We start from the raw sequence: 115,343 nt of genomic DNA on the forward strand, positions 1-115,343 counted from the left end.
ATAATGTTGATAGGTTTTCCACAATAGGTGTTTTCATAATGCCAAAAAATAGGGATAATTGGGAGAATTGAAACAATTTCAAAGTAAAGAAAAGAAAAAAGAGGTCGTAACCTCAATAGACAGATTCGTTTAATTAAAATCTTCTATTTCGTTACAGCCTCTTTTAATTTAACCCATGATATTCTTTATAAATCTCATTTTTGGATAGCCCGCGCTCTCTTGCTACGCGTTTGATGGCCTCATTCGTTGTCATTCCTTCCTGGATGTAATTTTGGATATGTTCCTTTAATAGCGGCATTGCCTGCGTAACATCCTTTTCTTTCTCTTCTTGTTCACCAGCAATGACAACGACCATTTCTCCTTTACGTGAAGGAGCTTCCTTTAAAATTTCCTGAATCGTTCCTCTTAAAAACTCTTCATGTTTTTTCGTCAATTCTCTGGCCAGGCACATAGGACGATCACCCAAAACTTCCAAACAATCTTTCAGCATCTTTTCAATTCGATGCGGCGCTTCATAGAAAACAAGTGTCATTGGATAATGCTTCAATGCATGTAATTCTTTGATGCGCTGGCGTTCATTGCTGGGTAAAAAACCATAAAAGAGAAACGGCTGCGGGGCAATACCGCTGGCTACCAATGCATTTAACATGGCATTACTGCCTGAAATTGGAACTACATGATATCCTGCATCGATCACTTCTTTGACCAGTTCACTGCCTGGATCACTGATCAACGGATAACCGGCATCACTTACAACAGCAACATTTTTCCCTTCATCCAACAGTTGAACGATTCCTTTGCTGCTTGCAGTTTCATTAAATTTATGATGTGCGATCAAATGCGTACTGATTTGAAAATGAGCTAACAGCTTCATTGTATTTCTTGTATCCTCGGCAGCAATGACATCTACCGTTTCCAATATTTCTTTTGCTCTTGGGGTCAACTCATTTAAATTGCCGATCGGGGTTGCAACAATATATAAGGTAGGATGATTTCCTTCAAAACTTTTTTGCTGATTCATATTTAACGATCAGAAAAATCAAGGTCTGGCCACAATTCTTTGAAATCCAAGAACTGTACATCCTCTTTATTTTCAATCTTTGCCTGCTGCAACAGCACATTCATGCTAGTGACCCGATATTTTTTCCCTTTATATTCGATTTGTGCATTTAACTTTGGAAGTCCTTGACGCATTTCCTTGTATTGTGCATCCTCAAATTTCAAACAACACATCAGTTTTCCACATTGTCCGCTTAACTTTTGGATATTTAATGCCAAAAGCTGATTCTTTGCCATATTGATTGATACGACATCAAAATCATTCATAAATCTGGAACAGCATGTTTCCATACCGCACATGCCTAATCCACCGATGATCTTTGACTTATTTCTCGGTCCAACCTGCCTTAATTCAATACGGCAGTGAAAGCGGCTTGCGAGTTCTTTTAACAATTCACGGAAATCCACACGTTCTTCTGCTACATATACAAATATGATCTTACTGCAGTCTAAAGTATATTCTGCCTCAATCAAATGCATGTCTAAATGCAGCATCTTGATACATTCATCACAAATGACCAATGCCCGTTTTGCTTTTTCGATATTTTCTTGTTCACGTTCCAAATCCTTTTGTGTTGCCTTTCGCAATACCGGTTTGATCTCCATTCCTGTGTTTTGCACAAAAAATGGTTCACAATCTCTTACGATCGTACCTAGCTCCTGACCGCGTACCGTTTCAACGACTACCCGGTCATTCACTTTTAAATCCGATTCATCTGATCCAAAAGTGTACACTTTCCTTGTTTCTTTGAAACTAACATAAGCTAAGAACGGATAAGAACGTTCAGGCTGTGCGTTGTTTTTACGTGTTTGCCCGCCTTTTGCGCCTTGTGCCTGCTCATTTCCTTTTTCTGATTTTTTTACATTTTTTTTATTTTGTTCTGCTGTTCCATTCCCTTTTTTCTTATTTTTATCACGAACAGCTTCATGCACATTCTTCTCTTCTGTCATTTTGTCACCTCTTTCAATTCCGCCATCAACTGATCGGCCAACAACTGTAAATTAACTGATCGGCGTAACAGATCTTTTTTATTCAATAAATGCGGTATCACATCAACTGCTTCTTCTTTGCTCCATATGTGCTGCTGCCATAGTTTCTGATATCGTTTATCCTCACATGTAATTTCATCTAATGTACAATCTTTTGCATAACGGATCAACAGATCCAACAGCCATGCAAAAGAATTTTTTCCTATTTTTTTATTTTTAGAAGGATAGCCTTTCAGCTGCAAAAACAGCGTTGCTTGATCTATGTTTTTTTCCATACGCTCCATCATTTCAAAAAAAACATAGCGCGCATGCTGATAATCTTCACTTTCGCTGATTTCCTGCATTTGTGAGGCACTGCAGTGTAAACTGGATAATAGATACGCATCAAACGCATCACAAACAGCGATTCCCTGCTTATAACTGTCTGCCCTTCTAAGGGCACGAAATGGGATGCACTGACAACGGGAAACGATCGTCGGCATGACCGATTCCAATTGGTCGCTGATCAAAATGGCAATTACACCTTCCACTGGCTCTTCAAGAAACTTTAACAAAGCATTCATCGCATCGTTCGTAGCGTTCTCCACATGATTCAAGATATAAATTTTATGCATATCTTCTTCTAGAGCTGTTTTTGTAAACATCTCCTGCAGCCGCAATATATCCTGTTTCTTAATAGAAGATTCGCTGCCGTCGATCACACAATAATCGGCATATTCCTGTAAAGCCACACGCTGGCATACATTGCAAGTTTCACAGGCAAAACCATCGATCGTATGTTTGCATAAAATGCTCTGTGCAAATAAAACTGCCATTTCTTTTTTTCCAGTGCCTTTTGGCCCGTAAAACAAATAAGCATGTGCATAGGTCTGTCCCTGCAAGGCATTATGCAATGTTCGCCAAACGATTGGCTGCTGTTCACGCAAAACTTCCTGCTTACGCATCTTGATCGAATATCCTTTCGATTTCCTGCATGCAGTTTTCTGTTACCTTTTCAATGCTTTGGTGAGCATCTATCACATGGATGCGCTGCGGATATAACTCTTTTACTTTTTCATAACCTAAGCGAACTCTTTGATGAAACGCATTGTCCTCTTGTTCTAAACGATCTTTTGCTTCACGAGATGCCATGCGGTTCATGGCTTCCTCAACACTTACATCTAAAAATAACGTCAGATCAGGAAGAATGCCTTCCGTTGCGAACAAATTCATATCATACACTTCCTGCATGCCGATCTGCCGTCCCATCCCTTGGTATGCAAGTGAACTATCAATGAAACGATCACAAATGACATGGATCCCGTTATTTAAAGCCGGCAAGATTTTTTCAACTAAATGCTGCCTGCGGCTTGCCGCATAAAGCAAGGCCTCTGTACGTGCATCCATCGTTTTATTATTTGGATCTAAAATGATCTGTCGGATCTGTTCCGCAATCTCGATTCCACCAGGTTCTCTAGTAAAAATCACGTTGATTCCTTGAGTGGATAATTGCTCGTATACTAATTTGCTTATGGTTGTTTTTCCACTGCCATCATTTCCTTCAAATGTGATAAATTTTCCTCTATTCACATTTTCACTCCTCTTTTTCACTCAATATAAGCATAGTTTCCTATCCAACGATCACTACCTATGCATACTCATATATTGTAACATAAAATTGCTTTGTTCTCATCTCTTGAATCGCCATATAAAAACACAGCACGATAGAAAACATGCTGTGCTCTTATTATTGTATTTCTTTCAAACGGGAAGAACCAATCGTCCCTTCTGGCATTTTTACATCAAAATTATCTGCAATCGTAGCTCCGATATCAGCGAATGTCTTGCTGTTGTTCCATAAACCATGGCCTTGCATAGATGGAGAATATACTAATAACGGAACCATTTCACGAGTATGATCTGTTCCTCTAAATGTTGGATCATTGCCATGATCGGCGGTAATGATCAAAAGATCATCTTCTTTCAGCTCTTTTAACAGTTCTCCTAAAAGTACATCAAATCGTTCAAGTTCCTCGCCATAGCCAATCGGATTACGGCGATGTCCCCACAATGCATCAAAATCAACTAGATTGACAAAACACAAACCATGGAAATCTTTTTTTGCTAACGCAATGGTCTGTTCCATGCCATGTACGCTGCTCTTTGAACGGTAGGCTTCACTAATTCCCTCTCCATCAAAGATATCCTTGATCTTTCCTACGCTGATGACATCAAGCCCGGCATCTTTTAATGCATTCAATACCGTTCTTCCGTATGGTTTTAAAGCATAGTCATGGCGGTTGCTCGTACGAACAAATTCACCTTTTTTCTTTCCTGTATATGGACGGGCAATGACTCTTCCCACTCGCCATTCGTCTTTCATCGTTAATTCTCTTGCGGCTTCACAATAGCGATACAACGTTTCTAAACCCATTGTCTCTTCATTTCCGCATATCTGTAATACAGAATCTGCAGAAGTATAGACGATCAGATCCCCATGATTGATTTCCTGTTCAGCCAATTCATCTAAAATTGCTGTTCCGCTGGCAGCTTTATTGCCAATGATGCGGCGTCCGTCACAACGCTCGCTGAGCGCATCTAATAACTCTTTTGGAAACCCTGTTTCTGTAAATGTTTGGAATGGCTTGGTAATATGGAGTCCCATCATTTCCCAATGACCGGTCATCGTATCTTTTCCTACACTTGCTTCCTGCATCTTTGCATAATAAGCGATTGGTTCCTGGACAGGTGCTACATGTTTTAAGGGATGCAAATTGGCAATTCCCATTCTTTGCAGGTTAGGAATCAAAAGATCCGGCTTTTGTTCACTGATATGGCCCAGGGTATCGCTGCCTTCATCATCATAATCTTTTGCATCCGGCTCTGCTCCAACGCCTAAAGAATCAATAACGACTGTAAATATGCGTTTATATTTCATATTACGCCTCCAAAACTGCGGCTTCTAAAGCTACTTCCATCATATTCGCGAAAGCAGTCTGACGATCTTGTGCACTTGCATGCAGATCATTGACCAGGGAATCCGATATTGTCAGTATGCATGCTGCTTGTTTTCCTAATACTTTTGCATTATGGAACAATGCAAAGCTTTCCATCTCTACACATACACATCCATGCTCGCGGTAAAAGTCGGCATAGGTCGGCATGTTCGCTTCTGCATAAAAGATATCGCTGGAATGGATCCGTGCCAATCGTATTTCTTTATTTAATTTTTTTGCCGCTGTTTGAATCGTCTCATTCAATTCCTTGCTCGGCTCCATGATGTCCGTCTTGATCCCTGCCTGTGCCAATGGGAAAGTGGATTCGCTCCATGCACTGTCGGCCAATACCAAATCGAACAGATGCAGATCATCTACATAAGCTCCTGCGCTGCCGATCCGTATGATCTTCTCTACATCATAAAATTTGAACAGCTCATAAGAATAGATACCGATGCTGGCCATTCCCATACCGCTGCCCATCACCGACACTCTCTTGCCTTTGTATGTGCCTGTATAACCAAACATGTTTCGTACACTGTTGAATTGTACTGGATTCTCCAAATATGTTTCTGCGATATGTTTGGCGCGCAATGGATCGCCCGGCATCAATACGACCTTTGCGATCTCTCCTTTTTCTGCTTGATTGTGTGCTGTGCTCATAGCATTCATCCTCCTTTTAATTTTCTGTTGTTATGATCTTATGCATAGGCCCTGTGGTCAACATCTTGACAAAGAACTGTATGCCACTGCCGATACATAAAATAGCTAAAATTGTTCCTATAGCAGCTGTTGCTCCTAACAGGATACCCAGTATCGCTAATATGATATCACAAGATGTACGAACAATTCCAACTGCAATATGACCTTTTTCACATACTGTAAATACCACGGCTTCATAAGCGCCTCTACCATAATCCGCTATCGCATAAAGGGCTGCACCGAAAGCCAATATCATAAAGCCTAAGATCATTAAAATGATACGCACCCCATAAGAAAGGGATTGCAGATCCATAAATGCCAGCCAGTCCGTAACAATGGCAATGGCAATTGGATTGATGATCGATCCAACATGGATCTGATGGCGATCAAAGAAGAAGACAATAAACAATAAGACCGCACAAACCAATAAATTTGCCTGTCCTACAGTTATATGCAACTGATTGGCGATTCCGATCCAAAATAATGTCATTGGATCGCTTCCCAAATTCACTGCAATCGTCAAACTGATACCAAATCCCATGATAAAGGATCCCAACACTACAAAGAACAATTTTTTCAGTTTTTTCATGTAAATCTCCTCCCTAAAAAAGATACTGCAAAGATTTTCTTTACAGTATCTTTTGGCAGCGATCTTTTTTTACGTGTTTACTATAATGCTTTTCCCCATGATTATGCAAATATTATTTTTCCACTTGCTACGGAAATCAAATATGTTCTCTTTTTGTAAAAAAAGACAGCAGAACAAGTATCCGCTGTCCATTTCTTATCATGCATGCTGCCAAAGAGTTTCTAATGCAATCTGGATCATACCGTCAAAACTGCGTTCTCTTTCTATACTGCTCAGCTTTTCTTTTTTTTGCGGAAGATCACTGACCGTAAAGAGCACTGCTGCTCGCTTTTCTGCAATAGCAGCATTATGCAAAAGCGCAAAGCTTTCCATATCTACACCTAAACAACCCTTTTGATCCCGAAGATCTTCTATATTTTCCTTTTTCTTATAATAGAAACAATCACTCGTATGGATTCTTCCTTTTCGACATTGCAGCCCTTGCTGCATCGCCTGTCTATATAATTCATCACTTAAGGACGAATCTGGATAAACGATATTTCCTTCAAATCCGCTATACGTTTTCGCATAGGATGACTCACTATAACAGCTGTCTGCAACGATGATTTCCTTTAACTGCAAATCCTGCGCATAGGCACCGCAAGAGCCGGCACGAATGATCATCTCGCAATCATATTTATTAAACAGTTCATGTGAATATATTCCCATCGAACCGCATCCCATGCCGCTGCCCATTACCGTCATCCATTTGCCTTTATACAATCCCGTATATCCAAGCATATTTCTGACATCGTTGATCAAAATTGCATCCGCAAAAAATCTTTCAGCAATGTACTTTGCACGAAGGGGATCTCCCGGCATCAATACAACTTTTGCAATGTCTTTTTTATCTGCTCGATTATGAGCCGTGGCCATTAAAACTGCCACCCATTGAATTTGAATGTCGTGTCAGTGACATGATCCGGATCATATTCTTCCAGGATCTTGGCATAACGTTCCTTATAATCATTATCCACCTTTGCCTGTGGAATGACCTTGCTTGCTTCATTTAAGAAGTGGAAAGAATCTCTTCCCATTGCCTGTCCTCGCTGTGTATGTTTATCTAATGCATAATCTGGGATTTCTGGTAATTTCCCCATCGCAAAACTTTTGATACAGATATTCTTCAACAAATCACTTGAGCGGTCTTTTTCGCTCTCACACATATAGCGAATCGCATGGATAAAATAAATCGTACGATCATTGTCTGAATAATCAAAATTCAAACGTGCTTGTGACAATGCATTGACAACAACAGCTGCCATTGGATTTCCCATTCCAATATCTTCGACAGAAATGGTCAATAATCTTCTCCATAGCTTTTCTTCTAACTGCGGAGATGAAATATATAATTCATAAGCAAACATACATGCCTGCTCTTCTAATCCACGACGAATCGATTTCTGTAAAGCCGAAATTACTTCGTCTGCGGCATATCCATTACGTGTAGTTATTTTTGACCATGGGTCATACATTTTCTTTCCCATACTATTACTCCTCTCTACGCTGCTTTTTCCAAATTTTGCAGCTTGCGATATACTTCTATGATCTCTAATGCCAACAGTTTCATCGTTTCACTGCTCATAAATTGATCTTCTGCATGCAATACGAGCATAGAGACCTGCGGAGTATTATCTTGTGCTTCTTTTTGTAATAAAACGAGATGTGCATCGTGTGCATTTTTTAACACGGCATCACCTTCATCAATTTTTTTCATTGCATCTTCAAACTGATACGCTCTTGCCAAATGTGCTGCTTCTACATAGTTTGATTTTGCCACACCAGCATAAGCAATAATTTCCATTGCTGATGCTCCGAGTTGTTCCAAATCTAACATGATTCTTTTTATCCCTTCATTGCTTTTGCTGCTTCATAAGCTGCTTTTCCATCTGCCAATGCATAAACACGCATATCAACAGCATCGGTTGGAATACCTAATTTTGCTTTTACATCATTGACTGCATATTTGATCTGTGGAGCTACCAAGCAAACGTCCCATTTGCCTTTTTCATCTGCAACGCTTGCTGCACTGACTGCCTGCACTGTCGCATCTTCTCCAATGCTCTTTGCATATTCAGCAATCTTTTTTACTAAAATAGAACTAGACATTCCTGCATTACAACAAACTAAAATTTTCATCATTACGACACTCCTTTTATACGATTTGTATGATTCTTTCTAGATAGTCAATCAATTCATTTTCATCTTGCATAGACATCAAGACATTTAATAACTGTGAAGAAGCAGCCACTTTATTGATCAAATGATAGATATGGACCATCTCTTTATTAATTTGAGACTCATGAGAACCGACAAACAACAAACGCGCCGGCTGATCTTTTTCCACACAATTTCCGCGAATAAGTGCAACACAGATACTGCTTCTCTTTGCATCATTGATTAATGGATGGGGAAAAAAGACACCGTTATCGATATAGGTCGGATAGACGCTCTCTCGCTGCAGCACAGCTGCGGCAAATGCTTGTGCATTTTCAATACGATCTTCTTGTTCCAAACGTTTTGCACATTGATGAATGATTGAATCAAAACTTTGATCATCATCGATCAACAACACCAAACGACGGTCAAAAACTTTATGAAAGATCACTTCGCTCGATGATGCAGCAACGTGACGGCTTAAGAATTTCTCTATATTCCTGCGCTCTGCTTCTCCAGGCAACTGTGTGATCTCAATCAAAGGAAGCGGTAAAGCCTGGTCCAATACCATATCCGAAATCACCAATTCAGCTGTCTGTTCCTGCAAAGCACTAGGAAGTTGCTGCAGCGGAATCTGACAAACAATTTCCAGCTTATCGCGAAATTCTTGTTTTAACCAGATATGCAGTAAGTTTGCAAAGCTCTGTGAAGTTCCGTTGATCAAGATCGTGGGAACACGAATGCTTTGTGCTTTTAAAAACGGCATCACATACATGGTCAGAAAAGAAATCTCATCTTCATTCATATATAAACCGTAACGTTCATAAATGATCGGTACGATCAACATCGTAATTTCATATGCAAAAGCATATTTTGTTTTTACTTCTTGTAACAATGGATTGGTCAGTTGATAATCCACTAACAGACGTTTGATAGCAAACTGTAAATGAATGCGAAAATTATCTAGCAAAGACGGCATACTGGTAAAGTCATAATTATATTTTTCTTTCATCTGACGAATAAATTCGTCTGCGATATCATCACTTTCGTTTCCCAGCTGATTGCTTTGACGGCTGCTGTAAAAACCTAAAGTTTCCACATAGTTTTGCAGTAAATGGATATCTGTTTCTTCAAAACGCAGGCGTAAATCTGCAAGCAGATTTCTCAGCATTCTTGTCAAAACTTCATTGTGATGAAATAACTGCACTTCTTTTTCTATCCTATGTTCATTCTCCACACGAATCATGGTGAAAAAAATCATCCATGAAATAACATAGATCAATTGATCTGAAAGAATAATGGCATTTCCTTTGCAGAAACAGCTGACATAATCGACAATACCGTTCAATTCTTCAAGGTCTACATAATCTTTCGTTAATTGAAACAAATGCAGATCCATTAATTTATTAGAGGAATAAATCTCTTCTTTTGCGATTCGATAAAATAAAGTACGCAATTCTACCTCGTCTCGGTCGATACAGATTTTTCCATTCTCCAGATTTAATGCTTGAAAATGATATTTATTCTTCAAGAGCTGAATCAAAGAAGTAAGATCTTTATAAATCGTTTGTTCAGAAACATATAAAAGATCGGCGACTTGCGATAAACTCATCTCATAATTTTCAAACAGCTGTCCAAGCATGAAATATTTTCGTTCCATCGGCGTAGAAGCAATTTGTTTTCCATCCACAGCATCCATTAACGATAGACATTCACGAATACGGCTAATATTTTCCTGCATGATAAAATAACCGGTGCGTTTACTAGACTGGATCATGCAATGGCTATTCAGCAAGATCATATTAATGCTCGCAATATCATTGCGGACCGTACGATCACTGACCTTTAATTCTTCTGCAATCGTTGCCGCATAAATTCCTTTTGGATGTTTTAATATACACGTGATTACTTTGCGCTGCCTGTCTGTTAACATCTTATTACCCCGATTTCTTCTTATTATTAGCTTATCACATCTACACATTTCTGTATAAATAATATGAAGAAATTTCTTATTTATTCAAAGTGCCGCTTTTCTTTTTTGAAAAGCGGCAATCAATGAAACTGTGTAATGTTCTCCTCTTATAATAAGACTTATTTGATAAAATCTACCTAAAGATCATTATTCCCCTTGTACTTCAGCAACTTTTTGTGCTTCAATTTCCTTTTCTTTTCTTATTTCATCTGCTTCCATCGCTTTAAAGAACGGATAATAGAAGACACCCATCAAACAAACATTAAAGATAGCAAGAACCGCTGCTTTTGGATCCATTGTCAATAAGAAGGCCTGGAATCCTGGAGGCAGGAATCCTGGTGCTTCTCCCAGCGGCAAGCTTACCAATCCAGTTGCCATTGCTTCATAAGAAATAATTGCACAGATCACTGGTCCAAATACAAATGGAATCAGCATATATGGGTTCATGATCATTGGCACACCAAAAATAATTGGTTCATTGATACCGAAAATAGAAGGTACCAAACCGATCTTGCCGACCGTACTCAATGATTTTGCTTTTGAACGGCACAGCATCAGTACTAATAACAAAGTCATTCCTGAACCGCTGACCTGCAAGAATCCAAAATAGAAACCGTATGTAAAGATATGTGTAGGTTCTAATCCTGCTGCAACTGCATTTGCATTTTCTGTTGCATACTGAATAGCAAAAGCTGCCCATACGCTCTGTGTAATTGCTGCACCGTGCAAACCAAATACCCAAAGCAATTGTGTCAAGAAGATGATGATAGCTACTGCCCATACAGAATCCATAGAAGAAATTGCCGGAGCTAACAATCCCATGATGATTTTAGGGAAAGTTGTTTGTCCATACGTTGTGCAGAGACCAGCAACGATACAAGCCAAAACAATATTGATGGCAAATGGAATCAAAGATGCAAAACTTTCGGATACCATTGTAGGAACACTATCTGGCATACGGATCGTTAAATGCAATTTTTCTGTCAAACGGGTAATTTCAACTACTAACAAACCGCCAATGATGCTGACAAATAAACCTTCTGAACCAAAAGAAGCCACATCCCAGACTGTTGTTACATCCCCAACAAAACTTGCACATAAAACGCATTGTACCAATACCGCACATACTCCCTGCATGCTTGGTGATTTCATCCCATACGTTTTTGCTAAAGATTCTGCGATAAAGAAGGCAGAGAATAAAGACATGATGTTAGTCGTAAAATTTGTTGGAAAAGTAAAGATTGCAGAATTCTCAGTTACCCAAGCACCGAAACTTCCTCCAATCAAGTTGCCTAATCCTAAAGGGATCTGACAAAATGAACCGACGATGATAATTGGAACGATTGCTACGACACCGTTCTTCACCGCCTGCAGATGACGTTGTTGTTCCAACTTTTGTGCAATCGGAAACAACCATTTCTGCAAAAAGTTCTGAATTGCAGTCATAATTTTTTCTCACTCACTTTCACTAAGATACATAATGTCATGACACCGTGAATTTTACATCATATTATTTATTTTATACAAATAAATCATTTCCCATTCAGATAGGAAAAGAAATATAAATACGATTTCCATAAATATATGGTACAATTACCATGCTGAATTAATTGAAACTATCAGGAGGTAACCCATGATTTATGATTTAGTAATTATTGGAGCAGGTCCCGGCGGCATTTTCTCTTGTTATGAAGCTTGTCGTTTAGATCCATCTCTGCGCATTGCCGTCATTGAAGCAGGCAGTCCATTAGAAAAGCGGAAGTGCCCGATTGATGGCAAACGCATCAAATCTTGTATCAACTGTCCAGTTTGTGCAATCATGAACGGATTTGGCGGTGCAGGTGCATTTTCTGACGGAAAATACAACATTACCAATGAGTTTGGCGGCAACCTCTACGAATACATCGGAAAAAACGAAGCAATTGAACTCATGGAATACGTTGATTCGATCAACACATCTCATGGCGGAGAGAATACGCGTCTCTTCTCTAACAACAATGCGCAGATCCGTAAAAAATGTTTAGAGAATGATTTGCATTTATTGGATGCAAAGGTTCGCCATCTAGGTACAGACATCAATTATATTGTGTTGCAGAACTTATTTAATGAACTAAAAGAGAAAGCAGATTTTTTCTTCCATACGCGAATCGATGAAGTAAAAGAAACTGAAAACGGGTATCAATTAATTTCTACTAAGGGGGAAATTTTTGAAGGAAAACAATGCATCATTTCTACAGGAAGAAGCGGCAGCAAATGGATGCAGAAAATTTGTGATTCCCTTGATATCAAAACAGAGAGCAACCGTGTCGATATCGGTGTTCGTGTAGAACTGCCAGCTGACGTTTTTGCTCATTTAACAGACGAGTTATATGAAAGCAAGATTGTCTATCGCACACAAAAATTCCAGGATAAAGTACGTACTTTCTGTATGAATCCGCGTGGAGTTGTCGTCAATGAAAACACCAACGGTATCGTTACAGTCAATGGTCACAGCTACGAAGATCCATCACGTTATACTGACAACACCAACTTTGCACTGCTTGTATCCAATCATTTTACTGAACCTTTCAAAGACAGCAATGAATATGGTGAAAGCATTGCACGCTTGTCCAACATGTTGGGAGGCGGTGTCATCGTTCAGCGATTCGGCGATTTGATTCGCGGACAAAGAAGTACAAAAGGACGTATTGCAGAAAGCTTTATCACACCAACTTTAAATGCGACTCCTGGTGATTTAAGCTTGGTGATTCCTAAGAGACAATTAGATGATATCATCGAGATGATCTATGCCCTGGATAAAGTTGCACCTGGTACAGCTAATGATGATACACTGTTATATGGTGTGGAAGTCAAATTCTACAACATGCAAGTTGAAGTAGATGAGAACTTGGAAACAACACATAAAGGTCTCTACGTCATCGGTGACTGCAGTGGTGTTACCCATTCTTTATCTCACGCCAGTGCCAGCGGTGTACATGTTGCACGTCACATTTGTGAAAATAAATAATCAAGAACTTATAAAAAGGAATGTTCATCTGAAGCGAACATTCCTTTTGTATTCATAAGCTAAAATTAAAATATAGATGATGTCCAATATGATATCTGCCTATTGATCTGCTTTTTCCTGCATCTTTTTCATCAACCGTAATTCTGCATTTTCTCGTTTCCGGTATAGAAACGGTGCCCAAGTCTGTTGTAACAGATCATCCTGCATGCTGAAGTAATTTAAGCGATCCATGTACCATCGTGTCTTTTCTTCGATCGGCTGACGGCAGTGCTCCATCCCATATTGATGTACTATTGCAGTCAGATCATAAGTGACCATGCCTATTGCATGCGTCTCGGTATGGATACTGCCGCAGCCCTGCCCAATGGCATGTGCCCATGCAATGATAAGCGGATCTTTTGTTTCTTTTGCAATGCCATGTACCGCTAAAATTGCTGCTTTTGCCTCAGGCATCTTCACTTTTCCTTTGGCCCATTGATCACAGATTTTTAAAACCTGATCAATGCGTTCATCTTCGCCCCAGCGCTGTCGTAAAGCTGTCGCTACAAATTGTAAACTGTCTAAACACCACGCAACAATTACAATGTGATGCTGGCTTGCAATTTGCTTGCGAAGCGGCTGCAGTAACACGCTGTTGCGATCAAATAAAATTTGATTATGGCGAAGATATTTCTTTTTCATTTGTTCCAGCCAATCCATCCTTGACCTCCTAAAAGAACCTCCTCTTGTTCAAGAGGAGATAATATATTAATATGACAGTTTCTTGATTTTTTCCCAAGTAAACTGTGGATCACCAAAATGTCCATAGCAGGATGTCTTTGAATAGATTGGTTTGCGCAGATCCAATTCTTTTAAGATATTTGTTACAGAGAAATTAAAATTCTTACGAATGATCGCTAATAGTTCTTCATCACTTTTCACTCCGGTTCCAAATGTATCTACACATAAGGAAACTGGCTCGCTTTTACCAATCGCATAAGCTACCTGTACCTCACAGCGTTGTGCCAATCCGTTTGCAACGATATTCTTTGCAACATAACGGCAATAATACGCGGCACTGCGGTCCACTTTGGTCGGATCTTTTGATGAGAAGCATCCTCCGCCAATTCTTCCCATACCTCCATAAGTATCACAGACGATCTTACGGCCAGTTGTTCCAGAATCACCAAAGCTGCCGCCTACAACAAAACTGCCGCTTGGATTGATCAAAAACTTTGTATTTTCATCGATCATCTCTTTTTCGATGCTTGGCAAGATCACTTCATTCATGACCAATTCACGGATTTCTTCCTGTGTTGCCTGCGGTGCATGCTGTGTTGATACCACGATTGTATCAATACGCTGCATCTTTCCATCTTTATATTCCACAGATACCTGTGTTTTGCCATCTGGACGCAATAATGGATTGTTGCGACGCACTTTTGTAAGCTGGCGCGCTAACTTATGCGCATAATAAATTGGTGCCGGCATATACTCATCGCTTTCATCGCAAGCATAGCCGAACATGATTCCCTGATCTCCTGCCCCAATTTCTGCATCTTGATGGTTTACAGCATTATGAATCTCACTGGATTGCTTATTGACTTTTACCATCACTGTATAGTCTTCTTCATAACCGATCTTACGAATAACCGATTTTGCAATTGTTTCATAATCAATGTGTGCTTTTGTATCTGCTTCGCCATAAATCAATACAAAATCATCTTTGATCGTTGCTTCAACGGCCATATTAGAATAAGGATCTTGACGCAATGCTTCATCTAAAATAGCATCGGCAATAGAATCACAGATTTTATCGGGATGCCCTTCGGTGATGCTTTCTGAAGTAAAAATATAATCTTTCATAAATTCCTCCATTTCCCCGCGCCTAAGGTCGCGCGGACACAAATATTTCATCAATAAATCTCACACGTCTCATTTTTTCGTGTTACCATATAAGAGAGGTGGTACACTACAGAGCACGTGGAGGTGAGTAGGAATTCTACTCAATTGAATATCCTGTATATATATAAGTTGCTGTCATCATCTCAAGCACAAATAAGTAGGACTTTGAGCCTGGACACTTATGATTGTTCAATCAACTGTTGTCGATTCGCTTTGATGACAGTCAATGCCACCTCTCCTTTTGCATGAAAGGAGTTTTTTTATGGTAATGAAAATCGTTCGTTTCAACTGTTGTGGCATGGATGTTCACAAAAACCTGGTTGTCGCTACTATTGGGATCACCGATAGAAAGACCAACATTACAGAATACTTCCAACGATCCTTCTCCACTTTAAACTCCGACCTATACCGTTTAAAGGATTGGCTGCGATCTCATCACTGTTCTGATGTCTGTATGGAGTCTACCGGTAAATACTGGATCCCGATCTTTAACATTCTTGAAGATGAGACCAATGTCCATTTAACTCACCCCAAGTATGTCAAAGCCATCAAAGGCAAGAAGACAGATAAGAAAGATTCCAAATGGATCTGTGATCTCTTCAAACATGATCTGATCAAGTTTTCGTTTATCCCTCCCAAAGAAATTCGGGAGATGCGTGAGATCGCACGTTACAGATACAAACTGGTCTGCATGCGTTCTTCAGAACGGAATCGTTATCAAAACTGTATGACCATTTCTAATGTCGGTCTGGCTTCTGTTGTTTCAGATCCTTTTGGCAAGACGGCTTCCAACATTATGAAAGAAGTCATGAAATCCAATGTGATCGATGATGACAAGATCCTAAAGCTCGTTCACAAAAACTGTAAGAACAAAGATAAGATACTGGACTCTCTTCATGGCTATCACATTGAATCGGATCAACGATTCAAGATGGAAAAATCTTTGGATCATATGGAATATTTAGATCAGCTCATTGATTCATGCGAAGTGGAATTGATTAAGCGTGCGTATCCTTTTCGCAGATCTTTTCAGCACATCACACAAATAAAAGGAATCAGTGCTTTATCTGCTATTCTTATCATCTCTGAAATAGGAATTGATATGTCTCAGTTCGAATCCGACAAACAGCTTGTCAGTTGGGCCGGACTTTCTCCTGCCAACAACGAGAGTGCCGGCAAGAAAAAGTCAGTCCGTATCTCAAAAGCTGGACAGTATCTCAAACCTCTGCTTGTCCAATGTGCTTTATCGGCCATCAAAGATAAGACATCTTATTTTGGAAGAAAGTATTCCAATATCAAGAAACGACGAGGTCATAAGAAAGCAATCATTGCGATCGCACGCATGATGCTGGTCAGCATCTACCACATGATCCTTACAGGAGAAGAATTTAATCCATGTGACCATGAATCCTTTATGGATCCAAAACCAAACGCCAATCCTTCACTTACAGTTGAAAAAGCATTGAACTTTTTAAAACAATCTGGCATTGATATTTCTTCTATTCCAGTCAACTTATAAATTTTTTCGATATCTTTTACCTCCTGTTTTTAAGTCGGCCCTTTTTGCGCATTTTTATTCACACTTATCTCCTTCCCTTTACCATAAAAAAATCTTCTCGCGATAGAGAAGATGATGTTTTTCTATCTCTCTTATCGCTGTCAGCAGTACCACCTTATAAGATGCATCTTACAGGTTGGTGTGGGGTCTAGGAGCTGACTCTCTCACCCATCTCTTGATAATAGCAGATATATTAAAGCACACTCTATTTTAAATTGCAACTAAAAAAGACAACATAGCATTGCATGTTGTCTAAACATTGATCAGTCCAATATTTTTTGTATACAGCCCAGCCGCTCTAAAAGACGCAAATAACACATGAGCATATCTGCACAACGTATTCCGCTCTCCCCTTCTACTCGATCAATGATCTCTCCTTCGCTGCGCTGTCCATCTATGCAGTAGAGACACAATACTTCACAAAGCGCTTTGTCTGTATTCTCTTTAAACTCTTCATCATATGCATCGATCCACGTTAACTTCTCTTTATTTTCCAGAAATAAAGAACGAAGAGATTCAATCGGATCCTTGCATTTACGCTTATAAATAGTTGTTCCTGTGTTATCAGAAAGCATATCCTGCGGCAATAAGGACTCAATTCGCGCATATTGTTTCTCTAAACTGATTGTTTCACAGTAATGCAGCAGATCTTTGGCACAAGCAAGATGAAATTCTTTTAAAACAGCTAATTCTCTTTTGAATAAATCTTCATCATGTTTTTTTCGATAGGCTTTTCGCTTTTTTTCCTCTATTTGTTTCATCAAATGTGTACATTGATGAGTATAAACAGCTGCAGCGGTTTCTTTATCCATATTGCTTAAAAGATATACATAAGAAGCTGCCACTACTGTGGAATATTTTAACACTGCCGTATCCATTCGCTGTAAGGTATCCCCGCTTGTATGATAGTACAGATCCGGCATTTGCCCCAGCATGACACAGGGAATATCTACCTGTGGATCACTCAAAATAAAATGATCGCTTCCTAATCCAAATTCTTCTTCTTTGATCAACACATTTTGCAAGAGGATATCCTCTTTACAAGATGGTTCCTGTTTTACTTCTTCCAATAACAAAGAAGCAAGCTCCCCAGCAATAGATGGACTTGCATAAGGAAGATGCGTTAAAGTAATCGGTCCGGTAATGCCCTCTTGTTTTGCTCCGATCATGTCTAAATTGATGGCTGCACAATAAGCGGATAGATCTTTCTTATCATGAATATAATGGTATGTTCCCGTAAATTCCGGAATCAAAAGTACTTGAATCGTTTTTTCCAATGGAGACAATTTCCCCTGATCAAGCAAGCGCTTGATGGCAATCAAAGTTTCCAAGGCCCCGCTAACACCTGAAGCATTATCATTTGCAGAAGCATATGGATGACACAAATGCGCTGTGATCAAAACCGTTTCTTTACTTTTCCCTGGCAAAGTAGCTTCCACGACCTCGATCTGCCCATCTTCGATTTTGGTATCCATATAAGCAAGTGCTTTTGGATAAGGAGAATCTGCTTTTCCTTGCGCAAATCTTTCTTTTTGCAATTGACACAGTGCTTTTAATTGCAAAGACAAGCGTGAGGAAATAACAAAACCAAATCCTTTTGCCTCCTCTTCACTATAATCCCACCAAAAACCGGTATAATTGCGAACATCCGGCACATCCTGCGGGCTGCGGAAGAAATTGGTTTCATTCAAATAATCAGAGATGATGCCAAGTGCACCCTTTTGAAATGCCCAACGGTAACGTTTTACTTGTTCATGTGTAAATAAAAGTTTGTCCTTAAAATCAACATCTTCATAATTAGATGGATCGCTTCCTTTGTCCATATCGATGATCTCAAGAGGTCTTTGTGCATCTTGCCATGCGATGCTTTGGGTAATAACTTGGATAGGATCTTCTTTAAAATCGGCTAGTTTTAACTGTTTCGGTTCAATGACCTGACACCAGCCGTCATTGCAGTTCCATTCAGGAAATAACCGGTAACTGCCAGCAAAAGTCTTTTCTTTCATCTCATAAGGAATCACTCGTGCATCAATTCCATATGCATGCAGCAGCTGGACACAATCTAAAGCAGCACGATAATAACTTCTTGTTGTCTGAATACGATGATGACGGGATACCATAGACAAAATACGATATAATCGCTCCTGACTGATTTCCCTTTTGAATGCCTGGATAACTTGTTGCGTAATGATCGCCTCTCTTTCTATTCTTTTAAGATGATTTGATTATACGCCTGTCTGTTTATATTGTCTATGTATTCCATTTCCCTCTATCGATATCTTTACGCTGCAGTTGATGAATGAACGCCAAGCCCTTCCATTTGTTTTTGCTTTACATACCCTTCTTCCACCAGCTGATTCATTAGAGCTATATATTTATCTCGCTTTTGATCTGCATCATCATCCATCAATGTATAATGACGAGTATATTCGATATCATCTATATAAAAGTAAAAATTGACATCTACCATGACAGCTGCATTCGACTGCCAGCGACTTGAATCTGGCTCTGCCTTCTTATCTTCTATGACCCTATCCTGAAGTTTGATCAGTTCCTGCATCTCTTTTTCTTCTGTTTTACAGTCCAATACTTTAGTTGTTATCGTATAATAGGAACTCTCTTCCATGTCATTTAATGTTATCTCTATTTTTAGGCGTTCTATATTTTCTGGTATTTTTTCTTGAATAAAACCAAATCCTGAAGTTTGAACAAATAAAGATTTAGCCGAAAACATGCAAATAAGCAGGCCAATACAGATTGCTACTTGAAAAAGTCGAATATGGATCTTTCTTTGCGCAATGAACCATAAAACAAAATATAAAAAAACAGATACAATAAATGGCGGGTTCAAAAAATGATCATATCCCCAAGCATAGGAGAAAATAAACAGTGCTAGTGTCAATAAACTGATGACCATCGGATATGTCCATAATGATCTTGTTGGTGTCTGTGCATCTTCTGCTTTTTTCAATATAAAACTGCGTTTCGCACCAAAGTAAAAAATCCAACAGATAGCAAGCCATATGATCCAAATTCCAGAAGGAATCAGCCAAAAATCAACAGGAGTCTCATTAACAAAAAACTGCAGGATGATTTCAATTATCAATAAGCCTCCGGCAGTAGGCACGCTTATTAAACAGGCAAGCCAGCGCACTAATGGGTTCCCTAATAAACTTTCATAAAATAGATCAAACAAATGACAATAGATAAATTCATTTGCATATTGTGAGAACATGGCCATTACGGAAGCTATCAACAAAATTGGAATGATAAAATAACAAACAGTTAGGATGATTGCATCTAATCGAGAATGACTGACGATCGCTGCCCATGTATTGAATGAATATAACAACAAAGTAAGGGTAAATATTTTCCCAATGATCGAAAGAACTTCCCAATCCAGAAAATTAACTTGTATGATCGGAATGGTAATGATCAAAGAAATACCAGGAAATGCCCACAAATAAAGAATTCCTAAAAAGAATATATTCGTGAAAAAGGTCTTTCTTTTCATTCCCACGCAAGAATACAGATCCATTTCTCTCCGATTCCATAAAAAATGAAACAAATAAATCGGCAAGAGGAAAGCTACTATGAACATCACAAAGAATAAGATAATCAAAAATAATGTCATACGATCTGTTTTATTGACGCTGAAATGTAAACCAAAAGAGAATAAAGGAAAGATACTGATCAAAAAAATACAGTAAACAATCAAAAAATTACGGTCGCGCCATAAATGATATCGAATATAAGAAAGGCTATTGTTCATAGACACCATACCCTTTCAATTCCATTTCATAAAGAAATACTTCTTCCAAATTTACATTTTGCACTTCCAATATCACTGGATTTAATGAGCGCAAATAATTGATGATCTTTTCCACATTTCCTTTCACGATCAACTTTGCAAACTTGGATTCTACGCGAATGCTCAGTAAATCTAGATGTTCAAATAGACTAGGATCTATTTCTTCTTTAAAGGCCAATTGAATAGCATGTACATTTTCTTTAATTTCATCAATATCGCCGCTTGTTGTAATACAATGTTCATCCAAAATACCAAAACCATCGCAAATATCTTCTAATTCACGAATATTATGAGAAGAGATCAATACGGTCATTTTCTTTTCTTCAACACGATTGGCTAATGCTCTTTGAAACATCAAACGCATCATCGGATCTAATCCATCAAACACTTCATCCAATAATAAGAGTTTCGGAGATATCGCCAATGCAAATATAATAAATGCCTGTCTTTTCATTCCTTTTGAAAATTGTGCCATCAATTGATTCTCATCCAAACGAAATAATTTTAAATAATAGGCATAGCGTTCTTCATCAAAAGAAGGATACCACATTTGATAAAATTGCTTCATATCCTTAATCGATGCATTATGAAAATAAAATGGTTCATCGCTGATAAATAAAATATCTTTCTTTACAGATGGATTATCAAATATAGGTTCATTATTCCAAGTAACGACACCAGCATCTTCCTTTATGATACCTGCTAATATACGAAGCAATGTGCTTTTGCCAGCTCCATTAGGTCCTACTAATCCGAAGATTGTTCCATCCGCAATTTCTAGATTTACTTGATCCAAGACCTGCAAGTTCCCCAGCCTCTTAGACATGCATCGAATGTTCAACATACGAATCTTCCTCCCTATAAATACGTTCAATACGTCTGACCAGTTCATTTTGATCAATGTGGTAATTTCGAAGTTCTTTAATGTACATATCAAACCGAGATATCTTTTCCTCTTTGATCAATTCATCTACATGTTTTGTCGTTATATAGCATCCTTTGCCCGGAATCTTATAGATGATCTTGTTTTTCTCTAGTTTGGAATATGCTTTTGCCACTGTATTCGGATTAATACCCAATTCAGATGCTAATGACCGCACACTTGGTAACTGCTCATTTTCAATCAATACCCCTGCTGTGATATATTCTAAAATTTGTATTTTTAATTGTTCAAAAATTGGAATATGGCTTTGCGTTTTGATTTCAAACATTTGCCTCTGGCTCCTTTCTCATCATATCTCCTAAATATAGGTAAGAATCTCCTTCTACGAGCGTTGTTACATAGTACTGTAATTCGTATTCACCATCATTTTCCAACAGCAATTCAAATAAATTTTGCAGATAACGATTCATTTCTTCATAACTTCCTGCATAATCAAAGAACTGATCATGCCCTGTATCCAACGAATACCAGTACATGATGCGGTATGCATAGGTGTCGCTTTCCTTATTGGAACATCCCATCAGATCATGTTGTATCAATTGCACTCTTGATAAAAGATTACTATCGTTCTTGATATGAATGTCAAGATCATTTAATGTGCTATTCTCCTCTAACTGTATATGATTTTTATCTAAGATCTGTTTGATCAGTTGTTGATTTTCTTCATTTATGTTCAGATCGATGGTTAAGGTGATGGTCAGTTCTTGAAACTTTTCTTTTGGGATGATTTCTTGAACCTGTCCAAAACCTTGTGTTGTTATAAATAAGAATGAAGTGATGATTTCAAAAATAGTTACAGCTGTAAATCCGATCAACATATGCGATGTGAAATTTACTTTCCTTTTATAAATAAAATAAAAAGTTGCATAAATCAAAAAGATCATCATATAGAGAAAAGGGGTCCATTCATTCCATTGAATACAGTTTAATAAAGATAATAATATTATTAAGATCATCAATGGATAAACGAGATAAGAACATGTATACACACCACACTCTTCTTCCTTTATTTTTTTAAATTGCCAGATTGTCCATACAAAGGCCATAATTGCCAATATGCTCCACCATAACAGCAAAGGTATGACTGGTTGTATGGAAGTTTGAAGTTTAATGATCGAAAATAAATAGGGCATCAATTGAAACAAAGAGAAAAAGCTGAAGTAGTAATACAAATCTTCATTCATCATATCTGCGTAATCATATGCTTGAATCAGATAAGAAGAACGGCTGTTTATAAAACTTTCAAAACTGAACTGCAGAAAAGCAAGTAACAACAACCATCCAAATCCAATGATCACTGCATCCATCATTCTTCGGCAGCGGGACAGGAAAAATACTGTAATAGCATAAATCACATTATGGAGAAAAAAACTGACTAACCAGTAATTAACAAACAAATGCAAGTTCCATCCAGTACAGAACCAGACATAATAAAGCAGCAGCAGCTGTATAAATATCCAGCCAAGAAAGTAATGATAAACAAATAATCTTCTTCTTGTAATAGGCATTGAAAAAACGAACATCGCTGCACTGGAATGATAAAGAAACCGAAATGTATGAATGGCTACCATGATCGTAAATATCATGGAAATCAATGTAAGCAATTGTTGGCTGTAAGATTGTGGTTGTGCAAATGAAGACACCAAACATAGTGGAATCACAATAAAAAATCCACAAAATCCAACAAAATAATATCGAAAACTTTGACGGATGGATAACCTCATCCATTTTTGAAAAGTAATATGCATGCAATTCCCTCTCTGTACTATATCCAATGATACAGTACAAGATATCTGAAATGAAAGCAATACGATTCCTAAATTATGACAAAACTGTTATTTCTTTGCCATTTTTATGTAAGGACAGTTAATAAAAACCACGCCAAATGTAAAGCTCCAATAAAATGGGACACTTATAAATAACCACACTATAGGTAGGATTCTCTGTATTTCATAGGAGGCATACCTTTTAATTTCTTTTGTGGTCTTTGATGATTATAGAAGTAGATATAATCATCAACTTTCTTAATAAGATCATCAAAGGTATTTGGGATATTGTTATTAAGTTCTAAGCATTCAGATTTAAGATGAGAAAAGAAATTTTCACAACAGGCATTATCATAACAATTCGCTTTTCTTGAATGTGATATTGTAACTCCATAACTATCAAGATATTTGATATATATGATATTTGTATACTGGAAACCTTGATCGCTATGGATGATGCATTCAATTGTTGGATTCCATATCTTATCATTGATGATCTCTTTTATATTGTTCATAACGATATTCATATCGTTAAATTTAGATATTTTATATGCTAAAATAGAATTGTCATAAAGATCTTTAATAACGGAAATATACATACGACCTTTTTGACAATAGATATAGCTTACGTCAGTAACTAACTTTTCTAAAGGACGTGAAGCTTTAAAGTTTCTAGCGAGGACATTATCACAAACTGTTCTTGCTTTTTTGTCTTTTTCTTGAATCGTACAGCATTTAAACTTTTTCTTCCTGATAGGTGAGGATAAACCTAATATCTTCATATAACGATAAACAGTCTTTTCATTATAAATGACACCAGTATCTAAAGCTATTTTCATTGTTATATAACGATATCCTTTATAAGATTCATAAAATATCATTTCTATCTGATCGGCTAAGAAATCATCAAATGAATACCTTATAGGCCTGCCTATATTTAACCAACGATAATATCCACTACTTGATACTTTAAGATAATTACATAATCTTCTAACTGGATATTTATCTTTTAAATCATAAACTATCGAATATCTTAGTGCTCTCCGTATATTTTGCGGAGAGCCTTCGCTTTTTTTAATATTTCGTTCTCCATCTTAAGATATTCTAGCTGTTCATCTTTGGTCATATAATCAAGATCTATTTTCTTAGATCTACCTTTATTTACTCCATCTTTTTTACCTAAGCGTCTGCCATCATCTTTAAGTAATTCTGGATTTTGTTTATATAGTCTTATCCAATTTCTTAAGGTTCTATTATCTTTGATACCATATATTTTGCATATGCTGCGTAATCCACCATATTCATCACTTAGATAATCTTCTACTGCTTTAGTTTTTAACTCTGGAGTATATTTATTAAATTTTGTACTCTTTTTAGCCATGATAAAAGCCCCTTTCTATTAGAGTCATGTGTGGTTTTATTATACATGTCTATTATAACTGGGGCTTTACAAAAATGACGTGGTTTTCTCTTCGGCTATAAGCCTGTATTACCAGCTCGCGTCTCAAGGCGCTGCTTTCACTTCGTTCAAGCTATCGCTTTTGACTCTCGCCCTCCCTCAAAGGGAGTTTTTTATTTGCTCTTCGCTCTACTCTTGTTTTCTTCCTTTATTCCTTTTTCTTCAAACGGATCTTTATATTCTTTTACACTCAATTTATCCATCATGATATCGTGCGCTTCTTGCTCGCGTATGTATTTTGCGATTGTTTCTGAATTCAATCCTACGGTGCTCACATAGTACCCTTCTGACCAAAAATGTCGATTTCCATATTTATACTTTAAATTTGCATGCCGATCAAACATCATCAATGCTGATTTCCCTTTTAAATACCCCATAAAGGATGAAACGCCAAACTTTACAAAGGGCGAAAACAGACCGTGAAACGGGCTGCTGACAACAAATAAAGGCTGAGTATCAAGCACCGGGAAAGTGCGAGATATTCAGCCTGTTTTGTTGTTTGGGGTTTCCAAAGGGTATCCCTTTGGCACACGACTTTGCTTGCAAAGTGTAGTGTGTTATACGCTCTGTCAGCGTTGCTGCGAAAATGGGGTTGCCAATCGGGAGGGCAAGCACATTTGAAGCGGCAGGAAAACAGAGCTGTGATTGCGTGGCGTGGAGCTGCAAGCGCAGAACTGGTTTCATCAGCAGACAGGGCGTATATGAAAATTCTCGTTTCTCGTCCAACGCCGGACTTCGGGAGAAAGTGTCCCGAACTTGTGGACACACTCACAAAAAAGCAGACGGATTTCTCTATCGAAATCGAAATGTGCGGGAAGCCATTTTAGGGTTTTCCCGCCTTGATTACCCATCAGCAAAGGTGGGTGGGACTGTCAACGGCGGCGCAATTTTTGCGCCGTTCATCTTGACCGTTGACTGGCTGGCTGACTTTGCTATGTTATAGCTTCAAAGCATTTTGGGGACATTCTTCCACGCATTTCATGCACAAAATACATTCTGTTGCGTTTTTCTTATTTCGGGAATTGCATGGAACTTCTACATTCATTGGACATATCTTTTCACACTTTCCGCACGAAATACATTTCTTCTCGTCGACTTTGATGCGAAAAAGCGAAAAATAACTCATCGGTTTCAAAAAAAACTGTAATTGGGCAAATATATTTGCAAAAAGCTCTGTTATCTTTACATTTGTAGGCTATAGCAATTCCAACGGCATAGTAGAGAATATTTCCAATGATGAAGCTCCACCACATAATTTCCTCTTTGTTTGGGACTTGAAGAATAAAGAGCAAACTCACAAATATGAGAGAAGCTCCGAAAACAAAATAGCGGATCATTCCCCATTGCTTGCGTGAACTGGAAGGTTCCTTGAACGGAAGCAAATCTAAAACCATTGCTGTCCAACAAGCATAACCACACCACCCACGCCCAAATAGCAAAGGACCAAATATTTTTGCAACAACATAATGAATTGTAGCGGCTTCAAATACACCGAGGAAAAGATAATACCAGAAGCCCTCTATCTGCATATTTTCTCGACAAAGAAACCCCAGATACACAAGCATATACAGACCAACAGCAAATTGTACTACATTCCGGGCATATTTTTTCTTCTTCCCATATAATACCAATCCAACAGCAATCGCAGTGCCAATATACGAGAAATTGAAAAGATAGAATATATTATCTAACGCAAACCATAATGTCACCGCAATCACTTCAAAAACGAGCCACATAACAAACGGCGGTAAATATTTTCTAATCATCATTTGATTCCTCCGCTTGTTCCATCATCTTTTTTGCAAGTGTTTGAAATTGCTTGATGGTTTCCTCGTCCATCGGAAGAAGCTGCCCAATCTGTCCGGCAATCATAGCAGTTACATCGTCCATAGAAAGCGGCTCCTGCTGGTGGTCTTTCATGGTTTCCTGCATGGTTTGGAACATAGCGGCGGTCACAGCTTCTCCCGGCTGTTCTCCGCTGTCCATATCTTTCTTAATATCCCGCAGGATAGCAAGAAATACATTCTTGATTTTTTCAATCTCCGCTTCATGTTCTCCCATCTTCTGTGCGTTCAGAAGTTGCAAATCCTGTCTTGCTTCTGCCCGATGTTCCGGGTGTTCTTTCATCAGATCGGACAAGGAAGCTGTTGCCAGTTCAATCAGCTGGTTTCTTGCCATGATACCCTTTGCCGCTGTGTCTTGAAAATAAATCCGTATCAAATCCATCAGTTTCGGGAAGTTCCTGTGTTCCAACAGACGGTTGAGGATTTGCACATCGACTGTACCTGTCACAAGCCCTCTCACAGCTCCCTCGGACAATCCTAATTCAGAAATATCATAGCTTTTACGGACACTCAAAGTGGACAAACCCAATATGTAGTCCGTTGATACCTTAAATTCCTTTGCCACGCCTATAAGAATATCGCTGCTGACCGTCTTTGTTTCACCGCTGACAATGCGGCTCAACTGGGAAGCAGATACGCCTATCTTCTTTGCAAGCTGCTTTTGTGTAATGTGGTTACCGTTGCACAAATCAGAAATCCTCTGTCCAGGTGTTCCGGGTAAAGCCATACACAACACCTCCTTTTCCTATTTCCCATTATACAGGAAGATTGCAAAAATGCAATTTTGAAATGGAATATTGCCCTAAAATGCAATTCTCGCAAGATTCCGGGAATTGCATTTTTTTCGTGTAGACTTAGGGTAGTTCATCGATGAGCTGCACCTTGAAAACAGAATGACCGTCCGAAAAGGAATACCTCTCCCGGAGAAGTAGCGCATTTGTGTACCAAAGGAGAACCACGCCGCAGGAATGGGGCAGGAAGCCTTTTCGGGGAGAACGGCTAAGGAAAAATGGAGGGAACACATGAGAGAGAACCCATATAAACGACTGCCGCCCATAGAGCGCAGGCAGGACGGTTCCCTTTACCGCATGACACCGGCACAGAGGAAACAGGCAAACGCCCTGATCCGTCGGGAGTGCTGCTGTTATGAGGACGGGAACTGTATGCTCCTTGACGATGGGGACACCCACACTTGCCCCCAGACCATTTCTTTCTCGGTCTGCTGTAAGTGGTTCCGCTGGTCGGTCTTGCCGCAAATCGGGACGCTGGAAGCGGAGATTTTCCGGGATAAGGAGCTAAAACGCTGTGCGGTCTGCGGCAGAGTGTTCGTCCCAAAGTCCAACCGGGCGAAATACTGTCCCGACTGTGCCGCCATAGTTCACAGGCGGCAGAAAACAGAAAGTGAACGGAAAAGGAGGTCTTGTGTGGACAGTTAGGGGCTGAAAAGTCCTTGATTTACAAGGCTTTACAAGCACAGAACAGGGGTAGGCAATAGAAACTACCGTCTGCCCCAGAAAACGGGCTTCTAACCGTCCACAAAACACGATATGACAAACACCATTTATATCCATCAGCCGGAAAAGGCGGTCAGCTTTACCCGGCTTCCTAATTTCCTTTTTGAAGCCCCCACATTCACACCCCTGTCCAACGAATCAAAGGTACTGTATGCCTTTATCCTGCGCCGAACAGACCTGTCCCGGAAAAACGGCTGGGCAGATGAATATGGGCGCATTTACCTCTACTATCCCATCAACGAGGTAGTGGAGCTGCTCCACTGCGGGCGGCAGAAAGCGGTCAACACCCTGCGGGAACTGCAATATGCCGGACTGGTGGAAATCCAGAAGCAAGGCTGTGGAAAACCCAACCGCATTTACCCAAAATCCTACGAAGCGGTTCCAAACACCGACTTCAAAAAATCCGGTTATGGAACGCCGGAGGACTGAAAACCGCACTCCACAAGTACGATAATCAATCCTCTTGAAGTACGAAAACCGGACGGTATATAGAAATACAGAGATTAAAACGATTTTATTTATATCTTATCCATTCCTATCCGATCCGAGATATTTTCTGCAGGATTTTCCTGTGGAAAAGTCCCGGAAAGGAACGGAATGGGGAAAGGAGTTTCATGGCACAACACGCAATTTTGCGATTTGAAAAACACAAGGGCAATCCGGCAAGACCGCTGGAAGCCCATCACGAACGGCAAAAGGAACAGTACGCCAGCAATCCCGACATTGACACCAGCCGGAGCAAGTACAACTTCCATATCGTTAAGCCAGAGGGCAGGTACTACCACTTCATTAAAAGCCGCATTGAACAAGCTGGCTGCCGCACCCGCAGGGACAGCACCCGGTTTGTGGATACGCTGATTACCGCCAGCCCGGAGTTTTTCAAGAAGAAGTCCCCAAAGGAAATACAGGAATTTTTCCAGAGGGCGGCTGATTTCTTAATCGGGCGGGTAGGGAAAGAAAATATTGTGTCGGCGGTGGTACACATGGACGAGAAAACGCCCCACCTGCATTTGGTCTTTGTCCCGCTGACAGAGGACAACCGCCTGTGTGCAAAGGAGATTATAGGGAATAGAGCCAACCTCACAAAATGGCAGGACGATTTTCACGCTTATATGGTGGAGAAATATCCCGACTTGGAGCGTGGGGAAAGTGCCAGCAAGACAGGCAGGAAGCATATCCCTACCCGTCTGTTCAAGCAGGCGGTCAATCTCTCCAAACAGGCAAGAGCCATTGAAGCCACGCTGGACGGTATTACCCCGTTCAATGCTGGAAAGAAGAAAGAGGAAGCCCTCTCCCTGCTGAAAAAGTGGTTTCCGCAGATGGAGAACTTCTCCGGGCAGCTCAAAAAATACAAGGTCACGATAAACGACCTTTTGGCAGAAAATGAACAGTTGGAAGCCAGAGCCAAAGCCAGCGAAAAAGGCAAGATGAAAGATACGATGGAACGGGCAAAGCTGGAAAGCGAGCTGAAAGACATTCAGCGGCTGGTAGACCGTATCCCGCCGGAGGTGCTGGCAGAACTGAAACGACAGCAGCGACACACAAGGGAACGGTGATCGATGACAGAAAACATTTCACGCCGCAGTATGACGGCACTGCACTTTGAAAATTAAATACGGAGGTACTATGGAGCATATCAGATACAAGAAAGAAACAGAAGTCGTGACTTTTCAGGGAAAGGAAATCACGCTGGAAAATCTCTCCCCAGTGTTCACGCCGGAGCAGGAAGCGGCAAAACGCCGGGAGCTGGAACAACAGCTTTACGAGGTGTTCCGCAAGTATGCCGACAAACGGCAGAGTGAGGAAGCCGGGGCATAAGGTTTTCCGAAGCCATCGTTGATTTGCGGGGCTGCTGACGGTATAATAAAGGTGTCAGCAGCTCCGTTTCTTTTTTAAGAAAAGGAGCGACAATATGAATAATCGAATAGACGCAATCTATGCAAGGCAATCGGTAGACAAAAAGGACAGCATTTCCATTGAAAGCCAGATTGAATTTTGCAAATACGAGTTGAAAGGCGGTAACTGCAAGGAATACACAGACAAAGGGTACAGCGGCAAGAACACAGACCGTCCGAAGTTTCAAGAACTGGTGCGGGACATCAAGCGGGGCTTAATTGCAAAAGTCGTGGTTTACAAGCTCGACCGTATCAGCCGTTCCATTCTGGACTTTGCCAATATGATGGAGCTGTTCCAGCAATACAATGTAGAGTTTGTGTCCTCTACGGAAAAGTTTGATACCTCCACCCCGATGGGGCGGGCGATGCTGAATATTTGTATTGTGTTCGCCCAGCTTGAAAGGGAAACCATACAGAAGCGGGTAGCCGATGCCTACTACTCCAGAAGCCTAAAGGGTTTTCGCATGGGCGGCAAGGCTCCCTATGGATTTCACACGGAGCCAATCAAGATAGATGGTATCAACACAAAGAAGTTAGTGGCAAACCCCGAAGAAGCGGAACAGGTCAAGCTGATGTTTGAGATGTATGCCGAGCCGGGAACTTCCTATGGCGATATTGTTCGGCATTTTGCGGAGCATGGTATTAAGGATTTTTCCCGTCCGGCACTCGCAAACATTTTATGCAATCCCATTTATGTCAAGGCTGACCTTGATATTTATGAGTTTTTCAAAAGTCAAGGGACGGTCATTATCAATGACGCCGCCGACTTTACTGGAATGAACGGGTGTTACTTCTATCGTGGCCGGGGAATGAAAGGCGACACCAAACACAATCTGCAAGGGCATACGCTGGTTATGGCTCCCAGTGAGGGCTTGGTTTCTTCTGAACTGTGGCTGAAATGCCGAAAGAAGATTTTAGCCAACGCCAGTTATCAGGCGGGACGAAAAGCGGTCAATACTTGGTTAGCTGGGAAAATCAAATGCGGCAGGTGCCAGAAAGCGTTAAAAGCCGAGGGCAGTTATGGGCGGTGGTACTTCCGTTGCAGCAAGCGTTCCGATAACAAAAGCTGTGAGGGCGCAGGGACGCTCCGTATTCCCGATACGGAAGCTGTTATCTATGCCGCTATGGTAAAAAAGCTAAAACCGTTCCAGACCATCAAGGGGCGAAAAAATGCCTTGAAGTCCAATCCGAAGCTGACTGCCCTGCAAGTGGAACTCGCACAAGTCCAGCATGAAATTGAAACGCTCATTGACACACTAACCGGGGCAAATCCCGTCCTGCTCTCCTATGTGAACAGCAAGATTGAAGAACTGGACGGACGCAAGCAGGAGCTTGTCAAAAAGATAGCGGAGTTGAGTGTGGATACCATCAGCCCGGAACAGGTCAAAGAAATTTCCGGCTATCTGGACACATGGGAAGAAGTGAACTTTGACGATAAGCGGCGGGTGGTGGATTTGATGATTTCCGCAATTTACGCCACAAGCGAAAGTATCAACATCGTTTGGAAGATATGACGGCGCATAAGCGCCGCCATACAACGCAACCTTTCGCCCTTTGTAAACTAAGCTACACTGATCTTTGGCGGTATCATCACCAACATATGTACATGATCTCTCATCAGATGCCCTTCTATGATCTCTACTCCCTTGTATCTGCACAATTGCCTCAATATCTCTCCCAGATCTCTGCGATATTGATTATAAATCACCTTTCGTCTATACTTAGGTGTGAATGCTATAGTAATCTAAATCACACATTGGCGGCATATACGACACCACCGGCAACAGGGGTTCTTCCTCTATGTACCCGGCTGCGCCGAGTACGTCGGAATAATCCTCCGTGGCGCAGCCTTTGATATATACCTGGCATTTCTGTTTGGTGCCATCAGTAGTAATATAAATTCGGTCAACAATCGAATGAACTAAAGTAAACAGAGCTTCAGGCTGTGCGTCCTTTGCAAACTCCTCAAAGGACAGCAGCCTTTTTTTCATGCCATTCAGTTCATGGACGAGATACTGATTTTCAGATTGAGTATCCTCCATTCGGCGCAGCGCAGCTTCGCACTTTGCCAGCTCGTCCGTCAATTCCTTTATATCATCCTGGATGAAGCGTTTAAGGGCGTCATCTGCCTCACGCAGATTTCGTACCTGTGCGGCAATATCCGCATTTAAGCGTTCAATAGCCTTTTTGGTTTCCTGGTACTCTTTCTCGCTTTGGTCAGTACGGATCATGCTGGCAACCCTGTTCTCCAAAAGTTGCCGGTAATAGTCGGAATGTTCTTCTTGCAGGCTGGAGAGTGAGTGGATAACAAATTCATCAAGCGTTACACCCTCAACCCCTTTGAAGGTACATTCCTTTGCCCTCACCCCAGGGCAGGCATACTTGAAGCGGGGCTTGCCATTCGTCCAGCGATTGGATTCTGGCAGTACACGCAGCCGTTTTCCGCAAATAGGGCAATACATTAAGCCGGACAACAAAGCATTGGTTTTTCTATGGGGCCGGTTATACTTTTCTGCAATCTCATCCAGCATATTTTGTGTTTCCACCCATTTCCGGGAGCTGATAAATCCCTCATGGCGACCCACAGAAACAATCCATTCACTAATGGGTTTCCTGGTAAGAAGCTGTGAGAATTTGGGATTGAAAAAGGTGGAATCCTCATCCTCAACTTTCATCTGGTCGGTCTTATTATAAGCAGTAAGCCCATGCTGACCATCAAAGTCGGACGGTTCTCCAAACAGGTTCCCGTCATGCTCCAGAAAATAGTTGTAGGAATATTCATCTGCCACGCAGTAGATTGGATTCCGCAGAATCAGCCGGATGGTGGATGTGGTAAACTTCGCGCCATGCTTCGTTTCATATTTCTCACTGATGATATTTGCCGTCTGCAAGAGAGAACGTGTCTCCCAGAAGGTGCTGTAGATTTCCAATACAATCTCTTTTTCTTCCTGCACAGGGACGAGAAAGCTAATGGCACTCTTATTTTTTCCACTTCCCGTTGTCACACGTTGGGAAGAAAAGCCGGTCGGTGTTTTGCCTCCCAGCCAGCGCCCATCTTTTGCCAGCTCCATCAAGTTATCCTGGATACGTTCAGTTAGAATATCGCGTTCAAATTCTGCGATAATGGCCAGCACCTGGATGATGATTTTGGATGTGCTGATCCGCGTATTGATATTGTTGGAGCAGACCAAAAGCGTCACATCGTGACGCTCAAAGTATTCCAGAAGCCGCATGAGGTCGGAAGTTTTACGGCTGATTCGGTCTAATTTGTAACAGGCCACAGCCTTGATTTTCCCCATCTCAATGTCCCGGAGTAGCCTTTGAAAATCTGGGCGGTCGGAATAGTAACCACTTAAGCCTTTGTCCTCATACCGGGCAAATTCGTAATCTTCCGATAGAGAAAGCTGGTTGATAGCATAGTCGGCACTTTGCTTAAACTGAACACCAATGCTATCTCCCTTATTTGTAATGCGGGATTTTCTCGCATATATGGCCACCAATCTATCATCAATTCCCATCTGGATTCTTGCTTTGCGTTTCATATTCAAATATCCTCCTTTCCAGGACGGTGAGAAAACCGCCCTTTTCTCCATTATTATAGGAACGTCCTCATTTTTGCTCAAAGGTGCGATTATCTTCTTTCAATGTAGAAAGCAATGCTTTTAATTCTTCTGCGCTAAAGTCCCTCAATTCACGAACGAGGAACTCGGCGCGTTTTTCAGCGAACTGGCGCAGGGATTGCTCGCTGTCTTTCCCGGTATGGAATACGATCTCCATAGGCTGCCCCCTACTCATTGGTGCCTCTTGACCACTTCATAGTCAAAACCGGGCCGCTGGCCGCAGTAAGTGCAGATGTCCTTTTCCACCCGGCCAGGGTGAACCCTGCGCAAATAATAAGAGCCTGTGCCGTAGAAGTTGTTGGCACAGGCCGGACAAAGGCACATGATTAAATTTGGGGGTGTTTCTTCGATCAATCCCACGCTGACAGCCAGGGCGCGGTTGAGCCGGCGAATATGCTGTTCCTCCAGATGTCCGATGTACGTTTCCAGCCGCCTTTTATCAATGGTGCGGAGCTGCTCCATCAGCACCAGAGAAGGCAGCTCCAGGCCGTTCTCTGCTTTGAGAAGGTAATGGGTAGGCAGCTTGGCCTTGGCGTCCACTTTGCTGGATATGGCTGCCACAATGACCGTGGGGCTGTGCTTGTTTCCAGTATCATTCTGAATAATCAGGACCGGGCGATAACCTTCCTGCTCGGAGCCGATTCCCCGGCCCAAATCGGCATAGTACATATCGCCGCGATGATATGTTCTGTTCATGCTTTATGACCTCCCTTTGAAATGCAGGCGGCTGCTGCCGCCTATGTAGAACCGGACAGCAGAACAGAATGAAGACCGGGGAGAGATAAAACAATCCTCTTGTTTTCATTGGCCCGTCCTGCTGTACGGCTCATATTTCAAAGCGTTCCTATTTGTCCTCGACACCCCGGAACACTGCGGGAAGTCATCAAACGGCTGGCAGCTCACCAGCTCCACGGGGAATCTCACCCCTCGCGTGGTTCTCACGCAACCGCCCCCATTGCCTGCGACGGATCACGGCAGCAAACCGCTTCAACGCTCGGACGTTAGGCTGGACGGGAGTATCGCTCCGCTGCTGGTCATGGCCGTACCGGGAGCCGCCCGGTACTGGCAGCCTGCTGTTTCTCGCTCCTTGCTGGGAAGAACAAACCAAAGACCTACAATTTCTTTTTTCGGTGGTGTCTCGTTGTTTTCTCCCGGCAGATCACCGCGCAGCCGCTACCTGGGCTTTGGCTTTCGCCAAAACAGCGGGAATGTGCTTGATGAATGGGTATGCAGTTTTCAAGGTGCCGTGAGGCCATAAAAAGAACCTCTCACCCTATTTGCCGTTGAGGGTGAGAGGTTGCACAACGATTATTCCAAAATTTTTTTAAGTTTTTTGAGGGCCTTCATTTTCCGAACATGAACAGCATTGCGGTACACGCCAAGCTCGTCTGCATATTGCCGTTCTGTCTTTTCCTCAAAGAACAGCGCTTGGATCAGCGCACGTTCTTCTGGGGTAAGCAGGGAAAGCGCGGTATGTAGCCTGTCCACTTCCAGCTTGTGAAGCACCACGCTCTCCACGCTTTCCTGCTCATCAGAGAATTGCTGGGCATTTTCATCCACCAGCCGATCCAAAGAATCTTCGCGGCTTGGGATGATCTGCACCACTTGGCCCTCCTTTCCGAGAACGAACCGCTCGGTTTTCAAATCGTTCTCAAAATAGCGCATTTTCCGGTCGCCCTGCATATAGGCCCGGTACACTTCATCCGTAACCTCAACATATTGGCCGCGAATCCATATTCTTTTTTTATCAGCGTCCACGCTGTTTTACCTCCGATCAGTCTGAATTGCGAGAAATTCAGACTGGTCGGGCGGCCCCCTACAACGTGGGAATGGGGTTCCTCTATATTGAAAAACGCACCTGCAGAATGGGACAACAGCCCCAACAGCAAGTGCGTTTCCTTTTAGTTCGTGTAAATCATGGCATGATGGTTCAGTATGAAAGGCGTAAAGCCACGGTGAACAGCAAGCGATTTTTTGACAGCCTGCGCTCTGTCGCATTATGTCGAAACGCTTTTTCCTCCATGGCGGCTCCCTCCGTAAGCCGCCGATCCCGCCAGCGTCAGGGCGTCGTCAGTATGAGGGCATAAAGAACGGCGGCCTTGATTTTCTCAAAGCCGCCGAAAAAGTAATATGGGCGTGTCAATAAGTCTGCTGCACGACGGCTTTTTTTCTTTTGCCATCGTCCGGCAGATAATGAAAATATTATGTTTTAGGTTCAGGATTTACTAATGCCTTTACTTTCGCAATGAAATCACAGTCGGTTTTGCAGCAGAAAACGCCGCCATAAAATTTTGTCTGTTGTTCAATCAGGAAATCATCGTCGCCAGACATAAGCAGGAAAGGGACAGTGATCCCTTTTTGACGAATTTCTTCGAGCAAATCCAGTCCTGTGCCATCCCGCATATTATAATCAGAACAGATTGCTTCGACTTTTTGATGTTCCAGCAATCGCAACGCATCTTTTACCCCTGTTGCTGTATAAACCTCAAAATATTTTTCTAAAGCAGAGGTCAAAAAACCTAAAAAACCCAAATTGTCGTCTATGACAAGCAATTTTCTCATTAACTTCCCCCTTCTATCAGCTCCTTATTATGTTCTTATCTGATTGGTGGTTAGAAAATCAGAATTATTTTACTTTCCTGTTCAGCCCTTTCAGAATGAACAGCGCCAGAACAGCACAGGCCAGCAGAACTATGATACCAATTAAGACCTGAACCATGCTTGCATCGTAATAGCCGGAGATATTGAAAACGGCCGTCATGGGATATACCGTCTTTAGCTGTTCGGACATACTTGCGAACAGCCCAGCAAACGAATAAATTTCTGCAAATACCAGCGCCAGCCAGTAACCTTTTTTCATCCGGGCCACCAAAGCGATAATCGGAGAAATGGCAAAGAACACGCCGATCCCGTCCAGAAGATATGTTTTCAGGTTTCCCAAAACAAGGCCAATTGAAAGAGCTTCAAAGTGCAAAACGGCCTCAACGAGAAAGGTAATCGCAAAAAGCAGAAGATAGATTACGACGCTGAACACCAGAGCAAGCACCATTTTGGAGAGCGTCAGCTTCACTTCATCCACGGGAATGAGCCGCAGGGATTTCAGGGTGTCCTCCTGTTCCTCCCGGCAGATCATATAGCTTCCCAGCAGGGCAATGACCGCAGGCAGCACATAAAAGGTGGCAAGGGATTGGGCCGCTGTCATAAACCATCCGGCACCGTCAATATAGCGGCTTTCATAGAACGTGAACTGACCCTGTGCAAAGACAATCAACGCCACCATGACCGTTGCAAAACCGGCAATCCACAAGATTTTGGAACGGCGGAGTTTCCGGCGCTCCGCCCAAAGTAAAAGTTCCATTTCAAATGCACCTCACTTTCTCTTTTTCAAAGCAGCCCCAGCCAGCAGGACAGAAGCAACGCCCCACACGCCTATGCAGAGGAATGCCCCCGGAATATTGAGTGGCTGGGTAATTACGACACCCGGAATATCCCGCATAACAATGGCGGTCATGCTGGACAGCGGATGCAGGTACATATTCACCATCAAGAGGATAAAGCCGAGGAATGTATAAACCAGCGTCAGGCAGACGGGAAGAATATACCCCTTCTGCGCTGCGGCAGCCGCCAGTATTGGCAGCACCGCAAAGGCGGTCAGCAGAGAGATTTCCATACACTTCCGCAGAAGATAAAGGACGCTCCCGCTGTCAAAGGCAATATAGCCGGGCAGGACGCCGGTAAGGATGGACGCGGCTGCGGTAATCAGCATGAAGCAGACCGAGTACACCAGCACCACAGCAAATTTGCTGAAAAAGTACGCCATCTTATTGACCGGCACAATCCAGAGCTGTTTGAGCATATCATATTGGTTTTCGTTATACATCAGCATGGTACACAGCATCCCCAGCACCACCGGCAGGATAATCCACGGGGTATAGCTGAACGCCGTCCACTTGTAAAACTCGATGGGTTCCACGCCGGTTCCCTTAACGCTTGCGAAGTAGAACACGGCGGCCAGCGGCATAAACAGAGCTGCCAGCAGCATGAGCCAGATAAACTTTCTCCGGCGCAGCTTTAGAAATTCAATCTGTATCAGTTTAAGCAATGCCCTCTCCCCCCGTAATCTGCTTGAAATAGTCCTCAAGGGTATCATTGCAGATTTGGGAGCTGATAACAGCCACATCCTGCACCACAAGGGCCTTGTTGATTGCCGCCATATCCAGTGCGGTGTCATAGAGTCGCAGGTTATGTTCGTCCTGCACCGCATAATCCGTCACATGGAACTGCCGTTCCAAAATCAGTGAGGCTTTGGGGACATCCGACACCTGAAGCTGGATGTATTTCCGATTTTTCTTTTCCAAATCCTCCATGCTGCTTTCTTCCAGCAGTACGCCGTGGTCGATGATGCCAATATCATCCGCCAGAAGTGCGATTTCGGAAAGAATGTGGCTGGAAATCAGGATGGTTTTGCCGCGATCCACGCTTAAATCCTTGATAAAATTCCGCACTTCGGCAATGCCGATGGGGTCAAGCCCGTTGGTCGGTTCATCCAGGATCAAAAGCTCCGGGTCATGCAGGATGGCGTTGGCAATGCCGAGACGCTGCTTCATACCGAGAGAATACTTGCTGAACAGCTTTTTGTCCCGGTAAGGAAGCCCCACGACTTCCAGTGCGTTCTTGACGGCGTTGGGCCGGGGCGTCCCGCGTAGCTTCGCAAAGATTTCAAGGTTTTCTGTGCCGGTCAGGTTCGGGTAAAAGCCGGGAGTTTCGATGATAGCCCCAATGCGGGGATAAATGCGCTTCTCATGGCCTTTGATGTTCTGGCCGAACACATCCACTTCGCCGGAAGTGATTGGCGTAAGGCCCAAAATCATTTTCATAATGGTGGTCTTACCGGCTCCATTTCGGCCCAAAAGCCCGTAAATCCGGCCCGGCTTCACATGAATATCCACAGAGCTGACGGCGGTTTGCTCGCCGTAAATCTTCGTCAGCTTTTTGGTTTCAATCACAAAGTCACTCATAAAGATGCCTCTCTTTCTTATTCTGCTTCATTTTTCCAAATGACATAGTTGTAAAGGCTGCCATCCGGGGAATAGTTGATGAACACTTTGAAATCGCCCTTTTCACAGGGAATGACAAATTCAACACGGATTTGGTCGGAGTGTTCCGGCACATAACAGGACACCTCCGGGGAAGCGTTCTCCGGCAGCCCGCCCAGCTTATCGGCTTCTTCCTTCCATGTTTCCTGTATCGCCTCCGCAGAAGTATTGTCCTGTACGCCCTGCGGCAGCGCATTGAAGAAAGTTTCAAAATCTCCATCCATCATCTGGTTAAAGTATTCGGTAGCTTCCTCTGTAATGGCCTGCTGGTCGGGGGCTTCGCTGGAAGATGGGGCGGCCTGCTGGCAGGCGCAAAGCGAAAAAGCGAACAGAACACAGAGGAATAAACTAATCAATCGTTTCATAGGTCTTTCCTTTCAATAAGATTGCTTTTTTAGAGCCACAACGGATGCGGCGGCAAATGCGGCACCGATCAGAAGCAGCGAACCTGCACAGACAAGCGGCGAAGTATGGGGCAAAACGCCTTGCATCAGGCTTTCTACCATAGCTGCGGCTGCTTCGGAAATATGGGGATAAATCCCCATCACGCTTGCCAGCGGGTGTATTCCCGTAAGATAGGCAGGGGCAATGACTACGGGAACCAGATAAAGCAGCGTTGCGCCAATAGGCAGGATATATCCTTTTGACAGCGTGGCAAGAAACACAATCGGAAGCATGGCTATGGGGATCAGAAGCCCGCCCGTCAGATACAAAAGGCCAGCAACCATTAGTGTTTGGGCATTCAGATCGGGAAAGCCCCCAGCAATCAGCCCGCCGACAACACATAAAAGAAAGGTAATCAGGCACAGTCCCACGGACATCAGGATCACCACAGCAACTTTTGAAAAGTATAGCTGCGCTTTTGTGATAGGAATGATGAGCAGTTCTTTCAGCGTGTCGTTCTTGTGTTCGTCAAAAAATAAGGTTGTGGCGAACATTCCCAGCACAATCGGCAGGAACAGGCTGGACAGGTTCTTAAACGCCAGTGTGTAGAGGTCGCCAAAGCTATCCATGTAGGGGCTGCTCCTTGCAATGCTGCAAGCCCGCTCAATCGCAAACGCCCCAAACAGCAGCGTCAGGGCCAAAATACACCAGACAATCTTATTCCGCTTCCATTTCTGGATTTCAGTTGCAATGATCGTCATGCGGTTTCCTCCTTTCATGGTTCCCATTATAAGGGACGAACCTTGCCATAACCTTGCCGAAATCTTGTTTTAACCTTGCTTTGAACGCAAGAAAGCCCTGCGCGGTCACAGGGCTTTCGGAAGTATGATGGTAAAGGTTGTACCAGCTCCGGGGACACTGGCTGCCGTGATGGTTCCTTTATGGACGCTTACCAGTTCCTTCGCAATGGAGAGGCCCAGCCCGTTCCCTTTGGCAGATCGGGAGTGGTCGCATTGATACATTCGTTCAAAGATATGGGGGATGTCAGCGGCGGAAATCCCTTTCCCGTTATCGGCCACCATGATTTTTGCCTGCTGCTCCGTTTCGGTTATGGTCAGGGACACTTGCCTTGCGTCGCTGTGCGTCAGGATATTTTGCAGCAGGTTATTGAGAATACGGGTGTAGGCGGTGGGATCAACCCTTGTCATGTATTCTGTTTCGGGTATCTCTATCTCATAGGAAAGATTGTGATTTTCCAGCAGCGGCACCCAGTCAGCCATAATGTTGCGGGAAAGCTCGTTCAGGTCGCAGACTTCAAAATGAAAAATCTGCTCCCCAGCATCCAGCTTCACCCATTCAAACAGGGCGGTCACAAAGTCTTTCAGGTGATGGGCTTTTTCCGTAGCCACCCGAATATATTCTTCCTGCTCGGCCCCTGTTACGATCTTGCTTTCCACGGCCTCCAAATAGCCCACCAGAGAGGCAAGCGGCGTTTTTACATCATGGGAAAGGCTTGTCATAAGTCGTTTATAAGCCTGCTCGGATTGCTTTTGCTGGATCAGCCGGGATTGGCTGCTCATAGCAATTTCGTTGATGTCATAACAGATTTGCTTTGTCAGGTCACTTTCCCGCGCCAGCACACGGCGGTTCAGGTTTCCGTTCTTTATATCCGTCAGGGCATCTTTAATAAGGGAAAGCTGGCCCCGGACGCGGTGAAGTTTTGCCAAAAGGTAAGCAATCACCAGCAGGGCAATCAATAAGGCCAGCAGCAGATAAATGTTCAGCTCCATGCTCATGCCTCCTTATTGAACCGATACCCCACACCCCGGACAGTCTGGATATAAAACGGCTGTTCTGGATTTGGCTCAATTTTCTTCCGCAGTTTGCTGATAAAAGACATGATGTTGCTGTCGTCAAAGGCATATTCCTCCGCCCATACCTGCGTGTAAATCTGCTTCTTGGTAAACACCCGGCCTTTGTTGGACGCCAGAAACAGAAGCAGGTCAAATTCCTTGCCGGTCAGCTCTACCGGGAGATTTTGAACTGTCACCGTCCGATTGACTTTATCAATCACCATATCTTTCAGCAGCATAGTGGCGGCCTCGTTCCCGGCCACGGGATTTAAGGTGGTATAGCGCCGGATCAGGGAATTGACGCGAGCCATCAGCTCGTTAATGCTGAAAGGTTTTGTCAGGTAATCGTCCGCCCCCAGCCGCAGGCCAGAAACTTTATCTTCCTCATCGCTTTTGGCGGTCAGCATCAGCACCGGCACATTATGTTTCTCCCGGATCTTCTGCAATACCTGAAAGCCGTCCATATCCGGCATCATTACATCCAGAATAATCAGAGAACAGGCATCCTTGTTTTCTTCCAGCAGCCGCAGGCCCTCTAAACCGCCATACGCCACCACCGCAGACAAATTTTCCTGTTCCACGCATTTTTTCATCAAGGCACAAAGTTCCTTGTCATCGTCTATAATCAAAACACTATTCATGTTTCAAGGCCCTCCCTTGTTTCGTCCTGCCGTCCACCGGCTTTTTGGCATCTTTGGGGATTAGCCAAACCGTTCCCATTTTTTCAGCTCCCGGAATGCGTCCCTCGGAGCAATAATAATTGATCTGCCGTGGAGAAATTCCCCATTTCTCGCCGGCTTCTCTTAAAGTCATATAATCCATTGCACATACCTCCAGCACCTATTATACTTCGCTCTTTCGAAGAATACAAGCCAAGAAACATGAACGCCTAAATAAGAATATGAAAAATAAGTATAAACGATATAAAAGGAACCTCTTGCGTTATCAAAGCAAGAGGTTCCTCATTTGGTTTAATTTAGCCCTCCAATAAGAGCTTCAACTTTTTAAGGACCTTCATTTTCCGAACATGAACAGCATTGCGGTACACGCCAAGCTCGTCTGCATATTGCCGTTCTGTCTTTTCCTCAAAGAACAGCGCCTGGATCAGCGCACGTTCCTCTGGAGTCAGCAGGGAAAGCGCGGTATGTAGCCTGTCCACTTCCAGCTTGTGAAGCACCACGCTCTCCACACTTTCCTGCTCGTCGGAGAATTGCTGGGCATTTTCATCCACCAGCCGGTCCAAAGAATCTTCGCGGCTGGGGATGATCTGCACCACTTGGCCCTCCCTTCCGAGAACGAACCGCTCGGTTTTCAAATCGTTCTCAAAATAGCGCATTTTCCGGTCGCCCTGCATATAGGCCCGGTACACTTCATCCGTGACCTCGACAAATTGGCCGCGAATCCATATTCTTTTTTTATCAGCGTCCACGCTGTTTTACCTCCGATCAGTCTGAATTGCGAGAAATTCAGACTGGCCGGGCGGTCCCCTACAACGTGGAAATGATGGGGTTCCTCTATAAAGAAAAACGCACCTGCAGAATGGGGTATTACCCCAAACGGCAAGCGCGTTTCTTTTTAGTTCGTGTAAATCATGGCATGATGGTTCAGTGTGAAGGGCATAGTATCCCGCTGAAAAACGGGAAGTTTTTTTGACCGTACACCGTCAAACAGGCGGCCTACGACATAGAATCATACTCGCTGCTTCTAATGAGCAGCGGTGCGCAGGATGACCAACGCATGAAATATCCCTCCAGGCCAAAAACGTGGTCTGGAGGGATGGGCATGACAAAGCACCCTGCCAAAACCTCGTTTTTTTTATTGGCAGGACCATCTATACGATTCGGGTCAGTTCACTTTTCTATGCACTGTCAGTTCTCTAAAATTTGAACTGCTATGCCATTATAAATCTAGCATAAATCTGTAAAATAGAAAGAGAGGTGAACTGTAGGTGCAGATTAAACATGAAACGCTTGGTGAGATCATCAAGAATGCCCGCATGAAAGCAGATATTACGGTCGAAGATCTGGCTACCAAGGTCGGAGTAACCGAGAGATTTATATATCGTATCGAGAACGAAGGCAAAAAGCCCAGCTACGACATTCTCTACAAGCTGATTCGGGAACTGTCCATTTTACCCGATCAGATTTTCTTCCCAGAAAAGCAGATTGAGGATTCCGAAATGGAAAACCTTGTCCGTATGCTGTATAACTGCGATGAGCGTTCTATGCAGATCATCAAGGCGACAGTTAGGGCGGCCTTGGACAGCCAGCCCAGAGAGTGAAAAAGAGCCGATGCCCGTGGGAAATTCTCACAGGTTCATCGGCTCTGCGTCTATGCGTCTGGCTCTTTGATGACAACGATATGTAATTGTTTCGCCTGGATTAAGCTCTCTCGTTTGCACTTTGGGCAGTAGAGAGGATAATTGATTAAAACCGTATCCTCCCTGATTCGATCACGGGTTTTATTCCCGCAGACGGGACAATAAACCCACTCTGTTTGCTGCATGGGAATCACCTCCATTCTCCTGTTTTCAAGACATGGCCGAGGGCTTGCTGCTCTGCAAGCCCGCCGGCGTGTCTTTTTTATTTATTCTTCCTTTTCCCGGAATCCCCAAGCCTCAAAATCCGTATCGTCTTCCTCCGGCTCCACCTCTTCCATAAAGGTGGAGTCAGGGGCCTCTGTCGAGGCGTTGAGCATATAGGGCGTGACCTGTACCGGCATCTCGTTCTTGAGCGCCAGCACCTTGGGGGCTGCCTTGCCGCAAAACACCATGGCGGCGGCAAAGGCGAAATACTGCACACAGCTTGTAAGATAGAGATTCACAATGGCCAGTTCATTTCCCTGCACAGGAACGCCCTGCTCAAGCTGCCGGGAGATATTTTGGTGGCAGGCTACCAGGGAAACAAAAGCCGTAATCAGCAGCACCGCCGCAAGAACATAAAATGCAACGGAAAGGATAGTCCCTTTTTTCGAGGGCTTTGTGATTGGATTGCTGTCCATCTCCATCAATGCGCCCTCCTTTCACTGCGGGGAGCGTTGTTTCTGCGGGATTGAGGCTGGGCGGCTCCATCTTGAACGCGCTCTAGCACCTGCAGCTCACCCTTTCTCAGCCGGAACACCACATCGGCCTGCTTCGCAAGTTCATTGGAGTGGGTAACGACCACCACACACTTGTTCATCTTGTGGGCGCTCTCTTTGAGAATATCCGTGATGTCCTGGGCGGTGTCCTCGTCCAGATTGCCGGTAGGCTCGTCCGCCAGGATCACTGGGGCCTCACTTGCCAGGGCACGGGCGATGGCCACACGCTGCTGTTGGCCACCGGAGAGTTTCAGTACATTGCGCTTCGATTCTTCTTTCGTCAGGCCCAGCCGCTCCAAAATGGGCAGCGGCGGCAGCTTGGAAGTCAGCGACACATTCTCCGTGGGAGTCAAGTAGTCGATGAGGTTGTATGCTTGGAAGATAAACGCCACATGGTTTTTCCGATGGTCGGAAAGGCCCGTCTTGGCAATATCCTGCCCGTCAAAGTAAATCTGGCCGCTACCGGGGCTGTCCAAGCCGCCGATCAGGGAGAGCAGGGTGGTTTTGCCGCAGCCGGAAGGCCCCAGGATGGCGTAGAGTTTGCCCTGTTCCATTTCGGCGTTGACGCCTTTTAAGACTTTCTTTTTATTATCGTAGGAATATCCCACTTGCTTGATTTCCATGATACTCATAGTGATTACCTCATTTCGTTATTTTAGGGGGTGGATGGTCTTATTCCATCTGCGACAAAATCTGCTTGGGCTTCAGCCGCATGGTGGAGATACTGGACACCAGCACCGCCGCCACCAGCAAAATGCCGCCCACGATAGCCACCAGCATGAAATGCTCCGGCGTGACGATGACATTCTCCGCCGCCTTGCCGAACAGCGTACCCAGGGCGCCGGCCACTTGCTTACTGGATAGGTAGGCCAGCGGGAATGCCACCACCGCGATCAGCAGGGTTTCCAGCACATACTGGAGAATCACCGCAGGCTTGGCGATTCCAACGGCCAGCAAAATCCCGGTTTCTCTCTTTCGACTGCGGATGGACATGGAGAGGATGAGAATTATCAAAACCATGCTCACAGCCGTGATGACAACGATGAGGGTAGTAATCAGGGTGCCGGTGTCAGAAAGGGCGCTGGAGATATTCTGATATACCTCGTCGTTGGCGGTAATGATAAAGTTATCCCAGTTAATAGAATCAATATGTTGCACGTTCTTTATTACATTGTCTAATTGAGCAGCGTCCTCCACATAGAAAAAGGCTCTTTCAATTCCATCATCTGAGTAATTTACTGCCAATGCCTCCATAACATTGTTACTACAGAAAGCATATTGATTATAGTCCCAATAGGTAGACGCATCGTACATATTTATTGTGTCGTCCTTGTCCGCCACAATGTCAAATACGCCTATAAGTTCCATCTCAACCTCTGGATCGTTATATTCAGGGTTAATAATACCTGTAATTTTGTCTCCTATTTTTAACCCGTTTTTTTCAACGCTCTCCCGGCTGAGAATAACTCCATCTGTAACATCCTCTGTAATGTGAGAACCTTCAACAAGCTCAAATCGCCCGGATACAAATAAACTGTTAAATTCAGAATTATATGCGCCATAAGCATAATAGGCGAATCCGTCTGGGCTAAGGCTAAGATTATTTCCTTCTTCATCGTACAGGGTAGGCACACCGCCATTTGACGCATCGTACCCAGTGATACCTTCCACCGAAGCGATTTTTTGAATCATATCTTTAGTGATGAGTTCTTGCGTACTATAAGTACCATCACTGTCATTTGCCCAACCACCAGTAGATAAGTTTCTCTCCACCGTGAAGCTGGCCCCGGTGGTTCCCCGGACTTCCTCAGCCTGTTCCTCCTGGGCGTCGGCTATGGCAAGCCCGGATAACACCAGGGTGGTAATAGCCAGGAGCAGGAAGAACACCAGCAGCGTCTTTTTCCATTTTCTTGCGGTATGTAAAACCGCTCGTATTCCTAAATTCATATTGCGCCTCCTTTACTCCATCTGCGCCAAGATCTGCTTTGGCTTTAGCCGCATAGTCGAGATACTGGACACCAGCACCGCCGCCACCAGCAGGACGCCGCCCACGATAGCCACCAGCATGAAATGCTGCGGCGTGACGATGACGTTTTCCGCCGCCTTGCCGAACAGTGTACCAAGAGTGCCGGCAATCTGTTTGCTGGAGAGGTAGGCCAGCGGGAAGGCCACCACCGCGATCAGCATAGTTTCCAGCACATACTGGAGAATGACCGCAGGCTTGGCGATACCCACCGCCAGCAAAATCCCAGTTTCTCTTTTTCGGCTGCGGATAGACATGGAGAGGATCAGGATAATCAGCACCATGCTCACAGCAGTAATGACAACAATGAGGGTGGTAATCAGAGTGCCGGTGTCGGAAAGAGCGCTGGAAATATTTTGATATACCTCGTCATTGGCGGTGATGATAAAGTTATCCCAGTTAATCGAGGATATGTTCTGTACCTCAGCTATCACGTTATCCAACTGTGCTGCATCTTCTACGAAAAAGTGGGCCTCTTGGAGTTTGCTCCCATCTTCATAATTAACAGCCATTTCTTTCATTGCATTGTAGCTGCAAAAAGCATAATCGGCATAATCCCATAGTGTAGAAGCATCATACATGGTCGCCTCATCATTTTTATCGGCAACGATATCAAAAAAACCTACTATCTCCATATCAACTTCTGGATCGCCATTATTCGGATCATTGATTCCGGTAACTTTATCACCAATTTTTATCCCATTCCGTTCAGCGTTTTCTTTGCTAATGATAAGGCCGTTTTTTACATTTTCTGTAATATGAGAACCTTCTACCAGTTCAAATCTTCCGGATGAAAAAAGTTGGTTGTATTCAGTATTTATTGAACCATAGGTATAATAACTGTTGATAACATTTCCATTAACAAGTTCTTCACCAGTTTCATTATAATAGCTCGGCATAGAGACAACCGCTGCATCATATCCTGCAACTCCATCTACTGAGGAAATTTTCTGAAGCATTTCTTCGGATATAAATTCCTGCGTACTATAAGAACCACTATTGCCGCTGGCCCAACCGCCAGTAGATAAGTTTCTCTCCACGGTAAAGCTGGCCCCGGTGGTTCCCCGGACTTCCTCGGCCTGTTCCTCCTGGGCGTCGGCTATGGCAAGGCCGGACAGCACCAAAGTGGTAATGGCCAGGAGCAGGCAGAACACCAGCAAGGTCTTTTTCCATTTCCGTGCGCTATATAAAATCGCTCGTATTCCTAAATTCATATCACCTGCACCTCCTTAACTCATTTGCGACAAGATACTCTTGGGCTTCATCTTCATGATCGGGTAGGCCGCCAGTGCGGTAGAGGCCACACACAGCACCATGCCAAAAGCCCAAACCATAGCGTAATCCTCGGCGGAAACAGCCACCTCGATCTCGGCAAGGCCCAAATCCTCGGTGGGTTCTTCTTCCACAGCTTCGCTTTCCCCGGTCAAGTCCACCGTTTCATAGGTTTCGCTTGTCACCTGGGAGAGCAGACTGCTCCCGATCTGATGGGAAATGGCTGTGCTGGTGCCGAAGGAAATGAACAGGGCGATGGCCGCCACAAGGATCACTTCCAGCAGGTATTGCAGCAGCACCGAGCCTTTGGAAATGCCCATGGCCAGATAGACGCCGGTTTCATGGATTCGTCCACGGAGCCGCAGCGTCAGGAACAGGGCCAGCACCAGGAAACAGATTACCGATACCACAGCGATGGCGATAAAGACGATGTTCTGCAAGCCCTCCAGGGATTCCTTGGCGTTCTGATAGTCGTTGTCGTAGCGGGTCAGGGTACAGCTCTCCCAATCCACGCCATCCAGTTCCTGCACATCGGTCATAATGCGCTCCAGTTCGTCCGGGTCGTTCACATAGAAATCCCCGTACTGGACATTGGTGGTTCCCTCGGTGCCGTAGAGCAGGAAAGAGGCGGTGGAGAGGTCGGTAAACACAATGTTGTCGTAAAGGTCATAGGACGGGGCCATGCCGATGGAATCCTGCTCTTCCGTATTAGTGAAGATCCCGGCCACCGTCACGGGGATGGTCTTATCTTTGTCCTCCACATTCCCCAGCAGCATGGTGTCTCCCACAGACAGGCCGTTACGCTGGGCGAACTTCTCATGGATCATCACCTGGCTGCCGGTTTCAGTGGTGATGGGGCTGCCCTCCACCATTTCAAAGCCGCCATCGGTGAAATAGCTGTCCTCCTGGGAATTGGAGTTGGCTACCACCCGTCCGGCGTTCTCGTAGCCCTCCGGCACCTGGGCAGCGCCCTCGGTGTTGATTTCCAGAAGGTTCCCGTCTGCGTCAAAATAAGTAGCATAGGTGTAGGAGCGCAGGGTGTACCTGCCACTCAAGCCATCCATAGCAAGAATTTGGCTTACCGTATCCTCCGGGATGCCGTTTTCCAGCGTCTTGGCGTTGATGGTGAAATAGCCCAGCAGGGCTTTTTTGATATTGGCGTTGGCCGTTTCCGTAGCCGATTGGATGGAAAGGCAGGTCAGCATCAGCGTAGCCATGACCAGCAGAAACGCCAGCAGTGTGAGGGTCTTGCCCTTTTTGCGGACGGAATACAGGCAGGCTCGTTTGCACAGGTTCATCTCACGGCCACCTCATTTCCTTGTCGTAAAACCAGTGGGTTCACTTGTGTACCTCCTAACGTAGTTTTTCGCCGGGGCTTTTCCCGCTCCGGTGGTGTCCCCGTCTGCCGGGAACACCCTTATGGTACACTACGAAGGTGGAGTTGAGGTGGAGTGGAGATATTTTTTTGGTGGAGCTGGCGATAAGGTGTAAAAAATCGGCGGCCTTGATTGGTTCAAAGCCGCCGTATAGTCAAACGTAGGACGTGACGATTACCTGCTGAGCAACGGCTTTTTTCTTTTGCCGTCTGGCGGGGCAGATTAAAGCGATATTCGTTTTTTTACATCTCAATCAACTCTTTTGCATTTCCAGTAAATGGTACACCATAAAAATAGACCTGCCAAAGTAATAATTCCTTTGTTCCATAGCCAAATATTATTTTGATCTCCGGCAAATCGGATAAACAAATAGACATATTCTAACCCCGGAAATCTTAATAGGCTTCGCGTCAATAAGATTATCAGCCATATAACCCCACAGACTAATGTTGCTATATGTTCTTGCCTACATATAATCCCTAACAAGGCACACAGCGATGATAAAAAGAATGTTGGTGGGAAATACAGCACAATCAATTCCCATATTGGCATTTCGTATCGCATAACTGACGCGCCTGCCATGCTAAAAACCGCGAATAAACTGGATATTGCAAAAGCGATTATATAACGTAACAATACCCATTTGAAAAGAGATTTGCTTTGTGCGGCAATAATATCAAAATTACTGTCTGCTCTCGTCTTTCCCCATTCACCAACAACGATTGTGACAAAAAACGGGAATACCACTTCAAAGCTGACCGGATAAAAATCAAGCAGATTTCCGGCTATGATAGAAAGAACAATCATAGCAACCGTAAAGGCCGCTGATACGATAAAGAAATTTATCCCGAAAATTTTTACTTCGCTTTCAATTCGCGCTTTCATTCTGACCTCCAAAACTTGTGTTTCAAAAACAGCAGGCTGCCAAACACAAGACCGCTTCCTACAAGGAAAAATCCATTTGCAATAACGCTCCCCATATCAACAAACGGCCATCTCGGATGCACCCATATCAAACGGACTAAATCGCCGGAAGTAATCAAGTAAAATGGCATTGCCTCTGCCGAGCCTACATAGGTGGCATTAAACCCAAACAATATTGCGGCCAGAATATAGAATAAGCGAATGTCAATCATCCCCGGTAAGGCAATCGAGCAAAAGCTGACAAATAAACTCGTTGGAACTAAAGAAACAAAGATTGCTTTTATCAACGGGGCAATACATTCAATCAGGGAAATTTCAAATGGCGCAGCAATAAAATAAATTGTCGTGTTAAGTAAAAGAAAAATACACTGCATGGAGAAAACATATAGAAATCCGCCCAACAGCTTTCCCAACACATATTGCCATTTTCGTAAGGCCGATGACATCAGCAAAGATTTCATTCCTGTCTTAGTATCTATCGGAATACGTCCTGCCAATAAGAACATCAGACCGAACAATAAAACAAGGCTGTCGAGGCTCACAATCCGATAAACAAAGTATGCTGGCTCATTCAAAAACTCCAACCGAGCTAAATTCCCAGCAGAGGGGAAATTGTCAAGTAAAGAAAGTGCCGTCGCTACAAGAAGTACACCCCATGTAACCAGACGCTTGAACTGCATTTTATATTCATAATGGAGAACAGAAAACATTTTACGCATGGGCTTTCCCTCCCATACAATACACATAAGCATCTTCCAAAGTCGCCGTGACAGGTGTGGCCTGTAAGAAAAGCCCGCTTTCGTCCATTATTCGCGCAGTCAATCCGTGGCTCTCATATGTCGTCGATAATACTACCGATTTCTTTTGAAGCTCGATAAGCTGGTTTTCATTTTCTAAATGTAGGATTTTTACCTTATCTTTTACCCGTTCCAATAAGGTGGCAGATGTGCCAGCATAAAATAGATGCCCTTTCCGCAGAACAGCAAGTTCTTCGCATAGCTGGTGAATATCTTCGACAATATGTGTAGAAAGCAAAACGGTGCGGCCCTCTCTTGCATATCTTGACAATAGGCCGCGGAACCTCACCCGTTCTTCTGGATCAAGACCGGCTGTCGGTTCGTCAACAACAAGAATTTGAGGATTGCCAATTAGCGCCTGCGCGATGCCAACCCTCCGTTTCATGCCGCCTGAAAGCTGACCTATTTTGCGTTTGGAAAATTCCAACATTTCAACCTGTTCCAACACATTGCTGACAGCTTTTTTGTTATGAATGCCTTTGAGTTCTGCCATGTAATTTACAAAGTCAAATACAGAAAGAGAGGGGTACATGGCAAGTTCCTGTGGCAAATATCCAACTCTTGCTCTGACCTCATTTCCCTGTTTCACGGTATCAAAACCGCAAATGCGGATTGTGCCTGCTGATGGGGTTAATACCGTAACCAATGCCTTCATCAGCGTAGTTTTTCCAGCACCATTGTGTCCCAACAGGCCAAAAACACCGCTGCCAACACGAAAGCTGACATCATCAAGGGCGGTAACGCCGTTCTTGTATTTTTTAGTAATGTGACTAATCTCAATGTTTGTATTCATACGCTCCTCCATTTAACTACATTCGTAGATTTATAGGCTTTAATGATACGGGTTACTCATTGTAACCCGCACCATATTCTGTACCAGTATTATAGGCCGGATAAGGATAGAAATGTTCTCTGCTAAATTGTACGGAAAAAGCAACCGTAAGTATCAGAGAAACAGCCAGAATAGCCGTTATCATCCTGTCCCTGATCTTTGATGATTTTGTGGTGATCCGTTTGATTCTACGTTTTGTCAACACAAAACTGAGTGCGCCAATCCCTTTACCGGGTTTTGTAGCTTGAACCGTAGACAGTTCCAGCAGTCGGATAATAGCCGCAGCATATTCTGTTTCTGTGACTTTTCCCTGCGAAAATTTTAAGGCATTGCAATCGCAATCCGTTTCACAATGTAGTGAAAAATCTCCTTTAGCAATCCACGCAAAAGGGTTGAGCCAGTTTAATATGCAAACATAATCATAGATACGCTCCAAAAGAATATGTTTCCGCTTAATATGGGTCAACTCATGGATAAAGACAGCGGATAATTCGCCATCGGTCAGCTTTTCTATAACTGTTTTGCTCATGATAATTGCTGGGCGGATTGCGCCGGTAACGCAAATGGGGTTATCCAAAGTCCCCCAATATAGTGCAGGCACTTTTTTTAAGCCGACAATTTCCGCACATTGTAAGCAAAGAGCATTTAGACGCTCAGTGCTACATATCTGGTATCCTTTCAATGCCCGCTTTGCCATTATAGAGCGTATCGTATCATAGACGAAAAGAATACCGCACCCACACACCCATACCCAACAGGCAATATAAAATCCATTTAACCATTCCTGTGTTTCTGGTGATATGAGAAACACATCCGGTGAAAGGAATGGAACGCAAAAAAGGATCATACCGCAAAGCGGAAACCATAGCGGCAGCGTACAACGCAGAATGTGATTGATAAAAAGAGATAAAACACAAAATATACCGCCAATAGCAGATACAAAAATAATCGCATTGAAAATGTTACCGAGTATCTGCATCTGTTTTCTCCTGCTGCTCGATCAAGCTCTTTAGCTCATGCAATTCATCAGACGAAAGATTGCCGTTTTTGACAAATCCCATTACCATCTTAGACAGGGAACCATCATATACGCGGCTTAGAAAACTGCGGCTTTCCGCAAGCTGGCATTCACTTTCTGATACTGCTGGATAATATAAGTATCCCTTTCCTTGACGTTTTGTAGTCAATGCTCCTTTTTTTACCAAACGGGCAAGGTATGTTTGAATAGTCGTCTTGCTCCAACCTGTTTCTTTTAACCTGTCTAATATTTCGGGAAGTGTTTGTGGAGAATTACTCCAAACAATCTTCATTACTCGCCACTCTGACTCTGAAATAGAAAGTTGCTGCTCCATAAAGCGCCTCCTTTGATTGATGCTGTGTAGTTTATTCTATTATAGCATTGGAACTACATAGTGTCAACCATTGCATAGAATATCTATACGTAAAATTAAACGGAAAACTATGCCTGTCTACGCATTTAAGCCACTGAAAAGCCCGCTATTTCGGGGTTTCCCGGCATGGTCGATGGGCAAGGCAGGACAGATTATCTAATCCTCGCCAGAGAGCGCTTCTAAATCTGTAGGGAAATCCATAAAACGTTGGGCATGGTAACTGTTAGCTACACACCCAACGCTTTTTTTCATAAGAGTTTATAGTGCCATCACCACAAAAATGCTGTAAACTTCACACCGTTTTCCGTATTAACCATGTTATAGATAATTTCGTGGTGATCCAGGATGGTTTTAGTGATATACAGCCCCAGGCCGCTGCCGCCGCTGTTCCGGTTCCGGGATTTGTCCACCCGATAGAAGGGAGTGAAGATACGCTCCAAATCTTCCTCAGCAATGTGGACGCCGGTATTCTCCACGGAAAACACCTCGTCTTTTTGGGTGACAGTAATCACCGCCCCCACCGGCGAATAGGTCACGGCATTTCCGATCACATTGGTGAACACTTTCTCCATAAGCCGCCGGTCCCCCTGGTAGTGGTATTCCGGCTGGATGTCCATGCGAAGCTCGATCTGCTTATCCTCCATCCGGCCACGGAACTGCTGGCAGACCTTTCGCAGCATTTGGCTGATGTCCAGGTCAGTGCGCTCCAGGTGGAAATCGCTGCCGCCCATCCGGGCCGCCGATAGAATCTCCTTTACCAGCGCCTCCATGTCATTGGTGGTTTTCATACACCGGCGCAGGTAAGTATCGCGGTCTTTGTATTCGCCAACCTGATAGATCATGCCCTCCAGTTGCCCCTTGATGATGGCAATGGGAGTTTTCAGCTCATGAGAGACGGCGGTGAAAAATTCCACGCGCTGCTTTTCCTGCTCACGCTCCCGCTCAATATCTTTCTTCAACTGCCAGTTCGCTGACCGCAGGCTGGCCAGCGCATTGCTGAGCTGCTCCGCCATCTCATTCAGGCTGGTGGCCAGCACACCGATCTCGTCTTTTCGGTTGACTTCACACTTCCAGGTCATGTCCAGGGTGGTCATCCGCTTTGCCACGTTGCTGATATTGACCAGCGGCTTAGAGTAGTACCGGGAACAAACTACCGCCCCAATGACGGAGATCAATAGAATCACAACGGCAATAAAGGGGATGAGCTTCAACAGGATGTCATAGGACTGCGCCACCGCAACCAGGGCGGCATTGGCAAATACATGGTAGGTCTGCCCGCCTTGCTGGAATGTAGCGGAACAGCTCATAGAGGGGGCAGAAGTGTCCATGTTCTCCATATCGGCAAAATTCACGGAGAACAAATTATTCCCATAATCATCGTTGATTTCCACCGAGGCGTTGTTCGTCATGGAAAATTCCATCAGACTGTCCGAACTGGCCTCCCAGCCGTTTCGCTCCAAAACCGCCACCAAGTCATAAAAATCGGAAGTGACTTGGCCTTCCAGCTCCGTATGGTAATTCCTCGGCAGGAAAATCATCACCATGCCGTAAATGATAATGCAGCAGACCACCAGCAGCGCCAGCATACTGAGGAAGGTTTTGGCCTGAATGCTTTGACTAATCTTCCTTCTCAATTTTATATCCCGCCCCTCTCATGGTTTCTATGTAGTCCACACCCAGCTTTTTACGGATGTTCTTGATGTGGGTATTCACGATTTTTTCATCGCCAATATAGTCGTAGCCCCAAACCGTGTCCAGCAGCCTTTCCCTGGACACCACCCGGCCCTGGTTCTCCAGAAGGAGCTTCAAAATCTCAAATTCCCTGGTGGTCAGGGAAACGCTTTCTGTTCCAACAAGGACGGTAAGGCTGTCCGTGTCCACCGTGATTTCCTTATAGCGGATCACGGTATTGGGCGCAGCGCCGCCCTGTTCAGCCCGACGCAGCACCGCTTCGATATGCTTCATCACAACCGGCATGGAAAAGGGCTTGGTGATATAATCATCTGCCAGAGCGTCAAAGCCCTTCATCTGGCTATCCTCATCATCCAATGCGGTGAGCATGATGATGGGAACCCGGCTCTCCTTCCGCAGAATCTCACATACGGCAAAGCCATCAATTTTCGGGAGCATTAAATCCAGAAGCACCAGATCGGGCTTGTTCGCCCGGAACTGTTCAATACCTTCCAGGCCATCAGCAGCCAGTACCACCGTGTAGCCTGCGTCCTCCAGGAACGCCTTGATGATATTCTGAATGGATTCTTCATCCTCTATAATCAAAATCATTTTTGACATCGCTTGCACCTCCAAAGGTAGTGTAGCATACAAAGGTGGAGTTTAGGTGGAGAAGGGGGCTTTTTTTGAAAAATCCCTCTGTTCATATTATACCTGAACTACAATGCCAGAAAAAGTGTGCGAATTTGAATTTTGTATATCCTCATAGCACGAGATTGTATGACAGGCTGTTTCTATTTGAGGAAGTCAAAAATGCCCCTCACCCAACAATATCCAGGTGAGGGGCATTAGATTTAACTCTCCAATAAGAGCTTCAACTTTTTGAGGACCTTTATTTTCCGAACATGAACAGCATTGCGGTACACGCCAAGTTCATCTGCATATTGCCGTTCTGTCTTTTCCTCAAAGAACAGCGCCTGGATCAGCGCACGTTCCTCTGGAGTCAGCAGGGAAAGCGCGGTATGTAGCTTGTCCACTTCCAGCTTGTGAAGCACCACGCTCTCCACACTTTCCTGCTCATCGGAGAATTGCTGGGCATTTTCATCCACCAGCCGGTCCAAAGAATCTTCGCGGCTTGGGATGATCTGCACCACTTGGCCCTCCTTTCCGAGAACGAACCGCTCAGTTTTCAAATCGTTCTCAAAATAGCGCATTTTCCGGTCGCCCTGCATATAGGCCCGGTACACTTCATCCGTGACCTCGACAAATTGGCCGCGAATCCATATTCTTTTTTTATTAGCGTCCACGCTGTTTTACCTCCGATCAGTCTGAATTGCGAGAAATTCAGACTGGTCAGGCGGCCCCCTACAACGTGGAAATGATGGGGTTCCTCTATATAGAAAAACGCACCTGCAGAATGAGACAACAGCCCCAACAGCAAGTGCGTTTCTTTTTAGTTCGTGTAAATCATGGCATGATAGTTCAGTGTGAAGGGCGTAAAGCCACGATGAACAGCAAGCGGCTTTTTTGATAGCCTGCGCCCTGTCGCATTATGTCGAAACGCTCTTTGTTTCATGGCGGCTCCCTCCTGAAGCCGCCGTGTCAGCGTATAGGCGTCACTCCTTTGTTGAGGGCATAAGGAACGGCGGCCTTGATGTTACTCAAAACCGCCGCAGTACCCTGAAAATCCATTATGGGCGCACAAAGCTACCTGCCCTGCAACGGTTTTTTCTTTCCCCGTTTAGCGGGGCAGGATAGCTTGTCTTATTCGTTTTATTCTTGCTCTTGTGCGGCTGCCTCTTTCAGCCGCGAAAAGCTCTCATCGCTGATAATGTGTTCAATCCGGCAAGCGTCGGCCTCCGCAGTCCTGGGGTCAACGCCTGCGGCGATAAGCTGCTCGGTAAAAAAGCAATGGCGCTCATAGATTTTTTCAGCAACCTCGCGGCCCACATCGGTCAGATGGAGAAAGTGATCTTCGTCCATTGTAAGAAAGCCGCCGTCCCGCAAGGTAGCCACTGCATGGCACACGCTGGGCTTTGACACCTCCATGTGCCGGGCCACATCTACGGAGCGCACCATACCGAGTTTCTTTTGGAGAACAAGGATGGTTTCCAGGTAGTCCTCCCCGGACGGAGTTATTACGGGCTTCATAAACTCTTTGCGCTCCTTTGCCTGTTTTTGTTGCAATTCTTCCCATGCTTCACGAATAATCAAAGAAAACACCTTGGCACGCCCCCTTTCAAGAATAATAGGTTCTGATGTTTATGCAAAAGAAATCACTTTAGTTTCCAGCCACTTGCCAGTTCACGCTGTTTCCAAAAACGACTATAAATTCCATCTTGAGAAATCAGTTCTGCGTGTGTTCCTTTTTGCGCCACTTTGCCATCCGATATAACGACAATCTGATTGGCATTTTTTACTGTTGATAAGCGATGTGCAATGGAAATCAGTGTTTTTCCCTTTGTAAGTTGTTCAATCGCTGCCAACAGTTCATGTTCATTCTCCGGGTCAACGCTGGATGTTGCTTCATCCAGGATAATGATTGGAGCATCTTTCAAAATGGCTCTCGCTATGGAAACACGCTGCTTTTCACCGCCAGACAAAGTAGAGCCACCTTCACCCACCTTTGTGTTATATCCTTCGGGCAAAGATACGATAAAGTCATGGCATTGAGCCTTTTTTGCTGCCTCCACGATTTGCTCATGGCTTGCATCAGGATTGCCAAAGCGAATATTATTCTCAATGGTATCATTGAAAAGGTAGACGCTTTGAAAGACCATGCTGATATATTGCATAAGGCTATCCGCAGTGTAATTTTTTACATCCTGCCCGTCCACAAGAGCCTGACCTTCTTGAACATCCCAAAAGCGGGCAATCAGGTTGCAAAGGGTTGTTTTACCCGATCCCGATGGCCCCACAATCGCGCAGGTGGTTCCCTGTGGGATAAGCAGAGAAACATGGTCGATAATTTTTCTGGACTTTTCATATCCAAAAGATACATCCCGAAGCTCAATATCAAACCGTTTCGGGACAAGTTTATTTGATGTTGTGTCCATCTGCGGGATGTTCGTAACTTCTTCCAGGCGGTTTAAGCCAGCGGTGACGACACGGGAAAGAAACGCACCATTTCCCATCTGCTCCATTTCGGAAAAAATGATAAAGGCACTGACAATCACCATGAGGCACCACGGCAACGATAAACTTCCCGCCAGATACAAAAGAACGGCGGCTAACATCAAAACACTGCCGGTTATCTTGTAAACAGCAGAGTACCATTTCATCAAAGCCATAGAAGCGTGTTCCTGTGCAAGATCAGCTTCTTTCTTTTTGCGAAAAGAGGCATAAACGGCATTTTCGCTACCATCCGCTTGGGAAAAGGCACGAAGCACCGCAATTCCCCGGATATATTCCAACGCCTGAGTCGTCATATCTTCTTGCGCCGCCAATACTTTCGGTGCGTGTTCCCTTGCAACTTGTCCAATAGCATGAAGAATTAGGATGCCGACAAGGGAACCTGCAAGGGTGATTACTGCAAAAACAGGAACGGAAAATAGGAAGAATACGATCATTACCAGCGCCATCAACGCTCCGCTGGTCAGATCAGTGACCGCCATCATGGAATATTGTTCCAACTCTGTTACTGTCGTTGTAAGTACATTCTGAATACTTCCCAAACGCTGCTCGGAAAAATATCCCATAGGTGCTTTTCGCATGAGGGCGCCAACATGAAGTCTGTAATCACGGAATATATCAAAGCCCTTAGCACTCATGGAAATATCCATAAGCCACTGAAAAAAGAAACGGCCCAACACACTGATACACAAGACAGCAAGAGCTTTCCAGATCACATCCATTGTCAGGCTGTCCAGATCAGAGGCAACAATATAAACCGCCCATAAAACCATTGCCATACATACGCTTTGCAGGAAATTAAAGAGGATGCCCAGCAAGATTTTTGATTTATGCTTTCCCGCCAGATTGAGTATTCTTTTAATCATAGCAATCATTGCCTATCCCTCCTTCTTTTCCAGATTTGATGCTCCGACATACTGCTGCCACATTCGATGATACAGTGGACACTGTTCCAGTAATTCTTTCTGTGTTCCTCTGGCAATAATATTTCCCTTATCAACGACAAGAATTTGCTCCGCATTTTGAATAGTGGAAAGCCTGTGGGCGACAACCACAAGAGTTTTGCCGTGAACAAGACGCCCAACAGCCTCTTGGATTTGAGCCTCGCTTTCGGGATCAGCGTAGGCAGTTGCCTCGTCCAAAATGATAAGGTTTGACTGTTTCAGCATAGCCCTTGCAATCGTAATGCGCTGGCGTTCGCCCCCTGAAAGCCGATCTCCCGCGTCACCGGCAAAGGTATCATACCCTTGCGGCAATTTCATAATAAAGTCATGGCAGTTTGCGGCTTTGGCCGCAGCCTCTACTTCCTGATCAGACGCTTGTGGGTTTCCCATGCGAATATTCTCTCGAATAGACTTATTAAACAAAAAGTTGTCCTGCGCCACATAGCTGATTTCCTGCATCAACTGATCGAATGGAATGTCTTTTATGTCCTTTCCACCATAGCGAACGATACCGGAAGTCGCATCCCAAAATCCAGCCATCAGCTTTGCAATCGTTGATTTGCCAGAGCCGGAAGCCCCAACGATAGCGGTCATAGTTCCTGGTTTTGTCTGGAAAGATATGCCATGAAGCACTTCTTTGGTATCGTTATAGGAAAATGAAACATTCTCAAAAGAATATGCACTTCCGTCAAATTCAACTTTCGCATCCGGGCGTTTTTGTTCTGGCGTTGCGAGGAAATCTTTGACGGGCTTCAGATTAGCGGTAATCGTTGTCAGCATTTCGCCGGCACTTGCCAGCTTCATCAAAGGCGCAATCGCACCAATGGGGATGATAATGCACGCAACAAGGATCGGAAGTGAAATCTGCTGGTTCATATAGAGGTATGCACCAATGGGCAGACTTCCCAGCATTGTCGATGGAAGAATTGCTTTTACCGCAGCCATCCAAAACCAGCATTGCCGCCACCAATCAAGCGTACTATCATGGAAAAAGTTCACTGAATTAGAAAACTTGCCAAAAGATGCTCCTGTACGGCCAAAGGCTTTTATGACCTGGATGCCTCCAACATATTCAACCAGCGCTGCATTCATTTCGTTTCCGCTACGCAGATAGGTTTCCATTTTCTCACCATATCCGCGAAGCATCCCGAAAATAAAAGGGATGCAAAGAGGAATTGTAATGAGTGATGCCAATCCCATGCGCCAGTCCAACGCAAACAACAAAACAATGCAGGCTGCCGGAGCTGCGATATTTGAGGGGATTTCGGGGATAAAATGCGCTATCGCATCTTCCAATTTTGCAACATTATCTACAATGAGATTTTTATATACGCCGGACGGCGTTTCCAGCATGACGCCCATTGGAACCTTTCGCATTTTTTCTGCAATCGCACACCGAATGTTGCACAAAATGGTAAATGCAATCTTATGGCTGCGGCTGGATGCAATAATACCGAGCAGAGTTTTGAGAATGATACCTGCTGCGGCAATTCCGGCCCAAATCAGTGTACTATGTATCGTTGCTGTACCTGCGAAAACTTCGTTGGCAAGCATGGCGGCGGTCAAATAGGGGAGCATACCAAATAACTCTGACAGAACTGTCAAAATTACAGACAGCGGCATCTTTCCCTTGGCATCGCCGGAAAACTCAAAAAGAGTTTTTATTGGATTATCTTCTTTCTGCTTCATAAAGCCCCTCCTTCCTCAGAACCGAAAAATTGTTGAACATGCTGTCCGTTCTGTGTATCAAACGGCCCATACCATTTCACAGTCCCATCCTCAATAAAAATGAAATAGTCACAGCATTCTGCAATCAATTCCGGGTCATGGGTAATAATCAGCGATGTTTTCCCTATGGCGCTTAATTTCTTGAGGCAATTTGAAACCTCCAACATATGCCGATAGTCCAAACCGCTTGTCGGCTCATCAAAAACCATAATTTCTTTTTTTGATGCAATGGCACTTCCAATCGCCACGCGCTGTTTTTGCCCGCCAGATAACGAAAGGGGATGGATACTTTTTAATGCAGTTAAATCCATATCATGCAGGATCTCATCAACTATTTCTTCACGCTGAGCATCGTCCGTATGTTCCACGCTTATGGAGATTTCATCTTCAACGCTTTCTGTAAAAAGCTGATGATTGACATCCTGCATAACCAGATAGCAGATTTTCAGCCGCTGCCGGTTGCTGTATGTTTTACTTCCGAACGAGAACAAGCCTCTTGCCCGTTTCTCAAGCCCACACAGGCAACGGGCAAAAGTTGTTTTTCCAGCTCCATTTTCCCCGATAATTCCAACAATCGCACCTTTCGGAATAGATAAGGTCGGTATTTCAATCCCAACGCCATCCTTGTAATGAAACGATAAATCTTTCACAGAATAGCAGTCCGAACTATACGGTGTTCTGGCATTGGAGTCAAAAGACACTGGCGATATGGATCGCAGCCCACGGCGCTTGATTTCATCTGCTGACAGGCCCCAGAATGTATCAGCGGGCATATCTTCTTTGATTTCTCCATCGTTCATATAAACAACCCGATCTGCCACACCCTTCAAATAACTAAGCCGATGTTCAGCAACAATAACGGTCTTTCCCTGGGCTTTCCATCGCATGATAATATCTTTCAGCATCCAGATTGAGCGCCAGTCTAAATTAGAAGTGGGTTCATCCAAAACAAAAATGTCCGGCATGGGAATGGAAACTGAGGCACAGGCTATCTTTTGCTTTTCACCGCCAGACAGATGGAATAGATTTCGCCCAACAAGTTCTCCAATTCCAAATTCATTGATTGCGTTTTCTAAATACTGGCTGATTTGCTCAACAGGTACAGCCAGATTTTCACATCGAAAAATCAGTTCACTGGTAGAGTCAATATTAAAAAATTGTGTGCGCGGGTTTTGAAAAACAGAGCCAACCTTTCGGGCTACCTTATGGATCGGCTGCTTCGAGATGTTTTCTCCATTAAGCAGGACTTCACCAGTGAGCTGCCCCTCATAAAAGCTGGGAATAAGGCCATTCAATAGCCGTGTGATTGTTGTTTTTCCGCACCCTGATCCTCCACATATAAGGACAACTTCTCCATCGTGAATAGACAGATTTACATTCGTAAGAGAATTGTCCTGTTCGCTGTCCTTATAGCGGAAGGACACATTTTTCAGTTCGATCATCGTGCCCCTCCTTAAAACAAGTAATAGAGAATAAGTGCAGCAGTTAACAGAACCATCAAAAGGATGTCCAATCCTTTGATCTTTATTTTGCAATAATTACTTCTTTCCGTATCTACGCCGAGGCCGCGTGCAACGGCGGCAGCGGATAGTTCGTCACCAATTTGCACAACAGAAGCAATCAGCGGTACGAGCCTGTATTCCAACATGGCAATCGGCCCTTTACTAACTCCAATACCGCGCATTTTCATTGCATCCTGAATACTGTGGTACTCGTCCGCCACCGTAGGAAAGAAGCGAAATATCACAGCGAAAGGGATTGTGATTTTTCTGGTAATGTGCATTTTTTCCATCGCCGCCACAAACTCGCTGACTTTTGTTGTCTGTAAAAAACTCATGGCGATAAACAGGGTGGGCATCATACGAAGCACCACCTCGACTAACAAGCGAATGATAATACCTAAAAGGCTCATTCCAGATATGTACGCCAGTAGCCCATTTGCCCCATAAGCGGCACAATAGGCCGCCGCATAAACCGCGGCAAGGCCGGGCCTCCTGATGTTTATCAACATCAGGAAAGCCAGCCCTGCAAACACGATTTTCAAAATGGTATCAAGTTCGCTTTCAGACGATGGAACCATGACAAGACTGAACACCATTAAGGTATATAGTTTTGTCCTTGGGTCAAGATTGATAACGGCTTGCTGCGTATTCGTTGATACCTTACCACTCATTATGCAATTCCCGCCCGTTTGAAATGCTTGTTTAGGACAGCGCGGCCAATCAAAGCGCCGATGACACCGCCGACAGCAGTTGCAAGAATGACAACTGGAACCATATAGCCCTGCACTAAGGCTGCGAGGCTATCTGCAAAGGCATCACCCTGGCTGGCACGATACATTTCAACATAAGCATCGCCCATGATAAACATGGGGAGCTGTGTCCCGACCTGCCAAACACTGAATACTGCATAGCCTGCCAGCATCGCTTTCCAGCTTTTATATTTTCCAGCCTTCATAATGACATCTGCCAGCAAGCCAAAGACAATGCCGGTAATCAGAGCGTAGTATCCATATCCCATCAGGAAAAAGATAAGGCCCAGAAGCACACCCATGATTGTCACAAGGCCGAAGGTTTTTACCTTCGTGTAGAAAAGGATGCAGGGTATGCCTGCAATGATCGCTGTCAGCACAGGATAAAAAACAGCCATCACCGGAACAAAGCCGGTCATTGCACACACATAGAAGATCACAAAATAAATGACCGTGAAGATTGCGACATTTACAAGATCGCGCACGCCAATTTTTGAGGTTTGCACATTGTTTTCCATAAAATATCCTCCTTTGTTTGTTAGTTGCTGCTAACCTATTTGTCAAAATGTAGCCGACGCTTTGAATATTCTCATATCAAACCATCGGCTGTAAGATTGTGTGAAAGCGCCTATACGCAGATCATTCGGGCGGCTTTAATCCGGCCACATGACATCACCTACTTTCCCGCCTTCAAAAATCGTTTTCCATCCGGCATTGAAGAACCGGCTCATACTTTGTATGTGCTTTTTAGCATCTTCTTTGGTCATATCATGGATAACGGTTTCAAAAAGGCCCGTATAAAAAGCGCTCGATAGCAGGTGGGCCAATTCCATTGTCAACCGGCCAGAAGAAATCGCATCGTTTCCAGTCTTTTCAATATATTGCAAAGTGGTCTGTATATCAATCGCAACCACTCTGTGCATAAACTCCTGATAGCAATTTGTTTCGCCGCTGAGAAGCATGATTTTGAATTCATCAAGATGAGCGAAAACAAAATCCATCAGCTTTGAAAATTTGCCATTGGAGTAGCTATTGATTTGTGCTTTTTGTTCTTCCGGCTCTAAAGCCTCAAACCCGGCCAGCGTTTTTTGTAACAACTCGCAAAAGCCATCAGCAACAGGCTGGACAATACTGTGGTATAACGCCTCCTTGTCCGAATACCGATAGAGCAAGGAGCTTTTCGTTGTGCCTGCTTTTTCGGCAATATTACGCAAAGAAGCGTTCTCGTATCCATTGGCAAGAAATTCTTCTTTGGCACACTTGAGAATATTCTCCGTTACGCCTTCAATCATCTTGGCCATAGGCTCACCTCCTTCTTGTTTTAGACCATCGGTCTAAACCGATGGTCTAAATATAGCATAGAAAGATCAGATAGTCAAGATGGTCTTTCTATGTTTGGTTGTTAATGCTAACGGAAAATAATGTAACAGGCGGAAAAAATCCGCCTGTTCGATGCTGTTAAGCCATAATTAACTCATCTAAAACAATTTCCTCCGCCTGCGCTTTCAGCGTGTTCATCAGCCCCACCCAGCGCATGGGGTCACGGGATTTCAGTTCCTCGGTGACGCCCGCCGCCTCCATCATGCGGGGCAACATGGCGTCCATCCGTTCACGCGCCGCCCGATCAATCTCCAACAGGTGCGGGTACAGCTTTTCGCTCAAAATCAAGCTGCTGTAAAGGCTGGGCCGGTGTTCCTTCAGATAGCGTTGCCGCATACGGCCATACAAAGTTATGTACCCAGCCGCACTACGCGGCTGGGCTTTTCTTTTTTGAGGAAGTTAATAGGCCGGGGTGCCGTACCCGTAAATCTCATAGTACCCAATGGGGTAGCTGTTCTGACGCACAGAATCGCCAGAGTTGCCTTCTACGGTGTAGACACGTCCATTCTCTACTTTCTCCACAATGCCCACATGGTCAGATTGCCCGTCTTGGCCTCCATCATCCCAGTCAAAAAAGATGATGTCGCCGGGGCGCGGCTCATAGCTGTTATCCTGCCATAGCCCACGCTCCTGAAACCAGGGAACGCCCTGGGACGCACAGGCCGCAAACATCGGGATAACGCCGGCTTCAATATAGCCGCATTGGTCAGCACACCAGCTCACAAAACAAGCGCACCATTCCACACGGCTACTAAAACCATACCAGCTCCAGTACGGTTCGCCGCCGATGTTCCCCACCTGGGAGAGCGCCACCGTGACGATTTCTCCATCTCCTCCGGTAATGCCGTAGAGCACCTGGGACCAAAGGGAATTGTTCTCGTCGGCCAGCAGCTCCGCCATCTGTTCCCGCTGGTCCTCGTTAAAGCCGAACTGGTCTGCCATTTCCTCGGCGGTCTTATGGCTGACGGTGATATACAGATAGGTGCGGGTGACGGTTACTTCCGTTTCCACGATATTGCCGTTACCATCATCGGATGTTTCAATCACTGTTTCCGTCTGGGTGGACGTACTGGATGAAATCTCATTCATCTGCCAAAAGATGTCCTTCAAAAGCTCCAGCTTCTCATCATCCATGGTGGCCACTTCCTGGGCGTTGTCCGGGTCGGTGGTGGTTTTGACAGCATAAACCGCCAGAACCTCTTTCCACACAGCGCGGGAACCGGACATCTCCAGCACATCATAGCTGTGGGACGCCTTGATCTCATCCAGATTCTCCTGGTAATCCGTATTGATCTCCTGTACGGCAGTCTGCATGGTCTGCCCGGTGCCGGAATCCTCGCCGGAAAAGAAAATACCAAAACAGGAGCCGATAATCATACCGATGAGGCAGATCACAATAATCACCAGCACAGCAATCCAACCGCCAGCGGCGATGGCCGCAATCAGCGCCTTGGTCGCCGCAATGATGGCTTTCACCGCCGCAACCGTAGCCTTAACTGCCGCCTTTGCCGCAACCACCGCAGTCCGGGCCGCTATGCGGGCAGCGTGAGCCGCAGCCCTGGCAGCCCGCGCCGTGGCCTGGGCAGTGTGCTGGGCGGCTTTGGCCGCCTGCTGACTGGTCTTGATACTGGCCTTGGCAGTCTTTTCCGCCGTTTTGATGGATTTAGTAGTGGTTTTCACCGTCCCCTTGGCAGTGGAAGAAGCCTGCTTGATGGTCTTGCGGCTCCTGTCCACTGTCTTAATGCCTTTCTTGCTGCGGTCCAAAGTCTTGATGGCCCCGCGCTCCTGACGGACCGCCTTGGCTGGCTCGGAAACCGTATCCGCCGCCTGACGCCCGCTCCAGCGTGTGGTAGGCTGTCCAGCCTGCCGAGCCGCCTGTTTCTCCGCTTGTTTTTTCGGCTGTTCGGCTGCGGCTTTCCGCTTTTGGATTTTCTCCTTAACCTTGGAGATGTTCTCCCTGGTTGTCTGAACCCCCTTGCGGCCCTGTTTATCAAACTGGTGGAACGCTTCATGGGTGACGTTATCCACCCCAGCGGAAAGGCGGTCGGACGCATACTCGCCAGGGGAACTTTCCTCGGCATACATCCCATGCTCGGCCTTATCCTTGGTGCGGATATACGCCTCCTTCATCCGTTCAGAAGCAACCGCCGCTTTATCAATCGCTTTAATGCCTTTTTCGGCCACTCTTGTTTTAATGCCCTTGCCCATGGGCTTCACCTCCTTCCCTGGGCGGGGCCGCCCTTATTCCTCCAGCAGCTTGGCCACAACCACCATCCGCCCGTTGGTCCGGGAATACTCGCAGGTGGAAAGGGTGATGAGCTGGTCGCCATATTCCGCACTCACGCCCGTGTCATAAAGGGCCAGTTCCTTGCACCCCTCGATAAACTCGTCAAAATCTTCTTCCTGCTCGGCTCGGACGAAATGGTAATACTTAAAGCCAGATTCCGAGTAGGCCACCGTCTTAAAGGCGGCAACCACTTCATATTCGCCAAAGCTGTCCAGAGTATCAAAGCGGATGGTCTTGTGTTCCTGGTAGAAATCCTCGCTCTCATACTTGCACAAATCTGAGAACATACTGCCGTTGTTCATGTGATGGCCGTACAGCACCAGATTGTCGGAAATGCCGATGTCGCAGTTTTCCTGCATATAAGGCACCCCATAGCTGCTGTACGACTTATCAAAGGCGTGCTTCAGATAGAAGTTGGGGCTATCCTTGGTCTGCATGACAGGGTAATCAATCCGGGTGCCGGGAATGGAAATCCAGCCCACCAGGTCGCTGTTCTGGGCGTACACATCCGCATATTTCTCAAAGGCCGTGAGTTCTTTCGGCTCCTGGGCCGGGTCATCGGCCAGCTCCAGCGTGGGCAGCTCCACATCTTCCTTGACCAGCTCGGCCACCTCATCAAAGGCTTCGGCGCTTTGCTTCTGGTCCAGGTATTCCCGGCAGAGCATAGCCCCGGAGAAAAGGAAAAGGGCGGCACAAAAGGCCGCCCCCGCGATCATCAGTCTGTTTTTAACTTTGTCACTCATATTTTCACCCTCCTGTACTTATCGTGCCTGTTCTTTACTGGCCGCTTGGCGGCGCTTCCCGGCCTGGGCCGATTTCAGCCCCTGCAGCTCGGTTTTCACCGATGAGCGCCCTCCATTGATTCGCTCCACCGTGAGCGCCGTGTCACGATCCATCTCAGAAAATGCCTTGCCGCAGTACAGCACAAAGCTCCGCAGCTTGGCAAGCACACCCTTATCCGCAGATAATTCCTTGCTTTCCTGGGGTTCCTCCCCCGCAAGGGCAAGCCCGGCATTTTTGATGTGACCGCCCGCCTGGTGCAATTCTTCCCGCATGGCGTCCAGCCTTACGGAACACTGTTCCATGCCTTTGCCGGCATGGGCAAAGCCCCGCCCCATCCGGGAAAGAACCGAGGGGATACGCAGGGCCTGTGCTGCATGGCACAGGGCGGAGCGCCCTTTCTCTCGGAAAGTCTGCACCATCTGCTTTGCAGATGAAATGAGGTTTTCTTTTGCCGTGGAAACCATCACTTTGGTCTGGTGGACTTTACCCTCCACAGTGTCCACAAGCTGGGAGCACCGGGCGCGGATTCCTTTGTCGTGGAGCTTGCCCACCTCCAGACGCATTTCTTTCATTTCGTCCATCATCTGCGCCAGCTTTTCTTCCATACCGTCGATATAGCCCACCAGGGCCTGCACTTCTTCTTTCTGCTTTTGAAGCCCGCTCTGTTCCAAAACAGAAATCAGGTCTATGATCTGCGGATGGTCCCGCAGCGCAAGAGCTGGTTCAGCCATTGTTCATTCCTCCATTCTCAAACGTATCATCGCTCCGGTTCCGCCTGCTTTTTTGCAGGGGGCAGCTCCCGGCAGTATTCCGGGTAACGGATTTTCACGCCCTCCATAAAGTAAGGTGCAAACTCGCAGCAGAACAAATCCTCCGGGGAATAGGCGTTGCTGTGCTCCGGGTCGGTGTAGCCGTTCCAGAGATTGAAAGCAAGGCGGCACACCCGGACGGTGCCGCTGGTCTGCCAGCCGCCGTGCATACCATCCGGTTCAATGCAATCCTGCTTGAAATCAAACATCTGGCGGATGTTGGCCCGCGTTTCCGGGGCAATCCCCATCACATAGAAAAAGGCCCGGTGGTAACAGTCGTTCCGCCGCGCCTTGCTCATCATATCCAAAAAGAAATCCCGGTGTTCCGGGGACGCAAAACGGATATTGCTCATGCCGGCACCTCCTCGCCGCCGAATACACCTTCACCGGGCTTGGTGGTCATCAAAGCATAGAGCTTTGTGTCACGGGGGAACCGGTTGATGAAAGGCACCAGGGCGCTGCCATACCGGATGAGGCCGCAGCCCGCGTCTGCGTTGGTGACGTAGCTCATCTGTTCATTGGAGATATTGAGGAGCTTCGCCAGCTTTGCCCGGTCGGACGCCGCCTGATTCAGCATGACAATAAACTCCGAGTTGGAGAGCATGGTGCTGGCCTGGACGGAATCCAAAAGGTACTCCACGTTCTGGGTGATGGCCGTGGGATAAGCACCGCGCTTTCTAAACTGCCTCCATGCGGAATTAAAGAAAATGCCGCTTTGCTCATTTTCAAACATCACATGAAACTCATCGATGAACACATGGGTACGCTTGCCCCGTTTCCAGTTGAGGGTGACGCGGTTCAGGATGGTATCGGTGATGACCAGGGAACCGGCAGGCTTTAGCTGCTCGCCCAGGCCGTGGATGTCGAACACCACATAGGGCTTGTTCAAATCCACTGTGCTTTCCCGGCCAAAGATGTCCAGGGAGCCGGTGGTGTAAAGCTCCAGGGAAAGGGCAATCTCCTTGGCCTTGTCCTCCGGCTGCTCCAGCAGCTTATTCCGCAGGTCGCAGAGGGTAGCCACCCGCCCAATCTTCTCCGCCTCCGGGTACACCAGGGCGGTGCAGCGGTCAATGATGGATTTATGCTGCGGTCCCACGCCGCGCTTGTCGATCTGCTCGATGAGGGACATGACAAACTGGCTCTTTTCCACGATGGGGTTTTGCTCGCCGTAGCCCTCCACCATATACATGGCGTTGAGGCGGTCTTTGCCGCCTGCCACCAGATGGGCCACCGTCGCTTTTTCTCGGCCCAGGGCTTTGACGAGTGCGCCAAATTCTCCCTCCGGGTCGCAGATCAGGATGTCATCATTGGCGTAATCCGGGTGGAGCATGAGAAACGCGATCAGTTCTTTGGCGCTGAAGGATTTACCCGCACCGGGTACGCCCAGCAGGAAGGCCGACTGGTTCAAAAGGTTCGCCTTGTTGCACATAATGAGATTGTGGGAAATGGCGTTCTCTCCAAAGTAAATGCCGCCTTTATCCTGGATTTCCTGTACCTTGAAGGGAATAAACACGGCCAGAGATTCCGTAGTAAGAGTGCGAAACGCATTGATTTTCCGCACCCCGATGGGCAGGGCGGTATTCAGGCCATCAAGCTGCTGGAACTTGAGCACCGCAAGCTGGCACATATGCTTTCGAGCCACGGAGAGTACGGCTTCGGTGTCGCTGTCAAGCTGTTCTTTGGTATCTGCGGTGATGGCCAGGGTCATTACCGCGAACATCATCCGCTGGTCGCGGGTGGTGAGGTCGTCCAAAAACTCCTTGCTTTCTTTCCGCTGCAGCTCCATATCATAAGGAACTACGGCGCTGAAATTGTTGTTGGCATTCTGGCGGTGCTGCCAGTTGGTGATGTTGGTTTCCACACCCAGCAGGCGGTTTTCCACCTCCCGCACAGCTTCGTCCGTAGGCACCGGCACAATGTCGATGGAGAACATCAAATTGCGGTTGAAATCCGTCAGCTCAGTCACCATGTTATCCTTAATATAAGAGGCGTAGTCTTTGAGGAACAGCACACGGCAGAACTTATCGCCCAGCTTCAGATAGTCGCTGTTTTTCTCGATCCCGTCCGGGCAGATATAGTCCTTAAAGCTGTGGCCCCGTTTCATCATCTCGCGGGCATTGAAAACAAATTCGGATTCCTCGCCCTGGCGGTAGAAATCGTGCAGGATACGCAGGCGCTCGGTGGCGTCCAGCTCCACGCACTTGGAGCCAAGGGCCGAAAAGTGGGAAATCAGGTCGGCCCCCACGCGGGCAAAGTAGGCGCGAGCCTCCTCGATGTCCTTCTTCACCACGGAGATGGTGATATACTTCTCCTGGGTAATGCCGTTGGCTCCGGTGGCCTTGTCCAGCAGCATTTGGTTGTACTCCTTACGGTACTCATCCCGGAAATCCCCCTGCATGGGCATGAGGATGGACGTTTCAAAGTTGGCCTTGTTCATACGGCGGTTGTTGATGGTGATTTTTGTCACCGCGCCGGAATCCAGGGAATTGAGCAGCTCCGAGTAGGTGAGGAACATGGATTCCTTGTCCTCCCGGCTGGCCACCAGATAGTTGATGTCGCTGAATTTATAGGTTTTGGAGAACTTATTCCCCACAAGAAAAATGCCGTCCGGCCAGATACGGCGGACGGGGATCACATCCTGCACCTTCCGGGGGACGGTGTAGCGTTCTTTTTCCTGCTTGGACATGGTTTTGATGGTCTTAATCATGCTTTGCCTCCTTCCGTTTGCTAAAGTGTTTCGGCTCTTTGGGCTGCCGCTTTACGGGCCGCCCGGTTTGCAGCCCTTCGATGGTATCTTTCAGAGCCGCATAGTAGTAGTTGCTGTCCTCGAACTTAAACTCCTTCGGCTCCAGCATTTCCGAGCGCAGCCACGCCCAGATGAATTGTTCCGCCGTCATGCCGTGGTAGGTGATGAACCCCAGCATGGCAAAGGGGGCTGCCCCCAAAATGCACATCCAGGACAGGGTCTCCACGCCGAAGTAGGGGCGCAGGATAAAATAAAGGCCCACGGCCACGCCGCAGGCGAGAACAGAAAAGATGAACTGCCGCATACTCAGCCCGAAAAACATGGATTCGGTGTAGTTGCGGATTTCCCGGTTGATCTTGACTTCCAAAAATCTTCCTCCTTTACAAACCCATCATCTCGCGCACTACGCGGTCGGCCATTTTCACCGCGCCCACGAGGACGAGCATATTAAAGACCAGCTCCCCGATATAGCTCCACACCTGCGTGACTGCCGCCGCATTGGGGTCAATGGCAGGCGGGGACGCCGCAAATAGGGAAAAGATAATGCAGGCCAGCACAATGATGGCCCCTTCCAGGCAAACAGCGGCATAGCTCTTGATAAAGCTCTTGCCCACGTTTTGGGTCGGTTCCCCGGCGAAGGTGGAGAGAGGGACGGGGGCGATGGCCGTATATAAATAGAGCTTAAAAAATCTCCCGTAGACGGTCATTATCATAATGAAGCTGAGGACTGTAATGAACAGCCCGCCGATGAGCGTTACCGCCCAGAGGGGGATGCTCTCGAAAAAGCCGCAGCTTTCCACCGCGTCAATGATTTCCTGTGGCAACACAGTCTGTTGGGCCGAACCGAAGCCCGCCGCGTTCATAATGGTGGAAACAAGGCCCTGGACGATATTAAAGAGGGCCATCATCAGCTCCAGCCCATAGGTCACGACACCTTTGGCAATGGCGAACCGGATAAACAGCTTTAAGGCGTGCTCCGGTTTCTTTACCTCGGCAAAGCTACCGCAGGTGCGCATAACGCCCACTACAAAGAACAGCACCAAAAGCGCAAGGCCAATGGCCCGCACCGCGTCGTGGATGTTGACAATGACGCCCCAGATGGAGCCACCCTTAAACTGTTCCGGGCTTTGGGTGATGAGCTGCCAGATCTCGGACAGGTACTTGTTCCAGGTGTCGAGGGCATTTTGCAAATTTTGAACAACCCAGTTATCGGACATTCAACAACCTCCTTTCCGGCAACGGTGAGGGGCAGGCCGCCACGGGCCTGCCCCCACACTGCCGTTATTAGAATCAGCCGGTAATCAGGGTCAAAATCTCCTTCGCAAACGTAATCACAACGCCACCGGCCAGGGTGAGAAAACCATTGGCTCGCTGGCTGGGGTCATGGCTTTTCAGAGAAAGGCCGATCTGCACGACGCCGAAGCCCAGCAAAATCATACCCACGGCGCGGATCAGGCCGAAGATGAAATCACTGAGGTTGTTGATAACAGTCAACGGGTCGCTGGCGGCAAAGGCCGTGGTGGTGCAGCAGCACAGCATGAGCACCAGGGCTGCATAAACAGCAAAGGCGCTCCGGCTCTTTTTGCCCATGGGCAGGCTGCGGGTTTCTTTCTTCTGCTTGCTTTCCTTATGAAACAGTTTCATTTTGGGTGTCCTCCTTAAATTGAAAGATATTCTCCATGTCCTCATCGGACAGAAGTTCGTAAAGGGTTTCCGGCTCCTGGATATTGGCAAGGTCGCCGGGGGTGAGGCGGCCAATGGTCATATCCGCCACGGCGTTTTCGGTGCCGCCGTGGGAATAGACGGGCGCGCCGCCATCGGTGGTGTACTTGATGTTGGGGTGTTTCAAGAGGTCATACTTTTCATCCATCAGCGGCGCTTCGCCACGGATAAAGAGCAGGGCCAGGTTGTTGTCCAGCATACGGACCTCATCGGGCGTCATCAGCTCCCGGCCCGTAATCTGGTTGTTGGTGGAGTAGCTGCCGGAATGCCCGGTGCTCTTGCCGTAGGTGTCCAGCCAGAGGGTGCTTTTCCCCAGGTAGTTCTCGGAGATCAGCTTGTGGGTGGACGTTTCATTGCCGCCCAGGTACAGAAATTCATCGCAGTTGCCGATGATGGATTCCCATTGCTTTTCAAACAGCGCCTTGAGCTGGGCAATGTTCTGGATGATGATAGAAACGCTGATATTCCGGGAGCGCATGGTGGCCAGCAGCTTGTCGAAATCATCCGGCAAGCTCACGTTGGCGAACTCATCCATGAGAAAATGCACCGGTACGGGCAGGCTACCGCCGTGTACCCGGTCGGCAGAATAAAAAAGTTCTTGGAAGGTGCTGGCATACAGCAGGCTTACCAAAAAATTGAAGCTGGCGTCGTTGTCCGGGATCAGCGCAAAAAGCGCCACTTTTTTCTCACCCAGGCTGGAAAGGTCCAGTTCATCCGTGGCGGTGAGGGCCGCCACCGAGGAAAGATTGAATTTTTCCAGGCGGGACGCCAAGGTGATTTGAATGGATTTCAGCGTTTTGGCAGAGCCGGAACGATAATCCTTGTAATACTTCACAGCGATGTGATCCGGGGAGCGCATTTCCAGCCGGTCAAACAGTTCGTCAAGCGGCGATTGGTAGGAATCATCATCCTCCCGCACCTCCCCGGCTCGGAGCATCTCCATAATCATGGGGAAATTCTTCTCGTCCTCCGGCGCTTCGTACCACAGGTAAAACACTAAAGCCATGAGGAGCATACTGGCCGCCGTATCCCAGAAAGGGTCGTTGGACTGGCTCCCTTTTGGGGTGGTGGCTTTGAACAGGTTCGTCACCATCTTCTGCACATCATTGTCGGATTTCAGATAGGCAAAGGGATTGTAGCAGTGACTTTTCTCCATGTTCAGAAGGTCTACCACCTTGATCTCATAGCCCATCCGTTCCAACAGGCTGCCGCAGTCACGAAGCAGCTCCCCCTTACAGTCCAAAATAAAAAGGGACGTATTGCATTGGCAGATGTTCACTTTGGCGTAGAACCGGCTCTTGCCCGCGCCGCTGCCGCCCACCACCAAAGTGTTGAGGTTGCGGCGGTGTTTCCGGCCATCCAGCCCCATGCGGACGTGCTGGGTGAAAATGCGGTTTTTGAACGGGTCCTTGTCCCGGTATTTCTTATTCACAGCCCGCGGATCGCCCCATTTGGCGGAGCCGTGTTCTTCGCCTCTGCGGTAATTGCGCCGGGATGAAAGATATATGCCAATGCCCAGCCCATAGGCGGCAATAAAAATGAGGACAGTTTTTACACTGTCCTCGCACCACACGATTTTGAATGGATGGTTCATTGCCGCAGGCAGGGCGTTTACGATCTCCGAAAGTCCCCCGGAAATGGCAGGCGCAATCAGCAGGGCGAACCAGATCACCGGGACCAGTCCCAGGGCATAGAGCCAGGGGCCGCCCGCCTTGTTATCTGGCTTCATCCCGGCGCTTCGCTTTCTTGTCTTTTTGGGCTGGGGCGTCAATGGTTTTCAGCAGAACGTCCTCCACCGGGCCGGGGTCGCGCTGTTCCTCCAGCATATCGTTGCGCAGCTCATTGAGGGCGCGGATCATAATGCCGTGTTCATAGCTGTCCAGGGTGAGGACGACTTTTTCCTGTCTTTCCATCGCTCATACCTCCTTTACCGTTCCTGGTCTTTTTGCTTGCTGTCGCGGGTGAGGCCCATAGCCCTGGCCATACGGCCATTGAGGGATTTGAAGGCGTCCCGCATATCAGTGAGGGCCGCAGGAATATCCTCCCTGGGGACCTGCCCCTGAAATACGCCGTCCAGTTTGGAAATCTCATACTCTTTGGCGTCCACGCCATACCGCTTGCAGAGCATATAGCTGACCGCATAGGCTTTGTAGCCATCTGTCTCTCTGGAATAGCCATCCATGCTTTGGGCAAGCTGCACATTGGCAACCTCCAGAGAAACACAGCGGAAGATGTCCGGCGCGTCCATGCCTTTTTTCACCAGGATGGCGTTCTGCTCTGCAGAAAACATGGCACCTCGGCCCTGGGGCAGTTCCTCCACGGCCCGGATGGGAACCGGGGAACTGGCGATCAGGCCCTTTAAGAGCAGGCGGTCATCGTAGCTCACCTGGGGATGAACCTGATCCCTCGCCGTAGTCTGGGAAATATCATAGACTTCCTTGGCGTAAAAGTTCTGGCCCACGCTGCCATCCTCACGCCGGTATGCTTTGCCCGGCTCCAGAATGATGATGGGCAAACGCTTCTCATCCTCCAAAATCTCGACCCCCTGGGCGTGCCACTCTTTGTAACCGCCCACACGCACCGCGTCGGGGCATTTATCCCCAATCAGAAGTGCATTGCGGGCAGAGTGGAAGGGAAAACGGCTCTGCACATCCAGATATGCCTCCATACTGCCCGTACCCTCGGAGAACTCTCCAAAAATCCGGTCCAAGGTGGCATAGGCTTCTTTTCGCTGTTTTTCCTCCCGGACCTGCCACCACTGGCGCTTGGGGCGCTCTTTCTGGCTTTCCTGCTTTTGCGGCGCAGCCTCCGCCTGGGGCTGCTGTTCAAACAGATCGTCAAAATTATTCATCACAGATTACCTCTCTTTCGATTTGGGTTTCTTTTTGGGTTTCGGCGGCTGGTGCCGGGTAGTTTTCTGAGCCGCCTTCTTCTGGGGTGCAGCCGGCTCCTCGGCCCTGGCAGCCTCCGCCTCCTTCTTCCGCTGGGCCTGGATGTCCCGCAGCTCCTGCCGGACGGAAGGCTTCTCGGCCCCATCAGAAGTACCCCTTGCGGACTTGCTGCTGCTCTCGGAGATAGGCTCGGACGGAGGGGATTTTTCCGCCGCTGGGGCAAAAGGGGCGTTCTTCTCCGCTGCCGGATTTTCCGGCTGGGCTTTTTCTTTCTGGGTGGGCTTTTCCATCAGCTCATCCAAAAGCTGGTCGTCCACACTCTTTGCCGGCATGGCCTGCTCCGGCGCGGCGGGTTCGCTGCCGCGCTGTTCGCGGGATTTCTCAATATCCTCCTTGATCGAAGCCGTATCCACAACGGTGAGCTTGAACTTCTCCACGATCCGGTTGGCTCTGGCGGCGTCATCCTCGAACACCAGAATGTCGATGGTATCGTCGCCTTTCTTCACCGGGATAGGCGCATAGAGAATCCCGTACCCCTTGGCTTGCTTGGCAAACTCCGGGCAATCCTCCTTCTTGATGGTGTAAACCTTTAAGGGGCGCTTTTCCCGCAGCATAGCCTCAATACGGGCTTTGCCCTTGGTCTTTTTCTGGTCTTTCAAAACCGTGTAAAGGGCGGCGGCCAGATTTTTAGCGGCAGAGCCGGTGATCTTGAGGGCAAATTCAGCACCCTCCAGGCTCATCCGTACCACTTGCTCCGCCGCGTCGCCTGAGTTATACATCGAAAATCATCTCCTTCCTGGGGGAGCCGCCCGGCCCTGCTCCGGCTCCTGGCGGGCTTTCTCATCCCTGCCGGAGACTTCCTCACGGGCGGCCTGTATCTTATCCTTGATGGAAGTGGAGCGCAGGGCAATATCCCCGCACAGCTTCACCTCCCGGCGCAGCTCCTTGATCTGCGCAGATAGTTTGGAGATCTCAGCCCGGATATGCTCCTGCCTGGCAGGGTCGGCCAGCACTGCCTTGGTGCGAAGTTTCCGGTACAGGCTTTTCCGCTGTTCCGTCAGGCCGGCAAGCTGAGATTCCACATCGGACCGATAGGCGTTAAGCTGCTCCAGGGTGTCAATGCGGTGGCGGGAGAGAAGGCGGGCTTCGTCGGTAAGCTCCTGCGCCCGGATCAAATCTTCCCGCAGTGTATGAGGCACCCGCCTGGGCGGGCGGTTCTGCTTTTGGGGGAATACCCCCAGCAGATAGCAGTAGTGGAAGTAGAGGGCGCGGAACCCCGTCACCTTTTTAGCCTGTTTCAAATCCCCGTGGAGCCTGCACCGCAGCGGCTCCGGCCTGTGTTCCCGCTGGGGGCGGCGCTGGGCTAAAATCCGCCTGCGGATGTTCTCCATCGAGTAGTCCTCGCCAAAGTTACGCATGAGCTTGCGTCCACGGGGGTAATTCGGCGGGCGGACCGTAATATCCTTGCCCACCTTGACGTCATAGCCCATCTGCCGCAGATGATAAAAAAACTGCCGTTCCGTCATAGACTGACGGATGGCAGTATCCACATCGGCTTTGATAAGGGAGAGATAGGTGGGGCGGCCTTCCTGCTCGGCCCGCCATTCCCCGTAGTGCTTGGATTTTCCCCGCTGGGGGTTCTCAATGACGGAAAGCCCATACTCCCGGCACAGCCGGTCGGATTCCCGCTGCATATCGAAATAATCCTGCTCGGTACGATGGTACTTGATGCCGTCCACGAAGGAAACCGTGTTCACTACAAAATGATTGTGCAGATGATTTTCCCTGTCCAGATGGGTAGCCACCAGCACCTGGTATTTTTCACCCCACAGCTTTTTTGCCAGGGCAAGGCCGATCTCATGGGCCAGCTCCGGCGTGGCCTCGCCGGGGGCAAAGCTCTGATAGCCGTGGTAGGCCACAGTCCCGTCCTCCTTTCCGAAACGCTTTTTTACCGCTATCATCTCATCGCGGGCAGTAGAGGGGCTGCAATTCACCCCGGAAACAAACTGCCGCATGACCGTTTCGCCTTCGCTTTCCACCGCCTTGCCTGTTTTTTGCTGTTGGACGGCATATTCGATCACATCGGATAGGCCCTGGGCCTCCTTGCCATCCATATCCTGCTTTTCAAAGAAATCAGGATTTTCGGTCTTATCTGGATTCTCGATATAGATGAGGACCTTGCCCAGCCAGCCGTTCACCCGCCAGATAGACGTGGTAGCCACGTCACACCGCGCTCCGCTTGCCGCTTTTGCCGCAAGCGTCAAAAGGCTCACCGCTGCGCGGGTGCTCCTTCTCCCCACGAAGCAGGCTTCGCGGGGACCCCTTCGTGTCCATAGCGCGGGGAAGGATCACCGCTTTGGTGATGTCCCGGACGAGCTGGTCAAACTTCCGCATTTCCTCATCGTAGCGGCGCTCATCAATGACGCCCAGCACATGGGCTTTCTGGGCGATCTGGTTGAGGTTGCCGCCAATCCGGTGAAGCTCCCGCATAAAGTCGTAGTAGGCGGGCGGCGGCGCGTCCTGGGGAACCAGGCCGTTCACCAGATGGCGCAGGTACGCCTCGCGGGAAAGGCCGCTGCGTTTTACTTTCTTGTTAAAGGCTTCCGCCTCTTTTTTGTCCAGCCAGAACTGGACGTGTACGTTGCGTTTTCTCATTCTTCTGAATCCTCCTTTTTGCCGATGCGGTTGATTTGAAGCAGGCACATAATCAGCACGCCGACCACACCGCCCAGCAGAAATCCAATGGCAAAAAACAATCCTTCCATGAAAACCTCCATCCTTTCAAAAGGGGTATTAGGGGGCGTTCCCCCTAACAAGCGGCCTTTGTGGTATCACAAAGGCGATGCTTGCTGGTACAGCTACATTCCATTCCCCTGCGGGGAATCTGGGACAGGCGAAAAAAGAACTCACCGCTCGCCCCGGTCACGGGAATACCGCTTGGCATGGAACTCCACGCCGGTAAAATGGTTTGCGTCCAGAACAACCTCACCGCGTTTCCATTGGTCCCTGGCAAACTGCTCGGCCTCCTCCCGGCTGTTTGCCGCCACCTTCATTTTCACCTCCAGCGTTTCCCGGATGGTAACATCATAATGGTTCATCGCTCGTACTCCTTTCCCTGGCTGCCCCGAATGGGAATCCCCAGCCGGTGGCACAGAAAATCGTTCACATCCTTTCCACGGGGCGGTGGTTTGTTCTCCACCCGGTAACCCTCCGGCATGACAGCCATGATCGCTTTGGCCGCCAGCCGGCCAGCCGTGTCGTTATCCAAATGGAGATAGACGGTTTTCACATGGGGGCGGTCCTCCAAAAATCGGGTGAGGGCCACCGGCAGCTTGCTTTCCTCGATCTTTTTCTTCGGCTGGTACACCCCGGCCAGGGACAACAGATTGTGCCGCCGCCAGTCGATCCCGTCCAGCTTGCAGAGCGTAGCGTAGGACATCACATCAATAGCGCACTCGCACAGATGGACCGCCGGATTTTCTACGCAGGCGGGCAGGGCAAAGGAAAAGTGCTTATCACTGCCGCTTAAATCCCCGTGGAACCGGGCTTCACTGATTCCCCGCAGGCAGCCGAACCGCGCCTTGCCATCTTTATCAAAGCCCACAAAAACCACGTTGCTGTGTCCCTTGTTCCGGCTCTCATAAATCCGCCCGGTCTGAACACAGTAGTCCAAAATCTCCTGGTCAATGCCCCTTCCCTTGAGATAGTCCATCATCGCCTGATTGTCCGGGGCAGCCTGGGGCAGAAGCAAGTGCTTGGGCTTTTCCCCTTTCGGCGCTGGCACAAAGGAAGGCGGCGGGATGGCCGCCCTGCCGGAGATGGTTTCCATGGCCTCCAGAAAGGAATAGCCATTGACCTTGATGAGATAGTCCAGAGCACTGTAACCGCCGATCCCACGGGAAAACCAGCACCATTTGCCGTTAGAGATACGCAGGCTGTCATGGGTCTTGGTGCAGTAGACGTTGCCGGATACATGAACCAACTCCTGGGGTTCGCAGGTTTGCAGGTAGGTGAGTAGGTCCACCCGCCTTGCCTGTTCGATGGCTTCTGAATCGTAAAAAGGCATAAAAAAATACAGCCCCCTTTACATAGCCGTAGATTAGCCGCCCCATGTGGGGTAGCTGGCTATGTAAAGGGGGCTATATTCGTTTCAGTATGTAAAAAACGGTGCAGATCGCTCCGCACCGTTTCATAGGGCTATTCAGTTTTGAAAGCGCCGATTTTCTTCAGATAAGCAAACCCGTCTGCATGGCCCCGAAAGTAGATGTGTTCCCGTTCCATATTATCGGTACGCATATACAGCCGGATAAATTCCTTCAAGGCTTCATGCTCCTCCGCAGTAAAGGAAAGTTCTCCCTTGCCCTCCAGCAGAGCGCCAATCGCAGGATTTCGGCGTTTCAGTTCTTCCATCTGGGCCTTCAACTCGGTATATTCCGGGCTGGCAGCCGCCAAATCCATCACAATGTCGCTGCCGATTTCAGAAAACTGCTCGGAAATGCGCTCCGGGAGCAGGCAGTAGCTATCGTCCATCTATCATCACCCCTTGTCACGATTTTTATTATACTATACTTGCCCCGCAGCGCAATGGCAAATGTGCGATTACCGTTCTTTCTGCGCTTTGGCTTTCTGTTTGGCTTCAGCGGCCTCGGCCTGTTCCTGGACGGTATCCCAAATATTTTCCATGTGGGATGTTTCTTTATCTTCCCACCGCTCAAAAATCTGCTTCAGGGGCTTGCCGGATTTCAGCAGCGCCCTGGCCTGGCTGTCCTCCAAGTCGTTGTACTCTAACGACATCAGAATGTCCTCCCGCACCGTGTACTCGTAGGCGTGGTTCAGAATCTCAGCCGGCGGCTGGGAAAGCAGCCAGTCCCGGAACTGCTCCTGTTCCGCAAACATTTTCTCATAGAGCTTGCTATTCAATTCTTCGTTGGTCATCGTATCCTCCTTTACCGTGCCAGCTCCGCAACCCTCCGGGCAGGCACATCCTCGCCCTCGTCTGGGGTATCGTCCAGCAGAGTCTTGTCCTTCTCATCCATGTTGAGCAGAATATTCAGCTCTTTCAAACGGGCTGTTTTCTCCGCCAGCTCCTCCTCGCGGGCAAATGGGGCAGCCAGTTCGGTGCGGGCGTTTTCAAGCTGGGTCTTGGTTTCCTCCAGACTGTTCTGCTCGGCCTGTAGGCTGCCCGCAAGGTTTTCCAGCGCGTTGTCCAGGCGGGTGATATTGCCGAACACATCTGCGCCCAGCGTCACCGTATGGGAAAGCGTGCCTTTGAGTGTGATCCGGTACTCGTTGCTCCTGCCATCATAGGCCAGCACCATGGAAAAGCCCCGGTACTGCCCCAAAAGAACAGCGTCGGAACCTGTCATACGGGTGCAAACGTCAATGATAGCCTTGCCTGCGTCCTCTTTTTCGGTGTAGTGTTTGCCATCCACCTCCATGCCGCAGAAGCCCTCCTGAGCCTTGGGGTGGGCCGCCGCCAGTGCCACATCCTGTTCATAGCCCGCGATCCGTTCCGTGAGCCGGGTGATTTCCTCCGGGTACTTGCGGTACACCAGCTCCTCCAGCGCATATACCTGGTTCAAGTGGCTGGCTTTCAGCATATTCAGCCGCGCCACCTCCATATCCAGGTTGCACTTCTCGATGATTAACGGATTGCCGGTGGCCAGCGCCTTGATCTCCGAATAGCTCAGGGCGGTTTCATCCACATCATCTGCCACACGGACGGGGGCTTTGCTGGTCATAATCTGTGCGATAAACTTCTGTTTGTTTTCGACCAGTTGGTACAAATAAGCGTCAAAAGTGCCTTCCGTTACATACCGATAGATTTCCACCTCCTCATTTTCATTGCCCTGGCGGACGATACGCCCCAGCCGCTGCTGCAGATCAGAGGGCCGCCAGGGGCAGTCTAAATCATGCAGGGCAATCAAGCGGTCCTGCACATTGGTGCCTGCGCCCATTTTGGCCGTGGACCCCAACAGCACCCGCACCTGCCCGGCGCGCACTTTAGAAAACAGTTCCTTCTTTTTGGCTTCGCTGTCCGCCGTGTGGATAAAGGCGATTTCCTCCTCCGGGATTCCGGCGTCCATCAGTTTCTTTTTTAGGTCGTCATAAACACTGAACGAGCCATCGGTGGTAGGTGTGGACAGGTCGCAGAACACAAGCTGTGCAGAGCGTTTTTCTTTGGTCTGTTCCCAGATGCGAAACACATTCCGGGCGCAGACAGCCACCTTGCCATTGGCGTCATCCGGGGCCAGGGGCTGAATTAGCCGCATATCCAACGCCAGTTTTCTTCCATCGTTGGTAATGCGCAGCATATTGTCCACATGGGGGTCAACCCCTCCGGCGCGGATTTTCTCTGCTCGTTCCGCCAGCCCCTGAATCATCTCTTTCTGAAGCTCCGAGGGCTGGATCACTTCCGTGTGGAAGTTTGCCTTGGGAACAGGCAGACAAAGCATATCCGCTGTTTGGATGTCGGCAACCTCCTTGAAAGCAGCCATCAGCTCCGGCAGGTTATAAAACTTGGCAAACCTGGTTTTAGCACGGTAGCCGGTGCCCTCCGGCGATAACTCGATGGCGGTGACAGTCTCCCCAAAGTTACTTGCCCAATCGTCAAAATGGATCAGGCCCATCTCCTGCAGGAGCCGGTACTGTAAATACCGTTGAATGGTATAAAGCTCTACCATGGAGTTGGAAATGGGGGTGCCAGTAGCAAAAATTGTGCCGCGCCCGCCCGTCAGCTCGTCCAGATACTGCGTTTTCATAAACAGATCGCTGGATTTCTGGGCTTCGGTCTGGGCAATGCCGCCCACGTTGCGCATTTTTGTCGCCAAAAACAAGTTCTTAAAATAGTGGCTCTCGTCGATAAAAAGGCGGTCGATACCTAATTGCTCGAAAGTGACCACGTCATCTTTACGGCTCTGGTCGTTGAGCTTGGCCAGCCTTGTCTCCAGCGATTTCCGGGTACGCTCCATCTGCTTGACCGTGTAGCGTTCCGCCTTCTGCGCCTTGGCCTGTTCGATCCCTTCCAGGATTTCCTCAATCTGGCGCTCCAAAATAGCCTGCTGGCGCTCCACGCTCATGGGGATTTTCTCAAATTGCGAGTGCCCGATAATGATGGCGTCATAGTCCCCGGTGGCAATGCGGCTGCAAAACTTCTTGCGGTTCTGGGTTTCAAAGTCTTTCTTCGTGGCGACTAAAATGTTGGCGCTGGGATAGAGCTGGAGCCATTCCGCCGCCCATTGTTCCGTGATGTGATTTGGCACCACGATCAGCGATTTGGTGCAAAGCCCCAGGCGCTTCATCTCCATGGCGGCTGCCACCATCTCGTAGGTTTTGCCTGCCCCTACCTCGTGGGCCAGCAGGGTGTTTCCACCGTACAAAATGTGCGCAATGGCATTGATCTGATGGGGACGTAAGGAAATTTCCGGGTTCATGCCCTCAAACCGGATGTGCCGCCCATCATACTCACGGGGGCGGACGCCGTTGAAGGTTTCGTTATAAATGCGGCACAGCAGTTCCCGGCGGTCAATGTTTTTCCAGATCCACTCGGCAAACTTCTGCTTAATCAGCTCCTGTCGGTCCTGGGCAATGGCAGTTTCCTTCTTGTTGAGGACAGGCTTTTTCTTACCGTTCTCGTCCTCAATATAGTCAAATACCCGCACATCCCTTTGATTTAGGGTCTGCTCCAGGATGTGGTAGGCGCTCATCCGCTTGGTGCCGTAGGTGGTATTGGCTTTTACATTGCTGCGGTCGGCGTTTTTCTCCCGGATACTCCATTGGCCGGTGGCTTCGGAGCGCAGGATTTTGATGCGGTCCCGTACATAGTAATTGGGGGTGAGCAGCTCCACCATGAATTGCTGGTACACCTCGATGGGCACCCAGTTTGCGCCAATGCGCACGCCAATTTCGCCAGCGCCCAGGTCCTGGGGCTGGACAGCCTCCAGAGCCTCCACATTTCTGCGGGCGGTTTCTTTCTGATTATCAGGGGCCACTTCCAAGAATGCTTTTGCCATCCGCAGCTTGTGGCGCACTTTCCCGGAAAGGTACTCATCCGCCGTGACAAATGGATAGCGGTCCAGATCCGCCAAAGAAGGCAGGATGTCCTCCGGGTTCTCCGCACAGCGAATATCCCGGTAGATAACTCCGGCAAGCTCTTTTTCCAGTTCCTCCGGGGATTTGCCCGACAGCTCTGCCATATATTCTATATCCACACGGGCTTTTTCCGAAATGGACACCGCCAATGCTTCACTGGCCGTATCCACGCTGGTGACAGCCACATGGGGCCGGATGGTGCGCTTGGAGAACATATCGGCTTTTCTTTTTAGGTTGCCCTGCTCATCCAGCACCTCCAGAGAGCACAAGAGGCAGTAGCTGGAGTCCTCCGAAAAGGCCAGCTTGTTACCGCGGCTGTTCAGCAGCCCATACTTGGCGGTGAAGCTGTCGTAAAGGGCGTTGAGCTTTTGCTGCTCGGCTGCAATCTCCTCATCCGGGTAGCCTTCGGTTTGGTACTCAATGAGCCTGCGGACACATTCCCGCAGCTCGATCATGCCACGGATACGGTTTTCCGCCGTGACGGAGACTTCCACCGAGTGCATGAGACTGTTTTCTCGGTAGTATACTTGCCCATCTGCAATCGTGTAGCTGAAATTCTTCACTGTGGGGTCGGCAGGGATGGAGCGATCTTCCTCCTCGTCCAGCTCCTCCAGCTCATAGGGCTTGATTTCCGCCTGCAAAAACTGGATGGCATTGGCAAGCTGCTCGGATAAATCTTCCCCCTCGCGGGCTTTGCAGGCGCTGTCCGGCCCGAACCGTGTGGATTCCATCACCATGTCGCCCAAAATCATCTCCGGGTTCTGCACGAAATAGCGGTTCATGCGGATTCCGTTTTCATCGGTGTCCAAATGCACCCAATCCTGGTCTAAATCGGTGATGTGGTCGCGCTTTTGCAGAAAGATGATGTCGCTGGTCACTTCCGTTCCGGCGTTCTGCTTGAAGGTGTTATCCGGCAGGCGGATGGCCCCGATCAGGTCGGCGCGCTGTGCCAGGTACTTTCGGACGCTGGAGTTTTCCTTGTCCAGAGTGCCTTTGCTGGTAATGAACGCCACAATACCGCCGGGCCGCACCTTGTCCAGCGTTTTGCCAAAGAAATAGTCGTGGATGAGCCAGTGGTGCTTGTCGTACCTCTTATCCTGTACCTTGAAATCCCCAAAGGGGACGTTGCCCACGGCCACATCAAAGAAGCTGTCGGGCATTTGTACGGTTTCAAAACCGTTTACGGAAATACTGGCGTTCTGGTAAAGCTGCCCCGCAATCCGCCCGGAAATGGAATCCAGCTCCACGCCATAGGCTTTGCTGCCCGCCATTTCCGCAGGGAGCAGGCCCAGGAAATTGCCGGTGCCGCAAGATGGCTCCAGGATGTTGCCCTGGGTAAAGCCCATCTGAGCGAGAGCCTTGTAGATTCCCCGGATGACTACGGGCGGCGTGTAAAAGGCGGTGAGGGTGCTGGCTCTGGCCGCCGCGTATTCCTCCGAATCCAGCAGGGATTTCAGCTCCTCATAGTGGGGGCTGGTTTCCTCAAAGCAGTCCGCAAGGCCGCCCCAGCCCACATAGCGGGACAGGATTTCCTGTTCTTCGGGCGTGGCCAGCCGTTCCTCCGCTTCGATCTGCTTCAACGTGCGGATGGCGGCAGCATTGGCCGCGTATTTCTCGCTGGGGGTGCCATGGCCCAGGGCGTCATCGGTAATACGGAAATCATGGCGCTGGTCCCTGGGAGCCTCTGGGTGCAGAGTCGTGAAGGTAATGCGCTCACGTCGGGGGCGCTTCGGCGGGGGTGGGAGTGATTCTTCTTTTTGGGGCTGTGCTTGTTCCTGCTCCTGGAGCAGCCTGCGTACACGGGCAACCTTCTCAACCCGGCTAATCGGAAAGCCGACATTCCCCTCAAAGGTCAAATCCCGCAGGGTTACGTCATCGGACAGGTCGCTGACGCGCTCCACCATAAAACGGTGGCCATCCAGGGTAACTTCTTTTCCCACCAATTCCTCAGAGGGGGCTGGTTCATCCGCTTCTGTCCTGGCAGGCCCGTCCTTTTCCTGCTGTTCCTCTGCGGCCATGGCCTGCGCGGCCTGTTCGATGGCCCGTTCATCGGGGAAATCCCCGTAAACCCGCAGCCATTTGCGCTCATATAGGTCATAGATACCAGCGCCATCGTAGGCAAAGCTATCCTCGCCCTCCATGGTGCCGGCCACATATTTCTGCGCAGCTTGTTCGGCCTTCGCCAGCGTTTGGTAATCCAGCTGTTCATCAAAGCCATTTTCAAAGTGATGGTACACCACCACTTCGTAAGGCGGCTCCATGCGCTGGGCGTAGCGGTCGATGTCCTCCATGGTGAGCCATTCCGGTTTTTCCGGCAGGGCGTCATAGAGTTCCCGCATTTTGGCGATTTGCTCTCGCACGTTCCCAGCCCACAGGTGCTTTTCCGCCCGTCCGCCAGCGCCCAGGAAGTAATCGCAGTCGGCTTTCAGGCGGCTGAGTAAACGGTAGTCATCTGAACGCTGCTCCAGCGTGGCACCGATGGATTCAAGTTCTTCATCGGAAACGGAAATGAGGTCATCAAAATCCAGCTCGGCCAGCTCGTTCTGGATGAGTTCGTCCAGGCTCTCATACTGCCTGCGCTCCAAAAACTGCCCGTCCAGATAACGCTCAATGCGGTAATGGACCAAATCTGCATTGACCTGGATGGGGATTTCCTCATCGGTGACGGTGGTGTAGGCAATGCCCACCTTTTCCAGATCACTGAAATCGGCTGGGCTGCCATACTCGGCCACGCAGAAATCGTTGATAAACTCTTTGGCTATCTCCAGAGAAGCAGGTTCCGGCTCCTCGGACAAAAAGCCTCGCTCAATGAAGTCAGCAACATCCTGGCTGTTACCTTTACCGCCATGGGCACGGTAATCCATCAAACCTTCTTCGACCAGTTCGCTGGATACCGCATATCCGGCCTCCTCCAGATAACCGGCGATTTCTGCTATCTGCGCCTGTTCCGGGGAAAGGGCCGGGGGCAGCTCCGCGATCTGCTCCATACAGAGGGAGATGTCCACCGCGATTTCTTCTTCCGGGTCCGCATGGTCCAGGAAGGATTGAAGCAGTCTGCGGATTTCTTCCCGCTGAACGGGGTCGTGAAGCTGCTGGGCGATATTCTCCACCGCCTGAGCGTCATCTTCGCCATAGCCCATGCGGGAACCGTCAAACTCTCCCACAAAGCGCAGCACCTGGGCGGCCAGCTCCGGGTAGGGGTCTGCCAGTTCTTCTTTTTGAGGCGGTCCCTGTACCCTGGGCGGCACGGCGAATACCGGCGCGTCCTGGGTGGCGGAAATAGTCATTTCCGAAGTGTCAGCAATCCACTGGATTTCCTCCCGCACTGCCTGGGGCATTTCCTCATCATAAATCGTTACCGTGCGATCCGGCGCGATGTGGGCAACCGTTTTGTAGTCCCCGTGTTCTTCCTCCAGCCGGTTCCACACGGTAAGCCCATTTCCCAGATGGCCATAGCCCAGGTCGTAGGCTTTCGCCTGCGGCATGGTGGGAGCCACCGGCTCCTTGTGCTCCGCAAAGAGCGTGAAGGTTCCCTGTCGGAAGGCGGCGAGGTTTTCAAACGCCTGCCGGCGCAGGGCGTACATCCTGTCATCCTGCGGGGTGGCCTCCCAAATGGGGACCATCATCTGATAGATTTCTTCCACACGGGCCGGGTCATCAAGCTGCGGCTCAATGAGCTTCACTGCGTCCCAATAGTCAAAGCCAAAGGGATAGGGGTGGGGCTGCTCTTGTGGCACGTTCTCAAAGAAAGTGCGGATATTCCGGGCAAGCTGGTGCTTCTCATACTGCGGCATGGCGGCGCGGTCCTCATCGGTGAGGAACCGCCCCTGGGCGATCATGGCGCTGACACGCTTTTCCACGGCGGGCCATTTCAGCTCCACCTTGGCGTAGGGGGCGGTGATACTGCCATGGCTGAAAGAAACGCCTTTACTGAGCTGGTAGGTCACATCGTCATTCCCACTGGAATGGCCGCTGTACTCGCCGTGGTAGTGCTTTAAGAAATTCTCCCGTTCCTTGCGCTCTGTGTGGTTGCGGTAGAAAGAATACACGGCCAGCCGGTAATCCGTGCTGCGTTTCCCGCCCCGCAGAAGGTTGTCAATCTCGTCCCCGGAGATAAAGAAACGCCGCTGGGGATCGTACCCTTCGGCGGCGGTAAAGTGCAGCGGTTCCCGCTGCAGGTCAGAAAGCTGCTCCAGCAATTTTTGCGGACGGTGGAAATGGAATCGCAGCAGTTCCCGGTTCTCTCTGTATGCCTGGACAAACTGCTCCAGCTCATCCCGCAGGTTCTGCAGCCCCTCCGGATGGCCTAACAAATCGCTTATGGCGGCGCTTTCCTCTGGAAACCCATGATTTTTGCCGTAAATGGCATTCACCGTGGGAAGATAGCCCGCGTCGGCGGTGCCTTCTGCAAAATCCTGCCGGAGATACCATAGCTGCGCGGCCCGTTGCTGGCGTTCATACCCGTCCACCCGGTCCAGCTCGCTCTGGGGCATATACCGGCCCAAGTCCAGCAGTTCCCGGATACGGGCCGCCGCCTGTTCCCAGGGGATGAGGGTGGCGCTGGAACGCTGGGCGCTTTCGCCCTGGGCAATGCGGATTCCCTCGGCGTTGTACCAGATGGCATACTGTCGGCCATCCAGATAAAAGCCAGCGCCGTTCTCTCCATAGTGCTCTGCCAGGAACCTGGCATTGTCCGGCTTATCCTTTTTGAAATAGGCGCAGATGATGAGGCGGCTGTTCTGGTCGTTAGCACCAATGCACAGCGCCTCGTCGATTACCTGCTGAGGCAGAGCCGGGTGAGGGAAAATGGATGGTTGGGCCGTACCCTCGGCCTGGGCTGGCTGCTGAAACGCCGCAAAATCAAAAAGGGACATCTGCTGGCTCTCCTGGGTAGGGAACTGCGGGATGTCCGTCTGAATGAAATATTCTTTTTTGTCAATGAGCTGGGCAGTCCACTGGGCCACAATATCCCAGGAAAAAACGGATTCCTTGGTGCGGGATGGGTAAGAGCCTTCCCACATGAGCAGGCCATTCTCCTGGGGCTTATATCCCAGGCGCTGCCCGTCAGCGATGATCTCAGTGTACCGGTCCTGATAAGCGGATTTCAGATATTCCGCCCGTTCCTGAACATCGCTGTGAACCGAGAAGAAAAGCTCGATCTGATTTTTCTTATATTTCAGGTCATCATCCTTGTTGGCGATGATGGCCATAATCTGCTTTTCATCCAAAAGCGCAGGGAGCTGTTCGCCACCTGCGCTTTCTTCCGGTTCCGGCTCTTGGGTCGTTAGCTGTAAATCAGTTCTGCCAGCACCATTTCCTCCGCCGCGTTCTGGATGTTGTTCATCAGCCCCACCCATTTCATCTGGTCGCTGGCTTTCAGTTCCTCCGTCACGCCCTCGGCTTTCGCCATCTGCGCCACGATTTCCTCCATCCGGCGCTGGGCGGTCTGCTGGATCTCCGCCAGATGGCTGGAAAGCCTCCCGCTGGTCAGCAGGTTGGTGTACGTCACCCTGCGGTGCTCCTTGAGGAACTTCTTCCGAAGCAATGCGTATTTCCCATGGGGAACCGGCTCCTCCTGGGGCGGCAGAAGGTTCGGCAGATTGTAGTCGCCCTGCCTGGTGTAAGTGATCTCGGTCATATTCAAAACTCCTTTCCGGCTGTGTGTTTTCCTGTTCAGTTACAGCATACTGGTTTTTCTGCTGGGGTTCAAATGTGCGATTTTCTTTTTGGGGCTGTCTTTGCAGGGCAAGGACCGTGCGGGAAATGGCGGAAAGGCACATCTGGGAGATGTCCCCGGTGGCCACGCCCAAAGCGTTCAGGGTCTGTGGAGTGTTGAAATTCAGCACATCCCGAAAATCCTCATCCTCAAAGTATTCAGACGGGTCAAGGCCGCAGCGCACCAGCAGCATATATCCAATGCTGTTTTGCACCGCCCTGCGGTATTCCACCTCCAGGTTCAGCTCGTCCAGTTCTTCCAGAAAGCTGCCTTCCGTGAGGTTTTTCAATTCAGAAAGATAGTCGGGCATATTATCCTCCACGGCGTTCTTTGCCGCAGAGAGCAGGGCTTCGCCCAAATCCTCCTTGTGCTCCAGTTCTCCAAAGCTGTTTTCCAGCGTTTCAATGATGTCCGGCGCGTATTCCTCCCGCACCGTCCAAAGGGGGACGGGCCGTGGGAACCGGGCTTCATGGGTATCGGAAATATCAAAGTAGTATTTCAGTCGGGGTTTTCCATTGTGTTCCCCATCAAAAACGGCAATGCCGTTTGCGCCCCGGTTTACCCAGCGCCCAAATTGCCGGTTCCATCGCTCGATCTCCAGGACGGCGGTGGCGTCTGGGCGCTGGGCGTAGACAAGCAGTTGTTCATCGAAAGAAAGCCGGTAGTTACGGCAGGCAGAAGCCAGAAACGCCCGCCACTGGTCAGGAGCTGTCACGCTGCGCTGCGTTTCCCGGTACAGCTCCGTTAGGGCTTTATATCGTATCGCCATCGGTTGCCCCTCCTTTTCTTATTCTTTTTTTGCAGCTTTCAGTTCTGCGCTGTAATCCTTATCCGGGTCATATTGATTGCACAGGGAGAGCAGCAACAGCCAGATGGTATTTCCGGCCTCCTTCGGGTACATCCGAAGCGCCACGCAGGGCGCATGGTCACTGTCAACAAAGGGCCTCCCATAGCGCATAAACTGGTCGATCAGCTTTTGAGCCATCTCCCGGTATTCTTCATAGGGGTTCTGTTCCGCCTGCTGATGGAGAACCGTCATCAGCAAGTTGAACCAGTCCTCATGCGTATCCAGTTTTACGGGCGGTAAAGACGCCATTTTTATCACCTCATCTTTCCATGGCGGCGGCCTGCCGCTGCCGGGGAATGGAAAACCCGTAGACTTTGGCGATGTCGTCGCCCAGCCTGCGGGTCACTCTCGTAATATCGGCGCGGGTTGCAATGCCGCGATATAGTTTTTCTTTCAGCAGTTCAATTTGAGAAGGGCTGGCGCTGTCCTTGTAAACGCGGTAAAGATAAAAGTTCGTGCCATCATGGTGGATGGCGTCGCACCGCAGATCACCCAGCCGGTCCACATACCAGGTGGAATAATCCGTATCGGAATACAGGCAGTCCCGGATATTGCCGCTGGGGATTTCCTTATATCCCATGCGCCGACCATTCCACAGGCCCAGGTCGCCTACAACCAAAATCGGCTGGGAAAGCTGTACATTGAGGTTAGCGCGTTCATCATCCAGGTAATCCCCATTGATCTCATACATCAGGGAAATGCGCTCATCTTCGGATAAATCCGGGTATTCTGCCTCCAGATCGTCCCGCCAGTCCTCATAGTCCAGACCATAATTGCTCCAGATAACGTGTCTTTCCTCCTTCATCGGGCTTCACCTCGGTCTTTCTGCCTGGGCCTGATGGGCTGCCCCTGCTCGTCATAGTTTTGGGGATCGGCGGCGGGGGTCTGCCACCCAAACATGGAGCCGGCCAGCATAGCGGCCTCCTGCGCTTTGGTAACGCCGTTTTTTCCATTGCTGTCCTCTGCAAATCTGCGATTTTCTCCGGCGTCCGCCGCTGAAAATTCAGGACAGGGGCTGTATCCTTTTTCGCCCCTGGTCAGAAGAATCAGCTCCCCGGATGAGGGCAGCGTACTAAAGCACTGTACAGGCAGAGAAGAACGCAGCGGGATCACGCTCCCGTGAGTTTGCTCCAAACGCTCTGCAAATTCGCAGATATGATAAAGGGCGCTGGAATACCCTCCGCTGGTTTCAAAATGGGTTTCGTCGATAAACCGGCAGGTGCGGTCGCGGGTTCCTCCACCGCCCGTGAAAATGCGGATGTGGTCGCCATCGGGGATACGGAACAGCTCCTTGTAGCCGGGCGTGATAAACCGGATGCCCTGTTTGGCCTTTTCCATGTGGTGTTCCAGAAATCGGGAAACGTAGGCGTAGAGGTAAAAGTTGTAGTCTCCATAATTGGGGTTGCACCGGAACATATAGGTGTGCTGGGGCGTCTGCACCTTAAAACCGTACTCAGCACAGTAGTTTCCCTCAAACTCAGCCTCCGGGCGCTGATAGCAAAACCTGGTCATGCTGTCACGGGTGTAGAGCAGCCCGTCCTTCTCCCGCAGGGCATTGACCACCTCATCAAGCTCCGCCTTAAACTCGTCCGTCTTGTATTCCCTTCGGTGGTCGAACCAGGAAGTGTAAAACTCTTGGCCGCTGCCAAAATCCCCGCGCAGATGGCCGATACAGCCGGTTTGCCCTTCAAGCTGGCTGCTCTGGTTGTACGCATACAAGCGATCCTCCGGGGTCATGCTGGTAATTTTCAGCTCCATCATCGCTCACGTCCTTTCTTTTTCGCTTGTCGGTTTTGCTCCGATATGGCCTTTTCCCGTGCCTGCCAATATTCGGGATGGTGAATTTGTACACTACTATTGATAACAGCCTCATACGCGCCGGGGCCAAAGTGCTCGTTCACCGGAGCCTGGATCATCTTTTTATCCATCAGCTCCCGGAGAGCCACCTGCGCATCACAGTCCTCCTCGAAGCAGAGATAGCCGCCCTCAACAAAGGCGCAGCCCATCGCTTCTTTTCGGAATATCTTTTCCGCCAATTCCCGGCGCACCATAATTCCGCCATGCCCTGGGGTGGAAACGGAATAAACGCCGGGGCAGAGCGTTTCACATTCCTGGATATTGCCCCACGGGGAATAGGAAGGGGCCTCCGGCACAATGGCGTTCTGCCGCTGATCCTCCAGGCACTGCACCTCCTCCTGCGCCCGCGCCACCAAATCCTTCTGCGCAGAAAACAGGTCGCTGAAATAGTGGCCCCAATCGTAGTCCGTCCGGTTACTGCATTTCCAGGTGACAAACTGCTGGGGCGCTGTCAAATGAACGCCCAAGACAAATTCGCTGTCACCCACATGACAGGAATCCGTAATGATATATCCGGCATTTTCTCTGTAATCCATCATCGTTCACGCTCCTTCGTGGTTTTCTTTTGAGCCTGTTCCTGCTGAATCGAGGTAAGTCCATGCTTGGCCCAGCCGGGAAGGTCCTCCGGCTGTATCGTTCCCAGCACGTCCATGCGTTCATAGCGGCTCTCTTTGCCAGTATAAAGGTCAACGCAGTAACAGGCTGACCCCCTGCTGTGCGGAGAAGCCCCAAAGCCTCCCATACAGAGCTTGAGCTGACGGGTGGCTCTGCGGTATTCCCGGCGCAGCACCTCCGGCTTTATCACCACGATTTTCCCGTGCAGATCATCCTCATGGGAAATGGGGGTGCAGCCCTCCGCTGTGATGGGGCGGTCGTCTATGCCCTGTATGCGGGGCTTGTTGAGTTCTATGTGGGTTTTCTGCGCTTGCTCGGCAATTCGCTGGCCGAACAGCTCCACAATCTCCGGGAAATCATCACTGGCCATCACTTCGCTGTATTCTGCAAATAAGGCGTTTTGCCGGCAAAAGGCGCACATATACTTCATGCCGGTTTCATCCTGTGGATTTTCCCCCAGGACAACCTCCCGGTCGCCAATCTGCACCGCCTGGATAATCTCATAATCACCGGCCATGCGTTTTTCTTCCATATTATCGTTCATCTCTCTGCCTCCGACTTTTTATAAGTGGTTCCACATATTCCTGTAAATCATTTTTGCATGGCAGGTACAGCCTTCCGTTTTCTACACATCGAAACAGGTCGCACTCCTTATCTGGTGACGCTGCATAGAAGTCCTCATGGGAATAGGGATACTTGCTCTCATAGCTGTAACCCGGCCTGCAAAAGCCAAGTTCTTTGTCTATGCGCTGCCTGCGTGAGATCGCAAAGAAATTATTTTCTTCTTTAGTAAAACATCTTTCTGGAATGAAGTGATAACCTCCATATTCAAAACTTTCCTTATTCATCACTCTGCCTCCATATCCTTTTTGATAAATGCTTTGATTTCCTTTACACTGGCAAAATCCCGTTCATCCCCGGTAAGGTAGCGCACCGCGTCCTGCCATTGATAGAGGGGATGGGCGCTTTCCTCCATCCCGCACAAATCGGCCAAGGCTGCCCTGCGCAGGAAGGGGGTGAGGTTTAAGTCGGAGATAAAGCAGCCATGCCGGGCCGCCAGTATATCCAGCAGGTGCAGTTCACTCATGGCCGCACCTGCTTTCCCCGGCTTCTTTCAACAGTTCCTCCACCAGCCTGCCGCTGCGGACTTTATTCCGGTCCGCCAGCACCTTGTTCTGGACGCACAGCACCGCCCGGATATTGGGGACGGTAATGCCGGGGATTTCCACCATCTCCTCCGGGGTGACGGTGAGAAGCTGCACCGGGGAGTAGCCAGCCTGGGCAAAGATACGGAACAGCCGCTGTTCAAATCGTTCTTTCATCATCAACGCTCCTTTCTTTTTTGGTATGTAAAAGGGGCGGCCCCGCATGGCCGCCCCTGGCTGGTTACTTCTTCCGGCTTCTGACTTTCAGGAAAATCAGGCCGCCGATGATGAATACCACCAGCGCAATGGCAATGATCGCTTTCAGTTCCATAAAATCATTCCTCCTTACACAGATTCAAACCGCCGTTATTTTGCGGTATTATTGCCTTTCTTGCGCTTGCCCACATAAGCCGCAACGCCCAGGGCGGCAGCGCCCATAGCGGATACACCCATCAGGGCCGCCCACAGCCAGGGCTTGCTGTCATCGCCGGTTTTCGGGGTATCGCGCAGTTCGTTGTGCATTTGCGCCACGGTAGTTTTGTCTGCGAGAATCGTCACCTTTTTATCCGCAGGCAGCACATAGTTGGCGCTGGCCCCATCCGACACCTCAGACACGGTGTAATCGCCTACGCGCAGGCCCTCGATGAAGATTTCACCGTTTTTATCCGTTTTGAAGGTCTGGTCGTAGCCGTTGGCCCCGGTCACGCGGAAGGAGAAGCCCTCCACCTTGCCATCGCTGGATGTCTTTTCAATCCGCAGGGAACCTGTCTGGGCCATGTTGGTGAAGCCAATCCCGGCCTCGTTCTCTACCTCGTAAATCTTGCCGTTCTCGGTGATCTCCACATAGTAGGCGTTTTCATCCAGCAGGAAGCCCTCCGGTGCTTTGGTTTCCTTTACGAACACGCCGCCGTAGAGGATGTGGGCCATCTCGTAAATGCCGGTGCTGGTTTCCTCCAGCTTGCCCAGCAGCTCGTCACCCTCGTCCAGTTCTTTGTTGCCGTTGGTGTCGCGGTATACCTCGAACTCGGCCCCGGTGAGCTTGTTGTCGGGATAATCCTTATCCACCTTCGTCAAACGCAGGTCACCGTACACGCGCTCATTGGCAAGGGAGATTTCCACAACCTGCCCATCTTCCTCCACGGTAACGGGGATCACTTCATCGGAGAGGATGAACCCTTCCGGGCTTTCCAGCTCTTTCAGCACCCAATTTCCGTAAGGCACACCTGCGAAAGAGAAGCTGCCATCCTCCGCTGAGGTGGCGGTGGCCAGGGCATTTTCTGCGGTAAACTCGGTTTCGTCGGACTTAAACAGGCCGATGACAGCCCCGCCCAGGCCCGTGCCGTTTTCGTCAGTTTTGAGGCCCTTGATTTCGCCGCGGATCAGCTCGTTGGTGACAGCCTCGCCATCATTGGCGGAAATCTCTACCACAGCAATGGAAGGCCCGCCGTACTCAAAGGTGAACGGGAAGGTTTCGCCGTTCAGCAGATAATGACTGTCGGTGGACAGCTCTTTCAGGTAGAAGCTGCCGAAAGGCAGGTCGGTGCTGCAAATGGCCTGGCCGTTCTCATTCACAGAAACGATTTCCAGAAGCCCATCTGCAGGAATCACGGAACCATCCGCTGCGGTGATGTCCTCCTGGGCATAGAGGCCAAAGGTCACGGCGGAGATTTCTCCATTCATGCCAATGCCAAAGGTTTCATCCTGCTCCAGCACCTTGTCAAGCGTCACAAGGGCTTTTTGGCGCAGGTTGTAGAAGCTGGCAGAGGTTTCGGTGACTTCCACCTCCTGGCCTGCGTACACCAGCTCCACGTTGGTGACGTTCTCGCCGGTATCCACCATGCCGTGAGGGAACTGGATTTCCTTCACCTGGAACTTGCCCAGGTAGAGGGGCTGGCTCTGGGCCGTCCCGTCCTCGCCGGTGGTGATGGTGTCCACTACCTCGCCCGCAGAATAGCGCAGGGTGCCGTCCAGGGTGTAGACGTCCTCCAGGGCGGTGATTTCAAACACCGCACCGGGCAGGCCCTGCACCTCATACACCGGCTGGTAAACGCCTTCGCTTTCTGCCACAGAGGAGAACACCTCGCCGGTCTTGCTGACTTTGATGATTCCTTTCTGGGCCATGTTGGGCTTGGTGACTTCGATCACCGTCACGCCGCCTTCTTCGCTGGAATTGTCCTCGGTCACATCAAAGTAAACCGGGGTGCTGTCCAGTACATAGCCGTAGGGGGCCTGGACTTCAACGAGGGAATATCCCGTGCCGTATTCCAGCTTTTCAGGCGTTACCAGATAGCCCTCGGAATTGGTGTAGAACGTATCAATCGTGGTGGGCGTCGGATAGGTGAAGGTCATTTCCACCTTGCTGCCATCCGGGCGGTAAATCTGGAACCCGGCCCCCGCATAGGGAATGGTGACGCCGGTTTCCGCGTCCACCTTGACCACCTTGATGAAGCTCTCAAAATTGGCGTTGTTGATGAGGTAACGGTAGGTCTGGCCGTCCTGGGCGATATACACTTCAAAGTCGTCCATCAGCTCGCGGCCTTCCCAGCCCTTGGTCTGGCGGACGATATAGGTGCCGTAGGGCAGCTTCTTCGACTGTGCAAAGCCGTTCTCATCGCAGACGAGAACATCGCGCTCGGATTCCTCGGCGTTTTCATAGCTGCCCGCAGCTTTCAAGAACACCTGGAACTCCGCGCCGGATTCCGGGGTTTCGATCTGGGTTTCCCCGTCGTCGGTATGCTTGATGATGGCAATGTCGCCTTTGATGATCTGCTCCGTCACGTCGTTGGCGGTGTCGTTCAGCTCAATGGTATAAAGCTCCGGCTCCGCGCCCACCTTGTGGATGGTGGAATCCAGCAGGTAGCCCTCGCTGGGGCTGATTTCACGGATTGTCCAGTCCGAATCGCAGACGTAATATCCAGTGGTGAACTGGCCGTTTTCGTCCGTGGTAAAGCTGTCAATGAGGGTATCTCCCTTATACAGCCCATACACAGCGCCGGCCAGGGAACCGTCGCCCTGGGGCGCACCCGTTTCCACATCGCTCTTGGTGACGGTGACGCGGAACTTCTTCAGCACGTTGTTCACACTCTTATGGGTAACTTCATTCCACTCGATGGTGGCTGTCTGGGAATCCGGCACCACATAACGGATGGGGGTATCCACCTCCTCCAGTACATAGCCCGTGCCGATGAGCACGTTTTCAAAACGCGCCACACCGTTTCCGTCCGTCACAGCATACTCATCCACCGGCTGCCCGGAGAGGGATGTGCCGTACAAGTGGAAGGTCATGCCCTCCACCAGCCCGTCCTCGCTGGTTTTCGTCACTTCCAGGCTGCCGCGCTTCAGCTTGTTGTTGAAATTCACGGTAGCAGTCTGGCCGCTGACGATGGTCACGCGCTGGGTTTCCTGGGGTTCGTACTTATCAATCGACTGCTCGGTTACGGTATAAACGCCGGGATTGAGGTCGGAGATGTCGATCTCGCCCGCCTCATTGGTGGTCTTGGTGGCGCTGTACCCCTCGCCGGTGATGGTGAAGTTGATTCCGGCTACCTGTCCATCCTCGGAAGTCTTGATCAGCTTCATATTACCGGTTTTCACTTCCAGGTTCAGATAGCCTACCATCTGGTCGGAAACGGTTTCCCCGTAGGTGGCAAAGTCCTGTTTGCCGCCGCCAGTAATTCCGTCCGTCCAAACCACAACACCGCTGCGCTGGGCAGTCACTTTTTCCGCCTTAATGGTCACAGAGCCTTTGATGGCCTGGGCGGAAGTAATGGTGAGCTGATTGCCGTCCACGGAGAAATTCAGGCCGGTGGTGCTGCTTGAGAAGGTGTAGTCGCCCAGCACACCGTTGGTATCCGTGAGGGTGAGGGAATACTGCTGGCCATCCCATTTCAGCTCATAGGCACCGGCGTCTGCGGTGCTGCTGAAAAAGCTGGGCAGCATGGTGTGGCGCTTGACCGCGCTCTCAATGGCGGAATACTGGCTGAAAATCTCGCTGTACAGGGGATGGTCGGCGCTGATATATTCCGTCACGTTGTTTTTGCCCTGGGCATTGGCGTCCACATGGTTAAACTGGCTGTCGCGCTCACCTACGACGGTTTCCCAAACAAGAAGCTGGGTAGCGATATATCCCGCGATCTTGCTGGCGTCCTCCGGGTTTCCACTCATCCATGAGGTGCTGGCGTTGCCCTGCCAGCCATAAGTCATAATCCGCCCGATATATTCCTTGATGGTATCCGGCGGGATGGTGGGGTTCAGGTTGGACGGGTAGTTATCCCAGAAATCTTCGCCCCGGCCCGTATACTGGTCGCCGGTATTCACACCGACGCCCGGCTCAATGCAGTAGATGGCTCTGCCATTAAAGGCGTCCTGGGTGTGGACGGAAAAGCTGTCGTTCTCTCCGGTGGACCAGCCGCCCAGGAAATTCAGGGCAGAATGGCCCCATCCGGCTTTGTTGGGATCATTGGCACGGGGCAGGTCGATCATATACGTCGTCATGTTTTCGCCTGCGGCAAAAGCCGTAGTTCCTGTCCCTACGAACACGCCCAGGCACATGAGCAGGGCCATGAACAGGGACAGAGGCTTTCTCAATGCTTTCATCGTGTTACCTCCTTGAAATGGCCGCAAAAAAAGCACATCGCTCTGGATGTGCTGCTTGCGGCTGGATTCTGTTTACATTCTAAAAAAGAGAGGCGCGCCAATCGTTCTCCACCTCATCCGTTCTGTCTGCAACCCTGTGGATTCTTGAAAGAATCAGCCTCCCCAAATATCTTCTTTTTTAGGCTGTTTAGGTGGTACGAGGGGGTGAGGTGTGGAGAGGGGGAACAGCGAAAACACCGGTTCCCTGCGAATGGGCGCACTGCTCCCTTGGTAGTGGACTATCTCTCTAAACTGCGCTGGCGCTTGCGGTAGAGTTCCAGCGCCTTAACAATGGTGTCCTCGATCTTCTGCGTGGGCGTCCCCGGCGCAAAAAACCGGCTGATTTTTTCTTTTGGGATTTTGAACTGTTCTTTTTGATTGGGCTTTTCCTCCTTCATAATGGAAACAAGGGCGTCTTTGGCCAGCCGTTCCCCTCCAGTCTTGGCTTCGGACATCTGGCGCATTTTGATGGCCTGGGCGTGGGATGGGGTGCAGTCCATCTCGTCCATGATAGCGAACAAGTCGGCCTGTTCTTCTTTTCGCAGGTAGGACAGCTCCACCGCTGGGCGCATGGCAATCTGAAGCATTTCCTGGTCTTTAAGCACCGAGTTATCTACCAGCTCCAGAATTTCCGGGATAAGGTGGGTAAGGCGGATATACCGTTGAATCTGTGTTTTGCTGTCCGGGCTTTCTGCGGCTAATTCCTGGTTGGAACGTGTCCCGATTAAATTCGGCCCCACTGGGGCCGAATTATCTTTCCTTGGTCGGCCAGCCTGCCTTTTCATAGCGTCCAGCTTCATCTTGTAGGCAAACGCCTTCTCCGAGGGCAAAATCTGCTCACGCTGCAAGTTGGAGTCCACCATGATGATCGTTGCTTCATCGTCGGTGAGGTTTCGCACAATACAGGGGATTTCCGCAAGCCCCGCCAAATCCGCAGCCTTTTTCCTGCGGTGTCCGGCGACCATCTCATAGCCGCCCTCCGGCTTGGGGCGCACCAGGGCGGGGACCAAAACGCCGTACTGCTTCACACTTTCCGTCATTTCCTGCATGGCTGTGTCCATGCGAACCTTAAAGGGGTGATTCGGGAAGTCGCTGATTTCCGAGGGCGAAAGATTGACAACTTTTTCAAGCCGTGCCTCGGCCCGTTCTTCCTCCGTGGAAAACAGGTCATCGACTGAGGGAAGATTGAAGTTTAGCCCGCTGCTTTTCGCCATCCGCCAGCACCTCCTTTGAAAAATCCGCGTAAGCCTGGGCCACCTTGCTCCCCTTGTCGTAGGCGTAAATGCTCTTGCCTGCGGCGCTGATTTCTGCGGCTTTGATGGCTACGGGAATTTCGGAACGATAGATTTTCAACACGCTCCCGTAACTCTGCCGCAGTGTATCCGCTGTCTGTCTGGCAAGGTTTGTGCGCCCATCCACCAGAGTGAGCAGCACCCCGTCCACCTTCAGAGCCGGGTTGATCTGCCGTTTCACTTTATTGATGGTTTTCATAAGCTGGGTCATGCCTTTGGCGGGGAGATAGTGAGCCTGCACCGGGATAATCACGCTGTCCGCCGCAGCCAGGGCGTTAATCGTAATCATGCCCAGGGACGGCATACAGTCAATGAGAACCACGTCATAGTGCTTCTTGGCTTCATTCACATAGGTCCGCAGAGTAAACTCCCGGCTCATGGCGTTGACCAGGCTCATTTCCAGTGCAGACAGCTCAATGTTGGCGGGCATAAGGTCTACGCCCTCGCTGTGGTGCAAAATGCCCTCATCCGTGGTGAATGGCTCATCCCGGATCACTTTTTCCATGACGGTGGCAAGGGTGGTGGGAAGGCTGTCTTGGTTTTGCCAGCCCAGGCAGGTGGTGAGGTCGCCTTGGGGGTCTGCGTCAATGAGCAGCACCTTTTTCCCCAGGCGGGCTAAACCAATGCCCAGGTTCACCGTCGTGGTGGTTTTGCCTGTGCCGCCTTTCTGGTTGGCCAGCGCGATCACGCGGCCATTCCTGGGGCGGCTTCTTTGTTCCGGCATTTTCATGTCCTCCTTCTTCTTAGATTTAGCCGCCCGTTGGCAAGACGGACGGCTATGTATGCGGGAATCTGAAAGATGGACATGAAAAAAGCCGCTTACTCTTGCTGAAAAGAATAAGCGGCTCATCAAGCAGCGATATGTAATTTTACATCTTTTTCACCGGGGCGCACATGGCTTTGAGCAGAAGTTCATCCAGGCAGCCGGTGTCCCGGTTTTCCCGGAGCATAGTATTGCGCAGGTGGTTGAGGCTCTGGATCACAATGCTGTTCTCGGCGGGGGTGAGGTATATCTTGAATTTCCGTTTTTTCATAGGGCGTTCCTCCTTTACGCTTTCAGTATATATAGAAGGAATACTGTACTGCAAATGTGCGATTTACAATCAGATAGAAGTTGACTGGCAAAGGTATGTATCCACATTTACCTTTAGCTTTTTCAGTGCGGCAAGGATTTTATCGTGTTCTTTACGGCGTGGAACGCGGGCTTCCCTTTCCCAGCCGGAATAGGTTGTTTGACCTATTCCAATCACCTCTGCCATTTGCATTTGAGTTAAGGAAAGCTCATGCCGTACCTTTTTCAAAAGAGAGGAATACGGGTAATCTACAAAGGTAGTATATTCGTCCAGAAGTCTATTGCGGTCAATCCCCAGCGTATTTGCAAGTGCCACCGCTATATCGTGCTTAATGGGGTGTCGGTCATTCTCATACAGAACCAGTGTCGCGGGCACAATGCCAACCTTTTCTGCCAGTTCCCTTGTGGTGAGACCCTGGAATGTCCGGTGATACTTCAGATATTGGCCCGGTGTGGTGCATTTTTCATCGGTTTTGTAGTCAAAGGTCAAATGAATCATGATTTTGCCTTTAGAATAGAGGTAAATCCCTGTGTGATTGAGATTACTATCGGTAACACGATATGATATTTACACATCCATTTCGTGTGGGCTAGAGAATTTGCTTTTTTAGCCATATTTTTATCACCTTTCCTTCTCTTTGGATAGCCTGAACAACTTCCATTATAGTCGGAAAGGTGATTTCTTTGTAGAACTTCTCTGTTTGCTCCACGTGCATAGTGTAAAGCTCCAATAAAATGGGACACTTATAAATAACCACACTATAGGTAGGATTCTCTGTATTTCATAGGAGGCATACCTTTTAATTTCTTTTGTGGTCTTTGATGATTATAGAAGTAGATATAATCATCAACTTTCTTAATAAGATCATCAAAGGTATTTGGGATATTGTTATTAAGTTCTAAGCATTCAGATTTAAGATGAGAAAAGAAATTTTCACAACAGGCATTATCATAACAATTCGCTTTTCTTGAATGTGATATTGTAACTCCATAACTATCAAGATATTTGATATATATGATATTTGTATACTGGAAACCTTGATCGCTATGGATGATGCATTCAATTGTTGGATTCCATATCTTATCATTGATGATCTCTTTTATATTGTTCATAACGATATTCATATCGTTAAATTTAGATATTTTATATGCTAAAATAGAATTGTCATAAAGATCTTTAATAACGGAAATATACATACGACCTTTTTGACAATAGATATAGCTTACGTCAGTAACTAACTTTTCTAAAGGACGTGAAGCTTTAAAGTTTCTAGCGAGGACATTATCACAAACTGTTCTTGCTTTTTTGTCTTTTTCTTGAATCGTACAGCATTTAAACTTTTTCTTCCTGATAGGTGAGGATAAACCTAATATCTTCATATAACGATAAACAGTCTTTTCATTATAAATGACACCAGTATCTAAAGCTATTTTCATTGTTATATAACGATATCCTTTATAAGATTCATAAAATATCATTTCTATCTGATCGGCTAAGAAATCATCAAATGAATACCTTATAGGCCTGCCTATATTTAACCAACGATAATATCCACTACTTGATACTTTAAGATAATTACATAATCTTCTAACTGGATATTTATCTTTTAAATCATAAACTATCGAATATCTTAGTGCTCTCCGTATATTTTGCGGAGAGCCTTCGCTTTTTTTAATATTTCGTTCTCCATCTTAAGATATTCTAGCTGTTCATCTTTGGTCATATAATCAAGATTTATTTTCTTAGATCTACCTTTATATACTCCATCTTTTTTACCTAAGCGTCTGCCATCATCTTTAAGTAATTCTGGATTTTGTTTATATAGTCTTATCCAATTTCTTAAGGTTCTATTATCTTTGATACCATATATTTTGCATATGCTGCGTAATCCACCATATTCATCACTTAGATAATCTTCTACTGCTTTAGTTTTTAACTCTGGAGTATATTTATTAAATTTTGTACTCTTTTTAGCCATGATAAAAGCCCCTTTCTATTAGAGTCATGTGTGGTTTTATTATACATGTCTATTATAACTGGGGCTTTACATAGCACGTGGTTTTTTATTTCGCATCTTCGATGCTCAACTGACTGAAGTCATCTATTCATATTTCTATGAATAGTACAAATAAAAAAAGTGGATTTTCATTCATCCACTTTTCAGCTGTTTTCTATCTTACAATAGTGCCATTTGGCAGATCTTTCGCAATGGTTGCCAATGCAAGATCTTGATCATCTGCTGTCGCAGCACATAAGATCATACCTTGGCTTTCTACGCCACGCAGCTTGACCGGCTTTAAATTCGTCACAACGATGACTTTCTGACCAACCATTTCCTCTGGAGAATAAAACTTGGCAATACCGCTAACGATCTGTCTTTGTTCGTCGCCTAAATCTACTTGTTCGACTAATAAACGGTCTGCTTTAGGATGTTTTTCACAAGAAACAACGGTTCCTACCTTCAGTTCCATCTTTGCGAAATCTTCCATTGTAATCGATGGCTTTTCCTCTTTTGGAGCCATGTTTGTTTCTTCTTTTTCTTTATCCTCTTCCAACTGTTTCATAAAAGCTTCTGCATCGATGCGAGCAAACAACATCTCCATTTTTGCAGCTACATGACCCTCGGTTTCCAGATTGCCGAAAGACTGCAGACTTTCTAAAGTACGCTGTTTTGTTCCTAAAGCATCTAAGATCTTTTCACTGGTTTCTGGCATGTAGCTCTCTAATAACACAGCGGCAAATCGTATGCTTTCTAACAGATTATACAATACGGTTGCCAATCGTTCTTTCTGTGTTTCGTCTTTGCCTAATACCCATGGTGTCGTTTCATCGATGTACTTATTTGTACGTCTCAACAATGTGAAGATTTCATCAATTGCATCTCCCACACGCAATTCATTCATCTTCTTTTCTACACGTTTTGGCGTATCTAAAGCAAGCGAGATCAGCTCTTCATCCACCGGTGCATTTACTTTCGGGTTCGTGATCAAACCGCCGAAATATTTATTGGACATGGAAATTGTTCGGCTGACCAAATTACCTAAAATGTTTGCTAAGTCTGAATTGATGCGTTCCACCATCAATTCCCACGTAATAGTGCCGTCTTGTGCAAACGGCATTTCATGCAGCAAGAAATAGCGTACTGCATCCACTCCAAAATAGTGTACCAGATCATCTGCATAAATGACATTCCCTTTTGATTTTGACATTTTGCCATCGCCGACCAGCAGCCAAGGATGTCCAAATACTTGCTTTGGCAGAGGAATATCTAATGCCATCAAGATGATCGGCCAATAAATCGTGTGAAAACGCAAAATATCTTTTCCTATGATATGGACATCTGCCGGCCAATATTTTTTAAAGTTTTCGCCATGATTTCCATCTGCATCATATCCCAGAGAAGTAATATAGTTTGTTAATGCATCCACCCAAACATAAATAACATGTTTCGGATCAAAATCTACAGGAATTCCCCATTTAAAGGAAGTACGCGATACACATAAATCTTGCAGTCCCGGCTTCAAGAAGTTGTTGATCATTTCATTTTTTCTAGATTCCGGCTGGATGAATTCTGGATGATCTTCGATATATTTGATCAAACGATCTGCATATTTTTGCATACGGAAGAAATATGCTTCTTCTTTTGCTTTTTTTACAGGACGTCCACAATCTGGACAGCAGCCATCAACCAATTGGCTTTCGGTCCAAAAAGATTCACACGGCGTACAATACATGCCCTCATAAGTACCTTTATAGATATCTCCCTGTTCATACAGTTTACGGAATATTTTCTGCACTTGTTTTTCATGTGCTTCATCTGTTGTACGAATAAAGTAATCATAGCTTGTATTCATCAAGTCAAATGTATCTTTTACTGTCTTTGCGACACCGTCTACAAATTCTTTTGGTGTTACACCTTGCGCTTTCGCTTTTTCTTCGATTTTTTGCCCATGTTCATCAGTTCCTGTCTGGAAGAAAACATCATATCCTTGTGCACGGCGATAACGTGCGATCGCATCAGTCAATACGATTTCATATGTATTTCCAATATGCGGTTTTCCGGAAGTATAGGCAATTGCTGTCGTAATATAGTATGGTTTCTTTTCCATAAACTTCCTCCTTTTCTGTTTGCAGTGTCTGCTGTTCTTAAATAAAAAAGCCCACGCCAAAGGGCGAGAGCTTCGCGGTACCACCTTTTTCATGTATGTCATCATACACCTTCAACCGTTAACGCCGGTGTTACGTTTCTTTCTAACCCATTCAAAAGAACGGCTCCAGAGCCATCTTCCCACTTGCTTTTCGTCAGATTTTCACCAGCCATCTGCTCTCTATGCGATCCGCAACGGTACTCTTTCCTTCACTGCTTTTACAGTCATCAGTATAGCATACTTCTGAACATCAAGCTATGTTTTTTTACTGGATTACAATCAAAATTCACCAATCATTACATTCTGAAACCCATTTTTTGACAAGATCTTCCTGCTTTAAAATCACGGGAATGCATTGCCTGTATTCTTTATGCGAAAAGAAACAAGAAAGCAGAAATAAAAAAGACGGAATCCTCTTGTAAACATCCCGCCTTTTTACACGAAACAAGCCGTCAGCCATTGATAGGCGACGATATGTACTTACAGCCTACTATTCGTTTTCTTTTTATTTTCTTTCACACTTTTCTATAAACATTTGAAAAAAAGTCTGCATCTGTTTGTTTCCAAAGCTTGCCATCATTTCCGGATGCCACTGCACACCAACCATTAAATGATCGCCGGTATATTCAATGGCCTCCACTACACCGTCTAAAGCAACAGCAGCCACCTGAAAATCCGGCGCTACTTCTTTTACCGCCTGATGATGGAAACTATTGACACGAATTTCGCCAGGAAAACATTTTGATAAAAAAGTTTCCGGTATAATATCCACTTTATGACTTGCTTGGTATCTCAAAGCATCTTGACTATGTTTAAATGCTCCCTCTTTTTGCACTTTCAAGTCTTGAAACAAGGAGCCGCCAAATGCCACATTTATTGCCTGCATCCCTTTACAGATTCCTAAAACAGGCTTTTTCAGATCTCTAGCGATTTTCAGCAGATCTATATAGAAAAGATCGACCTCTTTATAATTAAAATCCTGCTGTGGAAGAGGTTCTTCCCCATAAAGATCCGGTGCAATGTCATATCCGCCTGAAAGCACAAGACCATCCAATAATTCTAACAGACTAACTAATTCGTCATGTGAAGCCTTTGCAGGGATAATGATTGCATTTCCGCCACAAAGTTCAATGCTCTCCACATAGTCATTATTTACATATGCGCGCTTCATTCCAGGAAATTTTCCACCATCCATGATCAAAATATTTCCAGCTATACCGATCAAAGGTTTTTTCTTCATTTTAAGATCCTCCCATTATCTAGACTGTTCTGTATTTGTCCTCAAGTTTTCCAACATTAAAATCTTTGCAATCGAATATGAACAGCAAGTTTTTTTCTTTACAGCGATTATTTTTTTTATTTAAAAATCGTTTCAATGATGTTCATTTTATTCAGATTGTTTAAATGAGTATCCATGTTTTTGGTTATATTTTTTCATAATAAAGTATAGTGGAATGCCCAATAGAAGAGCGCCAAGACCAATAACCAAGCTCTTTGGATCAGCATGGAACAATAACCAAATACTTACAGCAGTGGCCAGCACAGGGACAAGTGCCCCGAAAGGAACCTTAAAAGTACCTTCCATTCCGCGTTTTCGAAATACCAAGATGGCAAGGCAAGTTGGAATATACTGGCTAAAACGAGAAATCACGCTGATAGCTGCAAGGGTTGTAAAACTTCCAGATAAAGCAATCGGCAATGCAAGCACAACAGAAAGAGCGATAGCAACGCCAGGTGTTCCCCAACGAGTTTTCTTTGCAACAAATTTAGGAAGCATAGCATTTTCCGCAAGAGCAAGGCATCCGCGCGGAGTCAGGAAAGAAGCAGCAGCATTAATGCCGCCAATCGAAATCAGGGTGCCTGCAGTAACAATCATTCCGCCCGCAGATCCTAAAATAGTTTTAGCCATGGCATCTACGACAGGTACATCTGTACTTGACAGATCAGATCCCAGAATTCCAATGCTGACAAACTGAATCATGAAATAAAATATGGACACTATAGTAATAGCAATGATAATCGCTCTAGGGAGATTCTTTTTGGGATTTTCCATATCCTCTGCTGCAGTAGAAATAGATTCAAATCCTGTAAAAGCATAGAAAATAAGAATGGCTGCATCAGAAAAAGATTTTGTACTTAATTCCTCCGGTACGATCGGTGTAAAATTTCCTCCTTGTACAAAGAAGATTCCTATGATAATGAAAAGAATCAGCGGAATCAGTTTCCCGATCGTTGCAATATTGTTGACATATTTTGTCAAATTCACACCAAAAAAGTTGATCAATCCAAGACCAATGATCAGTATGGAAATCACTATAGCCTTCGTAGCTCCAGCTGCTGCTGCCGGCCAGATGGCAGATAGAGCAGTTGCAAACCCAGCCGCCATTGTCGCCCAGGCAATGATCTGGACGATATATTTCATAAGCCCAACTTCAAAACCAGCAGCATTTCCAAACGCTTCTTTCACATAAATATATGCGCCTCCATTCGACTTGAAATAGCCTGCTGCTTCAGCAAAACAGAGTGCCATAGAACCTGCTAAAACAGTAATAAACAGATAAACGAACAGACTGCTGGTTCCCATCAGTTTATATGCGTTTCCCGGCATCAGAAAGATACCTGAACCGATAATTGCATTGATTCCCAATAATACAATGCTGCCTAACCCGAACTTTGATTTTTTTGATTTTTTCATGATTATATTCCTTTCTTCAATATGTTCCATACATACTGAACAAATACTGCTACCTTGGTATCGATCCCTATTCAGCAAGAAGCTTTTTAGATTACATATCCTCAATCGGATCCACTTACTCTCTTTAGCAGTATAAATAAAAAACAACGCTCAAGCTCCAACGCTTCACTGATCATTTCAATGATTTTCATCATAATCGAATGAATGTTAACTCATCAATTTGGATAAAAGCAATATACGCTCCTGTCATGACCTCCTTACTAAAAGGAAAATCATCGCCTGCAGACACAATAACAAATACAGCTATTTCAATAAGATCTATATCTGTTTCTTTTCTTTCTTGTTTTCAAGTTACCTGTGACAGCTTATGAAATCATATACAGATCTTTCCTGCTGATGAATACAGGCTCTAAACCTTGTTTCATGCACAGGAAAAACATCTATATTTTATTGTATTTACACCAGATTATATATATTTACGATAAGTGAACTTGAAAATAAGGTTTAGCGTAGGATACACATCCAATCACTACGCGCCTGGCCTGACTGAATACCTATTATTTCAGCCAAAACTAATTCCACTTCAAACATTTATTTGCCATCTTTTCCTCCTCGACAATCGAAGCCAAAAATACTTCTTGTCAATATTTCTCTTAATTATATAGTATACATTGAAAATATACAAAGCAAAAACAACAACAGTTCATATTGTTAACGTCGGCTTACAATTTATGTATTGTAAACAAAAAATCCTTTCTTTGCATGATTCATTTGACACTCGATCATCAAAAGAAAGGAAACTATTGCCTAGTGCTATTGTATGATGCGATTCCTCCTAAACGCATCCGATGCAGATACCCAATAATGAAAGTAAATAGATGAATGAACAAAATAAAGATCTGATTTGAAAAAATATTGCCGGACAATGTGATGTCCTGCTGGCGGATATCCGGATGATACCGTCATTTAATTACTGTCCAAATTCATCAATCGATACTTCCTGAAACCCATTTTCAGTCAAGATATTCATGCTTTGGAAACCACACGAACGTATCATGTGCATCGCTTCCGCATAATAACAGTCTAAATTTTCTTTATTATGGCAATCGCTGTTCAAGCAAATACGTCCACCTTGTTTTTGAATATATTGCAATAAGTTCATATATGGATATGGTGTTTTGCGAACCCCTCTTGCAATAGCACCGGTATTGATCTCAAATATTTTATTATTTTCAATTAAGGTATGGATACAGTCATAAGCAAGTGTTAAATAATTAGGATCTTGAAAAGAGATATAGTCTTCATTTTCATTAAATTTAGTCAACAGATCCAGATGACCGATGATATCTACATCCTCCATATCTGCCAATTTTTTTACTTCTTCATAATATATTTTTGCATAAGAGAGAAAATTACCGCATTCTCTTATAATCTGATTCGTGACCTCTTTATTTTCATCTACTGCCAAATAGTGATCATTTATCTTTATAAAATGGACGCTACCGATAACATAATCATATAAATCAGTATGCATGATTTTTTCGCCGTATAGATCTTGTTCAATACCTAAGTAAATCGATATTTGCTGTTGGTACTTTTCTTTTACGGCCAGTATATCCTGTTCATATTTGTTTGTATTTTCCACATTCATTGAATAATCGTCAACAAGACAGCGCCCGTGTCCAGAAAATCCAAGAATCGTAAACCCTTTTTGAATTGCCTCTTTTACCATTTCTTCCACTGTATCTTTGCCATCGCAATAAATGGTGTGCGTGTGTAAATTTTGTTTGATCATAACATTGCTCCTTTTGTTCTAATTTTATCACAAAAAAAGACGTTACGTTGTTGTGTAACGTTCTTCTCTTTATCTCTCATTAGATTAGTCACGAATCGGCAAGATATTATGCGGTTCAATTCCAACATACACCTGCTGTCCAACATCAAACAATGCAAAACTGCGAAATAATACTTCGGAAGTAAAAGAAATATCTGCACAGCTCAATGTATAACGTAAAACGTTGCCGCGTGAAATAAAATCTTTTACGACAGCTTTGAAGACATATTGATCTGCATCTTGAATAGGTTCACTTTGCAATTGAACGGTTTCAGGCCGAATGGCATAAAATCCATCTTTGAACAGTTTATCAGGCATCATTTGTTTTAACTGTTCATGATTTAAAATATTATAATGACCAATAAACTCTGCAGCAAATTTGGATACCGGATGTGTATAAAGCTGAACAGGTTTTCCGCTTTGTTCGATCTCTCCTTGGTTCATCAGATGAATTGTATCTGACATCAGCATTGCTTCATCCTGATCATGTGTAACAAAGATCGTTGTGATCTTTAATTCCTTTTGCACTCGTTTGATCTTTTCCTGTAATTCACGACGCAATTTTGCATCAATTGCACTTAATGGTTCATCTAACAGAAGTACTTTTGGTTCCATGACAATTGCCCTTGCGATTGCTACTCGTTGCTGCTGTCCTCCAGATAACTGATCCGGATAACTTTTTTCTTTCCCTGCAAGATCGACCATTTCAATGGCCCGCTGTACTTTTTCTGCAATACTGTTTTTATTTACTTTCGCAATCTTCAATCCAAATGCGATATTCTCTTCCACGTTCATATTTTGAAATAACGAATATTGCTGAAACACCATGCCGATGCCTCGTTTTTGTACAGGTACATTTGTAATATCTTCTCCATCCAATATGACTTTCCCTTTTTCGATTGGTTCTAAGCCGGCCAATGAACGTAATAAAGTCGATTTCCCGCAGCCGCTGGGTCCCAATAAAGTGATTAATTCTCCTTTTTCTACATCCAGATCAATATGTTTTAATACCTGATGTTTTCCATCATAACTTTTGCATATGTCTCGAAATTCAATATAAGCCATTATGCTTTCCTCCCTTTTGTTGCTGCTTTTTGTTGTAAAAATAACGTTATAGTGGATATCAACAAAGTAGTGATAAATAATATGACGATAATTGCGCTTGATGTCTGTCCGGATTTGGACATTGTCTGGTACAAATAGATACCAGCTGTTCGATATGCACTTCCTGCAATCATATTGACCACGACAAAATCAGCAAACAGCATCGTAAATGCCAACATCATCGTAGACAGGATACCGCGCTTCATCTGCGGTATGATCACGGTAAAAAAAGCCCGTAATTTTCCACATCCCAGCATTTGTGCTGCTTCGATCACACATTGCACATTTAATGCAGCAATCGTATTTTTTAAACCTCTGAAAACATATGGCAAGATGATAACGCAATAGGCCCCCACTAAAAGAAAGATCCGGTTGGACAAAAACCCCGGTTTTCCCGAATATAAGGACAAGATGCCGGCCGCTAAAATGACGCCTTGGATCGCATACGGGATATTACAAAGGATCTCTACATATTTTTCTAATTTTGGAAAATAGAGCGTTGTTACATAAAGAACCAATAAGATAGAAGCTGTACAGATCATTACCGGTACGACAGAAATAATCATGGAACGCAATAATGAATTAATAAAAGCCCCATCGACAAAAATGTCTTTATAAAACTGCAATGTAAACCCTGTCGGCAGCACATCCATCCATTCCGTAAATACTGAATAAAGAAAAGTCAATGCTAACGGTACTATCAGGAATAAACCAACTAAAATCAATATACAACCATCTGCTATTCGAATTTTCATACATTGCCTCCTGAGCGTTTTTGCAATCGATTTGTAATGATGATCGATAAAACCATCAATGCCATCATCACTAAAGATAATGCACACCCAAATTCCTGATTTTGTACAACTTCTCCGATATACTGCTGCGATATGCGTATCGGCAACAACGCGATATTATTGCTTAATAAGGCATACGCTGTTCCATAGGCTGCCAGTGAATTGGCAAACAAAACGGAAAATGTACCTAAAATACTTGGCAATAAAGATGGAATGGCAACTTTGAACCAATAATGATACCAATTGCCGCCCAACAATCCAACGGCCTCTTTCCATTCTTTTTTTAGTCCGGCAAATATCGGCAGCATCAACAAGGTAGCCAACGGAATTTGAAAATAGATATAAGTCAATAACAGACCGTTGATAGAATACAAATCAAAATCAGCCAAAAATCCAATACCATAATTTTTACCGATCAAAGTCAAGATTCCAACATTTCCCAATAGGATCATAAAAGCAAAGGCCAATGGGACACCGGCAAAATTACTGGTAATATTTAAGATAGAAGTGAATAAATTTCTTACTTTTCCGCTTGCGTTATTTGCAGCCTTTGCAGCTAGAAAAGCAATGATGATTCCAACAAATGCAGAAAGCAATGAGATCCAGACACTGTTGAAAATAGATTGCTGATACAAATGTGTGGTAAATATCTTAATAAAGTGATCAAATGTGAAGCCTCCGCCACCTGTTACCGTAAAACTTTCAATTACGATATTGATCAATGGAAAAATCTCAAACAGCAATGTTATGACCATAAATGGAAGCAAAGCGATCCAATAGATTCTTTTAGTTCTCTTTATCATAAAATCTGACCTCCGTATCTTTCATTTGATCAGTAGGCTGCAAACACAATAATTTGCACAATAAAGGTGCAAAATCTAAAGTTGACAATACGACATCAGATTTCCCCGGGCATACCCGTTCATCAATTACATATAAGGCAGTCATGCGCTGTTCTTCGCTGTTGCCGCCGTGATTTCCTTGCAATGTCATGCCATGGTCAGCTCCTACGACCACACCATAACCCGCATTCACCCATTGCGGGATCATCGTGGATAAATAAAGATCATTTTGCAAAACAGCTTTTCCATATTCCTTGGAACCGGCTCCATACTTATGGCCGGCATCGTCAATATTCATCGGATGCAGAAATACAAAATCATATGTCTCTTGTTTCATAAATGCAGATGCTAGCGAATACAAATGACTATCCGGGAAGCTGTCTTCATAATAGAAGAAGCCTTTTTGGATACATGAATTTTCATCTTCATGAAAGATATCCTGTCTTTTATCAAACGGTGCAGAGAGGTATAACTCACTGATCCAATAATAAGCAAATGCAGCGCATTTTCTATTTTGCTGCTGCAGAAGCTGAAATAAGTGTTTCTGCCGAGATAAACGACAAACAGCATTGTTTGTGATCTGATGAGCATATACCGGCAGTCCGGTAAAAATCGTTTCATACATAGGACGAGAAGCGCTAGGCAATTCACCTAGCACTTCGTATTTTGCTGCTTTTTTTTGTTCAACCAAATGTTCCAAATACCCAAGATGCTCTTTTGCATATTGACTTTGCAGACCATCTAACAAGACAAATACGACTTTATTTTGCATATGCCACTACTTCTTCTTGCCAAGATGTCGACAAATCTGCAACTGCCTGATCCCATGCTTCCTGGTCCTCAATGAAACGAGCATTTTGATATTGTTCGTCCGGTAATAAATTTGCTTCCACTTCTTCTGGCAATTCTACATCATCACGAATTGGACGAGCATACCCTTTTGCCAAATTGATCTGTCCTTCATCTGACAAGATGTATTCACGAGCTAAAGCAGCTGCATATGGTCGTTTCGTATATGCATTGATGATCGTACAATAACCGCTTTGAATAGCACCATCGGAAGGTACCGTTACTTCAAAAGAAGCATTTGGATTATTCTCTTGAATTTGTGCACGATAACCAAGCGCATTGTAATCCCATAAAACAGCAACTTCGATTTCACCTTTTTCTAAACGAGCCACACTTGCATCTCCCATATCTAAACGTCCTTCTTCGGCTAATTTTTTAAAGAAATCAAGACCTGGCTGAATATTGCTTTCACTTCCGCCAAATGCAATTGCTGCACTCAATAAACCGCTTTGTGCCTGTGTTGCCACAGATACATCTCCAATTGTTACAGAATAATCTCCTTCCAGAATATCCTGCCAACTTGTTGGAGCATCTTTTACAAGATCTGTATTTGTGATAAACGTAATTGTTCCATAATATCCGATGATCCAGTCGCCGTCATCATCTTTTGCCCAATCCGGAATACTGTCCCAATAAGACGTCTTATAAGGCAACGTCAATCCTTGTTCTTCTGCTACTGGACCAAAAGATTGTCCCACATCTCCAATATCTTTGGTTGCGTCACTTGCTTCATTCTTAAAAATGGCCAGTTCTTCTGCACTTGACATATCTGTATCCGTATGGGTAATTCCATACGTTTCTTCTATTTCATTCCATGTTTCAACCCAGTTAGCCCAAGTATCCGGCATACCGACAGAATTGATTTCCCCATCTTCTTTTGCTTTGCTGACGATTTCATCCAGTGACATGGAATTCAAATCGACCGCTTCCTTGGCTCCTCCCTCAGCGCATCCACTCAGGCATCCTGCTGCCATACATGCGCAAATTCCTATCTTCCAAAATTTATTTTTCATTTCATATCTCCTCCTGGGCAAAATTATACAACTGGAAGATGAATTCAAAATAATGGTCCTGTTAAATGATTTTTATATTTTTCTAGCAAAATGTAAATTTTTTGTACACAAAATATCCTATACATAAAATATAACCGAATCAGGTTAAACTTTTTTCATACTGTTAACTATTCCTGTCTCTGAGCAAAATAAAACACCCTTGCAAGTATATCCTGCAAGGGCATTCTCGATTTTAAATCTAGTTATTCAATAGCAATTGTCTTCTTTTCAGGCAGCTTGTTCACTTCTTTAGGGAATGTGATCTTTAATTCTCCATTCTCATAACTTGCCTTGATATCTTCTTCGCTTACTTTCTCTCCTACATAAAAGCTTCGCGAGAAACTTCCGCTGTATCTCTCTTGGCGGATCAGATTGCCTTTTTCATCCTTATCCTCCGTATTCGTGTTCCTTGATGCGCTCACCGTCAGATATCCGTCATTCAATTCCAGATGTATATCTTCTTTCTTGCATCCAGGCAGTTCCATATCTAATAGATAATTACCATCCTTCTCCGTGATATCTGTCTTCATTGCCATATCATTTCGTGATGTGAAGATCGGTGATGTAAACATATCATCAAATACTGTATCAAATAAATCATTTGTTCTTGGGAAGAATTTCATATCCATCGCCTCCAGTTGTTTTCTCATCCAATGCTTTTTTTGCATCTGCATGAAATCTTTCCATCGGGCCTTCCCCGATTACACTTATCATTATAGTCAAACTTTTAGCACTGTAAAGTGTTGAGTGCTAAAAGTGGACATTCTCCCCTTTTCTGTCTATTTCTTTCATTTATTACAAAAAGATACTGCTTTATCATTTCAAAAGCAGTATCTGCAATTACATATCTATATTGCCAGGAGAAGCCGTCGTTAAGATTTCTACCAAAGAAAGTGCCTGCTTTGGACAATTTGTCACACCCATATATCGGTTTGGATGTGATGGACCATGGAAGTCACTGCCAGCACTGATCAACAGCTTATGTTCTTTTGCCAATTTCAGCAAATGTGTCATGGTCTCTTTCTTTATCATCGGCGAGAACACTTCAATACCATCAAAGTTCTCAGCCAGCACTTGTTCTAAGAATGAATGTTCCAGTTGATCGCAGCCCCAGCTGGACAAGACGGCGATTCCATCCGCAAGATGGATGATTTCCAAAACATCGCGCAACGAAGGATAGGACGATTCTACATAACATGGTCCTCCTTCTCCAAAGATATCACGTGCAAATCGTTTGATAGCACGTTCATCGCTTGCTGAACTTTCTAAATAACGTTGGATCAATGGAAATTGGCGATACACTTCATTTTCAAATACAATTTTTGCAATCTGTTTTCCGCTTACATTTTGAAAACGTGTTTTTTCTAATAAACGTTCCATATCCACGCTGATTCCCGCGTATTCTTCCAATCTTTTTCCTCTTTCGATGCTTGCTGCTTTTTCACGTTTGAGCGATTCACTCTCAATAGCATCAAATAATTCATTTCGCTCATCGATGTAATAGCCCAGCACACGTAGGCGGCGTCCACGGAAAGAGCAATCAATTTCGATACCAGGAATATACTCTATACCATACAATACGCTCAAACGTTTTGCCTGT

General features: G+C 46.8%; 118 protein-coding genes, 2 pseudogenes, 1 riboswitch and 1 other annotated feature (1 of these 122 running past the window's edge). Of the genes and pseudogenes, 10 read left to right on the forward strand and 110 right to left on the reverse strand.

All coding sequences use genetic code 11. From position 1 onward, the window contains the following. Positions 1-163: 163 nt before the first annotated feature. The 13 genes from rsmI to BQ9859_RS06595 form a co-directional block, all read right to left on the reverse strand. On the reverse strand, positions 164-1,021 hold the full coding sequence (gene rsmI, locus BQ9859_RS06535; RefSeq protein ID WP_075877435.1) for a 16S rRNA (cytidine(1402)-2'-O)-methyltransferase: 858 nt from the start codon (positions 1,019-1,021) through the stop codon (positions 164-166). 2 nt (positions 1,022-1,023) lie between these two features. After that, complete coding sequence (gene ricT / locus BQ9859_RS06540) at positions 1,024-2,010, reverse strand: regulatory iron-sulfur-containing complex subunit RicT (RefSeq protein WP_075877436.1); 987 nt, start codon at positions 2,008-2,010, stop codon at positions 1,024-1,026. Next, complete coding sequence (locus BQ9859_RS06545) at positions 2,007-2,993, reverse strand: AAA family ATPase (RefSeq protein WP_075877437.1); 987 nt, start codon at positions 2,991-2,993, stop codon at positions 2,007-2,009. Before BQ9859_RS06545 ends, ricT begins: the two co-directional genes overlap by 4 nt. After that, positions 2,986-3,618, reverse strand: coding sequence for a dTMP kinase (gene tmk, locus BQ9859_RS06550; protein ID WP_075877438.1), 633 nt, complete (start codon positions 3,616-3,618; stop codon positions 2,986-2,988). The genes BQ9859_RS06545 and tmk overlap by 8 nt, the downstream gene beginning before the upstream one ends. Before the next feature lie 157 nt (positions 3,619-3,775). After that, positions 3,776-4,966, reverse strand: coding sequence for a phosphopentomutase (locus BQ9859_RS06555; RefSeq protein WP_075877439.1), 1,191 nt, complete (start codon positions 4,964-4,966; stop codon positions 3,776-3,778). Position 4,967: 1 nt separating this feature from the next. After that, positions 4,968-5,687 (reverse strand): purine-nucleoside phosphorylase, encoded by a 720-nt coding sequence (gene deoD, locus BQ9859_RS06560; RefSeq protein ID WP_075877440.1) that lies wholly within the window; start codon positions 5,685-5,687, stop codon positions 4,968-4,970. Between the two features lie 16 nt (positions 5,688-5,703). Beyond that, positions 5,704-6,315, reverse strand: coding sequence for a YczE/YyaS/YitT family protein (locus BQ9859_RS06565; RefSeq protein ID WP_075877441.1), 612 nt, complete (start codon positions 6,313-6,315; stop codon positions 5,704-5,706). Between the two features lie 198 nt (positions 6,316-6,513). Continuing rightward, complete coding sequence (gene deoD, locus BQ9859_RS06570; RefSeq protein WP_075877442.1) at positions 6,514-7,230, reverse strand: purine-nucleoside phosphorylase; 717 nt, start codon at positions 7,228-7,230, stop codon at positions 6,514-6,516. Further along, positions 7,230-7,841 (reverse strand): AAA family ATPase, encoded by a 612-nt coding sequence (locus BQ9859_RS06575; RefSeq protein ID WP_075877443.1) that lies wholly within the window; start codon positions 7,839-7,841, stop codon positions 7,230-7,232. The genes deoD (BQ9859_RS06570) and BQ9859_RS06575 overlap by 1 nt, the downstream gene beginning before the upstream one ends. A gap of 14 nt (positions 7,842-7,855) precedes the next feature. Continuing rightward, entirely contained in the window at positions 7,856-8,191 is a 336-nt protein-coding gene (locus tag BQ9859_RS06580) for a PTS sugar transporter subunit IIA (RefSeq protein ID WP_075877444.1), read from the reverse strand. A gap of 8 nt (positions 8,192-8,199) precedes the next feature. After that, positions 8,200-8,496, reverse strand: coding sequence for a PTS sugar transporter subunit IIB (locus BQ9859_RS06585; RefSeq protein WP_075877445.1), 297 nt, complete (start codon positions 8,494-8,496; stop codon positions 8,200-8,202). Between the two features lie 13 nt (positions 8,497-8,509). Beyond that, positions 8,510-10,444: a BglG family transcription antiterminator gene (locus BQ9859_RS06590; RefSeq protein ID WP_075877446.1), complete on the reverse strand. Its 1,935-nt coding sequence runs from the start codon at positions 10,442-10,444 to the stop codon at positions 8,510-8,512. A gap of 186 nt (positions 10,445-10,630) precedes the next feature. Next, complete coding sequence (locus BQ9859_RS06595; protein WP_075877447.1) at positions 10,631-11,929, reverse strand: PTS sugar transporter subunit IIC; 1,299 nt, start codon at positions 11,927-11,929, stop codon at positions 10,631-10,633. Positions 11,930-12,116: 187 nt separating this feature from the next. Here BQ9859_RS06595 and BQ9859_RS06600 point away from each other — a divergent pair, with 187 nt between their 5' ends. Then, positions 12,117-13,490 carry an NAD(P)/FAD-dependent oxidoreductase gene (locus tag BQ9859_RS06600; protein WP_075877448.1) on the forward strand — a complete coding sequence of 458 codons (1,374 nt, stop codon included), beginning with the start codon at positions 12,117-12,119 and terminating at the stop codon, positions 13,488-13,490. 99 nt (positions 13,491-13,589) lie between these two features. On the opposite strand, the gene BQ9859_RS06605 is transcribed toward BQ9859_RS06600, so the two are convergent. Both BQ9859_RS06605 and metK read right to left on the reverse strand, forming a co-directional pair. Continuing rightward, positions 13,590-14,189, reverse strand: a complete 600-nt coding sequence (locus tag BQ9859_RS06605) for a putative immunity protein (protein ID WP_075877449.1) — start codon at positions 14,187-14,189, stop codon at positions 13,590-13,592. Positions 14,190-14,237: 48 nt separating this feature from the next. Continuing rightward, positions 14,238-15,335 carry a methionine adenosyltransferase gene (gene metK, locus BQ9859_RS06610; RefSeq protein ID WP_075877450.1) on the reverse strand — a complete coding sequence of 366 codons (1,098 nt, stop codon included), beginning with the start codon at positions 15,333-15,335 and terminating at the stop codon, positions 14,238-14,240. 301 nt (positions 15,336-15,636) lie between these two features. On the opposite strand from metK, the gene BQ9859_RS06615 reads away from it, so the two are divergent. Further along, positions 15,637-16,893 carry an IS110 family RNA-guided transposase gene (locus BQ9859_RS06615; protein WP_075876229.1) on the forward strand — a complete coding sequence of 419 codons (1,257 nt, stop codon included), beginning with the start codon at positions 15,637-15,639 and terminating at the stop codon, positions 16,891-16,893. Positions 16,894-17,021: 128 nt separating this feature from the next. Continuing rightward, positions 17,022-17,117, reverse strand: a riboswitch (SAM riboswitch). Between the two features lie 78 nt (positions 17,118-17,195). Here the strand turns inward: BQ9859_RS06615 and BQ9859_RS06620 are convergent. From BQ9859_RS06620 to tnpA (BQ9859_RS06655), 8 genes and pseudogenes are all read right to left on the reverse strand, one after another. Further along, complete coding sequence (locus tag BQ9859_RS06620; RefSeq protein ID WP_075877451.1) at positions 17,196-19,052, reverse strand: DUF4910 domain-containing protein; 1,857 nt, start codon at positions 19,050-19,052, stop codon at positions 17,196-17,198. A 161-nt stretch (positions 19,053-19,213) separates the two neighbouring features. Further along, complete coding sequence (locus tag BQ9859_RS06625; RefSeq protein ID WP_075877452.1) at positions 19,214-20,704, reverse strand: hypothetical protein; 1,491 nt, start codon at positions 20,702-20,704, stop codon at positions 19,214-19,216. Continuing rightward, on the reverse strand, positions 20,694-21,587 hold the full coding sequence (locus tag BQ9859_RS06630; RefSeq protein ID WP_075877453.1) for an ABC transporter ATP-binding protein: 894 nt from the start codon (positions 21,585-21,587) through the stop codon (positions 20,694-20,696). Before BQ9859_RS06630 ends, BQ9859_RS06625 begins: the two co-directional genes overlap by 11 nt. Beyond that, entirely contained in the window at positions 21,562-21,954 is a 393-nt protein-coding gene (locus BQ9859_RS06635; protein ID WP_075877454.1) for a GntR family transcriptional regulator, read from the reverse strand. Before BQ9859_RS06635 ends, BQ9859_RS06630 begins: the two co-directional genes overlap by 26 nt. After that, entirely contained in the window at positions 21,947-23,434 is a 1,488-nt protein-coding gene (locus BQ9859_RS06640; RefSeq protein WP_075877455.1) for a hypothetical protein, read from the reverse strand. Before BQ9859_RS06640 ends, BQ9859_RS06635 begins: the two co-directional genes overlap by 8 nt. A gap of 179 nt (positions 23,435-23,613) precedes the next feature. Further along, positions 23,614-24,531 carry an IS3 family transposase gene (locus tag BQ9859_RS06645; RefSeq protein ID WP_143404394.1) on the reverse strand — a complete coding sequence of 306 codons (918 nt, stop codon included), beginning with the start codon at positions 24,529-24,531 and terminating at the stop codon, positions 23,614-23,616. Next, positions 24,486-24,833, reverse strand: a complete 348-nt coding sequence (locus BQ9859_RS06650; RefSeq protein WP_075877457.1) for a helix-turn-helix domain-containing protein — start codon at positions 24,831-24,833, stop codon at positions 24,486-24,488. Before BQ9859_RS06650 ends, BQ9859_RS06645 begins: the two co-directional genes overlap by 46 nt. 191 nt (positions 24,834-25,024) lie before the next feature. After that, positions 25,025-25,333: pseudogene (gene tnpA, locus BQ9859_RS06655) on the reverse strand (IS200/IS605 family transposase); the annotation flags it as partial. 170 nt (positions 25,334-25,503) lie between these two features. Here tnpA (BQ9859_RS06655) and BQ9859_RS12620 point away from each other — a divergent pair. Further along, the gene (locus BQ9859_RS12620) at positions 25,504-25,854 is read left to right on the forward strand and encodes a hypothetical protein (protein WP_202613456.1); all 351 of its coding nucleotides are present in this window, start codon (positions 25,504-25,506) and stop codon (positions 25,852-25,854) included. On the opposite strand, the gene BQ9859_RS12910 is transcribed toward BQ9859_RS12620, so the two are convergent. The 3 genes from BQ9859_RS12910 to BQ9859_RS06670 are packed head-to-tail and all read right to left on the reverse strand — an operon-like array spanning position 25,849 to position 27,482. Continuing rightward, on the reverse strand, positions 25,849-26,037 hold the full coding sequence (locus BQ9859_RS12910; RefSeq protein ID WP_202613457.1) for a 4Fe-4S binding protein: 189 nt from the start codon (positions 26,035-26,037) through the stop codon (positions 25,849-25,851). The two genes, BQ9859_RS12620 and BQ9859_RS12910, sit on opposite strands and share 6 nt — an antisense overlap. Then, positions 25,970-26,680: a 4Fe-4S binding protein gene (locus tag BQ9859_RS06665; RefSeq protein WP_235846405.1), complete on the reverse strand. Its 711-nt coding sequence runs from the start codon at positions 26,678-26,680 to the stop codon at positions 25,970-25,972. The genes BQ9859_RS12910 and BQ9859_RS06665 overlap by 68 nt, the downstream gene beginning before the upstream one ends. Continuing rightward, positions 26,670-27,482 (reverse strand): helix-turn-helix domain-containing protein, encoded by an 813-nt coding sequence (locus tag BQ9859_RS06670; protein ID WP_075877458.1) that lies wholly within the window; start codon positions 27,480-27,482, stop codon positions 26,670-26,672. The genes BQ9859_RS06665 and BQ9859_RS06670 overlap by 11 nt, the downstream gene beginning before the upstream one ends. A gap of 361 nt (positions 27,483-27,843) precedes the next feature. On the opposite strand from BQ9859_RS06670, the gene BQ9859_RS06675 reads away from it, so the two are divergent. The 5 genes from BQ9859_RS06675 to BQ9859_RS06700 all read left to right on the forward strand — a co-directional run bounded on the left by BQ9859_RS06675 (position 27,844) and on the right by BQ9859_RS06700 (position 31,678). After that, positions 27,844-28,191: a cysteine-rich VLP domain-containing protein gene (locus BQ9859_RS06675; protein WP_456237778.1), complete on the forward strand. Its 348-nt coding sequence runs from the start codon at positions 27,844-27,846 to the stop codon at positions 28,189-28,191. A 111-nt stretch (positions 28,192-28,302) separates the two neighbouring features. After that, the gene (locus BQ9859_RS06680; protein WP_075877459.1) at positions 28,303-28,698 is read left to right on the forward strand and encodes a replication initiator protein A; all 396 of its coding nucleotides are present in this window, start codon (positions 28,303-28,305) and stop codon (positions 28,696-28,698) included. A gap of 185 nt (positions 28,699-28,883) precedes the next feature. Continuing rightward, entirely contained in the window at positions 28,884-29,825 is a 942-nt protein-coding gene (mobV, locus tag BQ9859_RS06690; protein ID WP_075877461.1) for a MobV family relaxase, read from the forward strand. A gap of 70 nt (positions 29,826-29,895) precedes the next feature. After that, positions 29,896-30,087 (forward strand): hypothetical protein, encoded by a 192-nt coding sequence (locus tag BQ9859_RS06695; protein WP_002566025.1) that lies wholly within the window; start codon positions 29,896-29,898, stop codon positions 30,085-30,087. A 94-nt stretch (positions 30,088-30,181) separates the two neighbouring features. After that, positions 30,182-31,678, forward strand: coding sequence for a recombinase family protein (locus BQ9859_RS06700; RefSeq protein ID WP_075877462.1), 1,497 nt, complete (start codon positions 30,182-30,184; stop codon positions 31,676-31,678). A 50-nt stretch (positions 31,679-31,728) separates the two neighbouring features. Here the strand turns inward: BQ9859_RS06700 and tnpA (BQ9859_RS06705) are convergent. From tnpA (BQ9859_RS06705) to BQ9859_RS06715, 4 genes and pseudogenes are all read right to left on the reverse strand, one after another. Next, positions 31,729-31,908: pseudogene (tnpA, locus tag BQ9859_RS06705) on the reverse strand (IS200/IS605 family transposase); the annotation flags it as partial. Beyond that, the gene (locus BQ9859_RS06710; protein ID WP_075877463.1) at positions 31,886-33,706 is read right to left on the reverse strand and encodes a recombinase family protein; all 1,821 of its coding nucleotides are present in this window, start codon (positions 33,704-33,706) and stop codon (positions 31,886-31,888) included. The gene BQ9859_RS06710 and the pseudogene tnpA (BQ9859_RS06705), both read right to left, overlap by 23 nt. A 67-nt stretch (positions 33,707-33,773) precedes the next feature. Continuing rightward, on the reverse strand, positions 33,774-33,941 hold the full coding sequence (locus BQ9859_RS12455) for a hypothetical protein (protein WP_154666060.1): 168 nt from the start codon (positions 33,939-33,941) through the stop codon (positions 33,774-33,776). 14 nt (positions 33,942-33,955) lie between these two features. Beyond that, on the reverse strand, positions 33,956-34,480 hold the full coding sequence (locus BQ9859_RS06715) for a type II toxin-antitoxin system PemK/MazF family toxin (RefSeq protein ID WP_075877464.1): 525 nt from the start codon (positions 34,478-34,480) through the stop codon (positions 33,956-33,958). Between the two features lie 340 nt (positions 34,481-34,820). Here BQ9859_RS06715 and BQ9859_RS12335 point away from each other — a divergent pair, with 340 nt between their 5' ends. Further along, the gene (locus BQ9859_RS12335) at positions 34,821-35,042 is read left to right on the forward strand and encodes a hypothetical protein (RefSeq protein ID WP_143404395.1); all 222 of its coding nucleotides are present in this window, start codon (positions 34,821-34,823) and stop codon (positions 35,040-35,042) included. A gap of 50 nt (positions 35,043-35,092) precedes the next feature. Here BQ9859_RS12335 and BQ9859_RS06720 read toward each other — a convergent pair whose 3' ends face one another. The 11 genes from BQ9859_RS06720 to BQ9859_RS06770 all read right to left on the reverse strand — a co-directional run bounded on the left by BQ9859_RS06720 (position 35,093) and on the right by BQ9859_RS06770 (position 42,546). Further along, entirely contained in the window at positions 35,093-35,542 is a 450-nt protein-coding gene (locus tag BQ9859_RS06720) for a sigma-70 family RNA polymerase sigma factor (protein WP_075877465.1), read from the reverse strand. A gap of 444 nt (positions 35,543-35,986) precedes the next feature. Beyond that, positions 35,987-36,346, reverse strand: a complete 360-nt coding sequence (locus BQ9859_RS06725) for a response regulator (protein WP_075877466.1) — start codon at positions 36,344-36,346, stop codon at positions 35,987-35,989. Between the two features lie 64 nt (positions 36,347-36,410). Further along, positions 36,411-37,142, reverse strand: coding sequence for an ABC transporter permease (locus tag BQ9859_RS06730; protein WP_075877467.1), 732 nt, complete (start codon positions 37,140-37,142; stop codon positions 36,411-36,413). 12 nt (positions 37,143-37,154) lie between these two features. Then, positions 37,155-37,886 (reverse strand): ABC transporter permease, encoded by a 732-nt coding sequence (locus BQ9859_RS06735; protein ID WP_075877468.1) that lies wholly within the window; start codon positions 37,884-37,886, stop codon positions 37,155-37,157. Beyond that, positions 37,879-38,802 carry an ABC transporter ATP-binding protein gene (locus tag BQ9859_RS06740; RefSeq protein WP_071433747.1) on the reverse strand — a complete coding sequence of 308 codons (924 nt, stop codon included), beginning with the start codon at positions 38,800-38,802 and terminating at the stop codon, positions 37,879-37,881. Before BQ9859_RS06740 ends, BQ9859_RS06735 begins: the two co-directional genes overlap by 8 nt. A gap of 17 nt (positions 38,803-38,819) precedes the next feature. Next, positions 38,820-39,245, reverse strand: coding sequence for a DUF3887 domain-containing protein (locus tag BQ9859_RS06745; RefSeq protein WP_075877469.1), 426 nt, complete (start codon positions 39,243-39,245; stop codon positions 38,820-38,822). A 12-nt stretch (positions 39,246-39,257) separates the two neighbouring features. Beyond that, the gene (locus tag BQ9859_RS06750; RefSeq protein WP_075877470.1) at positions 39,258-40,025 is read right to left on the reverse strand and encodes an ABC transporter permease; all 768 of its coding nucleotides are present in this window, start codon (positions 40,023-40,025) and stop codon (positions 39,258-39,260) included. A gap of 105 nt (positions 40,026-40,130) precedes the next feature. Next, positions 40,131-41,054, reverse strand: a complete 924-nt coding sequence (locus tag BQ9859_RS06755) for a sensor histidine kinase (RefSeq protein ID WP_075877471.1) — start codon at positions 41,052-41,054, stop codon at positions 40,131-40,133. Positions 41,055-41,056: 2 nt separating this feature from the next. Further along, complete coding sequence (locus BQ9859_RS06760) at positions 41,057-41,758, reverse strand: response regulator transcription factor (protein ID WP_075877472.1); 702 nt, start codon at positions 41,756-41,758, stop codon at positions 41,057-41,059. Then, positions 41,751-41,939, reverse strand: coding sequence for a helix-turn-helix domain-containing protein (locus BQ9859_RS06765; RefSeq protein WP_075877473.1), 189 nt, complete (start codon positions 41,937-41,939; stop codon positions 41,751-41,753). The genes BQ9859_RS06760 and BQ9859_RS06765 overlap by 8 nt, the downstream gene beginning before the upstream one ends. 154 nt (positions 41,940-42,093) lie before the next feature. After that, a complete protein-coding gene (locus BQ9859_RS06770) occupies positions 42,094-42,546 on the reverse strand; it encodes an RNA polymerase sigma factor (protein WP_075877474.1) in 453 nt (150 codons plus the stop codon). Between the two features lie 519 nt (positions 42,547-43,065). On the opposite strand from BQ9859_RS06770, the gene BQ9859_RS06775 reads away from it, so the two are divergent. Continuing rightward, positions 43,066-43,398, forward strand: a complete 333-nt coding sequence (locus BQ9859_RS06775) for a helix-turn-helix domain-containing protein (protein ID WP_075877475.1) — start codon at positions 43,066-43,068, stop codon at positions 43,396-43,398. A 50-nt stretch (positions 43,399-43,448) separates the two neighbouring features. Here BQ9859_RS06775 and BQ9859_RS06780 read toward each other — a convergent pair whose 3' ends face one another. The 69 genes from BQ9859_RS06780 to BQ9859_RS07110 form a co-directional block, all read right to left on the reverse strand. Then, positions 43,449-43,637 carry a cysteine-rich KTR domain-containing protein gene (locus tag BQ9859_RS06780; RefSeq protein WP_425436013.1) on the reverse strand — a complete coding sequence of 63 codons (189 nt, stop codon included), beginning with the start codon at positions 43,635-43,637 and terminating at the stop codon, positions 43,449-43,451. A 66-nt stretch (positions 43,638-43,703) separates the two neighbouring features. Further along, complete coding sequence (locus BQ9859_RS06785) at positions 43,704-44,123, reverse strand: hypothetical protein (RefSeq protein ID WP_202613459.1); 420 nt, start codon at positions 44,121-44,123, stop codon at positions 43,704-43,706. Beyond that, a complete protein-coding gene (locus BQ9859_RS06790) occupies positions 44,123-44,827 on the reverse strand; it encodes an ABC transporter ATP-binding protein (RefSeq protein ID WP_075877476.1) in 705 nt (234 codons plus the stop codon). Before BQ9859_RS06790 ends, BQ9859_RS06785 begins: the two co-directional genes overlap by 1 nt. Positions 44,828-44,867: 40 nt before the next feature. Continuing rightward, the gene (locus BQ9859_RS06795; RefSeq protein WP_075877477.1) at positions 44,868-46,142 is read right to left on the reverse strand and encodes an ABC transporter permease; all 1,275 of its coding nucleotides are present in this window, start codon (positions 46,140-46,142) and stop codon (positions 44,868-44,870) included. A 12-nt stretch (positions 46,143-46,154) separates the two neighbouring features. Continuing rightward, a complete protein-coding gene (locus BQ9859_RS06800) occupies positions 46,155-47,432 on the reverse strand; it encodes an ABC transporter permease (RefSeq protein WP_075877478.1) in 1,278 nt (425 codons plus the stop codon). Positions 47,433-47,447: 15 nt separating this feature from the next. Beyond that, on the reverse strand, positions 47,448-48,788 hold the full coding sequence (locus BQ9859_RS06805; protein ID WP_075877479.1) for an ABC transporter permease: 1,341 nt from the start codon (positions 48,786-48,788) through the stop codon (positions 47,448-47,450). Between the two features lie 327 nt (positions 48,789-49,115). Further along, the gene (locus tag BQ9859_RS06810; protein WP_075877480.1) at positions 49,116-49,751 is read right to left on the reverse strand and encodes a hypothetical protein; all 636 of its coding nucleotides are present in this window, start codon (positions 49,749-49,751) and stop codon (positions 49,116-49,118) included. After that, on the reverse strand, positions 49,748-50,509 hold the full coding sequence (locus BQ9859_RS06815) for a hypothetical protein (RefSeq protein WP_075877481.1): 762 nt from the start codon (positions 50,507-50,509) through the stop codon (positions 49,748-49,750). The genes BQ9859_RS06810 and BQ9859_RS06815 overlap by 4 nt, the downstream gene beginning before the upstream one ends. Further along, positions 50,502-51,380, reverse strand: a complete 879-nt coding sequence (locus tag BQ9859_RS06820; protein ID WP_075877482.1) for an ABC transporter ATP-binding protein — start codon at positions 51,378-51,380, stop codon at positions 50,502-50,504. Before BQ9859_RS06820 ends, BQ9859_RS06815 begins: the two co-directional genes overlap by 8 nt. A gap of 52 nt (positions 51,381-51,432) precedes the next feature. Beyond that, complete coding sequence (locus tag BQ9859_RS06825; RefSeq protein WP_075877483.1) at positions 51,433-52,398, reverse strand: M56 family metallopeptidase; 966 nt, start codon at positions 52,396-52,398, stop codon at positions 51,433-51,435. Further along, on the reverse strand, positions 52,382-52,771 hold the full coding sequence (locus BQ9859_RS06830) for a BlaI/MecI/CopY family transcriptional regulator (protein WP_072849258.1): 390 nt from the start codon (positions 52,769-52,771) through the stop codon (positions 52,382-52,384). The genes BQ9859_RS06825 and BQ9859_RS06830 overlap by 17 nt, the downstream gene beginning before the upstream one ends. Before the next feature lie 308 nt (positions 52,772-53,079). Beyond that, a complete protein-coding gene (locus tag BQ9859_RS06835; RefSeq protein ID WP_235846406.1) occupies positions 53,080-54,444 on the reverse strand; it encodes a sensor histidine kinase in 1,365 nt (454 codons plus the stop codon). Continuing rightward, the gene (locus BQ9859_RS06840; RefSeq protein WP_075877484.1) at positions 54,428-55,102 is read right to left on the reverse strand and encodes a response regulator transcription factor; all 675 of its coding nucleotides are present in this window, start codon (positions 55,100-55,102) and stop codon (positions 54,428-54,430) included. Before BQ9859_RS06840 ends, BQ9859_RS06835 begins: the two co-directional genes overlap by 17 nt. Before the next feature lie 233 nt (positions 55,103-55,335). Next, positions 55,336-55,632, reverse strand: a complete 297-nt coding sequence (locus BQ9859_RS06845) for an RNA polymerase sigma factor (RefSeq protein ID WP_235846407.1) — start codon at positions 55,630-55,632, stop codon at positions 55,336-55,338. 302 nt (positions 55,633-55,934) lie between these two features. Then, positions 55,935-56,057 carry a hypothetical protein gene (locus BQ9859_RS12800; RefSeq protein ID WP_268874593.1) on the reverse strand — a complete coding sequence of 41 codons (123 nt, stop codon included), beginning with the start codon at positions 56,055-56,057 and terminating at the stop codon, positions 55,935-55,937. Between the two features lie 197 nt (positions 56,058-56,254). Beyond that, complete coding sequence (locus BQ9859_RS06850) at positions 56,255-56,632, reverse strand: metal-dependent transcriptional regulator (protein ID WP_075877661.1); 378 nt, start codon at positions 56,630-56,632, stop codon at positions 56,255-56,257. A 125-nt stretch (positions 56,633-56,757) separates the two neighbouring features. Then, complete coding sequence (locus tag BQ9859_RS06855; RefSeq protein WP_075877486.1) at positions 56,758-58,488, reverse strand: ABC transporter ATP-binding protein; 1,731 nt, start codon at positions 58,486-58,488, stop codon at positions 56,758-56,760. Between the two features lie 3 nt (positions 58,489-58,491). Further along, on the reverse strand, positions 58,492-60,246 hold the full coding sequence (locus BQ9859_RS06860; protein ID WP_075877487.1) for an ABC transporter ATP-binding protein: 1,755 nt from the start codon (positions 60,244-60,246) through the stop codon (positions 58,492-58,494). After that, positions 60,243-61,727, reverse strand: a complete 1,485-nt coding sequence (locus BQ9859_RS06865; RefSeq protein WP_075877488.1) for an ABC transporter ATP-binding protein — start codon at positions 61,725-61,727, stop codon at positions 60,243-60,245. The genes BQ9859_RS06860 and BQ9859_RS06865 overlap by 4 nt, the downstream gene beginning before the upstream one ends. 11 nt (positions 61,728-61,738) lie before the next feature. Continuing rightward, positions 61,739-62,458, reverse strand: coding sequence for an energy-coupling factor transporter transmembrane component T (locus BQ9859_RS06870; RefSeq protein WP_075877489.1), 720 nt, complete (start codon positions 62,456-62,458; stop codon positions 61,739-61,741). After that, positions 62,458-63,054, reverse strand: a complete 597-nt coding sequence (locus BQ9859_RS06875; protein WP_075877490.1) for an MptD family putative ECF transporter S component — start codon at positions 63,052-63,054, stop codon at positions 62,458-62,460. The genes BQ9859_RS06870 and BQ9859_RS06875 overlap by 1 nt, the downstream gene beginning before the upstream one ends. Positions 63,055-63,189: 135 nt before the next feature. Further along, positions 63,190-63,837 (reverse strand): TetR/AcrR family transcriptional regulator, encoded by a 648-nt coding sequence (locus BQ9859_RS06880; RefSeq protein WP_075877491.1) that lies wholly within the window; start codon positions 63,835-63,837, stop codon positions 63,190-63,192. 157 nt (positions 63,838-63,994) lie between these two features. Beyond that, entirely contained in the window at positions 63,995-64,264 is a 270-nt protein-coding gene (locus BQ9859_RS06885) for a TnpV protein (protein WP_268874594.1), read from the reverse strand. A 51-nt stretch (positions 64,265-64,315) separates the two neighbouring features. Then, positions 64,316-66,124 (reverse strand): CHAP domain-containing protein, encoded by a 1,809-nt coding sequence (locus tag BQ9859_RS06890; protein WP_075877492.1) that lies wholly within the window; start codon positions 66,122-66,124, stop codon positions 64,316-64,318. A gap of 33 nt (positions 66,125-66,157) precedes the next feature. Further along, positions 66,158-66,946 (reverse strand): class B sortase, encoded by a 789-nt coding sequence (gene srtB, locus BQ9859_RS06895; protein WP_075877493.1) that lies wholly within the window; start codon positions 66,944-66,946, stop codon positions 66,158-66,160. 18 nt (positions 66,947-66,964) lie between these two features. Continuing rightward, positions 66,965-67,717: a DUF6674 family protein gene (locus BQ9859_RS06900; protein ID WP_075877494.1), complete on the reverse strand. Its 753-nt coding sequence runs from the start codon at positions 67,715-67,717 to the stop codon at positions 66,965-66,967. A 26-nt stretch (positions 67,718-67,743) separates the two neighbouring features. Continuing rightward, complete coding sequence (locus BQ9859_RS06905) at positions 67,744-68,148, reverse strand: DUF6075 family protein (protein WP_075877495.1); 405 nt, start codon at positions 68,146-68,148, stop codon at positions 67,744-67,746. Then, positions 68,145-70,502 carry a VirB4-like conjugal transfer ATPase, CD1110 family gene (locus BQ9859_RS06910; protein ID WP_075877496.1) on the reverse strand — a complete coding sequence of 786 codons (2,358 nt, stop codon included), beginning with the start codon at positions 70,500-70,502 and terminating at the stop codon, positions 68,145-68,147. Before BQ9859_RS06910 ends, BQ9859_RS06905 begins: the two co-directional genes overlap by 4 nt. Next, the gene (locus BQ9859_RS06915) at positions 70,495-70,908 is read right to left on the reverse strand and encodes a PrgI family protein (RefSeq protein ID WP_075877497.1); all 414 of its coding nucleotides are present in this window, start codon (positions 70,906-70,908) and stop codon (positions 70,495-70,497) included. Before BQ9859_RS06915 ends, BQ9859_RS06910 begins: the two co-directional genes overlap by 8 nt. Positions 70,909-70,921: 13 nt before the next feature. Next, positions 70,922-71,758, reverse strand: coding sequence for a VirB6/TrbL-like conjugal transfer protein, CD1112 family (locus BQ9859_RS06920; protein ID WP_075877498.1), 837 nt, complete (start codon positions 71,756-71,758; stop codon positions 70,922-70,924). A 73-nt stretch (positions 71,759-71,831) separates the two neighbouring features. Further along, complete coding sequence (locus BQ9859_RS06925) at positions 71,832-72,185, reverse strand: hypothetical protein (RefSeq protein ID WP_015535514.1); 354 nt, start codon at positions 72,183-72,185, stop codon at positions 71,832-71,834. Beyond that, positions 72,169-73,992, reverse strand: a complete 1,824-nt coding sequence (locus BQ9859_RS06930) for a VirD4-like conjugal transfer protein, CD1115 family (RefSeq protein ID WP_075877499.1) — start codon at positions 73,990-73,992, stop codon at positions 72,169-72,171. The genes BQ9859_RS06925 and BQ9859_RS06930 overlap by 17 nt, the downstream gene beginning before the upstream one ends. Further along, a complete protein-coding gene (locus tag BQ9859_RS06935; RefSeq protein ID WP_075877500.1) occupies positions 73,979-74,176 on the reverse strand; it encodes a hypothetical protein in 198 nt (65 codons plus the stop codon). The genes BQ9859_RS06930 and BQ9859_RS06935 overlap by 14 nt, the downstream gene beginning before the upstream one ends. 14 nt (positions 74,177-74,190) lie before the next feature. After that, complete coding sequence (locus BQ9859_RS06940; protein WP_075877501.1) at positions 74,191-75,114, reverse strand: hypothetical protein; 924 nt, start codon at positions 75,112-75,114, stop codon at positions 74,191-74,193. A gap of 6 nt (positions 75,115-75,120) precedes the next feature. Continuing rightward, positions 75,121-75,933 carry a PcfB family protein gene (locus tag BQ9859_RS06945; protein WP_075877502.1) on the reverse strand — a complete coding sequence of 271 codons (813 nt, stop codon included), beginning with the start codon at positions 75,931-75,933 and terminating at the stop codon, positions 75,121-75,123. 6 nt (positions 75,934-75,939) lie between these two features. Continuing rightward, a complete protein-coding gene (locus BQ9859_RS06950; RefSeq protein WP_075877503.1) occupies positions 75,940-77,376 on the reverse strand; it encodes a relaxase/mobilization nuclease domain-containing protein in 1,437 nt (478 codons plus the stop codon). A 1-nt stretch (position 77,377) separates the two neighbouring features. Further along, complete coding sequence (locus BQ9859_RS06955) at positions 77,378-77,809, reverse strand: plasmid mobilization protein (RefSeq protein WP_015535519.1); 432 nt, start codon at positions 77,807-77,809, stop codon at positions 77,378-77,380. Next, positions 77,806-77,919: a DUF3789 domain-containing protein gene (locus BQ9859_RS06960; RefSeq protein ID WP_075877504.1), complete on the reverse strand. Its 114-nt coding sequence runs from the start codon at positions 77,917-77,919 to the stop codon at positions 77,806-77,808. Before BQ9859_RS06960 ends, BQ9859_RS06955 begins: the two co-directional genes overlap by 4 nt. 141 nt (positions 77,920-78,060) lie before the next feature. Further along, positions 78,061-78,252: a DpnD/PcfM family protein gene (locus tag BQ9859_RS06965; RefSeq protein WP_075877505.1), complete on the reverse strand. Its 192-nt coding sequence runs from the start codon at positions 78,250-78,252 to the stop codon at positions 78,061-78,063. Beyond that, entirely contained in the window at positions 78,249-79,220 is a 972-nt protein-coding gene (locus BQ9859_RS06970; protein ID WP_075877506.1) for a DUF3991 and TOPRIM domain-containing protein, read from the reverse strand. The genes BQ9859_RS06965 and BQ9859_RS06970 overlap by 4 nt, the downstream gene beginning before the upstream one ends. Before the next feature lie 131 nt (positions 79,221-79,351). Further along, positions 79,352-79,684 carry a DUF6664 family protein gene (locus tag BQ9859_RS06975; RefSeq protein ID WP_075877507.1) on the reverse strand — a complete coding sequence of 111 codons (333 nt, stop codon included), beginning with the start codon at positions 79,682-79,684 and terminating at the stop codon, positions 79,352-79,354. Positions 79,685-79,753: 69 nt separating this feature from the next. Continuing rightward, a complete protein-coding gene (locus BQ9859_RS06980) occupies positions 79,754-80,089 on the reverse strand; it encodes a DUF3848 domain-containing protein (protein WP_075877508.1) in 336 nt (111 codons plus the stop codon). An 11-nt stretch (positions 80,090-80,100) separates the two neighbouring features. Continuing rightward, the gene (locus tag BQ9859_RS12710) at positions 80,101-89,730 is read right to left on the reverse strand and encodes an LPD11 domain-containing protein (RefSeq protein ID WP_075877509.1); all 9,630 of its coding nucleotides are present in this window, start codon (positions 89,728-89,730) and stop codon (positions 80,101-80,103) included. 18 nt (positions 89,731-89,748) lie between these two features. After that, on the reverse strand, positions 89,749-90,057 hold the full coding sequence (locus BQ9859_RS06990; RefSeq protein ID WP_015535527.1) for a hypothetical protein: 309 nt from the start codon (positions 90,055-90,057) through the stop codon (positions 89,749-89,751). A 10-nt stretch (positions 90,058-90,067) separates the two neighbouring features. Further along, on the reverse strand, positions 90,068-90,613 hold the full coding sequence (locus BQ9859_RS06995) for a hypothetical protein (RefSeq protein WP_075877510.1): 546 nt from the start codon (positions 90,611-90,613) through the stop codon (positions 90,068-90,070). Next, the gene (locus BQ9859_RS07000; RefSeq protein WP_235846408.1) at positions 90,610-91,569 is read right to left on the reverse strand and encodes a hypothetical protein; all 960 of its coding nucleotides are present in this window, start codon (positions 91,567-91,569) and stop codon (positions 90,610-90,612) included. The genes BQ9859_RS06995 and BQ9859_RS07000 overlap by 4 nt, the downstream gene beginning before the upstream one ends. Next, entirely contained in the window at positions 91,566-92,204 is a 639-nt protein-coding gene (locus tag BQ9859_RS12195) for a DUF7007 domain-containing protein (RefSeq protein ID WP_083662737.1), read from the reverse strand. The genes BQ9859_RS07000 and BQ9859_RS12195 overlap by 4 nt, the downstream gene beginning before the upstream one ends. Then, positions 92,201-92,824 (reverse strand): hypothetical protein, encoded by a 624-nt coding sequence (locus tag BQ9859_RS07010; RefSeq protein WP_075877511.1) that lies wholly within the window; start codon positions 92,822-92,824, stop codon positions 92,201-92,203. Before BQ9859_RS07010 ends, BQ9859_RS12195 begins: the two co-directional genes overlap by 4 nt. Beyond that, positions 92,814-93,128 (reverse strand): hypothetical protein, encoded by a 315-nt coding sequence (locus BQ9859_RS07015; RefSeq protein ID WP_058967075.1) that lies wholly within the window; start codon positions 93,126-93,128, stop codon positions 92,814-92,816. The genes BQ9859_RS07010 and BQ9859_RS07015 overlap by 11 nt, the downstream gene beginning before the upstream one ends. Next, positions 93,128-93,367, reverse strand: coding sequence for a hypothetical protein (locus tag BQ9859_RS07020; RefSeq protein WP_058967076.1), 240 nt, complete (start codon positions 93,365-93,367; stop codon positions 93,128-93,130). Before BQ9859_RS07020 ends, BQ9859_RS07015 begins: the two co-directional genes overlap by 1 nt. Beyond that, positions 93,360-93,602 (reverse strand): hypothetical protein, encoded by a 243-nt coding sequence (locus BQ9859_RS07025; protein ID WP_058967077.1) that lies wholly within the window; start codon positions 93,600-93,602, stop codon positions 93,360-93,362. Before BQ9859_RS07025 ends, BQ9859_RS07020 begins: the two co-directional genes overlap by 8 nt. A 189-nt stretch (positions 93,603-93,791) precedes the next feature. Then, the gene (locus tag BQ9859_RS07030) at positions 93,792-98,021 is read right to left on the reverse strand and encodes a SpaA isopeptide-forming pilin-related protein (protein WP_075877512.1); all 4,230 of its coding nucleotides are present in this window, start codon (positions 98,019-98,021) and stop codon (positions 93,792-93,794) included. A 278-nt stretch (positions 98,022-98,299) separates the two neighbouring features. Then, entirely contained in the window at positions 98,300-99,274 is a 975-nt protein-coding gene (locus tag BQ9859_RS07035; RefSeq protein WP_075877513.1) for a ParB/RepB/Spo0J family partition protein, read from the reverse strand. Then, on the reverse strand, positions 99,228-100,076 hold the full coding sequence (locus tag BQ9859_RS07040) for a ParA family protein (protein WP_075877514.1): 849 nt from the start codon (positions 100,074-100,076) through the stop codon (positions 99,228-99,230). Before BQ9859_RS07040 ends, BQ9859_RS07035 begins: the two co-directional genes overlap by 47 nt. A gap of 145 nt (positions 100,077-100,221) precedes the next feature. After that, positions 100,222-100,386, reverse strand: coding sequence for a hypothetical protein (locus tag BQ9859_RS12630; protein WP_015535538.1), 165 nt, complete (start codon positions 100,384-100,386; stop codon positions 100,222-100,224). Between the two features lie 69 nt (positions 100,387-100,455). Next, on the reverse strand, positions 100,456-100,923 hold the full coding sequence (locus tag BQ9859_RS07045; RefSeq protein WP_083662738.1) for a helix-turn-helix domain-containing protein: 468 nt from the start codon (positions 100,921-100,923) through the stop codon (positions 100,456-100,458). Positions 100,924-101,183: 260 nt separating this feature from the next. Next, entirely contained in the window at positions 101,184-102,101 is a 918-nt protein-coding gene (locus BQ9859_RS07050; protein WP_143404394.1) for an IS3 family transposase, read from the reverse strand. Beyond that, the gene (locus tag BQ9859_RS07055; protein WP_075877515.1) at positions 102,056-102,403 is read right to left on the reverse strand and encodes a helix-turn-helix domain-containing protein; all 348 of its coding nucleotides are present in this window, start codon (positions 102,401-102,403) and stop codon (positions 102,056-102,058) included. Before BQ9859_RS07055 ends, BQ9859_RS07050 begins: the two co-directional genes overlap by 46 nt. A gap of 193 nt (positions 102,404-102,596) precedes the next feature. Beyond that, positions 102,597-104,534 (reverse strand): methionine--tRNA ligase, encoded by a 1,938-nt coding sequence (gene metG, locus BQ9859_RS07060; RefSeq protein WP_075877516.1) that lies wholly within the window; start codon positions 104,532-104,534, stop codon positions 102,597-102,599. Positions 104,535-104,590: 56 nt separating this feature from the next. Next, positions 104,591-104,795 (reverse strand) — a binding site (T-box leader). Between the two features lie 283 nt (positions 104,796-105,078). Then, positions 105,079-105,813, reverse strand: coding sequence for a gamma-glutamyl-gamma-aminobutyrate hydrolase family protein (locus BQ9859_RS07065; protein WP_075877517.1), 735 nt, complete (start codon positions 105,811-105,813; stop codon positions 105,079-105,081). Positions 105,814-105,960: 147 nt separating this feature from the next. Then, positions 105,961-107,268, reverse strand: a complete 1,308-nt coding sequence (locus BQ9859_RS07070) for an APC family permease (protein WP_075877518.1) — start codon at positions 107,266-107,268, stop codon at positions 105,961-105,963. 970 nt (positions 107,269-108,238) lie between these two features. After that, a complete protein-coding gene (locus tag BQ9859_RS07075) occupies positions 108,239-109,063 on the reverse strand; it encodes a histidinol-phosphatase (protein WP_075877519.1) in 825 nt (274 codons plus the stop codon). An 84-nt stretch (positions 109,064-109,147) separates the two neighbouring features. After that, complete coding sequence (locus tag BQ9859_RS07080) at positions 109,148-110,167, reverse strand: ABC transporter ATP-binding protein (RefSeq protein ID WP_075877520.1); 1,020 nt, start codon at positions 110,165-110,167, stop codon at positions 109,148-109,150. After that, a complete protein-coding gene (locus tag BQ9859_RS07085) occupies positions 110,167-110,961 on the reverse strand; it encodes an ABC transporter permease (protein ID WP_075877521.1) in 795 nt (264 codons plus the stop codon). Before BQ9859_RS07085 ends, BQ9859_RS07080 begins: the two co-directional genes overlap by 1 nt. After that, the gene (locus BQ9859_RS07090) at positions 110,958-111,803 is read right to left on the reverse strand and encodes an ABC transporter permease (RefSeq protein ID WP_202613461.1); all 846 of its coding nucleotides are present in this window, start codon (positions 111,801-111,803) and stop codon (positions 110,958-110,960) included. The genes BQ9859_RS07085 and BQ9859_RS07090 overlap by 4 nt, the downstream gene beginning before the upstream one ends. Beyond that, positions 111,787-112,614: an alkaline phosphatase family protein gene (locus BQ9859_RS07095; protein ID WP_075877522.1), complete on the reverse strand. Its 828-nt coding sequence runs from the start codon at positions 112,612-112,614 to the stop codon at positions 111,787-111,789. The genes BQ9859_RS07090 and BQ9859_RS07095 overlap by 17 nt, the downstream gene beginning before the upstream one ends. Next, the gene (locus tag BQ9859_RS07100; protein WP_075877523.1) at positions 112,604-113,704 is read right to left on the reverse strand and encodes an ABC transporter substrate-binding protein; all 1,101 of its coding nucleotides are present in this window, start codon (positions 113,702-113,704) and stop codon (positions 112,604-112,606) included. The genes BQ9859_RS07095 and BQ9859_RS07100 overlap by 11 nt, the downstream gene beginning before the upstream one ends. 242 nt (positions 113,705-113,946) lie before the next feature. After that, a complete protein-coding gene (locus BQ9859_RS07105; RefSeq protein WP_075877524.1) occupies positions 113,947-114,366 on the reverse strand; it encodes an Hsp20/alpha crystallin family protein in 420 nt (139 codons plus the stop codon). A 217-nt stretch (positions 114,367-114,583) separates the two neighbouring features. After that, on the reverse strand, positions 114,584-115,343 hold the 3' portion of the coding sequence (locus BQ9859_RS07110) for a PHP domain-containing protein (protein WP_075877525.1). Its footprint extends 758 nt past the window's final position; 760 of the gene's 1,518 nt are visible here — the last part of the coding sequence; the start codon falls outside the window, past its right edge — the gene reads right to left on this strand; its stop codon occupies positions 114,584-114,586.

Source organism: Merdibacter massiliensis (assembly GCF_900155395.1).
GTDB lineage: Bacteria > Bacillota_I > Bacilli_A > Erysipelotrichales > Erysipelotrichaceae > Merdibacter > Merdibacter massiliensis.

Excerpts from the sequence above, each read along its gene's own strand:
- rsmI (WP_075877435.1), bottom strand. The coding sequence starts at position 1,021 with ATGAATCAGCAAAAAAGTTTTGAAGGAAATCATCCTACCTTATATATT.
- ricT (WP_075877436.1), bottom strand. The coding sequence starts at position 2,010 with ATGACAGAAGAGAAGAATGTGCATGAAGCTGTTCGTGATAAAAATAAG.
- BQ9859_RS06545 (WP_075877437.1), bottom strand. The coding sequence starts at position 2,993 with ATGCGTAAGCAGGAAGTTTTGCGTGAACAGCAGCCAATCGTTTGGCGA.
- BQ9859_RS06555 (WP_075877439.1), bottom strand. The coding sequence starts at position 4,966 with ATGAAATATAAACGCATATTTACAGTCGTTATTGATTCTTTAGGCGTT.
- deoD (WP_075877440.1), bottom strand. The coding sequence starts at position 5,687 with ATGAGCACAGCACACAATCAAGCAGAAAAAGGAGAGATCGCAAAGGTC.
- BQ9859_RS06565 (WP_075877441.1), bottom strand. The coding sequence starts at position 6,315 with ATGAAAAAACTGAAAAAATTGTTCTTTGTAGTGTTGGGATCCTTTATC.
- deoD (WP_075877442.1), bottom strand. The coding sequence starts at position 7,230 with ATGGCCACGGCTCATAATCGAGCAGATAAAAAAGACATTGCAAAAGTT.
- BQ9859_RS06575 (WP_075877443.1), bottom strand. The coding sequence starts at position 7,841 with ATGGGAAAGAAAATGTATGACCCATGGTCAAAAATAACTACACGTAAT.
- BQ9859_RS06580 (WP_075877444.1), bottom strand. The coding sequence starts at position 8,191 with ATGTTAGATTTGGAACAACTCGGAGCATCAGCAATGGAAATTATTGCT.
- BQ9859_RS06585 (WP_075877445.1), bottom strand. The coding sequence starts at position 8,496 with ATGATGAAAATTTTAGTTTGTTGTAATGCAGGAATGTCTAGTTCTATT.
- BQ9859_RS06590 (WP_075877446.1), bottom strand. The coding sequence starts at position 10,444 with ATGTTAACAGACAGGCAGCGCAAAGTAATCACGTGTATATTAAAACAT.
- BQ9859_RS06595 (WP_075877447.1), bottom strand. The coding sequence starts at position 11,929 with ATGACTGCAATTCAGAACTTTTTGCAGAAATGGTTGTTTCCGATTGCA.
- BQ9859_RS06600 (WP_075877448.1), top strand. The coding sequence starts at position 12,117 with ATGATTTATGATTTAGTAATTATTGGAGCAGGTCCCGGCGGCATTTTC.
- BQ9859_RS06605 (WP_075877449.1), bottom strand. The coding sequence starts at position 14,189 with ATGGATTGGCTGGAACAAATGAAAAAGAAATATCTTCGCCATAATCAA.
- metK (WP_075877450.1), bottom strand. The coding sequence starts at position 15,335 with ATGAAAGATTATATTTTTACTTCAGAAAGCATCACCGAAGGGCATCCC.
- BQ9859_RS06615 (WP_075876229.1), top strand. The coding sequence starts at position 15,637 with ATGGTAATGAAAATCGTTCGTTTCAACTGTTGTGGCATGGATGTTCAC.
- BQ9859_RS06620 (WP_075877451.1), bottom strand. The coding sequence starts at position 19,052 with ATGGTATCCCGTCATCATCGTATTCAGACAACAAGAAGTTATTATCGT.
- BQ9859_RS06625 (WP_075877452.1), bottom strand. The coding sequence starts at position 20,704 with ATGAACAATAGCCTTTCTTATATTCGATATCATTTATGGCGCGACCGT.
- BQ9859_RS06630 (WP_075877453.1), bottom strand. The coding sequence starts at position 21,587 with ATGTTGAACATTCGATGCATGTCTAAGAGGCTGGGGAACTTGCAGGTC.
- BQ9859_RS06635 (WP_075877454.1), bottom strand. The coding sequence starts at position 21,954 with ATGTTTGAAATCAAAACGCAAAGCCATATTCCAATTTTTGAACAATTA.
- BQ9859_RS06640 (WP_075877455.1), bottom strand. The coding sequence starts at position 23,434 with ATGCATATTACTTTTCAAAAATGGATGAGGTTATCCATCCGTCAAAGT.
- BQ9859_RS06650 (WP_075877457.1), bottom strand. The coding sequence starts at position 24,833 with ATGGCTAAAAAGAGTACAAAATTTAATAAATATACTCCAGAGTTAAAA.
- BQ9859_RS12910 (WP_202613457.1), bottom strand. The coding sequence starts at position 26,037 with ATGAGTTATTTTTCGCTTTTTCGCATCAAAGTCGACGAGAAGAAATGT.
- BQ9859_RS06665 (WP_235846405.1), bottom strand. The coding sequence starts at position 26,680 with ATGATGATTAGAAAATATTTACCGCCGTTTGTTATGTGGCTCGTTTTT.
- BQ9859_RS06670 (WP_075877458.1), bottom strand. The coding sequence starts at position 27,482 with ATGGCTTTACCCGGAACACCTGGACAGAGGATTTCTGATTTGTGCAAC.
- BQ9859_RS06675 (WP_456237778.1), top strand. The coding sequence starts at position 27,844 with ATGACACCGGCACAGAGGAAACAGGCAAACGCCCTGATCCGTCGGGAG.
- BQ9859_RS06680 (WP_075877459.1), top strand. The coding sequence starts at position 28,303 with ATGACAAACACCATTTATATCCATCAGCCGGAAAAGGCGGTCAGCTTT.
- mobV (WP_075877461.1), top strand. The coding sequence starts at position 28,884 with ATGGCACAACACGCAATTTTGCGATTTGAAAAACACAAGGGCAATCCG.
- BQ9859_RS06695 (WP_002566025.1), top strand. The coding sequence starts at position 29,896 with ATGGAGCATATCAGATACAAGAAAGAAACAGAAGTCGTGACTTTTCAG.
- BQ9859_RS06700 (WP_075877462.1), top strand. The coding sequence starts at position 30,182 with ATGAATAATCGAATAGACGCAATCTATGCAAGGCAATCGGTAGACAAA.
- BQ9859_RS06710 (WP_075877463.1), bottom strand. The coding sequence starts at position 33,706 with ATGAAACGCAAAGCAAGAATCCAGATGGGAATTGATGATAGATTGGTG.
- BQ9859_RS12455 (WP_154666060.1), bottom strand. The coding sequence starts at position 33,941 with ATGGAGATCGTATTCCATACCGGGAAAGACAGCGAGCAATCCCTGCGC.
- BQ9859_RS06715 (WP_075877464.1), bottom strand. The coding sequence starts at position 34,480 with ATGAACAGAACATATCATCGCGGCGATATGTACTATGCCGATTTGGGC.
- BQ9859_RS12335 (WP_143404395.1), top strand. The coding sequence starts at position 34,821 with ATGGCCGTACCGGGAGCCGCCCGGTACTGGCAGCCTGCTGTTTCTCGC.
- BQ9859_RS06725 (WP_075877466.1), bottom strand. The coding sequence starts at position 36,346 with ATGAGAAAATTGCTTGTCATAGACGACAATTTGGGTTTTTTAGGTTTT.
- BQ9859_RS06730 (WP_075877467.1), bottom strand. The coding sequence starts at position 37,142 with ATGGAACTTTTACTTTGGGCGGAGCGCCGGAAACTCCGCCGTTCCAAA.
- BQ9859_RS06740 (WP_071433747.1), bottom strand. The coding sequence starts at position 38,802 with ATGAGTGACTTTGTGATTGAAACCAAAAAGCTGACGAAGATTTACGGC.
- BQ9859_RS06745 (WP_075877469.1), bottom strand. The coding sequence starts at position 39,245 with ATGAAACGATTGATTAGTTTATTCCTCTGTGTTCTGTTCGCTTTTTCG.
- BQ9859_RS06750 (WP_075877470.1), bottom strand. The coding sequence starts at position 40,025 with ATGACGATCATTGCAACTGAAATCCAGAAATGGAAGCGGAATAAGATT.
- BQ9859_RS06755 (WP_075877471.1), bottom strand. The coding sequence starts at position 41,054 with ATGGAGCTGAACATTTATCTGCTGCTGGCCTTATTGATTGCCCTGCTG.
- BQ9859_RS06760 (WP_075877472.1), bottom strand. The coding sequence starts at position 41,758 with ATGAATAGTGTTTTGATTATAGACGATGACAAGGAACTTTGTGCCTTG.
- BQ9859_RS06765 (WP_075877473.1), bottom strand. The coding sequence starts at position 41,939 with ATGGATTATATGACTTTAAGAGAAGCCGGCGAGAAATGGGGAATTTCT.
- BQ9859_RS06780 (WP_425436013.1), bottom strand. The coding sequence starts at position 43,637 with ATGGAGGTGATTCCCATGCAGCAAACAGAGTGGGTTTATTGTCCCGTC.
- BQ9859_RS06785 (WP_202613459.1), bottom strand. The coding sequence starts at position 44,123 with ATGGAGATGGACAGCAATCCAATCACAAAGCCCTCGAAAAAAGGGACT.
- BQ9859_RS06790 (WP_075877476.1), bottom strand. The coding sequence starts at position 44,827 with ATGAGTATCATGGAAATCAAGCAAGTGGGATATTCCTACGATAATAAA.
- BQ9859_RS06795 (WP_075877477.1), bottom strand. The coding sequence starts at position 46,142 with ATGAATTTAGGAATACGAGCGGTTTTACATACCGCAAGAAAATGGAAA.
- BQ9859_RS06800 (WP_075877478.1), bottom strand. The coding sequence starts at position 47,432 with ATGAATTTAGGAATACGAGCGATTTTATATAGCGCACGGAAATGGAAA.
- BQ9859_RS06805 (WP_075877479.1), bottom strand. The coding sequence starts at position 48,788 with ATGAACCTGTGCAAACGAGCCTGCCTGTATTCCGTCCGCAAAAAGGGC.
- BQ9859_RS06810 (WP_075877480.1), bottom strand. The coding sequence starts at position 49,751 with ATGAAAGCGCGAATTGAAAGCGAAGTAAAAATTTTCGGGATAAATTTC.
- BQ9859_RS06815 (WP_075877481.1), bottom strand. The coding sequence starts at position 50,509 with ATGCGTAAAATGTTTTCTGTTCTCCATTATGAATATAAAATGCAGTTC.
- BQ9859_RS06820 (WP_075877482.1), bottom strand. The coding sequence starts at position 51,380 with ATGAATACAAACATTGAGATTAGTCACATTACTAAAAAATACAAGAAC.
- BQ9859_RS06825 (WP_075877483.1), bottom strand. The coding sequence starts at position 52,398 with ATGCAGATACTCGGTAACATTTTCAATGCGATTATTTTTGTATCTGCT.
- BQ9859_RS06830 (WP_072849258.1), bottom strand. The coding sequence starts at position 52,771 with ATGGAGCAGCAACTTTCTATTTCAGAGTCAGAGTGGCGAGTAATGAAG.
- BQ9859_RS06840 (WP_075877484.1), bottom strand. The coding sequence starts at position 55,102 with ATGTCAAAAATGATTTTGATTATAGAGGATGAAGAATCCATTCAGAAT.
- BQ9859_RS12800 (WP_268874593.1), bottom strand. The coding sequence starts at position 56,057 with ATGAAACAAAGAGCGTTTCGACATAATGCGACAGGGCGCAGGCTATCA.
- BQ9859_RS06850 (WP_075877661.1), bottom strand. The coding sequence starts at position 56,632 with ATGAAGCCCGTAATAACTCCGTCCGGGGAGGACTACCTGGAAACCATC.
- BQ9859_RS06855 (WP_075877486.1), bottom strand. The coding sequence starts at position 58,488 with ATGATTGCTATGATTAAAAGAATACTCAATCTGGCGGGAAAGCATAAA.
- BQ9859_RS06860 (WP_075877487.1), bottom strand. The coding sequence starts at position 60,246 with ATGAAGCAGAAAGAAGATAATCCAATAAAAACTCTTTTTGAGTTTTCC.
- BQ9859_RS06865 (WP_075877488.1), bottom strand. The coding sequence starts at position 61,727 with ATGATCGAACTGAAAAATGTGTCCTTCCGCTATAAGGACAGCGAACAG.
- BQ9859_RS06870 (WP_075877489.1), bottom strand. The coding sequence starts at position 62,458 with ATGAGTGGTAAGGTATCAACGAATACGCAGCAAGCCGTTATCAATCTT.
- BQ9859_RS06875 (WP_075877490.1), bottom strand. The coding sequence starts at position 63,054 with ATGGAAAACAATGTGCAAACCTCAAAAATTGGCGTGCGCGATCTTGTA.
- BQ9859_RS06880 (WP_075877491.1), bottom strand. The coding sequence starts at position 63,837 with ATGGCCAAGATGATTGAAGGCGTAACGGAGAATATTCTCAAGTGTGCC.
- BQ9859_RS06890 (WP_075877492.1), bottom strand. The coding sequence starts at position 66,124 with ATGGGCAAGGGCATTAAAACAAGAGTGGCCGAAAAAGGCATTAAAGCG.
- srtB (WP_075877493.1), bottom strand. The coding sequence starts at position 66,946 with ATGAGTGACAAAGTTAAAAACAGACTGATGATCGCGGGGGCGGCCTTT.
- BQ9859_RS06900 (WP_075877494.1), bottom strand. The coding sequence starts at position 67,717 with ATGGCTGAACCAGCTCTTGCGCTGCGGGACCATCCGCAGATCATAGAC.
- BQ9859_RS06905 (WP_075877495.1), bottom strand. The coding sequence starts at position 68,148 with ATGAGCAATATCCGTTTTGCGTCCCCGGAACACCGGGATTTCTTTTTG.
- BQ9859_RS06910 (WP_075877496.1), bottom strand. The coding sequence starts at position 70,502 with ATGATTAAGACCATCAAAACCATGTCCAAGCAGGAAAAAGAACGCTAC.
- BQ9859_RS06920 (WP_075877498.1), bottom strand. The coding sequence starts at position 71,758 with ATGTCCGATAACTGGGTTGTTCAAAATTTGCAAAATGCCCTCGACACC.
- BQ9859_RS06925 (WP_015535514.1), bottom strand. The coding sequence starts at position 72,185 with ATGAAACTGTTTCATAAGGAAAGCAAGCAGAAGAAAGAAACCCGCAGC.
- BQ9859_RS06930 (WP_075877499.1), bottom strand. The coding sequence starts at position 73,992 with ATGAAGCCAGATAACAAGGCGGGCGGCCCCTGGCTCTATGCCCTGGGA.
- BQ9859_RS06935 (WP_075877500.1), bottom strand. The coding sequence starts at position 74,176 with ATGGAAAGACAGGAAAAAGTCGTCCTCACCCTGGACAGCTATGAACAC.
- BQ9859_RS06940 (WP_075877501.1), bottom strand. The coding sequence starts at position 75,114 with ATGAATAATTTTGACGATCTGTTTGAACAGCAGCCCCAGGCGGAGGCT.
- BQ9859_RS06945 (WP_075877502.1), bottom strand. The coding sequence starts at position 75,933 with ATGTATAACTCAGGCGACGCGGCGGAGCAAGTGGTACGGATGAGCCTG.
- BQ9859_RS06955 (WP_015535519.1), bottom strand. The coding sequence starts at position 77,809 with ATGAGAAAACGCAACGTACACGTCCAGTTCTGGCTGGACAAAAAAGAG.
- BQ9859_RS06960 (WP_075877504.1), bottom strand. The coding sequence starts at position 77,919 with ATGGAAGGATTGTTTTTTGCCATTGGATTTCTGCTGGGCGGTGTGGTC.
- BQ9859_RS06965 (WP_075877505.1), bottom strand. The coding sequence starts at position 78,252 with ATGAACCATTATGATGTTACCATCCGGGAAACGCTGGAGGTGAAAATG.
- BQ9859_RS06970 (WP_075877506.1), bottom strand. The coding sequence starts at position 79,220 with ATGCCTTTTTACGATTCAGAAGCCATCGAACAGGCAAGGCGGGTGGAC.
- BQ9859_RS06975 (WP_075877507.1), bottom strand. The coding sequence starts at position 79,684 with ATGGACGATAGCTACTGCCTGCTCCCGGAGCGCATTTCCGAGCAGTTT.
- BQ9859_RS06980 (WP_075877508.1), bottom strand. The coding sequence starts at position 80,089 with ATGACCAACGAAGAATTGAATAGCAAGCTCTATGAGAAAATGTTTGCG.
- BQ9859_RS12710 (WP_075877509.1), bottom strand. The coding sequence starts at position 89,730 with ATGGCGATACGATATAAAGCCCTAACGGAGCTGTACCGGGAAACGCAG.
- BQ9859_RS06990 (WP_015535527.1), bottom strand. The coding sequence starts at position 90,057 with ATGGCGTCTTTACCGCCCGTAAAACTGGATACGCATGAGGACTGGTTC.
- BQ9859_RS06995 (WP_075877510.1), bottom strand. The coding sequence starts at position 90,613 with ATGAAGGAGGAAAGACACGTTATCTGGAGCAATTATGGTCTGGACTAT.
- BQ9859_RS07000 (WP_235846408.1), bottom strand. The coding sequence starts at position 91,569 with ATGATGGAGCTGAAAATTACCAGCATGACCCCGGAGGATCGCTTGTAT.
- BQ9859_RS12195 (WP_083662737.1), bottom strand. The coding sequence starts at position 92,204 with ATGATGGATTACAGAGAAAATGCCGGATATATCATTACGGATTCCTGT.
- BQ9859_RS07010 (WP_075877511.1), bottom strand. The coding sequence starts at position 92,824 with ATGAACGATAATATGGAAGAAAAACGCATGGCCGGTGATTATGAGATT.
- BQ9859_RS07015 (WP_058967075.1), bottom strand. The coding sequence starts at position 93,128 with ATGAATAAGGAAAGTTTTGAATATGGAGGTTATCACTTCATTCCAGAA.
- BQ9859_RS07020 (WP_058967076.1), bottom strand. The coding sequence starts at position 93,367 with ATGAGTGAACTGCACCTGCTGGATATACTGGCGGCCCGGCATGGCTGC.
- BQ9859_RS07025 (WP_058967077.1), bottom strand. The coding sequence starts at position 93,602 with ATGAAAGAACGATTTGAACAGCGGCTGTTCCGTATCTTTGCCCAGGCT.
- BQ9859_RS07030 (WP_075877512.1), bottom strand. The coding sequence starts at position 98,021 with ATGAAAGCATTGAGAAAGCCTCTGTCCCTGTTCATGGCCCTGCTCATG.
- BQ9859_RS07035 (WP_075877513.1), bottom strand. The coding sequence starts at position 99,274 with ATGGCGAAAAGCAGCGGGCTAAACTTCAATCTTCCCTCAGTCGATGAC.
- BQ9859_RS07040 (WP_075877514.1), bottom strand. The coding sequence starts at position 100,076 with ATGCCGGAACAAAGAAGCCGCCCCAGGAATGGCCGCGTGATCGCGCTG.
- BQ9859_RS12630 (WP_015535538.1), bottom strand. The coding sequence starts at position 100,386 with ATGAAAAAACGGAAATTCAAGATATACCTCACCCCCGCCGAGAACAGC.
- BQ9859_RS07045 (WP_083662738.1), bottom strand. The coding sequence starts at position 100,923 with ATGATTCATTTGACCTTTGACTACAAAACCGATGAAAAATGCACCACA.
- BQ9859_RS07055 (WP_075877515.1), bottom strand. The coding sequence starts at position 102,403 with ATGGCTAAAAAGAGTACAAAATTTAATAAATATACTCCAGAGTTAAAA.
- metG (WP_075877516.1), bottom strand. The coding sequence starts at position 104,534 with ATGGAAAAGAAACCATACTATATTACGACAGCAATTGCCTATACTTCC.
- BQ9859_RS07065 (WP_075877517.1), bottom strand. The coding sequence starts at position 105,813 with ATGAAGAAAAAACCTTTGATCGGTATAGCTGGAAATATTTTGATCATG.
- BQ9859_RS07070 (WP_075877518.1), bottom strand. The coding sequence starts at position 107,268 with ATGAAAAAATCAAAAAAATCAAAGTTCGGGTTAGGCAGCATTGTATTA.
- BQ9859_RS07075 (WP_075877519.1), bottom strand. The coding sequence starts at position 109,063 with ATGATCAAACAAAATTTACACACGCACACCATTTATTGCGATGGCAAA.
- BQ9859_RS07080 (WP_075877520.1), bottom strand. The coding sequence starts at position 110,167 with ATGGCTTATATTGAATTTCGAGACATATGCAAAAGTTATGATGGAAAA.
- BQ9859_RS07085 (WP_075877521.1), bottom strand. The coding sequence starts at position 110,961 with ATGAAAATTCGAATAGCAGATGGTTGTATATTGATTTTAGTTGGTTTA.
- BQ9859_RS07090 (WP_202613461.1), bottom strand. The coding sequence starts at position 111,803 with ATGATAAAGAGAACTAAAAGAATCTATTGGATCGCTTTGCTTCCATTT.
- BQ9859_RS07095 (WP_075877522.1), bottom strand. The coding sequence starts at position 112,614 with ATGCAAAATAAAGTCGTATTTGTCTTGTTAGATGGTCTGCAAAGTCAA.
- BQ9859_RS07100 (WP_075877523.1), bottom strand. The coding sequence starts at position 113,704 with ATGAAAAATAAATTTTGGAAGATAGGAATTTGCGCATGTATGGCAGCA.
- BQ9859_RS07105 (WP_075877524.1), bottom strand. The coding sequence starts at position 114,366 with ATGAAATTCTTCCCAAGAACAAATGATTTATTTGATACAGTATTTGAT.